This is a genomic window from Heterorhizobium halophytocola (genome assembly GCF_017873095.1).
GTDB classification, from domain to species: domain Bacteria; phylum Pseudomonadota; class Alphaproteobacteria; order Rhizobiales; family Rhizobiaceae; genus Allorhizobium; species Allorhizobium halophytocola.
In genome coordinates this window covers 448,218-562,652 of record NZ_JAGGJU010000001.1, presented here as the reverse complement: position 1 = coordinate 562,652, position 114,435 = coordinate 448,218, and the positions used below count along the sequence as shown (strand labels likewise).

Genomic DNA, 114,435 nt, shown 5'->3' with positions numbered 1-114,435 from the left:
CTGCCGCCACCCTTTCCGAAAGCACGCGCCAGTCCATTGCCGATACCGGCAGAAAGCTGATCAAGGCCCTGCGCCGCAAGCCCAAGGGGTCGCCGGTCGAAGGGCTCGTGCATGAATATGCGCTGTCCAGCCAGGAGGGGGTGGCGCTGATGTGTCTCGCCGAGGCGTTGCTGCGCATTCCCGACACCGCGACGCGCGACGCGCTGATCCGCGACAAGATTTCCGAGGGCGACTGGAAATCGCATCTGGGTGGCGGCCGCTCGCTTTTCGTCAATGCCGCGACCTGGGGGCTCGTCGTCACCGGTCGGCTGACCTCGACCGTCAACGACCGCAGCCTCTCGGCCGCGCTCACCCGCCTGATCGCCCGCTGCGGCGAACCGGTCATCCGGCGCGGCGTCGACATGGCGATGCGGATGATGGGCGAGCAGTTCGTCACCGGCGAGACCATTGCCGAGGCGCTGAAGCGCGCCAAGGAGATGGAGGCGATCGGCTTTCGCTATTCCTACGACATGCTCGGCGAGGCCGCGACCACGGCGGCCGATGCGGCACGCTACTACCGCGACTACGAGAACGCCATCCATGCGATCGGCAAGGCCGCGGCCGGCCGCGGCATCTATGAGGGGCCGGGCATCTCGATCAAGCTCTCGGCCCTGCACCCGCGCTATGTCCGCTCGCAGGTCGAGCGGGTCATGGCGGAACTCCTGCCGCGGGTGAAGTCCCTGGCGCTGCTCGCCAAGGGGTACGACATCGGCCTCAATATCGATGCCGAAGAGCAGGATCGGCTGGAGCTGTCGCTCGACTTGCTGGAGGAACTGAGCCTCGACCCGGATCTCGCCGGCTGGAACGGCCTCGGTTTCGTCGTCCAGGCTTATGGTCGGCGCTGCCCCTTCGTGCTCGACTATATCATCGATCTCGCCCGCCGCTCGCACCGCCGCATCATGGTGCGGCTGGTCAAGGGCGCCTACTGGGATGCCGAGATCAAGCGCGCCCAGGTCGATGGTCTCGAAGACTTTCCGGTCTTCACCCGCAAGGTCCATACCGACCTTTCCTACATTGCCTGTGCCCGCAAGTTGCTTAATGCGCGCGATGCGGTTTTCCCGCAATTCGCCTCGCACAATGCCCAGACGCTGTCGACGATCTACCATCTCGCCGGAGCGGATTTCTCCGTCGGCGACTACGAGTTCCAGTGCCTGCACGGCATGGGCGAGCCGCTCTATTCCGAGGTGGTCGGCAAGGGCAAGCTCGACCGACCCTGCCGCATCTATGCGCCGGTCGGCACCCATGAGACGCTGCTGGCCTATCTCGTCCGCCGCCTGCTGGAAAACGGCGCCAATTCCTCCTTCGTCAACCGCATCGGTGACCCGAAGGTGTCGATCGAAGCGCTGATCACCGACCCTGCCGACGATGTGGCGGCGATGCCGGTGCCGGGCGCGCAGCACGAGCTGATCCTCTCCCCGGCCAGCCTCTACGGCGCCGGCCGGCGAAATTCCAAGGGGCTGGACGTCTCGAATGACGACGTGCTCGGCACTTTGCAGGAGGCGCTGCAGGCGAGCGCGGCAAAGGCGTGGACAGCCGTGCCGCAGTTGGCAGACGGCGCGGCCGAAGGCGCTGCACGACCGGTGCGCAATCCCGCCGATCATGCCGACATCGTCGGCGAAGTCCAAGAGCCCGATGCCGCGACGGCGTTGAACGCGGTCACGCTTGCCGTTGACGCTGCAGCCGAATGGGCCGGGACGCGGCCGGCTGAGCGGGCCGAGGCCCTCGACCGGGCGGCGGATGCCTTCGAGGCGCGGATGCCGATGCTGCTCGGCCTGATCATGCGGGAAGCCGGAAAGTCCTTGCCGAATGCCATCGCCGAGGTGCGCGAGGCCGTCGACTTCCTGCGCTATTACGCGGAACAGGCGCGCCGTACGCTGGGTGCTGCCCATGCGCCGCTCGGGCCGATCGTCTGCATCAGCCCTTGGAACTTCCCGCTCGCTATCTTCACGGGCCAGATTGCCGCTGCCCTGGTTGCCGGTAACCCGGTGCTTGCCAAGCCTGCCGAAGAGACGCCGCTGATCGCGGCTGAGGCTGTGCGCCTGCTGCACGAGGCGGGCGTTCCGCAAAGCGCTCTGCAGTTTTTGCCCGGCGATGGCGCTGTCGGCGCGGCGCTCACCGGTGCGGAAGGGATCTGCGGCGTGATGTTCACAGGTTCCACCGAGGTGGCGCGGCTGATCCAGAAAAGCCTCGCCGGCCGTACGCTCGCCAATGGCCGCCCCATTCCGCTGATCGCCGAAACCGGCGGGCAGAACGCGATGATCGTCGACAGCTCGGCGCTCGCCGAACAGGTAGTCGCCGATGTCATCGCCTCCGCCTTCGACAGTGCCGGTCAGCGCTGCTCGGCGCTGCGTGTGCTCTGCCTGCAGGACGAGGTCGCCGATCGCACGCTCACCATGCTGAAGGGCGCCCTGCACGAACTGACCATCGGTCGGACCGATGCGCTGCGCGTCGATACCGGCCCGGTGATCACCGCCGAAGCGCGTGACAATATCGAACGTCATATCGAAGCCATGCGGACGGCCGGTCTGAAGGTCGAGCAGATCGCGCTGCCCGAAGCGGCCGCGCGCGGCACCTTTGTTGCTCCGACGATCATCGAGCTGAATTCCATGGCCGACCTGAAGCAGGAAGTCTTCGGCCCCGTGCTGCATGTGGTCCGCTATCGCCGCAAGGATCTCGACCGGTTGATCGGCGACATCAACGCGACCGGCTATGGACTGACTTTCGGCATTCACACGCGCCTCGACGAGACCATCGCTCACGTGACCAGCCGCGTGCATGCCGGCAATATCTACGTCAACCGCAACATCATCGGGGCTATCGTCGGCGTCCAACCCTTCGGCGGTCACGGTCTGTCGGGGACCGGACCCAAGGCAGGCGGTCCGCTCTATATCGGTCGCCTGGTCGAAACACCGCCGGTGCCGCCGAGCTTTGCTTCGATCACCACCGACCCTGCATTGATCGAGTTTGCCACCTGGCTGGACGGCAAGGGGGAGGCGGACAAGGCAGAGGCCGCGCGCCGTCTCGGCGAAACCTGCCCGCTCGGCCTCACCCTGACGCTGCCCGGCCCGGTCGGCGAGAGCAATGTCTATCACCTGCGCCCTCGCGGCACGATTGTCCTGTATCCCGAAAGCGCTGATGGTCTCACAGCCCAGATCGCGGCGGTGCTGGCAACAGGAAACCGGGGCGTCGTCGCGGACGGGGAGGCGGCACGCGGCCTTCTGCCTGACCTGCCTCCGGCGGTGGCCGCGCGGATCCGGTTCGGCTCCGACTGGCAGGCCCATGGCCCCCATGCCGGCGTGCTGATCGAGGGCGATGCGGAGCGTGTCAAAAAAATACAAAAAATAATTTGCGCGCTGTCCGGCCCGCTGTTGCCGGGGCAGGCGCGCAGTACAACTGAACTTGCCGGTGGAGGCGGATACGACCTTCCCCTGCTCCTCGAGGAAGTCTCGATATCCACCAATACGACGGCTGCCGGCGGGAATGCGAGCCTGATGGCCATCGGTTGAGTGCCGCGCGACGTCCATCGGCAGGCGCCTCATGCGTGTATCATTTTGGTTCACTCGCGCGTGAACGATGGACGCTAACCGCTTTTGCGATTAGCGAAATTTTCAGTTTTTAGCCGTAACTCTCAATTGTCTCGCGCGAGACGATGCGGATGTTTCGCATGCTGACGATTGAAAGAGGATGACAGCACATGATGTGCGCGGAAGTGCCGCTCCCGCATTCGGGAGCGACCGGCATGGGGGGACGCTTGCATGCTGCTGACCACATGCATATCGGTTCGGTGAAGGGCCCTGGTGTGGCGCCTAAAACACTCTTTTCCGGTTTTTCTGTTTTCCCGAGTTCCTGTCGGATTGTCGGCATTCCGCCGGCGATCGCGCGCAATCGTCGTCTTGCCGTGGAGCGCGGCGCGTTTGAGAAGACGCGCAGGACACGCTCCGGCCCTCTGTGTCGACTACGCATCATGCTTCCCGAAAACGATACCGATTCTCGGGCCGATGCTGTAGCAAGAGGATTGCGGAAACGCGTAAGGTACTACCTAATTCAGATCGATCCTCTCTGAGGATCGTCACAGTGTCGTGTCTGCCGTCTCAGTCCCCATGCCAGACGGTGGGTTTAAGCACGATGCTGTGGGAGGAGCGCGTCAGCCCCCCGTCGCGCTCCTCCACCCCATTACAGTTCTCTCCATTGCCTGAGTGCCCGTCCCGCCGTCTCCGAACCGCGGGACGCCTGGCGACGCTCCCGTCCAGCCTGGAATGAGGTCGGACGCGGTTCATCTTGTCGGTTTCTCATAAATACTCTATCGCTCAGGCCTAATTTGTGCGTCGCACAAATAAAGCTGTCGATTCCACAGGCTGCCATCAGACTATCCATGCCGTCAAGACTTGTTCGTATTAGACCAAGGCAAGGGTATTCTCTGCCGGATTACTTCACTAGAAGGGAAGCTCCAGTATCTCTGCCCGCCCTGTCGTAACCGGGCGGGCGGAGCATAGGTGGAAGGGGAGACGGTCCCTCAAGCAAGAGGGGCCGGTTTTGGAGGAAAGAGGGAGTTGCACATGGCGGACCGCACATCGTCCAATGCCTATTGGGCTGCCAACAAGCGTATCATTTTCATCTCGCTGATCATCTGGGCCATCGTGTCCTATGGTTTCGGCATCATCTTGAGGCCAATGCTATCCGGCATTTCGTTCGGGGGCACCGATCTGGGATTCTGGTTCGCACAACAGGGGTCGATCCTCGTGTTCATCGCGCTGATCTTCTTCTACGCGAGCTACATGAACCGGCTCGACCGCGAATACGGCGTGGATGAGGAGTGAGGGGGCAGACATGGATCAGTATACACTCAACCTGCTGGTAATCGGGCTCTCGTTCGCGCTCTATATCGGCATTGCGATCTGGAGCCGGGCGGGCTCGACAGCGGAATTCTACGCAGCCAACCGCGGCGTGCACCCCGTTCTTAACGGCATGGCAACCGCCGCCGACTGGATGTCGGCGGCCTCCTTCATTTCGATGGCCGGCCTGATTGCCGCCGTCGGCTACGGCAATTCGACCTATCTGATGGGCTGGACCGGCGGCTATGTGCTGTTGGCCCTGTTGCTGGCCCCCTATCTGCGCAAGTTCGGCAAGTTTACCGTGCCGCAATTCATCGGCGACCGGTTCTACAGCCAGACGGCGCGGCTTGTGGCCGTGATTTGCCTGATCGTGATTTCCGTCACCTATGTCATCGGCCAGATGACCGGGGCGGGCGTTGCCTTCTCGCGCTTCCTCGAGGTTGAATCCTCGACCGGCCTGTGGATCGCAGCGGCGGTGGTCTTCGCCTATGCGGTACTCGGCGGCATGAAGGGCATCACCTATACCCAGGTCGCCCAGTATGTCGTGCTGATCATCGCCTACACGATCCCGGCGATCTTCATCTCGATGCAGCTGACGGGCAATCCGTTGCCGCCGCTCGGGCTGTTCTCCACCCATGAGGGGTCGGGCCTGCCGCTGCTGACGAAGCTCGATCAGGTGGTCACCGAACTCGGCTTCAGCCAGTATACCGGCCAGCAGTCGATCCTCAACATGACGCTGTTCACCCTGTCGCTGATGATCGGCACGGCGGGTCTGCCGCATGTCATCATCCGCTTCTTCACCGTGCCCCGGGTATCCGACGCACGCTGGTCGGCGGGCTGGGCGCTGGTGTTCATCGCCCTTCTATACCTGACGGCTCCTGCCGTCGGTGCAATGGCGCGGCTCAACATCATCAACACCATCTTCCCCGGCGGCCCCGAGCAGCCGGCGGTCGAATATTCGCAGCGTCCCGACTGGATGAAGAACTGGGAAGTCACCGGCCTTCTAAAGTTCGAGGACAAGAACGGCGACGGCCGGATCGAGTACTACAACGACAAGAATCCGGCTTTCGCGGATCAGGCCACCCAGCGTGGATGGAGCGGCAACGAGCTCGAGATCAACAACGACATCCTGGTTCTGGCGAATCCGGAAATCGCGCAGCTCCCGGGCTGGGTCATCGCGCTCATCGCAGCCGGTGGTCTTGCGGCTGCCCTGTCCACCGCGGCCGGTCTGCTGCTGGCGATCTCCTCCTCGATCAGTCACGACCTGATCAAGGATTGGCTGGTTCCAGGCATCTCGGAAAAGAACGAGCTGCTCACCGCCCGTGTTGCCATGGCCGGTGCCATTCTGGTGGCGACCCTTCTGGGGCTCAACCCGCCGGGCTTTGCCGCCCAGACGGTGGCGCTCGCCTTCGGTCTGGCGGCTGCGACCATCTTCCCGGCGCTGATGATGGGTATCTTCTCCAAGCGGATCAATTCGTTGGGAGCGACGCTCGGCATGATCACCGGCCTGGTGGTGACCTGCCTCTATCTGTTCATGTATCTGGGCTGGTTCTTCATCAAGGGCACCAACATGCTGGAGCCGCTGCCGGAGAACTACCTGTTCGGCATCCCGCCGACGGCCTTCGGTCCGATCGGCGCGATCCTCAACTTCGCGGTCGCCTATTTCGTCTCCATGGCGACGGAAGAGCCACCGGAAGCGGTGCAGGAACTGGTGGAATCGATCCGCGTGCCGCGTGGTGCCGGCTCGGCGACCAGCCACTGAGCGCTGAAAACTCGAAGGGGCGGCCTTGTGGCGCCGCCCCTTTTCGCCTGTCCCTTGATACCGTGCCCGTGGCGGTGATCGCATGAGGGGAGCATGACCCAATCCCAGGCCGACATCGTCCGCTTTCTTGAGACGGTGCATCCCTATGACAGCCTTCCGCCGGACGCGCTGGCGCATGCCGCGACATGTTTCGAACCGAAGCAGGTCGACGCAGGCGGCGACGTCTACCGCCTTGGCGAACCGCTCGAAGGCCTGTTCCTGATCATGGAAGGCTCCGTCGAAGTGCGGGATGCCGTCGGCGGCCTGATTTCGCAGCTGTCCCCGCGAAATTCGCTCGGAGAGCGGGGGCTCCTGCGCGACGGATTGGCGGCGACCCATGCCAGGGCCCTGTCCGACTGCCGTCTGCTGGTGCTGCCGACGCCCGAATTCCAGCGGTTGATGGACGAGCAACCGGTCTATCGTCGCTTTTTCACCCGGGGGCATACCTCCGACACGCGACGGTCCGACATGGCAAGCCACAAGGTGGGCGACCTGATGTCGCGTCCGCCGGTGGTGATTGCCCCCGATGAAAGCGTCTGCGTCGCGGCTCGGCTGATGCGCGACCGCCATGTCTCGAGTCTCGGCGTGGTCGAGGATGACCGCTTCATCGGCATCCTGACGACAGGGGACCTGACCGCCCGCGTGCTGGCGGAGGCGCGTGTTGCGCGCGAAACGACCGTGCGTGCGGTGATGACGCCCGACCCCACCGCGCTTGTTCCGGAGGCGCTCGGATCCGACGTCCTGCATCTGATGCTTGAGCGCCAAATCGGTCATCTCCCGGTCGTCGAGGCGGGCAGGCTCGTCGGCATGGTGACGCAGACCGATCTCACCCGCTTCCAGGCCATGTCGTCGGCCGTGCTGGTGCGGGACGTGGCAACGGCCGGCAATGCAGAAGCGCTCGCCATGGTGACCGCGCGCATTCCGCAATTGCTGGCCCAGCTGATCGGCGCCAACCATCCGCACCAGGTGGTGACCCGGCTGATCACCGACATTGCCGATGCCGTCACCCGCCGCCTCGTGGTTTTGGGCGAGGAGACGTTCGGGCCGCCGCCCGTGCCCTATGCCTGGCTTGCCTGCGGCAGCCAGGGCCGGCAGGAACAGACCGGCGTGTCCGACCAGGACAATTGCATCGTCATCGACGATCGCATGCAGCCGGACGACATCAGCTGGTATGCCAGGCTTGCCCGTTTCGTCAGCGACGGTCTCGATGCCTGCGGCTATGTCTACTGCCCCGGCGACATGATGGCGACCAATCCGCGCTGGTGCCAGCCGCTGTCCGTCTGGCGCCGCTATTTCGAAGGCTGGATCCGCCAGCCCGATCCGATGGCGCAGATGCTGGCAAGCGTGATGTTCGATCTGCGCCCGATCGCGGGTGACGAGGCGCTGTTTCGCGGCCTGCAGGCCCGCACGCTGGAAGAGGCCGGGCAGAACTCGATCTTCGTCGCCCACATGATTTCCAATTCGCTGAAGCATGCGCCGCCGCTGGGCCTGCTGCGCGGTTTCGCCACGATCCGCAGCGGCGAGCATCGCAACCAGATCGACATGAAGCATAATGGTGTGGTGCCCGTCGTCGACCTCGGTCGGGTCTATGCGCTGCGGGGCGGTCTGGTGCCGGTCAATACACGCCAGAGGCTGCAGGCGGCGAGGGATGCCGGGGTAATCTCAGGCGCCGGCGCACAGGACCTGATCGCAGCCTATGATCTGGTGGCCGAGATGCGGATTCGCAATCAGGCGCGGCAGATCCGGGCCGGGGAGCCACCGGGCAATTTCCTTGCCCCTTACGATTTCGGCGACTTCGAACGCTCGCATCTGCGCGATGCCTTCGTCGTCATCCGCACGATGCAATCGGCGCTCGGCCATGGTCGCAGCGCCCCGATTTGACAGGATTTCAAGGACGACACCATGCTGTTTGAGTTGATTGCCGCCATCGTTTCCGGTGTTGCCCTTGCGGGCGTGGCCATGGCGTTGAGATGGCTAAGCCGGGGGCTCTTGCCAAAATGGATCGTGCCGACGGCGGCGGGGCTCGGCATGCTCGCCTATGCGGTCTGGAGCGAATACAGCTGGTACGACCGCATGACGACCGGTCGGCCCGACAGCGTGGTCATTGCCTGGAAGCATGAGGCGAAGGCGCCCTGGCGTCCCTGGAGCTATCTTTATCCGGTGGTCGACCGGTTTGTCGCCGTGGATAACAGAACGGCGCAGCGCAATCCGGATTTCCCGGATCAGGTGATTGTCAATCTGGCGCTGGCCGCACGCTGGCAACTGACGGCGCAGGTGAAGGTCGCCTTCGACTGCGCCCGGCATCGCCGGGCCGATCTGTTCGGCAGGGCGGGCGGCATCGGGGAGAATGGCGAGATTGCCGGCGCCGCCTGGCAGGACCTTGCCGCCGACGATCCGGTGCTGAGGGCCGCCTGTCGCTGACACCGGCATATCGAGATGCAAGGACTGTGAATTACAATCTGCAAACCAGGGAGACCAAGAGTGGCAGAGGGGCTTTACCGGCGATTGGGCGTGCGGGGCCGGATCTTCCTGTTCTTCGCCGCATTGGTGCTCGGCGTTATACTGTCGCATGGTGTCGGCCTGTGGTTCGGCCTGCATCACACGGGCGAGCCTGATGTCTTCTCCTCGCTGCTGCGCGCCAGCATCGTCGCGGGCTTTCTTGTCATCGGATTGATCGCCTGGGTCTGGTTTCTGTTCGACCTCAATATCGCCATTCCCATGCAGCGGCTGGCCGGCGCCATGTTTGCTAGAAGCCACGCCCATGTCGAAGACGAACTCGACGATGAACACGCCCGCTTTCTCGGCGATCTGGGTACGGCGGCTTCGGCTGCCACGTCCTCGCTATCCAAGGCGCGTGGCGCACTGACCGAGGCGGTCGCGCGCGAAACGGCGCGGCTCTCCGCCGACAAGGCGCGTCTGGAAGAATTGTTGTCCGATGTGCCGCCGGGCGTGCTGCTCTGTACCGGCGGTCACCGCGTCGCGTTCTACAATAGCGGCGCCAGTCAGTTGCTCGGAGATGACCACACGGCGCTCGGTCTCGACAAGCCGGTTTTCGACTATCTCGACGAGCACCCGCTACGCCAGGCTCATGCACGGCTGCTAGACGCGGAGGCCGACGACATTGCCATACAGCTGACCTGCGATACCATCCGCGGGCAGAGACGGCTTGCCGTGCGCATGCGGCTTGCCGGCGACAGTGCCGAGGATCCCGGCGCCTATGTCATGACCTTGCGCGATGTCACGGCTGAACTCACGACGAATGCCAGCCGGGACAGGTTGCTCGCAGAGGTGTTTGACCGGCTGCTGCCCGCGATCGACCATCTGCACCGAACAGTGTCGGGCATCGCGCGGGAAACCTCCCCAACCACCGCCGATGACATCGTTCGGCTGCAGCGCGAATTGCATGATCTCCACGATAGCTACCAGGGCTGTCGGGCGGAGCCGCCAGTTGCACCGGCGGTGCCGCAGGCCGCCAGGCGCTTACCGGCGGAGCGTCATGTCGTCTATGATTTCGAACTGCTGCGCCGGCTGTCCTACGAGCGGATCAGCGACGCCCGTCTGGATGATCTGACCTATGTCGTGTTCGACACCGAGACCACGGGACTGTTGCCGGAAAAGGGCGATGCGATCGTGCAGCTGGCAGCCGTCCGCATCGTCAACGGTCGGCGCATCGAGGCGGAAGTGTTCGACACGCTGGTGGATCCACAACGACCGATCCCCGCGGCCTCGACCGCCGTGCATGGCATAACGGACGCCATGGTCGCCGATGCGCCAGACATTGCCGAGGCGACGGCGCGTTTCCATCGTTTCTCCAAGGGCGCCGTGCTTGTTGCCCACAATGCGCCCTTCGACATGGAATTCTTGCGCCGTGCCGAGCGTCAGGCGGGTGTCCGGTTCGACAACCCGATCCTCGACACGGTCCTGTTGTCGGCCGTCGTCTTCGGCCAGAGCGAGGCCCACAGCCTGGATGCGCTGGCGGAACGGCTGGGAGTTGAGATCCCGCCCGAGGCCCGCCACACCGCGATCGGCGATACGATGGCGACGGCGGATGTCTTCCTGAAACTCAAATCGATGCTGCAGGCACGCGGTGACATGCGCTTCGGCGAAGTGCTGAGCGAAGTCCGCCGGCACGGCCGCCTGCTGCGCGACCTGAACCCCCAAGAGCCTTAAAGTCGCAAGGTCAGCTGTTGCGCAGCCTGCCTTCCACGAGGTCGAGCACCGAGCGGGCGGCATCCATGACGTTCGTGCCGGGACCGAAGACCGCCGAGACACCGCTTTCCAGCAGGAAGTCATAGTCCTGCCGCGGCACCACGCCGCCGACGACGACGATGATATCCTCTGCCCCCTTGGCTTTCAGCGCCTCGACCAGTTGCGGGGCAAGCGTCCGGTGGCCGGCGGCCAGCGACGACATGCCAACGACCGTCACCTTTTCCGCAACCGCCAGGTCGGCGGCTTCCTGCGGCGTCTGGAACAGAGGTCCTGCCACCACATCGAAGCCGATATCGCCAAAGGCGGACGCGATCACCTTGGCGCCGCGATCATGGCCGTCCTGCCCGAGCTTTGCGACCAGCACGCGGGGCGCGCTGCCATTGGCTTTGGAATAGGTCGCCAGCCGGTCCGTGAGGATGCCGAGTTCCGGGTCGCCCTCATAGGCCTTGCCATAGATGTCGTGCACGACCTCCGGCGTGGCCGCGTAGGAGCCGAAGGCTTCGCGCATTGCATCGGAAATCTCGCCGACCGTGGCGCGGGCGCGGGCCGCCTCGACGGCAGCTTCGAGGATGTTGCCCTTGCCGTCGGCGGCGATCCCGGTCAGCGCCTTCAGGGCAACCTCGACAGCCTTTGGGTCGCGCTGGCGCCTTGTCTGTTCAAGCCGCTTGATCTGTGACGCGCGCACGGCCGAATTGTCGATCTGCAGGATATCGAGCGGATCTTCCTCGTCGCGGCGAAACCTGTTGACGCCGACGATCACCTCCTCGCCGCGGTCGATGGCGGCCTGCTTGCGGGTGGCGGCTTCCTCGATCAGGCGCTTGGGCAAGCCATCGGCTACCGCCTTGGTCATGCCGCCGAGGCTTTCGACCTCCTCGATCAGGGCCCAGGCCTTCTCGGCCAGTTCGCTTGTCAGGCTCTCGACGTAATAGGAGCCGGCCAGCGGATCGACGACCTTGGTGACGCCGGTCTCGTGCTGCAGGATCAACTGGGTGTTGCGGGCAATGCGGGCGGAAAACTCCGTCGGCAGCGCGATCGCCTCATCGAAGGAGTTGGTGTGCAGCGACTGGGTGCCGCCAAGGGCTGCCGACATCGCCTCGAAGGCAGTGCGCACTACGTTGTTGTACGGATCCTGCTCGGCAAGCGACACGCCGGACGTCTGGCAATGGGTCCGGAGCATCGAGCTTGACGGCTTCTGCGGATGGAATTCCGCCATGATCTTCGACCACAGCAGGCGGGCCGCCCGGAGCTTGGCCGCCTCCATGAAGAAGTTCATGCCGATGGCGAAGAAGAAGGAGAGGCGCCCGGCAAAGGCATCGACGTCGAGCCCCTTGGCAATCGCGGCGCGCACATATTCGCGGCCGTCCGCCAGCGTGAAGGCGAGTTCCTGCACCAGCGTCGCGCCAGCCTCCTGCATGTGGTAGCCGGAGATCGAGATCGAGTTGAATTTCGGCATCTCCTTCGCCGTATATTCGATGATGTCGGCGACGATCCGCATCGAGGGTTCCGGCGGGTAGATATAGGTGTTGCGGACCATGAACTCCTTCAGGATGTCGTTCTGGATGGTCCCCGACAGCTGATCGCGCGAAATACCCTGTTCCTCGCCGGCCACGATGAAGCTTGCCAGGATCGGGATCACGGCGCCGTTCATCGTCATCGACACCGAGATGTCGCCGAGCGGGATGCCGTCGAAGAGAATCTTCATGTCCTCGACGCTGTCGATCGCCACGCCGGCCTTGCCGACATCGCCCTCGACGCGCGGATGGTCGCTGTCATAGCCGCGATGGGTGGCAAGGTCGAAGGCGACGGATACACCCTGCTGGCCGGCGGCGAGCGCCTTGCGATAGAAGGCATTGCTGTCTTCGGCGGTGGAAAACCCGGCATATTGGCGGATGGTCCAGGGGCGCCCGGCATACATGGTGGCTCGCGGGCCGCGGGTGAAAGGCGAAATGCCGGGCAGCGACCCGAGATGCCCGACGCCATCGAGATCGTCAGCGGTATAGATCGGCTTCACGTCGATACCCTCGGGCGTGTGCCAGGTGAGGTCGCCGAGGTCCTTGCCCTTCAGCTCCTTGCCGGCCAGTGCCTGCCACTCCTCGATGGTCTTGTCGGTCATGGACGCTGTCCTTTCCTGAAGGTTGCATGGATCGGCGGCGCGCCGAGACAGATGGGTTTGGCCGGTTCTCCGGTCGGATCGTCTTCTTCGGAGGGCAGGACCATCAGCGGCGCCTGCCGAAGCGGCTTTCCCGACATGTGCCGGGCGCCGCGTTCCAGCCGCGTTGCACTTCCTCCCCTGGTCCTCACCCCTCGAACTCCATGATCAGCTCGTCAACGGCAAGGCTCTGCCCGGGTTCGACGGCTACCGTCTTCACGATGCCGCGTTTTTCCGCCCTCAGGATGTTCTCCATCTTCATCGCCTCGACGGTCGCCAGCGGCTGGCCGGCCTCCACCTTGTCACCGGCCTTCACCGCAAGGCTGGTGATCACGCCCGGCATCGGGCAGAGCAGCATCTTTGACGTATCGGGCGACAGTTTTTCAGGCATCAGGGCGGCGAGCGCCGCGACCCGCGGGCTGCGGACATGGGCGGTCACATCCATGCCGCGCCAGCGCAGCCGGATCGCTGGCCCCTTCAGGTCGATCTTGATGCCCAGTGTCTCGCCGTCCACGAGGAACTGCGCGTGGCTGCGGCCCGGCGTCCAGTTCGTCACGACGGAAATCGGGTCGCCGTCATCGAGGTGAACGGTCGCGGACTGCGGGCCAGCCTCCAGGCTTGCAGTGAAACTGGCGCCTGCAAGCGTCACCACCCAGTCCTTGCCCACCCGTCGGGCGTGGTTGCCGATCGTGCCGGAGATCCGGGTCGCCCGTTCCTGCACGGTTGCGTTGATCACCGCGGCAATGGCCGCAAGCGTCCGCGCCTCCGGCTGCCCGGGCTCGACGCCCGAAAATCCGTCTTGGAATTCTTCCGCGATATAGGCGGTGGTCAGTCTGCCGGAGCGGAAGCGCTCCTGACGCATGACCGCCGAGAGAAAGGGCAGGTTGTGCCCTATGCCTTCGACCTCGAAATTGTCGAGCGCGGTACTCATCGCGTCGATCGCGATGGCGCGATCCAGGCCCCAACTGCACAGCTTCGCAATCATCGGATCGTAATACATCGAGATCTCGCCGCCCTCATAGACCCCTGTATCGTTGCGCAGCACGGTGCCGTCCGCCTGCTCGCCTTCCGCCGGAGGACGATAGCGGGTCAGCCTTCCGATCGATGGCAGGAAGTTGCGATAGGGGTCCTCGGCATAAAGTCGGCTTTCGATCGCCCAGCCGTTCAGCTTTACGTCGGCTTGAGCAAAGGACAGCTTTTCTCCGGCTGCGACCCTGATCATCTGTTCGACGAGGTCGAGACCGGTCACCAGCTCGGTCACCGGATGCTCCACCTGCAGGCGGGTATTCATCTCGAGGAAGTAGAAATTCCTGTTGCCATCGACGATGAATTCGACGGTGCCGGCGGAATGATAGCCGACCGCCTTCGACAGGGCGACGGCCTGTTCGCCCATGGCCTTGCGCGTCGCGGCGTCGAGGAAAGGCGAGGGCGCCTCCTCGATCACCTTCTGGTTGCGTCGCTGGATCGAGCATTCCCGCTCGCCGAGATAAAGGACGGTGCCATGCTTGTCGCCGAGCACCTGGATCTCGATATGGCGGGGTTCGGTGACGAATTTCTCGATGAAGATCCGGTCGTCGCCGAAGGAATTCTTCGCCTCGTTCTTCGACGACTGGAAGCCTTCGCGCGCTTCCTGCGGGTTCCAGGCAATGCGCATGCCCTTGCCGCCGCCACCGGCAGAGGCCTTGATCATCACCGGATAGCCGATCTCGTCGGAGATCTTCACCGCCTCGTCGGCATCGGCGATCAGACCCATATGGCCCGGAACGGTCGAAACGCCGGCCTCGGCCGCGAGTTTCTTCGAGGTGATCTTGTCGCCCATCGCCTCGATGGCATTGACGGGCGGGCCGATAAAGGTGATGCCGGCCTTGTCGAGCGCCTCGGCAAAGACCGGATTTTCCGAGAGGAAGCCATAGCCCGGATGCACCGCGTCGGCGCCGGTCTTTTGGATGGCGTCCAGGATCCTCTCTATGACGATATAGGACTGGTTCGACGGTGCGGGCCCGATATGCACGGCCTCGTCGGCCATCTTCACATGCAGCGCGTTGGCATCGGCGTCGGAATAGACCGCGACGGTGGCTATCCCCATCTTCTTCGCGGTCTTGATCACCCTGCAGGCGATTTCGCCCCTGTTGGCAATGAGGATTTTCTGGATCACTGACGTTCGCCTCCCGCGATCGGCATTTCGGTCATGGTCATGTCTATTTCGGCGCTGGCTTCAAAAGGCGTCCGGAAAATTCTTGCGTGCCATCGCCTCGTTGAGCTTCAGCATCGCGTTGTAGGACTTCGGATCAAAGCCGCGTTCGGCAGGCAGGATCTCCCGGCCGAACAGCCGACAGAGCCGCTCGCCGTCGAGATTGCCGCGCTCGAAGGGGGCCGAGCCGAAATATTGCCACAGTGCCTGTACGAAGCCGATATCGGCGAGGGCGACCGTCTGGTCCATCGTCCGATGGCGGGGCCAGGCGGCCAGCGGCGTGACCTTGGTCTTGGAGCGCCGCAGCGTGTACTGCCACTGGGTACCGAGAAGCCCGGCGGGAAAACCGGGATGCTTTGGCATTTCTGGTATTTTTGCCATCAAATCTGCCTCAAGCGATGCGTCGAAGGGATCATTTTCATCAGACCTCGAACACATCGTCGAAGGCTTCGGGAAAATTGGCCCGTGCAACCTTTTCATCGATCTGCAGCATGGCCTCGTAGGATAGCGGGTCGAAATGTTGATCGGCGGCGACGACTTCCCGACCGAAGAGCAGGCAAAGCCGCGCCGCATCGAGATTGCCACGCTCGAAAGGCTCGTCGCCGAAATGATGCCAGAGCGCATGCAGAAAGGCGGCGTCGATGCGATGTTCCTTGGTGTCTGGCCGGGCGCGCCGCGGAATTGCCTTCAGCGGCGTCACGCCCTTTGGATTGGCGCGGCGAATGGTGAACTGGATGCCAGTGCCCGGCAGGCCGCCGGGAAATCCGCGGTGTTTCGTCATGTCGGGCAGATTGGCCATTCCAGTTCTCCGTTTCTCTCAAGCGCCCCTCTTTAGCCCGCGGCGCCGATCTTGTCCCCGGTCTTCGTGTCGAAATCCGAAGCATCGTGCCGTTCCGGCAGCGCGGGTTCGCCGGATGCGCGGTTGACGATGACACCACGCTTGACGGCCGGACGTGCGCCGATCTCGTCGGTCCAGCGTGCCACGTTCTTGTAGCTTGCACCATCGAGGAAGGTGCCGGCATCGCCATAGGCCTCGCCCAGGATGATACGCCCATACCAGGGCCAGATCGCCATGTCGGCGATGGAGTAGTCGTCGCCGGCGATGAACCGGCTTTCGGCAAGACGCCTGTCGAGCACGTCGAGCTGGCGCTTGACCTCCATGGCATAGCGGTCGATCGCATATTTGATCTTCATCGGCGCATAGGCATAGAAATGGCCGAAACCGCCGCCGAGGAAGGGTGCGGAGCCCATCTGCCAGAACAGCCAGTTGAAGGTTTCGGCGCGGGTGCGCGGCTCGGTCGGCAGGAAGGCGTCGAATTTTTCCGCAAGATAGGTCATGATCGAAGCGCTCTCGAACAGGCGCACGGGCGCGCCGCCACCCTTCGGTGCGTGGTCCATCAGCGCCGGAATCTTGGAATTCGGATTGATGTCGACGAAGCCGGAGCCGAACTGGTCGCCGTCGCCGATCTTGATCAACCAGGCATCGTATTCCGCGCCCGTGTGACCGGCTGCGAGCAGTTCCTCGAGCAGGATGGTGACCTTCTGGCCGTTCGGTGTCGCCAGCGAATAGAGCTGCAGCGGATGCTTGCCGACGGGCAATTCCTTATCGACCTGCGGGCCGGCTGTCGGACGGTTAATATTGGCGAACTGGCCACCATTGCCCTGTTCCCAGGTCCAGACTTTCGGCGGTACATAGCCGGCGGGAAAATTGTCGGCGGGGGATTTCTCGGTCATGAAAACGGGTCCTCGAAGGTTGCGGGGGCGGCGCCCGATCAAGGGGCGCTTGAAAAGCAATATAGGAAAGGCCGGGCGGCTTTTCCGATGAAAATCGGCCTATGGCGCATGGTTCAAAATTATTCAGCTGCCTCGGCCGGAGGCTTGGCGTCGGGATATCTGGCACCCTGCAGCATGCCTTCAATGCTCAAGTCCTCATCCAGGGCGGGCCAATGGATGCCATAGGGAGACAATTCTATCGCGTTGCGCTGCTCTGTGCTCGCCGCCAGAAGAGGTGGGTACCACCAGAGCGGGGTCACGAGGGTCGTCCCGTTCCCCAAGAGCACGACAAGGCCCGTCTCGGTGCAGTAGGCGCTGACCGGCTCGAGCAAGTCGTCGTCAATGTCCAAAATGCTCATTCCACTTCTCCAGGAAGTTCCGCTGCTGCTCTGTGACGATTGCAAGCAGGTCATTCAGTTCTTTCTCCGTGCAGCGCTTGTTGCGCGCGATGGTGAGGTCCTGTAGCCAGATCTTGGTTTCCTTGCGATCGTTTCGAATGTGAACATGTGGCGGTTCAAAGCGGTGGAGACTCTAGAACTCGAACCTCCATCCCTTCCATTCGAAGACTTTCGGCATTCTACCCCCTAGAGCGGTATCGTGTCGTGCTTCTTCCAGTGGGTGCCCACCTGCTTGTTGCGCAGGGAGGCAAAGGCGCGGGCGATCCGCCGTCTGGAGGAATGCGGCATGATCACCTCGTCGATGAAGCCGCGCTCGGCCGCCTTGAACGGGTTGGCGAAATTCACCTCGTATTCCAGGGTGCGTGCGGCGATCTTGTCGGCGTCGCCAAGCTCCGAGCGATAGAGGATCTCCGCCGCGCCCTTGGCGCCCATGACCGCGATCTCCGCGGTCGGCCAGGCATAATTGATGTCGGCGCCGATATGTTTCGACGCCATCACGTCATAGGCGCCGCCATAGGCCTTGCGGGTGATCAGCGTCACCATCGGCACGGTCGCCTGGCTGTAGGCAAACAGCAGCTTGGCCCCGTGCTTGATCACGCCGCCATATTCCTGCGCCGTGCCGGGCAGGAAGCCGGGCACGTCGACCAGCGTCAGGATCGGGATCGAGAAGGCATCACAGAAGCGCACGAAGCGGGCAGCCTTGCGCGACGAGTCGATGTCGAGGCAGCCTGCCAGCACCATCGGCTGGTTGGCGACGACGCCGACCGTCTGGCCCTCGATGCGGATGAAGCCGGTGATGATGTTGCGGGCAAAGTCCTGCTGGATCTCGAAGAAGTCGCCCTCGTCGGCCAGCGCCAGGATCAATTCCTTCATGTCGTAGGGCTGGTTGGAACTGTCGGGGATCAGTGTGTCGAGACGGTCCTCCCGCCGCGCCGGGTCGTCGTGGAAGGGCCGGACCGGCGGCTTTTCGCGGTTGTTGAGCGGCAGGAAATCGAACAGCAGGCGCACCTGCTCGAGCGTCTCCACATCGTTCTCGAAGGCGCCGTCGGCAACCGAGGATTTCTTCGTATGGGTCGAGGCGCCGCCCAGTTCTTCCGCCGTGACGATCTCGTTGGTCACGGTCTTCACCACGTCCGGGCCGGTGACGAACATGTAGGACGTGTCGCGCACCATGAAGATGAAATCGGTCATGGCGGGCGAATAGACCGCCCCACCGGCGCAAGGGCCCATGATCACGGAAATCTGCGGTATCACGCCGGAAGCATCGACATTGCGCTTGAACACGTCGGCATAGCCGGCAAGCGAGGCAACGCCCTCCTGGATGCGGGCCCCACCCGAATCATTGAGCCCGATCACCGGCGCACCGTTCTTCATCGCCATGTCCATGATCTTGCAGATCTTCATCGCATGAGTTTCCGACAGCGAGCCGCCGAGCACGGTGAAGTCCTGGGAGAAAACATAGACCTGGCGGCCGTTGATCGTGCCCCATCCGGTCACCACGCCGTCGCCCGGTACCTTTTCCTCGGCCATGCCGAAATCGACGCAGCGATGCGTGACATACATGTCGTATTCTTCGAACGACCCCTCGTCGAGAAGAACGTCGATCCGCTCGCGCGCGGTCAGCTTGCCCTTGGCGTGCTGGGCATCGATGCGGCGCTGGCCGCCGCCCAGATTGGCGTTCGCCCGGCGTGTCGCCAGCTGGTCCAGTACCGAATTCATGCTTCCTCCCGACATTCCCGACGGCCTTTTCTTGGTTACGCAACCGCATTTTCGAGATGCGACCATAACCACCTCGCGCGCCGTTGCAAATGCGCCTTCAGACGGAAACGGTTTCGCCCGCGGGCGGCACCGCGGCCCGTGACAGGGGTTGACGATCCGCGCCTCGACCGCTCTCTTGATCGACAGGCAACCGGAGCAGGACCAGCAGGGACAGGGGAGACCGCATGAGCAACGAGCCGCAACTCCTTGTCGACCGCGACGGCGCCCTGGGCGTCATCAGCCTCAATCGTCCCGAGGCGCTGAACAGTCTCAACCGCGCGATGGTCGGCGCCATGCAGGGCGCTCTCGACCGGTTCGAGGCCGATCCGGCGATCGCCGCGGTGTTGGTGAAAGGCGCCGGCGAGCGTGGGCTTTGCGCAGGCGGCGACATCCGCATGGTGCACAAGAGCGGTCGTGCCGGCGACGGGCAGGGGCTTGCCTTCTGGCGCGAGGAATACCGGATGAACGTCCATATCGCGCGCTATTCCAAGCCCTATATCGCCTTCATGGACGGCATCGTCATGGGCGGCGGGGTCGGCATCTCGGCCCATGGCAGCCACCGGATCGTCACCGAGAGGCTGAAGCTTGCCATGCCGGAGACCGGCATCGGTTTCTTTCCAGATGTCGGCGCCAGCTTTCTCCTGCCGCGGTCACCCGGCGAACTCGGCACCTATCTCGGCCTCACCGGCGAGATCATCGGCGCGGCGGATGCCATTCTCGCGGGCCTTGCCGATGTCTGCGTACCGGTCGCGCAATTGCCGGCCCTGCAGGATGCGCTCGCCACACTGTCGCCTGCGGCCGATGCCGAGCTTGTTGGCGATGTCGTTGCCGCCTTCGCCACCGATCCGGGTCCGGCGCCTCTCGAGTCACACCTTCCATTGATCGATCGCTGCTTTGCCGGCGATACCGTCGAGGAGATCGTCGAGGCCCTGAATGGCGAAACCGATGTCTTTGCCGGCAGAACGGTCGAGCGGCTCTGGCAGCGCTCGCCGACAGCCCTGAAGATCACGCTGCGGATGCTGCGCCTCGGTCGGCAGAGCCAGACTTTGGAAGAGTGCATCGACCGTGAATTTGCCGGCTCGGCCGCGATCCTGACGCTTGACGATTTCTATGAAGGCGTGCGGGCCGCCGTCATCGACAAGGACCGCAACCCGACCTGGCGCCCGGGCCGGATCGAGGACGTCACAGCGGCGGAGATCATCCGCTTCTTCAAACCGCATCCCGATCCCCCGATCGGTGCCGCGGGGCGCTGACCGGGCGGCGGCGAAGCCGTCTTGCAAAGGCAACCCCGGTCCCTATCTTCCAATGAATGATCCGCCCTTCGGAACTGCTCAAGCCCACGCCGGCGGGTCTTTATTGCCAGCCCGGTGACTTCTATATCGATCCGGTGCGCGCGGTATCCCGCGCGGCCATTACGCATGGCCATTCCGACCATGCCCGCTCCGGTCATGCCCATGTGCTGGCAACGCCGGAGACGCTGGACATCATGGCGATCCGCTATGGCGAGGATTTTGCCGGCCAACGCCAGCCGATTGCCTATGGCGGCGAAGTCGACGTCAACGGCGTCAAGGTCAGTTTCCATCCGGCCGGCCATGTCTTCGGCTCGGCCCAGATCGCGGTCGAGTATCAGGGAACCCGCATCGTCGTCTCCGGTGACTACAAGCGCCGTGCCGATCCGACCTGCACCGGCTTCGAGGTAGTGCCCTGTGACGTCTTCGTGACCGAGGCCACCTTCGGCCTGCCGGTCTTCACCCATCCGCCGGATGCGGAGGAGATCGGCCGCTTGCTGCATTCCGTCGAGCAGTTTCCGGAGCGCACCCATATCGTCGGCGCCTATGCGCTCGGCAAGGCCCAGCGCGTCATCGGGCTTCTGCGCCAGGCCGGATATCACGAACCGATCTATATCCACGGCGCGCTCGAGCGGCTCTGTGCCTTCTACGAAAGCCAGGGGATCGCCCTTGGCGACCTTCGCCCGGCAACGCTGGAGAAGGGCAAGTCGAAGGATTTCGCCGGGACCATCGTCATCGGTCCGCCATCCGCCTTTGCCGATCGCTGGGCGCGGCGCTTTGCCGATCCGATCTCCTGCTTTGCCTCCGGCTGGATGCGCATCCGCCAGCGCGCCAAGCAGCGCGGCGTCGAGCTGCCGCTGATCCTGTCGGATCATTCCGACTGGCCCGAACTGACGCAGACGATCACCGAGACCGGCGCTTCCGAGGTCTGGGTCACCCATGGGCGGGAGGAGGCGCTGGTGCGCTGGTGCGAGCTGTCGGGGATCAAGGCAAAACCGCTGCATCTTGTCGGCTACGAGGACGAGAACGAATAGATGCGCGCCTTTTCCGAACTCCTCGACCGTCTCGTGCTGACGCCGTCGCGCAACGGCAAGCTGACGCTGATGCGCGACTATTTCGCGGCCACGCCGGACCCGGACCGCGGCTATGCGCTGGCGGCGCTGACCGGCGGGCTCGACATCGTCAACCTCAAGGCCGGCACCATCCGGGCGCTTGCCATGGAGCGCATCGACGAGGTGCTGTTCGGCTATTCCTACGACTATGTCGGCGACCTCGCCGAGACCGTGTCGCTGGTCTGGCCGGAAAGCGAGAATGCAGACGCTGTGCCCGAGCCGGCGCTTGCGGACGTCGTCGAGACGCTTCAGGCGACGTCGCGCGCCTCGGCACCAGAAAAATTCGTCGCCTTCATGGATGCCCTCGACACCTCCGGCCGCTATGCCCTGATCAAGCTGATGACCGGGGGCATGCGCATCGGCGTATCTGCCAGGCTTGCCAAGCAGGCGCTCGCCGATTTCGGTGGCGTCGACGTCACCGAGATCGAGGAGCTCTGGCATGGTCTGGAGGTCCCCTATCAGCCGCTCTTCGACTGGCTGGAGAAGAAGACGCCGAAGCCGGAGCGCCTCGCCAATGCGCTCTATCGCCCTGTGATGCTTGCTACACCACTGGAAGAACCGGATTATGGCCGCATCCTCCCCGACGAATATCGCGCCGAATGGAAATGGGATGGCATCCGCGTGCAGGTGTCGTCGGAGGGTGGCATCCACCGGCTCTATACCCGCACCGGCGACGACATCTCCGCTACCTTTCCCGACCTGCTTGGCACCATCGATTTCGAGGCGGTGCTCGACGGCGAACTGCTGGTCGGCGTGCCGGGCGAGCATGTCGGCACCTTTTCCGACCTGCAGCAGCGGCTGAACCGCAAGAGCGTCCCGGAGAAGCTGAAGCGCGACTATCCGGTCTTCGTCCGCATCTACGACCTGCTGATGCAGGAGGGCGAGGATCTGCGGGGAATGCCTTTCGACGCGCGGCGTGCCCGGCTGGAGCAATTCATGGGAGAGCTCGACGCGGATCGCTTCGATCTCTCGGCGCAGATCACCTACGAGGACGTTGCCGATCTCGACCGCAAGAGGCTCGATCCGCCGCATCCGGTGATCGAAGGGGTGATGCTGAAGCACAAGGACTCGCCCTACGTCACCGGCCGGCCCAAGGGCCCCTGGTTCAAGTGGAAGCGCGATCCGTTCACCGTCGACGCCGTGCTGATGTATGCTCAGCGCGGCCATGGCAAGCGGTCCAGCCTCTATTCGGACTTCACCTTCGGTGTCTGGGACGAGATCGACGGTGCCTTGCAACTCGTGCCGGTCGGCAAGGCCTATTTCGGCTTTACCGACGAGGAGCTGAAACGGATCGACAAGTTCGTGCGCGACAACACGATCGACCGCTTCGGCCCCGTCCGCTCGGTCCGCGCCAATCGCGAGAACGGGCTGGTGCTGGAAATTGCCTTCGAGGGCCTTAATCGGTCGGCCCGGCACAAATCCGGGGTGGCCATGCGCTTCCCGCGGGTCTCACGCCTGCGCTGGGACAAGCCGACGGCGGAAGCCGACACGCTGGAAAGTCTGAAAGCGCTGCTGCCGGCCACCGGGCCGGCAGACGTGATCTGAGGCTCACGCCTCGATTTCGACATCCGTCAGCGGACGGGAGCAGCAGGCGAGGATGTAGCCTTCCTCGATCTCTTCGTCGAGAATGCCGCCATTGTGCTGCATGTCGACCTCACCCTTGAGCTTAATCACCTTGCAGGTGCCGCAAAGGCCCGATTCGCACGCCGCTGCAATACGGACGCCGTTGGCGCGGCCTGCCTGGAGAAGCGTGAAGCCGGGCTCGCACTGTCCTTCCTTGCCGCTGAGGGCGAAGGTGACCTTTGTTGGTGCCTCTCCGTCCGCGTAAACAGGGACGACGAGGGGTGCCGGGGCCGCAGCCGGCAGAAAAGCCTCCTCATGGTAGTTGTCCATGTCGAAGCCGGCATTCTGCAGGGCATCGCGCACGGTTGCCATGAAGGGGGCCGGGCCGCAGCAGAACACCTTGCGGTCGAGAAAGTCCGGTGCCAGCAGCGAGATCTTTGCCCTGTCGATAAAGCCTTTCAGACCAGTCCACAGCTGCGAGCGTTCCAGCTGCTCGACGATGAAGCCGAGCGCGAAATGCGGCATGTGGCGCGCCTTGTACTCCAGCTCCCAGCGGAAGATGATGTCATTGGGCGAGCGCGCGCAATGGATGAAGGCGATGTCGCTGTCCGGTTCGCGGTCGGACAGGTCCCGGGTCATCGACATCATCGGCGTGATCCCGGAGCCTGCCGAGATGAATAGATATTTGTCGCCGGGATGGCGGACATAGGAGAAGTCGCCCACCGGACCATAGGCCTTCAGCTTCATGCCCGGCTTCAGGTGCTCCATCATCCAGCGCGTGCCGATCGAGTCCTTCTGCGCCTTGGCCGTCACCTGGATGGTGTAGGGCCGCGACGGCGTGGACGAGATCGTATAGGTGCGCATCACCGGATCCGGTCCGACCGGCAGTTCCAGCGTGAGGAACTGGCCCGGCTGGTAACGGAACCAGTGGCCGGGCTGATCGGGCTTGAAGGTGAAGGTCATCACGTCGGCCGTTTCCGGCGTCCATGCAACGCACTCCAGGAGGTGCTCCTTGTCGTTCCAAGGACGCATCTCGTCGACGTGTTTGTAGGTCTTTTCCTTTGCCATTGCCGATTATGCCACGACCGACAAAGGTGCCTTGTCGCCCTGCAGGCGATCGGTCATGAAGTTGGAATACCATTCGACGAACTGCATCACGCCACCTTCATGCTCCGGCGAATAGGGGCCGGGCTCGTAGGCCGGAGAGCGGATGCCGAAGGCATTTTCCTCGACGATCGAGCGGTCCTGGTCGTTGGTCATGTTCCAGACATGGGTCAGCTTGTCGAGGTCGTAATCGACACCCTCGACCGCGTCCTTGTGCACCAACCATGTGGTGGTGACAGCCGTCTCTTCGGCCGAGATCGGTGTGACGCTGAACGAGATCGCGTGGTCGACGAGGATATGGTTCCAGGTCGTCGGATAGTGGAACAGCAGCATGGTGCCGATCTCGCGGATCTTCACGTCATCCGACAGGAAGCGCTTCACCGCCGGCTTGCCATCCATGGTATAGCTTTCCGCACCCTGGATCAGCGGCATGCGGGCGGCGCGGAACTGGCCGGAGGGGTCCATGCTAAACGCGCTCGGCAGACCGGCTGCCTCGCAGCGCTGCCAGTGCTCGGCAATCACCGGATCGTCGCCGGCGCCCTGCACGCCGGTCGCCGTCGGCGCTTCGGGATAGGTGCGGCAGAGCTCGGGATGGTTCGGTGCGCAGTGATAGCACTCGCGGTTGTTTTCCCAGACGAGCTTCCAGTTGCCCTTCTCGATGATGGTGTTCTTGTGCGCGACCTTGGCTTCCGACAGCCGGTGCGGCTTCATGAAGGGCTCGATCGTGTCGCGAACGGGGGCGAAATCGGACGGCTGGTCGGCCAGGCAGATGAAGATGTAGCCGGCAACGGTTTCGCAGGCGACCGGCTTCAGGCCGAATTCGGCCTTGTCGAAGGTCTCGCCCATCTGTCGCGCAAAGACCAGCGAACCGTCGAGATCGTAGGTCCAGTTGTGGTAGGGACAGACGAGCTTCGCCGAGGCGCCGCGATCCTGGGTGCAGACGCGGTGGCCGCGGTGGCGGCAGGTGTTGTGGAAGGCGCGGATCTGGCCGTCACGGCCGCGCACGATGACGACCGGATAATCGCCGATCTGCGTGGTGAAGTAGTTGCCGGCCTTCGGCACTTCGCAATCATGGCCGATGAACAGCCAGTCGCGATACCAGATCATCTCCATGTCCAGCTTGAAATAGTCCTGATCGATATAGAAGGGCTGTTCGAGGGAGAAGCCCTCGCGCCGGTTCTTCAGTTGGCGCAATACCGTATTCTGCAGGTCCATCTCGTTGTCCTCGGTTCGCGTTCGGCCCCGGGTGCTGGGGCTGCCTTGCAATACTCGAAATAAGCAGTTTTGCACCGCACTCAATAAGGCGGATGCGACATCGGTCTGCCGCAAAGAGACACGTCGAAAAAATCTGCAAGGGGTGAGGGATTTCGGCGACGCCTCGCGAAAAACGTCGCGCGCATCTCGTGTGCCTGCCTCAAGCGCCGTCGCCCAGGCGGCGCGCTCATGTATAGTCGCGGCAAATCGCCCGTAATGGGTGTGTCAAAAGTGGTTGTATTTACACGATGATATCGTCTGCGTTTTCCCATGCCGGTTCTACGGTTTCCCCGGCATTTCGAGCCTTTGTCCTCTCATTTCTCGTGATCCTTGCCGGCTGCGTCACGCGGCCGGGCCCGGACGACCTGACGCCGGTAAAGCCTGTGGCCGAGGCCAAGACGGTGCAGGTTTTCGTGGCGACCACCCGCGCCACCCCACCGGCCGGCGAAAAGGGTTTTACAAGCGACCGCGCCGAAGGGCTCAATTTTGCCCGTTATACCGTGTCGCTGCCGCCCGGACACAAATCCGGCGAGATCGAATGGCCTGAAAACGGCAGGCCAGACCCGCGAAAGACCTTTGCTGTCCTGGCGCGCGAAACACTGACACCCGCCGAATTCTACGCGCAGATTCGGCAGAAGGCTTCGCATCTGTCGAAGGACCGGGCCGATGTCGGGGTCTTCGTCCACGGCTTCAACACCAATTTCCAGGAAGCGCTGTTCCGGGTCGTGCAGATGTCGGGCGATTCCAGCATAGACGGGGTACCGGTGCTGTTTTCCTGGCCGTCCAAGGCAAGCGTCGCCGGCTATGTCGCAGACAAGGAGTCGGTTACCTATTCGCGCGACTACCTGGTGGACATGCTGACGAAGCTGACGGTCAAGCGCGATGGCCGCCATGTGCTTCTCTTCGGCCACAGCATGGGGGGATGGCTGGTCACCGAGAGCCTGCGCCAGCTGAAACTGATGGGGCGCACCGATGTGCTGCATCACCTCGAGGTCCTGCTTGCCGCGCCGGATGTCGATGCGGACGTGTTCGGACAGCAGATGGCCGTTATCGGCCCGCTGTCGCCGCCTATGGTGATCTTCGTCTCCACCGATGACCGGGCGCTTCTGGCCTCCAGCCTGATTTCCGGCGACGTGCCCCGCATCGGCGCGCTCGACGTGCATGACCCTATCGTCGAAAAGGTGGCCCGCGAGGAAAAGATCGTGCTGGTGGACGTGTCGTCCCTGCAAGGCACCGGCAGGCTGAACCATGACCGCTATGTCCAGCTCGCCGCGCTCTATCCGAAATTGAGCCAGCAGAAACAGACGATCAACGATGTCGGCGGCTTCGTTCTGGAAGCGGCCGCGACCACGGTCGCCAGCCCCTTCCGGCTGGTCAAGCTGGTGGTCGATCCGCAGTAAGTGCCGGCCGTGCGCATCAACTGCGAGACGACCTGAACGCAAAAAAAAGCATCCGGCGCAAACCGGATGCTTTTTCGACTGGAGGTCGCGTCCTCGGGCAGGGGAACCGTCAGGACGCGCCTTGGATGTCCCTGATCGTTAGACGCGGCGACGGAAGGCGCCGGTCAGCAGCGAGATCAGGAACAGAACGATGAAGACGAAGAACAGGATCTTCGCGATACCGACGGAGGCGCCGGCAATGCCGCCGAAGCCAAGTGCGCCGGCGATCAGGGCAACAACGAGAAATACAAGAGCGTAATAGAGCATTGTCAGGGTCTCCTTGATGAATTTCGAAACCAGAACGTCGCCCAGCCCATATTTGTTCCCAGAGATCTGTCGTGGCCTCTTGCAGCTTCTGTCGAACATCCCATGACCACCGCATGCACCTTCTCCATCGCCGGCCGGGCTTCAGCCTCCGCCGGGCGACCAAGTGAGCCCGACCTTCCTGTCGTGGACCCGTGTCGTTTTGCTTGCGGGATCTTCGTTTTGGCTTAAAGTCCCCGATCCAAACGAAAGCGGATCGGCCAAGATGAACTATTCCTCCCGGCAGAGCGAAATCCTGGTGATCGCCAAGGTCGAGGGCAAGGTGACGGTCGAGCAGCTGGCGCAGCGCTTCGAAGTTTCGCCGCAAACAATCCGCAAGGACCTGAACGAACTCTGCGACAGCAGGGCGCTTACCCGCGTCCATGGCGGCGCGATCTTCCCGCGCGGCACCGAGAACCTCAAATACGAGGCACGGCGGCTGATGGCCGCATCGGAAAAGGCGGCGATCGGCCGGGCGGCGGCAGCGCTCATACCCGATAACGCATCCCTGTTCGTCAATATCGGCACCACGACCGAGGCCGTCGGCGAGGCGCTCTCCGACCATTCCGAACTGATGGTCATCACCAACAATATCAATGTGGCCAATCGCTTGCGGATCTTCCCGGCGATAGAGGTGGTGATTGCCGGTGGCGTCGTGCGCGGCGCAGACGGCGGCATCGTCGGCGAGGCGGCGGTCGATTTCATCCGCCAGTTCAAGGTGGATTTCGCCGTCATCGGCGTCTCGGCGATCGACGAGGACGGCGCACTGCTCGACTTCGACTACCGCGAAGTGAAGGTCGCGCAGGCGATCATCGCCAATGCGCGCCATGTGATTCTGGTCACCGACGCGTCGAAATTCACCCGCACGGCGCCGGTGCGTATCGGCCACATCTCGCAGGTGCACACCTTCATTACCGATTTCTGTCCTATCGATTCGGTGCGCGACATCTGTGCTGAAAACGATGTCAGGCTAATCGAAACGGCGCGAGCCCAAGCCGATGGCAGCGCCGACGATTGACGGTCGTTGTTTCATTTGACTTTCGTTTTCTTTTCGCTTTAGATCATTTTCAGCGTTTCTGATGGTGCGGTGCACACGGAAGCCGAAGGGGAAGGGGTGAAATGGCCGAGGCTGCGACTTTCGATCTTTTCGTCATTGGCGGCGGTATCAACGGCTGCGGCATCGCGCGCGATGCTGCCGGTCGCGGCTACGCCGTCGCGCTGGCGGAAATGAACGATTTCGCCTCCGGCACCTCGTCCGGCGCCACCAAACTCATCCATGGTGGCCTGCGCTATCTCGAGCACTACGAGTTTCGCCTTGTGCGCGAAGCCCTCAAGGAGCGCGAAGTGCTCTGGGCCATGGCGCCGCATGTCATCTGGCCCCTGCGCTTCGTGCTGCCCTACCAGAAGGGCGGGGTGCGGCCGGCCTGGATGATCCGGCTTGGCCTTTTCCTTTACGATCATCTTGGCGGCCGCAAGCTCCTGCCAGCGACGAAGGTGCTCGATCTGAAGCGCGATCCGGCCGGCAAGCCGCTGAAGCCGATCTTTGCCAAAGCGTTTGAATATTCCGACGGCTGGGTCGATGACGCCCGCTTCGTGGTGCTGAATGCCGCCGATGCGCAGGCGCGGGGTGCGACCATCCTTGCCCGCCACAAGGTCGTCTCGGCCAAGGTGGTCGACGGTCTCTGGGAGATCACCGTGCGTGACGCTGCCAGCGGCGCTACCGTGCTTCATCGTGCCCGCATGGTGGTCAATGCCGCGGGTCCCTGGGTCGACCATGTGTTGCAGGCCGCCATGGGGCGCAACGAGGCCCAGCATGTGCGGCTGGTCCAGGGCAGTCATATCGTCATCAAGAAGAAGTTTTCCGACCCGCGCGCCTATTTCTTCCAGAACCCGGACCAGCGGATCATCTTCGCCATCCCCTACGAGCAGGAATTCACCCTGATCGGCACCACGGACCGCGACTATCACGGCGATCCGAAGGACGTGAAGATCAGCGGCGAGGAGGCCGATTATCTGTGCGCCGCGGCCAGCGAATATTTCGCCGAGCCTGTCACCTGCGACGATATCGTCTGGTCATACTCCGCCGTCCGCCCGCTGTTCGACGACGGTGCGTCGAAGGCGCAGGAGGCGACCCGCGACTATGTGTTGAAGGTTGAGGACCGCGCCGGGGCGCCGCTTCTCAACGTATTCGGCGGCAAACTCACCACTTACCGTCGGCTCGGCGAGCATGCGCTGGAAAAGATCGGTGAGGCGATCGGCGAAAAGGGTGCGCCCTGGACCGCAAGGAGCAAGCTGCCCGGGGGTGATTTCGCCGTCAACGGCTATGGTTTCGAGGTCGAGGCTCTGCTGGCGCTTTATCCCTTCATCCAAAAGACCCATGGCGCCCGGCTGGTCCGCTGCTATGGTAAGAATGCCCGCGTCGTTCTCGGCGGGGCCAGCAAGATCGAGGATCTCGGTCTTCATTTCGGCGGCACGCTCTACGAGGCGGAAGTCCGCTATCTGATCGAAAACGAGTGGGCCGTCACGGCAGAAGACGTGTTGTGGCGGCGCACGAAACAGGGATTGTTCCTCACGGCAGGAGAGGCCGCGGAACTTGAGGAGAAAATGGCGGGGATGCGCCGCGCCGCTTGAAGCCAAGCGCGGGCTCTGCACGGACGAGATCCGAAGGTTGGGAGGCCTGACGGAACAATGCTCGAACTGCGCAATGTGTCGAAGATTGTCGGCACGCAGACACATATCCATCCGACAAGCCTGACGCTTCATCGCGGCACGATGAATGTGCTTCTGGGGCCGACGCTGTCCGGCAAGACCACGCTGATGCGGTTGATGGCCGGGCTTGACGAGCCGAGCGAGGGGACCGTCCATGTCGACGGCGCCGATGTCACGGGCATGCCCGTGCAGAAGCGCAATGTCGCGATGGTCTACCAGCAATTCATCAATTATCCGGCGCTGACCGTTTACGAGAACATCGCCTCGCCGATGCGGATTGCCGGTCGTGACCGCGAAACCATTGACCGCGAAGTGCGGCGCGCCGCCGAAATCCTGCGGCTGACGCCCTATCTAGACCGCACGCCGCTCAACCTGTCGGGTGGTCAGCAGCAGCGCACGGCGCTGGCCCGGGCGATCGTCAAGAATGCCGGCCTCGTGCTGCTCGACGAGCCGCTCGCCAATCTCGACTACAAGCTGCGCGAGGAACTGCGCGAGGAGCTGCCGAAGATCTTCGCCGAGTCCGGTGCGATCTTCGTTTATGCCACCACCGAGCCATCCGAAGCGCTGCTGCTCGGCGGCAATACCGCGACGCTTAGCGAGGGGCGGGTGACGCAATCGGGCGAGACGATCGAGGTCTATCGCAACCCGGTGGACATCACGAGTGCCAAGACCTTCGCCGATCCGCCGCTCAACACCATCGATCTCGTCCGTGCGGGCGACCGGCTTTTGCTGAATGACGCGCCGGTGATGGGCTTGCCCACCTATCTGTTGGGCATTCCCGAGGGCCCCGTCACCATCGCCTTCCAGCCGCATCACATTCATCTGCAGCCGACGGCGTCGACCACGCCGCTCGAAGCCCGCACGCTGATTTCGGAGATTGCCGGTTCGGAAAGCTTCGTGCATCTGGATTTCGCCGCCCGGCGCTGGGTGCTGTTGGCGCACGGCATTCACGACATCGAGCCCGAGCAGCAGATCGAGGTGCATCTCGACACCCGCCATCTGATGGCTTTCGACACCAGAACCGGACGCTCGCTTGCGGGTGCCGGCCACGAAGCGGAGTAGGCTCATGGCGCGTATCGGACTGGACCATATCCGTCATGCCTACAGCGACGCGGCCAAGGCTGCCGGCGACTATGCTTTGAAGGAAGTGCATCACGACTGGGAGGACGGCGGCGCCTATGCGCTGCTCGGACCGTCCGGCTGCGGCAAGACCACGCTGCTCAACATCATTTCCGGGCTGCTCACCCCGTCCGACGGCCGTATCCTGTTCGACGGGCGCGACGTCACCGACCTGCCGACCGAGCAGCGCAACATCGCGCAGGTGTTCCAGTTCCCGGTCGTTTACGACACCATGAGCGTTTTCGACAATCTCGCTTTCCCCTTGCGCAATCGCCACGTGCCGGAGGCAGAGGTGAAGGCGCGGGTCGACGAGATTCTTCAGATGATCGATCTCGCGCCGATGGCGAAGCGGCGGGCCGAAGGGCTGACGGCCGACCTGAAGCAGAAGATCTCGCTCGGCCGCGGTCTTGTGCGCTCCGACGTCAACGCCATCCTGTTCGACGAACCGCTGACCGTGATCGACCCCTATATGAAATGGGTGCTGCGCTCTCAGCTGAAACGCCTGCATCGCCAGTCGGGCTTTACCATGGTCTATGTCACCCATGACCAGACCGAGGCGCTGACCTTTGCCGACAAGGTGGTGGTCATGCATGACGGCCAGATCGTCCAGATCGGCACGCCGGCCGATCTGTTCGAGCGGCCGAGCCACACATTCGTCGGCTATTTCATCGGCTCCCCCGGCATGAACCTTCTGCCGGTGACGGTCGAGGGGCAGACTGCCCATGTCGGCGGTGAGCAGATCGTCCTGTCGGGCGCGCCGAAGATCGGCACGTCGAGCAAGCTGGAACTCGGCATCCGCCCGGAATTCGTCCGGCTCGGCACCGAGGGCATGCCGGTGACGATCAGCAAGGTCGAGGATATCGGTCGGCAGAAGATCGTCCGCGCCGATTTCGCCGGCCAGCCGATCGCCATCGTGCTGGCCGAGGACGAGCCGATCCCGGCGGATGCTAGGGTCACCTTCGACAGCCAGGCGATCGGCATCTTCGCCGACAGCTGGCGGGTCGAGACGGAGGCAAGCGCATGAACAAGACCTGGAACAACAAGGCCTGGTTCATGGTCCTGCCGGTGCTGCTGCTGGTAGCGTTTTCGGCCGTCATTCCGCTGATGACGGTGGTGAACTACTCGGTGCAGGATACCTTCGGCAACAACCAGTTCTTCTGGGCAGGCACCGACTGGTTCAGCCAGATGTTGTCATCGCAGCGCTTCTGGGATGCGCTGGTGCGCAACCTGATCTTTTCGGGTGTCATCCTGGCGATCGAGATCCCGCTCGGCATCTTCATCGCGCTCAACATGCCGAAGACCGGTCTCGGGGTGCCCGTCTGCCTCGTCCTGATGGCGCTGCCGCTGCTGATCCCATGGAACGTCGTCGGCACGATCTGGCAGGTTTTCGGCCGCGTCGATATCGGTCTGCTCGGCCATGCGCTGAAGGCGATCGGCATCGACTACAATTATACCCAGGAGCCGATCGCCGCCTGGGTTACCGTCATCGTCATGGACGTCTGGCACTGGACCAGCCTCGTCGTATTGCTCTGCTATGCCGGCCTGGTGTCGATCCCGGACGCCTATTATCAGGCGGCCAAGATCGACGGCGCCTCGCGCTGGTCCGTCTTCCGCTACATCCAGCTGCCGAAGATGAAGCGGGTTCTGCTGATCGCCGTGCTGCTACGCTTCATGGATAGCTTCATGATCTACACCGAACCCTTCGTCGTCACCGGCGGCGGGCCGGGCAACTCGACGACCTTCCTGTCGATCGATCTGGTCAAGATGGCCGTCGGCCAGTTCGACCTCGGGCCGGCCGCTGCCATGTCGCTGATCTATTTCCTGATCATCCTGCTTCTCTCCTGGGTCTTCTATACCGTGATGACCCAGGGCGACGAGCCGAAGGCGTAAAGGAGACGGTCATGAGTATCGATACCCGCAGCCGTCACGGTTACCTCGTTCCCGTCGTCTATATCGTCTTCCTGCTGCTGCCGATCTACTGGCTGGTCAATATGAGCTTCAAGGAGACCTCGGAAATCCTCGGCGAGTTTTCGCTCTGGCCGCAGCATCCGACCCTGCACAATTACCGGGTCATCTTCACCGACCCGGCCTGGTATAACGGCTATATCAACTCGATCACCTATGTCGTCATGAACATGGTGATTTCGGTGGCAGCCGCTCTGCCGGCGGCTTACGCCTTCTCGCGCTACCGGTTCCTCGGCGACAAGCACCTGTTTTTCTGGTTGCTCACCAACCGCATGGCGCCGCCGGCCGTCTTCGCGCTGCCGTTCTTCCAGCTCTATTCGGCCTTCGGGCTGATCGACACCCATATCGCGGTGGCGCTGGCGCACTGCCTGTTCAACGTGCCGCTGGCGGTCTGGATTCTCGAGGGCTTCATGTCGGGCGTGCCGAAGGAAATCGATGAAACCGCCTATATCGACGGTTATTCGTTCCCGCGCTTCTTCGTGAAGATCTTCATGCCGTTGATTGCATCGGGGATCGGGGTCGCGGCCTTCTTCTGCTTCATGTTCTCCTGGGTGGAACTGCTGATTGCCCGCACGCTCACCACCACGGATGCCAAGCCGATCGCCGCCACCATGACCCGCACCGTGTCGGCGTCGGGCATGGACTGGGGCGTCTTGGCCGCCGCCGGCGTGCTGACCATCATTCCCGGCGCGCTGGTGATCTATTTCGTCCGCAACTACATCGCCAAGGGCTTTGCCCTGGGCCGCGTTTGAGGAGGCAGGAGATGGACCTTTCCTGGATGGCATGGACCTGGCCGACGGCGATCTTCTTCGTCGTCATCTTCTGCCTGATCGCCTCCATGGGCGTGTGGGAATATTTTTCGCCCGGCGGCAATCCGCGGGTCGGCATCCTGCGCTTCGAGACGACGCGCGGCGACCGGCTGTTCGTGTCGCTGCTCGGCGCCGCATTCATTCATCTCGCATGGCTCGGTCTTGGAGGACCGAGCCTGTGGTGGGCTCTTGCCCTTTCGGTGGTCTACGCCGTCGGCGTCTTCCGCTTCGTTTGAGGGATTAGCCAGGCGGCCGAAAGAGGAGGGCCGCCACTTGAAAAGTCGAAACTGCGCTCGCAATCGGGAGGACTAATGATGCGACGGCAATTGATGACGACAACGGCAGTCATGCTGCTGGTGATGACAGGTACGGCATTCGCCGGAATGGAAGAGGCAAAGGGATTCCTCGACAAGGAGATCGGGGATCTGTCGACGCTGTCGCGCGCCGACCAGGAAAAGGAAATGCAGTGGTATATCGATGCGGCGAAACCCTTTGCCGGCATGGATATCAAGGTGGTGTCGGAAACGCTGACCACCCATGAATATGAATCCAAGGTGCTGGCGCCCGCCTTTACCGCGATCACCGGCATCAAGATTACCCACGACCTGATCGGCGAAGGCGATGTGGTCGAGAAGCTGCAGACCCAGATGCAGTCGGGCGAGAATATCTATGACGCTTACGTCAACGACTCGGACCTGATCGGCACCCATTGGCGCTACCAGCAGGCCCGCAACCTGACCGACTGGATGGCGAACGAGGGCAAGGACGTCACCGACCCGATGCTCGACATCGACGATTTCATCGGGACGAAGTTCACCACGGCGCCGGACGGCAAGCTTTACCAGCTGCCCGACCAGCAGTTCGCCAACCTCTACTGGTTCCGCTATGACTGGTTCAACGACGAGAAGAACAAGGCCGACTTCAAGGCGAAGTATGGTTACGATCTCGGCGTTCCGGTCAACTGGTCTGCCTATGAGGACATCGCCGAATTCTTCACCGGCCGCGAGATCGACGGCAAGAAGGTCTATGGTCACATGGACTACGGCAAGAAGGACCCGTCGCTCGGCTGGCGGTTCACCGATGCCTGGCTGTCGATGGCCGGCAATGGAGACAAGGGCCTTCCGAACGGTCTGCCGGTCGATGAATGGGGTATCAAGGTCGACGAGAATTCGCGTCCCGTCGGCTCCTGCGTCGCGCGCGGTGGAGACACCAATGGCCCGGCCGCCGTCTACTCGATCCAGAAATATCTCGACTGGCTGAAGGCCTATGCCCCGGCATCGGCTGCCGGCATGACCTTCTCGGAATCAGGTCCGGTTCCAGGCCAGGGCGAGATCGCCCAGCAGATCTTCATGTATACGGCATTCACCGCCGATATGGTCAAGGAAGGCCTGCCGGTCGTCAACGAGGACGGCACGCCGAAATGGCGCTTCGCCCCCAGCCCCCACGGCGTCTACTGGAAGGACGGCATGAAGCTCGGCTATCAGGACGTGGGTTCCTGGACGCTGATGAAGTCGACCCCGGACGACCGCGCCAAGGCAGCCTGGCTCTACGCCCAGTTCGTCACCTCCAAGACGGTGGACGTGAAAAAGAGCCATGTCGGCCTGACGCTGATCCGCGAATCGACCATCCAGCACCAGAGCTTCACGGACCGTGCGCCGAAGCTCGGCGGCCTGATCGAGTTCTACCGCTCGCCGGCCCGCGTCCAGTGGTCGCCGACCGGCACCAACGTGCCGGACTATCCGAAGCTGGCGCAGCTCTGGTGGCAGGCGGTCGGCGATGCCGCATCGGGTGCCAAGACGGCACAGGCCGCGATGGATTCGCTCTGCGCCGAGCAGGAAAAGGTGCTTGCGCGTCTGGAACGGGCGGGTGTCCAGGGCGATATCGGACCGAAGCTCGCGGAGGAGCATGATCTCGAATACTGGAACAAGGATGCGGTCGCCAAGGGCAACCTTGCACCGCAGCTGAAGATCGAGAACGAGAAGGAAAAGCCTGTTACCGTCAACTATGACGAACTGGTCAAGAGCTGGCAGAAGTGATCATCTGCCGATAGAAAAAGGAACCGGGGCGCCATGCGCCCCGGTTCTGTGTTGACTGCCAGAACGGAGACTTGAGACCATGAGCGGCTATATCCTTGCCATCGACCAGGGCACGACATCGACGCGGTCGATGCTCTTCGACGCGGCCATGACGGTGGTTTCGGTGGTGCAGCAGGAGTTCCGCCAGTTCTATCCGAATTCCGGCTGGGTCGAGCACGATGCCGACGAGATCTGGGAGAGCGTTCTGAAGACGGCGCGCCAGGCGATCGACAAGGCCGGGATTGACGCATCCGAGATTGCCGCGATCGGCATAACCAACCAGCGCGAAACCACGGTCGTCTGGGACCGTGACACGGGAAAGCCGCTGCATCCGGCGATCGTCTGGCAGGATCGCCGCACCGCCCGCGTCTGCGAGGACCTCAAGGGGCAGGGCCTGGAACAGCTTTTCACCGACAGGACAGGGCTTCTGCTCGATCCCTATTTTTCCGGCACGAAGCTTGCCTGGCTACTCGACACGGTCGATGGCCTGCGCGCCAAGGCCGAGGCCGGCCAGGCCTGTTTCGGCACGATCGACAGCTGGCTCATCTACAAGCTGACCGGCGGCAAGGCGCATGTCACCGACGCCACCAATGCCGCGCGCACGCTGATCTACAATATCGGCGACAATCGCTGGGACAACGAACTGCTCGACATCCTGAAGATCCCGGCGGCCATGCTGCCGGAGGTCAAGGATTGCGCGGCCGATTTCGGCATCGCCGACAAGACGCATCTGGGCGCCGACATCCCGATCCTCGGAGTGGCCGGCGACCAGCATGCGGCCCTCATCGGCAATGCCTGTTTCGAACCCGGCATGTTCAAGTCGACCTATGGCACCGGCTGCTTTGCCCTGTTGAACACCGGCGAGGACCGCGTCGCCTCGAAGAACCGGCTCTTGACCACGATCGGCTACCGGCTGGATGGCAAGACGACCTATGCGCTGGAGGGTTCGATCTTCATCGCCGGTGCCGCCGTGCAATGGCTGCGCGACGAGCTCGGTTTCATCTCGGCCGCAAAGGAGGCGGGCGAGCTTGCGGCGAAGGCCGATCCGAACCAGGCGGTCTATCTGGTGCCGGCCTTTACCGGTCTCGGTGCGCCGCACTGGGATGCCGATGCCCGCGGCGCCATGTTCGGCATGACCCGCAGCACCGGTCCGGCGGAGTTCGCCCGTGCGGCACTCGAAAGCGTCGTCTACCAGACCTATGACCTGCTGGAAGCAATGAAGAAGGACTGGCAGGGCAGCAAGGCGGAGACCGTGCTCAGGGTCGATGGCGGCATGGTCGCATCGAACTGGACCATGCAGCGCCTTGCCGACATCCTCGACGCGCCGGTCGACCGTCCCGCCATGCTGGAAACCACCGTCTTCGGTGCCGCCTGGCTTGCAGGCTCGAGAGCCGGGCTCTGGCCGGATCGGGACGCATTTGCCAGGACCTGGCAGCGCGAGCATCGCTTCGAGCCCGACATGCAGGCTGAGGCGCGCGCAAGCCGGCTCGACGGATGGGCGCAATGCGTGAAGGCGTGCCTCGGCGTGAAGCTGGGATAGGTGGAGGCGCGGTCGCGGACTGGGTGTGTCTACGATCAGTTTGTGATGGGTGTGATGCCGATGCGATGCTGCAGCTGCGTCTCTAACGGCATGATGGCGGCCAACGGCGCGTCTACGACGCCTTAGGCGCCAAAGACGAAGGCCTTTGGTACGATCTTGGCCGCTGACGGCACAGGCGATATGCAACTGTCGCTGTCGGCATGCGCGCAACTTCGCCACGGGCAATGCTGTGCGCTGCAAAAAATATGATATTGAGTATCAAGAAATCGATTGCGATACTGAAGCAGATCGCTCCGCGGTTGTCCGTGATTGCAAAGGGCTATGGCGCATGCGCTTCATCTTGATGGGACTTGGCTGGCTGTGCGTCCTGCTCGGCGTGATCGGCATCATCCTGCCGATGCTGCCGACGACCCCGTTCATCCTGCTTGCGGCCGCTCTGTTCTCGCGCTCCTCGCCCCGCTTCGAACGGTGGCTGATCAGCCATCCGCTGTTCGGCAAGCCGCTCAATGACTGGCGCCGCAATGGCGCGATCGGCAGACGGGCGAAGATCCTGGCCGTCACCATGATGGCGTTCAGCTACGCCGCGCTCTGGTTCGTCGGTGCCCATATTCTCTGGGTGCGGTTGCTGGTCGCCGCCATCCTGATCTCCTGCGCCGCCTTCGTCGTCACGCGGCCGGAGCCGAATTAGCCCTTCGACAGCCTGAACTGCACCACGTCCAGCCGCCCGGTCCGAAAGCCCGCGGCGCAGTAATGCAGGTAATAGCGCCACATCCGGTAGAAACGCTGGTCGAATCCCAGTGGCTCGATCGCGCTCCAGCGACCGGTGAACGTCTCGTCCCATTCGAGCAGCGTGCGCTCATAGTCGCGACCGAAGCGGAAGCCGTCTTCCACTTCCAGCCCTCCGGCGCGAGCCTGTTTCTCGAAGACGGTCACGGAAGGCAGCATGCCGCCTGGAAAGATATAGGTCTGGATGAAGTCGGCGTCGCGGCGATAGGCGTCGAATTGCGCCTCGTCGATGGTGATCACCTGGATCATCGCCTGGCCGTCGATTTCCAGGAGTTCCCGAACCCGGTTGAAGTAGATCGGCCAATGTTCCTCGCCGACTGCCTCGAACATCTCGATCGAAACGATCTTCGAATAGAGCCCCTGACAATCGCGGTAGTCCTCGAGCCGGATCTCGACCTTGTCGGAAAGGCCTGCCTTTTCCATCCGTTCGCGCGCGAAGGCGGCCTGTTCCCTCGACAGCGTCAGGCAGGTGACGCGGCAGCCGGTGGTCGCGGCCGCCCGCTCGGCAAACCCGCCCCAGCCGCAGCCGATCTCCAGCACCGTGTCGTTGGCGCCGATCCCGAGCTCGCGAATGATGCGGTCGTATTTCGCGTTCTGGGCGTCGGCCATGTCCTGACCGGGCGCCGTGTAGAGGGCAGACGAATAGGTCATCGTCTCGTCAAGCCACTCGCCGTAGAAGGCATTGCCGAGGTCGTAATGGTAGGCGATGTTGCGCTTGCTGCCCGCGCGCGAATTGCGGTGCAGCCGGTGGCGCAGCTTGGCCAGCCCCTTCAGCGGCCGGAACGGCGGCTCGATGACCTTGTCCAGCTTCTCCTCGTTCGCCAGCGCGAATTCGAGGAAGGTCGCGATATCCGGGCTATCCCAGTCGCCCTCGATATAGGATTTGGAAAATCCGAGCGAACCGCTGAAGGCCAGGCGCCAGATCGGCCTGAAGTTGTTGAGCTGCAACACGGCTTCCGGGCCGGGTGCGCCGCCCTCGATCATCTCTTCCTGGCCGTCCGGATAGACCAGCCGCAGGCGGCCGCGGCAGATCTTGCTAGACCAGCGGCGCAGGAGGAAATGCCAGAGGCCCTTGCTCGGGATCACGATCGGCATGGTCTGAGGGTCTGCATGGGTCATGACATTCTATTCCCCGGGCGTCGCGTCCCGGCTGACGAGCGAACTCGCAACCGGAACCTTTGCCTTCTTGTGACGATAGATGGCGAGCCCCTTCCACCAGAGTTTCAGGGCCTCGTAGTGAATGGCGACGACGACCTTGACGGTCATCAGCGGATATTGGAGTAGGGTCTTTGCCAACGCCGCATCGGTCAGTTCGACGCGCTTTCCGGCAAAGCTCGCATACAGCAGCGAGCCGTCCGCATCGTGCTCGTCGATGGCGATCAGCACATCGTCTTCGGGGGTCACGATGCGAAAGCGGTATTCGCAATCCATCGGCACGAAGGGCGAGACATACATCGCCTTGCTGCAACGATGGCGGATCGTCCGCGCCTTGCCTGCCGTGACCGGGATGACGTATGTGTGCCGCTCCTTGAAGGTGTTGCACACCTCGTAAAGCACGGCAGCCATCTCACCGTCCGGGCGCTCGCAGAAATAGACGGAAAGCGGATTGAAGGCATAGCCGAGGATCCGGGGATAGCAGAGAAGCCGGATGCGAATGCCGTCGGTCTGGATGCCGGCACTGGTCAGATGCCGCAGCGCCCAGGCTTTCAGGTCGCCGCGCTGCAAATCGCCATGATCGGCCTCGTGAAACGAGAACGCGGAAAAGCGGTTGACCCCGAACAGTCTGAGTTTGGCGTCGAGCTCCGGCAGTTCGTCGAGGTCCAGCAAGAACGAGGCGACCTGGTAGCGCAGCGAATGGGTGCGCGGACGCTTGCGCGCATGCACCACCTCGCCCGGGAAAAGCGCCGACTGAAAGCTCATTCGGCAGCCACCACCAGCGGTGTCGCATGGATCCGGCCGGATTCGTTGTCCACCGTCCAGGGACGCTTCAGGCCGCCCAGGGCGTCGGCAACCGCCAGGCCGGATTGCAGCCCGTCCTCGTGGAATCCGCTGCCGAAATAGGCGCCGCAGAACCAGGTACGCTTGCGCCCCTGCAACTGCCAGAGGCCGCGCTGGGCTGCGAGTGCCTTCGGGTCGAACAGCGGATGGGTGTAGTCGAAGCTCGCGATCACCTTGTCCGCGGCGATTTCGCGCAGCGGATTGAGCGTGACGAACACCGGCGGTACGTCGTCCAGGTTCTGCAGCTTGTTCATCCAGTAGGTGACGCAGAGCGGTTGGTCGGCATTCTCCCGACTGCCGATATAGTTCCAGCTCGACCAGACCCGCTTGCGTTTCGGCATCAGCGTCAGGTCGGTATGCAGCACGGCACGGTTCGGCGTATAGTCGAAAGCGCCGAGCAGATCCTGCTCCAGCTCATCGGCATCGTCGAGCATGGCAAGCGCCTGGTCGGCATGGGCGGCGATCACCACATCGTCGAAGCGCTCCGGCTCACCGTTGCCGCTGTCGATCATCACTCCGTATTCGAAGCGACGGATGGCGGTGACCGGCGTGTGGGTGCGCACCTCACCGTTGAAATCGGCCAGGAGACGCGAGACATATTCCCGGCTTCCGCCACTGACGGTGCGCCATTGCGGACGCTCCTTCAGCTGGACGAGACCGTGGTTGACGAAAAAGCGGACAAAGGCGATCAGCGGATAGGCGCGCATCTCGGAAGCCGTGGTCGACCATATTGCGGCGCCCATCGGCAGCAGATGGTCCTCGATGAAGCTTTCACCATAACCATTGGCATCGACATACTCGCCGAGCGTCACATGGTCGATATCGGTACGGGCAGCAAGCGCCGGGGCCTCCTTGTAGAAGCGCATGATGCCCGACAGCATTCGCCAGAAGCGCGGGCTGAACGTGTTGCGGCGCTGGCCGAACAGGCCGGCAAGGTTCGATCCGGAATATTCGAAGGCGCCGTCGTCGATCGAGGCGGCAAAGCTCATGTCGGAGGCTTCGGTCGGCACGTTCAGGTGGTCGAACAGGGCCACCAGGTTCGGGTAGTTGAGCGCATTATAAACGATGAAGCCGGTATCGACCGGCACCGGACCTTTGGGGCCGGGAATGTCGACCGTGTTGGAGTGGCCGCCGATGCGTCCATCCTTTTCGAACAGAACGACATTCGCCGACTTGGACAACAGCCAGGCCGCCGACAGGCCCGATATGCCGGATCCGATCACGGCGATCCGCCGGACGGGGCGGGGAGGATGGATGGACATGAGATTCATCTGGTGGCTGTTCCGTGCTGTTTGTTTTGTAGTGATTACGCACAGAGCGGCAGAATGGTTTTCCGATAAAAAATAATTTGTGCACTGATCCGTTTTATTCCCCCCACCGTAACTGAGAGCATGACAGCGACCTTTCCCATCACGGCGCCGACGTGCAACAATGTGCTGCAGCGCCCCATTCGCCTCTATGCGAGGGCGCGCCGCAATATTGGCGTACCCAAGAGATCGGACAGTGGAGTGGTGGGGGAGCAGGCCCAACAGGATATGACGAGACTGATGGCCTCGGTTGCTTCCGCGCGGGACGTGGAAGCCTTCGAAGCCCTGTTTCGCCATTACGGCCCGAGAGTGCGTGCGTTCATGCTGAGGCAAACGCGCGACATCTCGCTGGCCGAGGAATTGATGCAGGAAACCATGATGACGGTGTGGAACAAGGCGGATCTCTTTTACCCCGAAAGGGGAACGGTGGATGCCTGGGTCTTTACCGTCGCGCGCAATCTCAGAACATCGGCCTTTCGCAAGATGAAGCGCCCGGTTTTCGACCCGACAGACCCGGCCTTTGTTCCCGACGAGCCGCTGGAACCCGGCGAACAGCTGGAGAGGACCGACGACGCCGAGCGTCTGCGGCTTGCGATGAAGGACCTTCCGCCGGAGCAGCTGGAAGTGCTGAAATACGCCTTTTTCGACGATATCTCCCATCGCAAGCTGGCGGCCAAGCTCGGCCTGCCCGTCGGTACCATCAAGTCGCGCATTCGGATGGCTTTCGGAAAGCTGCGCAAGGCGCTGGAGGATGCGGAATGATTATCCAGCATCACCTGAGCGACGAGACCATTCTGGAATATGCCGGCGGATCGCTGTCCGAGGCCTGGAGCATCGCGGTTGCCTCGCATCTGGCCCTCTGCCCGGCCTGCCGCAAGCGGTTGCGGGGGATGGAAGATGCCGGTGGCGCGCTGATGGCGACGATCGAATGTGCGGATACCTCCAGCGACCAGTCCTGGGAAGAGATGAAACGCCGTTTGGCCGACGCCCCGCGTGTGACGCCCGAGCCGGCAGCCTCCGCTGACCTCGAAGTCGATACGGCGACTGATGGGGCACGCCTGCCGGAACCGCTTAGGTCCTATCTCGGCGGCGATCTCGACGGCCTGAAGTGGAAATCGCTCGGCGGCGGCGCCTACCATCTGCCGATCCCGACCGAAGACCGCTCGGCAAGCGCTCGTCTGCTGCGCATCGGTCCCGGCAAGGCGGTGCCCGAGCATACCCATAACGGCCGCGAACTCACTCTGGTGCTGAAGGGCAGCTATCACGACGGCGCCCGCCAGTATCGCACGGGTGATATCTCCGAGGCCGACGAGGATGTCGAGCATCAGCCGATCGTCGACATGGACGGCGAGTGTGTCTGCCTTGCGATCACCGATGCGCCCCTGAAATTCCGCAGCTGGGTGGTGCGCCTCGTCCAGCCCTTCCTCGGCATCTGACTCGGAGCACGCCTGTCATGACCTATGTGATCGCCTATATCGCGACGGCCATCGTCTTCTTCGGCCTGGACTTCATCTGGCTCAGCAAGTCGATCGGCTTTTACCGCAGCCATATCGGCGATCTGCTGCTGGACCAGCCGAACTTCGTGGCTGCCGGACTGTTCTACGTCTTCTATATCGCCGGCATCGTCTACCTGGCCGTCGTGCCCAACCTGCAGAACGGCAGCTGGTCGAGCGCGCTGCTTGCCGGCGCCGTGCTCGGTTTTCTCGCCTATGGCACCTACGACATGACCAATCTGTCGACACTCAAGGGATGGTCGGTGACGATCGTGATCGCGGATCTGATCTGGGGTACCTTCCTCACCGGCGTTGCGGCGACCGCCGGCTATCTGATCACGTCGCGATTTGTCGCCTGATCCGGCTCCGAAGATTGCCACGGCCTCCATTTTTCTTGCCCGAAACTCCTGATCGTACCGGCTTTGCCGATACCGACCTTCTAAGTCCTTGCCAAAGCGTTAAAACAGCTTAGCGTTTGGGTCATCCGCATGCTGCCGGGGGAAAGTTTGGCGCATGCGGTCGTGACGGATTATGAGGAGACGGACGTTGAAAATCGGATCGCCGAGAGAGATCTTCGACGGAGAGCGCCGGGTGGCCATGACGCCCGACAGCGCCCTTCAGCTGCAGAAACTCGGGTTTGAATGCCTGATCGAAACCGGTGCCGGCCAGGCATCGGGCTTTACCGACGATGCCTACCGCGCAGCCGGGGTGACGGTGGTTGATACCGCCGAAGCCCTGTTTGCCGAAGCCGATGTGGTCGCCAAGGTGCGCCCGCCGACACCGGCGGAAACCGGGCGGCTGACGCCGGAAAAGACGCTGATCTCCTTCTTCTATCCGGCCCAGAACGGCGAACTGCTGGAGCTCGCGAGGGCCAAGGGCGCCAGCGTGATCGCCATGGACATGGTGCCGCGCATTTCGCGTGCCCAGAAGATGGACGCGCTGTCGTCGATGGCCAATATCGCCGGCTACCGCGCAGTGATCGAGGCCGGCAACAATTTCGGCCGGTTCTTCACCGGCCAGGTAACCGCCGCCGGCAAGGTGCCGCCGGCCAGGGTGCTGGTGATCGGTGCCGGCGTTGCGGGCCTTGCCGCGATCGGCACCGCCACCTCGCTCGGCGCGATCACCTATGCCTTCGACGTGCGACCGGAAGTGGCCGAGCAGATCGAGAGCATGGGCGCGGAATTCGTCTATCTCGACTTCAAGGACCAGGTGCAGGACGGGGCTGCCACCGGCGGCTATGCCGCGCCCTCGTCGCCGGAATTCCGCGAGAAGCAGCTGGAGAAATTCCGCGCGCTCGCGCCCGATATCGACATCGTCATCACCACGGCGCTGATCCCCGGCCGCGACGCGCCAAAACTCTGGCTCGCCGACATGGTGGCAGCGATGAAGCCGGGCTCCGTCGTCATCGACCTTGCGGCCGAACGCGGCGGCAATTGCGACCTGACGGTGCCGGACCAGAAGATCGTTTCCGACAACGGCGTCACCGTTGTCGGCTATACCGACTTCCCGAGCCGGATGGCGACCCAGTCCTCGACGCTCTACGCGACCAATATCCGCCACATGATGACCGACCTGACGCCGGCCAAGGACGGCGTCATCGTCCACAATATGGAAGACGACGTCATCCGCGGCGCGACGGTCACGCATGCCGGGGAGATCACCTTCCCGCCGCCGCCGCCGAAGATCAAGGCGATCGCGGCGCAGAAGCCGAAGGAGAAACCGAAGGAACTGACGCCGCAGGAGAAGCGGGCGAAGGACATCGCCGCTTTCAAGCAGCAGACCCGCAGCCAGGTGGCATTGCTCGCGATTGCCACCTTGCTGCTGCTGATCGTCGGCGGCTTCGCGCCGGCAAGCTTCATGGGCCATTTGATCGTCTTCGTGCTCGCCTGTTTCATCGGCTTTTCGGTGATCTGGAACGTCTCGCATTCGCTGCACACGCCGCTGATGGCCGTGACCAATGCCATTTCCGGCATCGTCATTCTGGGGGCACTGCTGCAGATCGGTTCCGGCAACTGGCTGGTGGTGATCCTGGCCGCACTTTCGGTGCTGATCGCGACGATCAACATCGTCGGTGGCTTCCTCGTGACACGGCGCATGCTCGCCATGTTCCAGAAGTCGTGAGCGGGGAGGGGAAAACACAATGACGATCGGTATCGTATCCGCCGCCTATATTGCCGCGGCCGTTCTATTCATCCTCTCGCTCGGCGGGTTGTCCGGCCAGGAGAGTGCCAAGCGTGCCGTCTGGTACGGCATTGTCGGCATGGGGCTTGCCGTCATCGCCACGGTCTTCGGACCCGGCGTCGGCCACTGGTTCATAATTCTGCTGATGATCGCCGGCGGCGCCGTGCTCGGCACCTATGTGGCAAGCCGCGTGCAGATGACGGAAATGCCGCAGCTTGTCGCGGCGCTCCATTCCTTCGTCGGCCTCGCCGCCGTCTTCATCGGCTATAACGCCCATATCGAGGCCGTCAGGGTGGCCGGCATGGATGAGGCTGCCCGCGCCGGGCTGACCGGTTTTGCCGCCATCCTCGCCGAGAAGACGCCGGTCGAACTGGCGATCATGAAGGTCGAGGTCTTCCTCGGGGTCTTCATCGGGGCCGTCACCTTTACCGGCTCGGTCATCGCCTTCGGCAAGCTTGCGGGCAAGGTCGACGGCAAGGCGAAAAAGCTGCCGGGCGGTCACATGCTGAATGCCGGGGCAGCGCTTCTCTCGCTGGTTCTGCTGATCGCCTATTTCAACGGCGCCGGGGCCTGGACGCTGATCCTGATGACGCTCTGCGCCTTCTTCATCGGCTATCACCTGATCATGGGCATCGGCGGCGCCGACATGCCGGTGGTGGTCTCGATGCTGAACAGCTATTCCGGCTGGGCGGCGGCGGCCATCGGCTTCACGCTCGGCAATGATCTGCTGATCGTCACCGGTGCGCTGGTCGGCTCGTCTGGTGCGATCCTCTCCTACATCATGTGCAAGGCGATGAACCGCTCCTTCATCTCGGTCATCCTCGGCGGCTTCGGCACGACGACGGGCCCGGCGATGGAGATCGAGGGCGAACAGGTGGCGATCGACGCCGACGGCGTCGCCAATGCGTTGAACGACGCGGATTCGATCATCATCGTTCCCGGCTACGGCATGGCGGTTGCCCAGGCCCAGCAGGCGGTATCGGAACTGACCCGCAAGCTGCGCGCCGCCGGCAAGGAAGTCCGCTTCGCCATTCATCCGGTGGCCGGACGCCTGCCGGGCCACATGAACGTGCTGCTGGCCGAGGCCAAGGTGCCCTATGACATCGTCATGGAAATGGACGAGATCAACGACGATTTTCCCAATACCGACGTCGCGATCGTCATCGGCTCCAACGACATCGTCAATCCGGCGGCCGAGGAAGACCCGAACTCCCCGATCGCCGGCATGCCGGTGCTGGAAGTGTGGAAGGCCAAGCAGGTCTTCGTCTCCAAGCGTGGGCAGGGTACCGGCTATTCCGGCATCGAGAACCCGCTGTTCTACAAGGAGAACACCCGGATGTTCTACGGCGACGCCAAAGCCTCGATCAACGAGCTTCTGCCGCTGATCAAGTAACCGCGACAGGGTGCTGCAATGACGAAAGGCCGGGGCATCGCTTCGGCCTTTCTCGATTCCGGGAGCCTGCGTCTGGTAAGGACCTGCACGTGGCGCACACGGGCCGTCCGTGGGGCACCCCCCTCTGCCCTGCCGGGCATCTCCCCCTCAAGGGGGGAGATCAGCTGGGCGCTATCGCTCGGTCCCAACTTCACGGTCTCCTTATCGTTCACCGAGTCCGCGTTCTGGAAAACACAGATCCTCCGGTGTCGGCCCCATGCAACCTCTAAGATGAGGAGCAAAGCCGTGCCACGAGTCGAGCTCCCCCCTTGAGGAGGAGATGCCCTGCCGGGCAGAGGGGGGTAGCGCCCGGCCTAAGCGGCCGCGATCCTGCCGCACTGCTTGCTCTGCCAGTGGAGAGACGCAGTTCCCGTGCGGCGGTTATCGCCCCCTTGTGAGGGAGATGATCGGCAGCGCGGAGGGGGCACATCCGCAGTCGGATGATCCTACCGTACAGCCTCCAGCGACACGCCGGAATGCTCCAGTGCCCGGATCACGCCGCGCAGTTCCGCCAACCCGCGCATGCGGCCGATGAGCGGGTAGCCGGGATGGGTGCCGCGGCCGATGTCGGAGAGGAGCTCGTGGCCGTGGTCCGGGCGGAAGGGGATTTCGGCATCCGTCCGGCCTTCGGCGCGGCGGCGCCTTTCCTCGGCCAGCAGGGCAGCCGCCAGTGCCACCATGTCGGTATCGCCTTCCAGATGCGCCGCCTCTTCGAACGAGCCGTCGGCATCCTTGCGGACATTGCGCAGATGGGCGAAGTGGATGCGCTCGGCAAAGCGCCGGGCGATCGCCGGCACGTCGTTTGCCGGATTGGCGCCGAGCGACCCGGAGCAGAGCGTCAGGCCGTTGGCGCGGGCATCCTGCTTGCTAAGGATCCAGGCGATGTCTTCCTCCGACGACACGATGCGGGGCAGGCCCAGAATGTCGCGCGGCGGGTCGTCCGGATGGACGCAGAGCCACATGCCGAGTTCTTCCGCCGCCGGCACCACTTCGGCGAGGAAGCGGGCATAATTGGCGCGCAGTTCGGCGCGGCCGATACCGTCATAGCCTGCAAGGGCGGTGCGCAGGCCGTCGACGTCATAGCGCTCATAGGCGCCCGGAAGGCCCGCCATGATACTGGACAGCAGCACGGCCCGGTCGGCCTCGCTGGAGGCCTGGAACCAGATTTCCGCCTTGCGCCGGACGTCCCCGGAATAGTCGGCCTCCGCTTCGCCACGCTTCAGCATGAAGAGTTCGAAGGCCGCCATTTCCGCGGCCTCGAAACGCAGGGCGGTGCCGCCACGGCCGGCCGGCGCGTCGAGGCGGGTGCGGGTCCAGTCGATCAGCGGCATGAAATTGTAGCAGATCGTCCGGATGCCGCAGGCCGCCAGATTGGCCATCGACTGCCGGTAGTTGGCAAAGAGCGGCGCAAGATCGCCTTCGCCCTTCTTGATCGCCTCGTGGACGGGAAGGCTTTCGACCACGTTCCAGTGCAGGCCAAGCCCGGCATCGGCCGCGATCGTTGCCTTGCGCGCCTCGATCGTCTCCACCGGCCAGACCTCCCCATAGGGGATTTCGTGCAGCGCGGTGACGATGCCCGAGGCGCCGGTCTGGGCGATCTCGGTGAGCTCGATCTTGTCGAAGGGGCCGTACCAGCGCCAGCTTTCACGCATGCGGCAGTTCTTTCACCATCGCCCGCGCCCCCTTGTCGACCAGCCCTTTGTAGGCTTCGATCAGGCTGGTGCGGAAGGCGGCATCGTCGGCAAGCGACGGCGGGAAGATCTTCCGCACTGACAGCAGGGCCTCGACCTTGTCCCGTGGCGTTCTCGCCGCTGCGCTCAGCGCCTGCAGATCCGCCGACAGCGGATCGCGCACGTCGATCGGCTTGCCCTTTTCGTCGGTGCCGCCGACATAGCGCATCCAGGCGGCGATCGCCAGGATCAGGCCCTTGGGTATGCGGCCGGCGGCCAGATTTTCCGCCACGGTGCCAAGCAGGCGCTGCGGCAGCTTCTGCGAACCGTCCATGGCGATCTGCCAGGTGCGGTGGCGGATCGCGGGATTGGCATAGCGATCGAAGAGCTGGTCCGTATAGGTCTTGAGATCGACGCCCGGCGGTGCCTTCAGCACCGGCACGATCTCGTCGTCCCAGAGATGTTTGACGAACCCGGCAAAAAGCGGATCAGCGACGGTGTCGGCAATGGTTTCGTGGCCGGCGAGATAGCCGAGATAGGCAAGCGAGGAATGGGTGCCGTTGAGGCACCGCAGCTTCATGTGCTCGAACGGGGTGACATCTTCGACGAGTTCAACGCCCACTGTTTTCAGGTCGGGCCTGTCGCCATCGACGAAGTTATCCTCGACCACCCATTGGCGGAAGGGTTCGTGCATGACCGGCGACTGGTCGAGATAGCCGGTCTTCTCCGCCAGCCGTTCGATGTCCTCCGGCTTGGTGGCCGGCACGATCCGGTCGACCATGGTCGAGGGGAAGGTGGCCTCTGTGTCGATCCAGCGGCGCAGATCGTCCTCAAGAAGCCCCGCGAACTCCAGGACAAGGCCGCGCAGCAGCCGGCCGTTTTCCGGCAGGTTGTCGCAGCAGAGCACGGTGAAGGGGCGGATGCCCGCCTTGCGGCGGCGGTTCAGCGCATGCGTCAGGAAGCCGATCGCCGAGCGCGGCGCTGCGGCGTTCTCGAGATCATGGCGGATATCGGGGTGCTCGGCATTGAGCCTGCCGGTCGACGGCTCGTGGCAATAGCCTTTCTCGGTCACGGTCAGCGAGACGATCTTCGTCGACGGAGCGCTCATGACGGCGAGAACCGCGTCCGGATTTTCCGGCGCCACCAGCACGTCGTGGATCACGGTGATGATCGCAGGTTTCTCACCGTCAGGGCCGAGCTCGACGGCGGTATAGGCGAAGTCCTGCGGCTTCAGCGCGTCGCGCTGGTCGGGCCGCATCAGGCTGACGCCGGTAATCCCCCAGTCGCCGCCGCTTCCGGCCATCGCCTCGGCGATATAGATCGCACCATGCGCGCGGTAGAAGGCGCCAAGGCCGAGATGGACGATGCCGGTGGCGGGCGAGGGGGCGCCTTCGGGCCGTTTCAGGCGCGGCATATCAGCGGGCAAGCCAGCCTCCATCGACGTTCAGAACGGCACCGTGGATATATTTGGCGGCGTGCGAGCAGAGGAAGACGGCAGTGCCGCCGATATCTTCCGCTTCGCCCCAGCGACCGGCCGGGATGCGCTCGAGGATCGCCTTGTTACGCGCTCCGTCATTGCGCAGCGCCTCGGTATTGTTGGTCGCGATGTAGCCGGGGGCGATGGCGTTGACGTTGATGCCCCTGGCCGCCCACTCATTGGCGAGCAGCTTGGTCAGCCCGGCAACACCGCTTTTCGAGGCGGTATAGGAGGGCACGCGAATGCCGCCCTGAAAGGAGAGCAGCGAGGCGATGTTGACGATCTTGCCCTCGCCACCGCGGGCCAGCACCGATTTGGCAAAGGCCTGGCACAGGAAGAACACCGCCTTCAGGTTGACGTCGATGACGGCGTCCCAGTCTTCTTCGGTAAAGTCGATCGCGTCGGCCCGGCGAATGATGCCGGCATTGTTGACGAGGATATCGACCGGCGCATTGGCCTCGAAGATCAGCCTGCCGGCCATCGGGTCGGCGAGATCGAGCTTCAGCCGATAGGCGCGGCCACCGGCCTTCTCGATCATCGATACCGTTTCATCGGAGGAGGAGCGGCCGGCGCAGATCACCTCCGCACCGGCGGCGGCCAGCGAGACCGCGATCGCCTGACCGATGCCGGTATTGGCGCCGGTCACCATGGCGCGCTTGCCGGAGAGCGAGAAGATGTCGGTCATCGCAGGGTCTCCATCGACACCATCTCGACGTCCTTGTAGTCGACATTGTCGCCGGCCATCGCCCAGATGAAGGTGTAGGAACCGGTGCCGGCGCCCGAATGGATCGACCAGGACGGCGACAGCGCGCCTTCCTCGTTCTTCAGCACCATGTGCCGGGTCTCGTCCGGTTCGCCCATCATGTGGAAGACGCGGGCCTCTTCCGGCAGGTCGATATAGAGATAGGCTTCCGAGCGACGGTCATGCACGTGGGCCGGCATGGTGTTCCAGATCGAGCCGCTGGCAAGCTTGGTCATGCCGACGACGATCTGGCAGGACTTCATCACGTCGGGGTGGACAAACTGATAGATGGTGCGCTCGTTGGAGGTCGCCTGCGAGCCGAGATCGACGGTCGCGGCATCATCGATCTTGATCAGGCGCGACGGATAGGTCTGGTGGGCGGGTGCCGAGAGAATGTAGAAGCGGCCGCCGCCGGAGAAGGTCACCTTGCCGGCGCCCATGCCGAGATAGAGCATGTCGCCGCGACCCATCGGGTAGTCCGCATCGGCTGAGACCTGGCCGTCATCGCCGATATTGACGATCACCATTTCGCGGCGGTCCAGAACGGACGGCGTGCCGCAGGGCTTAACCTCGTCAAGCACCAGGTCCTTGCCCGCAGGCACGGCGCCGCCGACGATCATCCGGTCGTAATGGGTGTAGATCAGGGTGATCTCGCCGGAGCGGAAGATGTCGCCGACATGGAAGTGACGGCGCAGCTTTTCGGTATCGAAAGTCTTGGCAGTCTCGGGGTCGATCGCGTGACGGGTTTCGACGTTCAGCATGATCTGGCTCCTTGTTGCATTTTCAGAGAAAGTCGTCGCGGCGCGGCGTGAAGGTGTCGATCAGCGTGCCGGGCTCTATTGCCCGGCAGCCATGGATGACATTCGACGGGATGACGAAGCTGTCACCCGCCCGGACGATCATGGTGCGTTCGCCCACGGTGAATTCGAACACGCCGGATTTCACATAGGTGGACTGAACGTGGTGGTGATTGTGTGGCGCGCCTTCCTTGCCCTCCGGAAAGTCGAACTGCACCACCATCAGTTCCGGACTGTCGGCCAGAACCTGGCGGCTTGTGCCGTTGTCCAGGGAGATCGTCGGAAAGATGCGCACAAGCGTCTCGTTCATGGGATTGGTCTCCTTAGTGGAACAGTGAGGGCAGCCAGAGCGACAGTGCCGGAATATAGGTCACAAGCATCAGGGCCATGACGGCGGCTCCATAGAACGGCCAGATCGTGCGCATCGCCTGCCAGATCGGGATCCGCCCGACCGCGCAGCCGACGAACAACACCGCACCGACGGGTGGGGTGCAAAGGCCGATGCCGAGGTTGAGGATCAGGATCACGCCGAAATGCACCGGATCGACGCCGAAGGCGGTGGCGACAGGCAGGAAGATCGGCGTGGTGATGACGATCAGCGGCGACATGTCCATGAAGGTGCCGAGGATCAGCAGCACGACATTGAGCAGCAGCAGGATGACCAGCGGATTGTCCGAGACCCCCTGCAGCAGGGAGACCATCATCACCGGCACGCGCAGGAAGGCGAGCAGCCAGCCGAACGACGCCGCGCAGCCGATCACCATCAGCACCATGGCGGTGGTGCGCACCGCGGCAAAGGTCGCTTCCTTGAAGTCTTCCCAGCCCATGGTCCTGTAGACCAGAGCGGTCACCAGAAGCGCGTAGACGACGGCGATATTGGAGCTTTCGGAGGCGGTGAAGATGCCCGAGCGCACGCCGCCGAAGATGATCGCGATCAGGATCAGGCCTGGCACGGCATTGAGGAAGAGGCCACCCATGGCGCCCCAGCCGGGAAAGGCTTCCGTCGGATAGCCGCGACGCCTGGCGACGAACCAGGCCGCGACCATCAGGCTGACGGCCAGGATGAAGCCCGGAATGATGCCGGCGGTGAACAGGTCGGCGATCGAGATCTTGCCCCCCGCCGAGATCGAATAGATGATCATGTTGTGCGAGGGCGGGATCATCAGGGCGATGATCGAGCCAACCACGGTGATGTTGACCGCATAGTCGACATCGTAGCCGCGTGCCTTCATCTGCGGCACCATCAGGCCGCCGACGGCCGAGGCGTCGGCCGCAGCCGAGCCGGACACGCCGCCGAACAGCACCGAGGCCAGGATGTTGACCTGACCGAGGCCGCCGCGCAGATGCCCGACCAAGGACCCTGCCAGTGCCACCAGCCGGCGGGCGATATCGCCGCGTACCATCAGGTCGCCGGCGAAGATGAAGAACGGGATCGCCATCAGCGCGAACACCGAGACGCCGGAATTCAGCCGCTGGAAGACGACCACCGGCGGCAGGCCGAGATAGAGGATCGTGGCAAAGGACGAGACGCCCAGACAGAAGGCGACCGGCGTGCCGATCAAAAGCAGAAAAACGAAGGAGCCGAAGAGGATCCAGAGTTCCATGAGATCAATCCTCCAATTCGGTCTCGCCGAAGCGGGCGGTCGAAAGACCGGCGGCCCGGCGCAGGATGCGTTCCACGCAGAAGATGACGACGAGCACGCCACCGGCGATGATCGGAATGAAATCCCAGGCACCGGAAATGCCAAGGCTTGGAATGGCGTTGTGCATGGTCTTTTTCGCGAGCTCCCCGCCGTAATAGATCATGCCGAGACCGAAGGCGGCGACGACCGCGTCGGAGATCGAATGCAGGACCTTCTTGCCGCGCTCGGGCAACAGATAGAGCACGATGTCGAAGGACAGGTGATAGCCCTCGCGAATGCCGACGGCGGCGCCGAGAAAGATGAACCAGCCCATGATCATCACCGAGGCGGGCTCGCTCCAAATCAGGCTGCTGTTGAGAATGTAGCGCCAGAACACCTGGGCTGCGATGAATACGGTCATCAGGATCAGGCCTATACCGGCGATCCAGAGGGCAATCCGCGCCAGCAAGCTGGTCAACTGCGCGAGGCTCTTCATGGTATTCTGCAAGGGAAGTCACTCCGGGGGACAAGGAGCGGCCCGCGGCTTTTTTAGCCGCGGGCCTTGGTTCAATTGCCTGTCGTTACTTGGTTTCCTGAATACGCTTGACCATGTCCTTCAGCTTGTCGGAGGTCACGTACTTGTCGTAGACGGGCTTCATCGCGTCGATGAAGGGCTGCTTGTCGATGTCGGTGATGACCTTGACGCCAGCGGCTTCGATCTTGGCTTCCGATGCCTTCTCCTGCTTTTCCCAAAGGTCGCGCATATAGGGAACGCTATCCTTGGCGGCCTGGCGGACGATCTTCTGGTCCTCTTCGGACAGGCCGTCCCAGGTCTTCTTCGACATGACGAGCACTTCCGGCACGATCAGGTGCTGGTCGAGGGTGTAGTATTTGGCAACTTCGTAATGGCCGGACGAATCGTAGGAGGGCCAGTTGTTCTCGGCCCCGTCGATGACGCCGGTCTGGATCGAGGAATAGACCTCGCCGTAAGGCATCGGGGTAGCGTTGGCGCCGAGCGCCGAGACCATGTCGACGAACATGTCGGACTGCATGACGCGGAACTTCATGCCCTTCAGGTCGTCCATCGACTTGATCGGGTGCTGCGAGTTGTAGAAGCTGCGCGAGCCGCCGTCGTAGAATGCCAGGCCGATCAGGTCGTGGTCGGAAAACGCCGCCAGGATCTCGTCACCGATCGGACCGTCCATGACGTGATGCATGTGCTCGACCGAGCGGAAGATGTAGGGCAGCGACGGAATTTGGGTTTCCGGCACGATGTTGTTGAACGGGCCGAGCGAGACGCGGTTGAGATCGATCACGCCGAACTGGGTCTGCTCGATCGTGTCCTTTTCCTCGCCGAGCTGGGCTGAATGGAACACCTCGATGCCGAGGCGGCCCTTGGTGCGTTCGTCGAGCAGCTTGCCCATGTATTTTACGGCTTCCACCGTCGGATAGCCGTCCGGATGCGTGTCGGACGACCGCAGCATCTTCTCGGCTGCGCTTGCGCTGAAAGCGGTCATCACGATCGCTGCGGTGGCCAGCAGCGCCAGCCCCATTGTCTTCATCACTTTCATATCAACTCCTCCCGTTGAAAAGCGGCTGTCCTCACAGCCGATAGGCTTCCTTCACCAGTCGATAGGCGAGGTCGTGTGCGACCTCGTGGGCCTCGTCCTCTGCCAGCCGCCCATCGGCCACCAGAGTTGCGAGATAGGCGCAGTCGACCCGGCGGCTCACATCGTGGCGGGCCGGTATCGAACAGAATGCTCTCGTGTCGTCGTTGAAGCCGACGGTGTTGTAGAACCCTGCCGTCTCGGTCGTGGTCTCGCGGTAGCGACGCATGCCTTCGGTGCTGTCGAAGAACCACCAGGCCGGGCCGAGCTTCAGCGCCGGATAGGCGCCGGCGAGCGGCGCCAGTTCGCGCGAATAGCTGGTTTCGTCGAGCGTGAAGGCGATCACCGTCAGCTCCTTGCGCATGCCGACCGCGTCGAGCAGCGGTTTCAGCGCGCGGACGTAATCGGTGCGGGTCGGGATGTCGAAACCCTTGTCGCGGCCGTGCCGGGCCATCACCTCGGCGGAGTGGTTGCGGTACGAGCCCGGATGGATCTGCAGCACCAGCCCGTCGTCGAGGCTCATCCGGGCCATCTCGGTCAGCATGTGACCGCGGAAGGCATCCGCTTCCTGCGGCGTGCAGTCACCCTTCAGCGCCTTGGCGAAGAGGGCGGCCGCATCAGCCTTCGGGAGGTCCTCGGTGCGGGCGGTCGCATGGCCATGGTCGGAACTGGTGGCGCCATAGCCTTTGAAGAAGGCGCGACGATTGCGGTGCGCCTCCAGATAGCCGTCCCAGGTCGTGGCATCGGTGCCGGCCAGTTCGCCGAAGCGTTCGATATTGGCAGCAAAGCCCTCGAATTCCGGATCGACGACGCTGTCGGGCCGATAGGCGGTGACGACCTTGCCCTTCCAGCCCGACTGCCGGAGCATCTCGTGCCATTTCAGTTCGTCCAGCGCGCTCTCGGTGGTCGAGATCGCCTCGATATTGAAGCGTTCGTACAGCGCGCGCGGACGAAATTCCGGCTTGGCCAGGCAGTCGGCGATATGGTCGTAATACATGTCGGCCGTCCTGGCCGAAAGCCGTTCGGTCAGGCCGAAGACATGTTCGAAGGAATGATCGAGCCAGAGCCGGCTCGGCGTGGCGCGGAAGAGGTGATAGTTTTCGGCAAACAGCCGCCAGATCTTGCGGCCGTCGGTCTCCGTCGGTCCGCCGTCGATCCGCGGCACGCCGAGACTTTCGAGCGGGATGCCCTGGGAACACAGCATGCGGAAGACATAATGGTCAGGCGTGACGAACAGTTGGGCGGGGTCGGGAAAGGCTTCGTTCTCGGCGTACCAGCGCGGATCGGTGTGACCGTGCGGGCTGATGATGGGCAGGTCGCGCACCGTTGTGTAGAGCGCCCGGGCCAGATCTCGTGCCTTGTTTTCCAGAGGGAAAAGCCGATCTTCGTGCAGCATGTCGATGGCCTCCCAACCACGTCCTATGTCCTCGCATAAGAAACACTTTGCATTAATCTGGTCATCTAATATGTTAGTATGCACGTCGAGTCAATGGAGGTTTCATGAACGATCAGGCGCAGATGCGGATCGGAGATTTCAACCGGGGTCCCTCCGTGACCGACCAGGTTTTCGAGGCGCTTTACCATCAGGTCGTCGAACTCGAGCTGCCGCCGGGCATGAAGCTTTCCGAAGTCGAGATGTCGAAACTGATGGGCGTGTCGCGCCAGCCGGTGCGCGATGCCTTCTACCGGCTCTCGCAGCTCGGCTTCCTGCTGATTCGCCCACAGAGGGCAACCGTCGTCACCCACATCTCCGAGCGGGATGTGCTGCAGGCCCGCTTTATCCGCACTGCGCTGGAAATGGAGACCGTCCGGGCGGCCGTCGAGCATCTGACAGATAGCCATCTCGACCAGCTGGATGCGCTGATCGAGGCGCAGAAAACGGCGGCCGCTGCCGACGACCGGGTGCTGTTTCACGAGCTCGACGACACTTTCCACAAGCGATTATGCGAGTTCTCCGGCCACGACTTCGCCTGGGCGCTGATCCGCGACAGCAAGGCGCATATGGATCGCGTCCGTTACCTTAGCCTGTCCTTCGGCGCGCAAAGTGCTATTGACGATCACCAGCTGATCATGGAGGCATTGCGCGCTCGTGATGGCGACCGGGCCGCGGCGGTGATGCGCGAACATCTTTCGAGGATCAAGACGATCATCGGACGGATCCGCGAGAGCCACGGTGCGTATTTTTCGGAGGACTGAGTTTGAGTGGTCAAGGACGCTTCGTCTCGATCGGCGAATGCATGGTCGAGATGGCGCCGCGCGCCGATGGCGCCTATCAGCGCAATTTCGCCGGCGATACCTTCAATACCGCCTGGTACATGGCAAAGGCCCTGGGTGAAGAGGGCGCGGTCGAATATTTCACCGCCGTCGGCGCCGACGAAATTTCCACGCGGATGCTGGCCTTCATGGCGCAGAGCGGCGTCGGCACCAGCGCGATCCGCAGGCTGCCCGAGCGCACTGTCGGCCTCTACATGATCGAACTGGTCAACGGCGAGCGCAGCTTTTCCTACTGGCGCGGCCAGTCGGCGGCAAAGCTTTTGGCCGAGGATCGCGCTGCCCTTGCCGCCGCCCTTGCCGATCGCGAGATGATCCTGTTTTCCGGCATCACGCTTGCCGTCCTCTCCGCTGAACACCGCACGGTGCTGTTGAAGGAGATAGAGACCGCGCGCGATCGCGGCGCCCGCATCGTCTTCGATCCGAATATGCGCGCCAGGCTTTGGCCGAATGGAGAGACCATGCGCGACGCGATCACCGCGGCCGGCCGGGTTGCCGACATCGTGCTGCCCTCGTTCGACGAGGAAGAGCGCGAATTCGGCGATGCCGATCCGGCCGTCACGCTCCGGCGCTACCAGGGTCTCGGTGTCGACACCGTGGTGGTGAAGAACGGCGCCGGTGCCATCCATGCGGCAGTCGGCCCCGAGCACCTGACCTTCCAGCCTGCCGTCGTCACCGAGGTCGTCGACACCACGGCTGCCGGTGACAGCTTCAATGCCGGATTCCTGTCGGCGCTGTTGCGCGGTGAAAGGGTTGCCGAGGCGATCGCCGCGGGCTCGCGCCTTGCAGCCCAGGTCGTCGGCCAGCGCGGTGCACTTGTCGAGGTCTCCGTCTGAGGACTGCCGCCGCGCGCGTCATCAATGTCACGATTGCCTTACGTCGCCGGGCTGATTTCCGGCGACGCAGATGGGCGCGCGGGCCGGCAGTTCCCAATTCGAGGCGAGGCGGGACGCGATATCGCCACAAAGTTGCGATCTCTGTTGCCGCGGCTGGACAGTGACCTATCAGCGGAGTTTCCGACATGTTTTTTCTTGGCTATCACGGTACGAGCGAGGCGCATGCGTTCAGCATTCTTCAAAACGGCGTCTTGGCCGAGAAGCTGTCGCCCAACGGGCAGATCGGCAAGGGCTTCTATATTGCCAAGATGAACAAGCGCCTGCCGTCTTGGGCATCGACGATCGCGACCCATGAGGGGCGCAAGGCGAGGGCCGATGCCTGGTATTCGAAGTCCTATCTGGAGCGGGTGCTGCTGTATCTGACCGGCAATAACAATCTGCCCGTTCCGCCCGAAGCGAAGAAGACCGTCCTCAAGGTCTATGCGACCAAGCCGCTGGACGATCTCAAATGGTCGGTCATGCAGATATCGACCCTGCAGATGATCAAGCTGACCGGCGGACTGTCGGCCGAGATGGAAAATGCCAATCTCCCCGAATGGCTGCAGATGGTCGTGCCGCCGGATCAGGTTCAACATCTCGTCTGTACCCGCGATGACGGGGTCGTGGAGCATTCGACGGCATGGCTCGCCAGGGAGGCGCCTGCTCCATCCGCCCGGCCAGCCGGACGCCCGCAACGCCGGCTGTCGCTATAGTCTCAGCTCATTGCCGCATGATCCTGCGGCGGTCGCCCGTTGGGGGGCAGGGCGCGGTCCCGGCGATCGGCGTGATCCGGGCCGGACAGAGCCGGTCTGCCGTCGACGGTCGTCCTCGGGACTTGCCAAGCGGGGGGATTTGGGCCTAGCGTGCCGATCTTCATGACGTGCTACGGGAATTCTCCATGCAAGCGGTTTTCGACGGTCACAATGACGTCCTTTTGCGATTGTGGAAGGGACGACAGACCGGAGCCGACCCCGTAGCGGAGTTTCGGGACGGCACGACCACCGGCCATATCGACGGACCGCGTGCCAAGGACGGCGGGCTATCGGGCGGGATCTGTGCCATCTATATTCCGTCCTCCAAGGGCCTCGTCCTGGAGGAACCCGATGTGGACGGGCACTACCACACGCCGCTCGATGCGCCGCTGGAGCGCGCGCCCTCTCTCGACATCGCTATCGAAATGGCGGCCATCGCCCATGCGCTGGACCGCGAAGGCGCCTGGCGGCTCTGTCGTTCGACCGCCGATATCCGTGTTGCCATGCAGGCGGGGATCTTCGCCGCCGTGCTGCACATGGAAGGCTGCGAGGCGCTCGACGCGGATCTGACGGCGCTCGACGTATTCTATGCCGCCGGACTGCGATCGCTCGGCCCCGTCTGGAGCCGCAACAACATCTTCGGCCATGGCGTGCCCTTTGCCTATCCGCTGTCGCCGGACACCGGGCCGGGCTTGACCGATCACGGTTTCGCGCTGGTCAAGGCCTGTAACCGGCTGGGCATTGCCATCGATCTCGCCCATATCACCGAGCAGGGTTTCTGGGATGTGGCGAAAACCACCGACCAGCCGCTGATCGCCAGCCATTCGAATGCGCATGCCCTGACGCCGGTGGCGCGCAATCTGACGGACAAGCAGCTCGACGCGATCCGCGAAAGCGAGGGGCTCGTCGGACTGAACTATGCCGTCACCATGCTGCGCCCGGATGGTCGTGACGACGCGGACACGCCGCTGTCCGACATGGTCCGTCACATCGACTATCTCGTGGAGCGGGTCGGGATCGACGGCGTGGCGCTTGGCTCCGACTTCGACGGCGCCCTCATTCCGGGCGACATCGCCGATGCTTCCGGTAATCAGAAGCTGGTTGCTGCGCTGCAAGATGCCGGATACGGTGACGCCGAACTGGGAAAGATATGCCGGGAGAACTGGCTGAGAGTATTGGCGCGCGCCTGGCACGAATGACCGGCGAAGCCTTGGAAAAACCGAATAATAACAGGGGAATGAACATGCTTTCCAGACTGAACAACACTGCCCGACTGCTGACCTCCAGTGCCGTGCTCGCGCTGATGCTTGCAACTGCCCCGCAGGCCTTTGCCGCCACGCCTGCCGACACCCTGGTGATTGCCTGGGCGATCGACGACGTGATAACCCTCGACCCGGCCGAAGCCTTCGAGATCACCATGGGCGAGATCAACGGCAATACCTATGACAAGCTCGTCAGCCTCGACATCAGCGACACCTCGAACGTCAAGCCGGACATCGCCGAAAGCTGGACGGTGTCGGACGACGGCAAGACCTTCACCTTCAAGATCAAGCCGGACCTGAAATTCGCATCGGGCAATCCGATCACCGCCAAGGATGTCGCCTATTCCTTCGAGCGCGCCGTCAAGCTGAACAAGAATCCGGCCTTCATCCTGCAGCAGTTCGGGCTGACCGGCGACAATGTCGCCGATATGGCCAAGGCCACAGACGACATGACCTTTTCGTTCACCACCGACAAGGCCTATGCGCCGAGCTTCGTGTTGAACTGCCTGACCGCCACCGTCGGCTCGATCGTCGACAGCGTGCTGGTCAAGGAGCACGAGGAGCCGGTGACGGCGAGCGACGAATACAAGTTCGACACCGATTTCGGCAATGGCTGGATGAAGACCCATTATGCCGGTTCCGGCCCGTTCAAGATCCGCGACTGGCGCGCCAATGAGGTGCTGGTTCTGGAGCGCAACGAGAATTATGCCGGCGAAAAGCCCGGCCTGCAGCGCGTCATCTATCGCCATATCCCGGAAAGCTCGGCCGAGCGTCTGGCGCTGGAGAACGGCGATGTCGACATTGCCCGCAAGCTCGCGCCGCAGGACATCGACGCGGTCAGCAAGGAAGACGGGATCGCCACCGATTCGGCGCCGAAGGGCACCGTCTACTACATCTCGATGAACCAGAAGAACGAGACGCTGGCCAAGCCCGAAGTGCTGGAAGCGATGAAATATCTCATCGACTACGATGCGATCGGCTCGACGCTGATCAAGGACATCGGCACCATCCACCAGACCTTCCTTCCCTCGGGCATGTTCGGGGCGCTCGACGAAAACCCCTACAAGCTCGACGTCGCCAAGGCCAAGGAACTGCTGGCCAAGGCCGGCGTCCCGGACGGCTTCTCCGTCACCATGGACGTGCGCAACGTCCAGCCGGTCTCGGCGGTGGCCGAAAGCATCCAGCAGAGCTTTGCCCAGGCCGGCATCAAGCTCGAACTGATCCCCGGCGACGGCAAGCAGACGCTGACCAAGTACCGCGCCCGCAACCACGACATCTATATCGGCCAGTGGGGCACGGACTACTGGGATCCGAACTCGAATGCCGACACCTTTGCCAGCAACCCGGACAATTCCGACGACACCAAGACCAAGACGCTATCCTGGCGCAATGCCTGGGACCGTCCGGAGCTGACGAAGGAATCGGCCGACGCGTTGCTCGAAAAGGACACCACCAAGCGTGGCGACATGTACAAGGACCTGCAGAAGAAGGTGCTGGAGGAAGGTCCGTTCGCGGTGATGTGGCAGGAGACGGAGGTGGCCGCCTTCCGCAAAAGCGTCAAGGGCTACAAGCTCGGTCCGACCTTCGATACCAACCTGCTGGCACCGGTGACCAAGGAATAGGCCGACAGGAGCCGAACCCTTGGCCATTCTCGACACTTCGGCCCGGGTGCGTCGTCCGCGACGACGCACCGCCACGGCTGCGATGGCGGTGCTGCGATTTTTCGTCACCGTCGTCACCACCTATCTCGGCCTGCTGGCCGTCACCTTCTTCATCGGCCGGGTGATCCCGATCGATCCCGTGCTCGCCATTCTCGGCGACCGCGCCCCGGCCTCGGCGATCGCCAGGGTCCGGGTCGAACTCGGTCTCGACCTGCCACTTTGGCACCAGTTCCTGATCTATATGGGCAAGGTGCTCACAGGGGATTTCGGCACTTCGGTGCTGACCACCTATCCCGTCATGCAGGACATCGCCCGGGTGTTTCCGGCAACCATCGAGCTTGCGACGGTCGGCACGCTGATCGGTGCGCTGACCGGCATTCCGCTCGGGGTGCTTGCCGCCGTCAAGCGCGGCTCGATCGCCGATCAGGTGGTGCGGGTGATCGGGCTTATCGGCTATTCCGTGCCGATCTTCTGGCTCGGTCTGCTGGCGCTCGTGCTGTTCTACGCCAAGCTTCGGCTGGTCGCCTATCCCGGCCGCATCGACATCGCCTATGAATACACCTTCACGCCGATCACCGGCTTCTACATCCTCGATGCGATCATCGCCCGGCAGTGGGACGTGCTGGCCGATGTGCTGCGCCATATCGTGTTGCCGGCGGGTCTGCTCGGCTATTTCTCGCTCGCCTATATTTCCCGCATGACGCGCTCCTTCATGTTGAACGAACTGGCTCAGGAATATGTCGTGGCCGCCCGCGCCAAGGGGCTGTCGGAGACGCGGATCATCTGGTTCCACGCACTCAGGAACGCCGCCGTGCCGCTGGTGACCGTGATCGCGCTCTCCTATGCCGGCCTGCTCGAGGGCTCGGTGCTGACCGAGACGATCTTCTCCTGGCCCGGACTCGGCCTCTACATCACCAATTCGCTGCAGAATGCGGACATGAATGCGGTGCTGGGCGGGACCATCATCGTCGGCTCCGTCTTCATCGGCATCAACATCTTCACCGACCTGCTGTACCGCACGCTGGATCCGAGGACGCGCCGCCGATGACGACCGAGACCCTTTCCCTGCGTCAATGGCTGACGACCGATCGCCCGGCCTCGCGCCGTCAGGCCCAGCTCGGCCGCGCCTATGTCGTCTGGCAGCGCTTTGCCGAGAACCGGCTGGCGCTGGTCGGGCTCGGCATCCTGCTGCTGCTGCTGTTTGTCGCCCTGTTTGCCGGCGTGCTCGCACCCTATTCGCCTGTTGTCGGCGATCTGAAGAATGCCCGGCTGCTGCCGCCCGGTTCGCCTGGCTATCTGCTCGGCACCGACGGGCAGGGCCGCGACATTCTCTCGCGCCTGCTCTATGGCTCGCGCCTGACGCTGATGGTGGTGGTGCTCGCGGCCGTCATCGCCGCGCCGGTCGGCTTGCTCATCGGCACGGTTGCCGGCTATGCCGGCGGCTGGATCGATGCGGTGCTGATGCGGATCACCGACATCTTCCTCGCCTTTCCGAAGCTTGTTCTGGCGCTGGCGCTGGTGGCGGCGCTCGGCCCCGGCATCGAAAACGCGATTCTCGCCATCGCCGTCACCTCCTGGCCGCCCTATGCCCGCATCGCCCGGGCCGAGACGCTGACCTTCCGCCGCTCCGACTTCATCGCCTCGGTGCAGCTGATGGGCGCCTCGCCGACGCGGATCGTGCTGCGCCACATCATGCCGCTCTGTCTGTCGTCGCTGATCGTACGCGTCACGCTGGACATGGCCGGCATCATCCTGACGGCGGCCGGTCTCGGCTTTCTCGGTCTCGGTGCCCAGCCGCCGCTGCCGGAATGGGGCGCGATGATCGCCGACGGGCGCCGTTTCATCCTCGACCAGTGGTGGGTGGCGGCCATGCCGGGCTTTGCCATTCTCGTCGTCTCGCTCGGCTTCAACCTGCTCGGCGACGGGTTGCGCGACGCGCTCGATCCGAAGGAGGCCGGCCAATGAGCGAACCGCTGCTGACTGTCGACAATCTGCGTGTCACCTTCCCGACCCGCAACGGTCCGGTCGAGGCCGTGCGCGGCGTTTCCTTCACCCTCGGCCGCGAGCGGCTCGGGATCGTCGGCGAGAGCGGCTCCGGCAAGTCGCAGACCGGCCGGGCAATCATGGGGCTGACCCCGCCGCAGGCGGCGATCTCGGCCGACCGGCTGACCTTCGACGGCCAGGAATTGCTGCAGCTTGCCCCTGCCGACCGGCGCCAGCTGCGCGGCAAGCGTCTGGCGATGATCCTGCAGGACCCGAAATATTCGCTGAACCCGGTGATGCCGATCGGCAAGCAGATCGTCGAGACGCTGAAGACGCATGAGAAGATTTCCTCAAGAGAGGCCCGTGACCGCGCGATCGCCATGCTCGAGGCGGTGCAGATCCGCGATGCAGAGCGGGTGTTCAAGCTCTATCCGCACGAGGTCTCCGGCGGCATGGGCCAGCGGGCGATGATCGCGATGATGCTGGTCTGCGGTCCAGAACTGCTGATTGCCGACGAGCCGACTTCGGCGCTCGACGTGACGGTGCAGCTCGAAGTACTCGACATCCTCGACAAGCTGGTTGCCGATCGCGGCATGGGGCTGGTCTTCATCAGCCATGACCTGCGTCTCGTCTCGTCCTTCTGCGACCGGGTGCTCGTCATGTATGCCGGCCGGGTGGTCGAGGAGCTGAAGGCGTCGGAACTGTCGCAGGCCAGACACCCGTATACGCAAGGCTTGCTCAACTGCCTGCCCAAGATCGACGACGACCGGCACCCGCTGCCGGTGCTCGAACGACAGGAGGCCTGGGCCCGATGACATCTGCTCTTGCGATCCGCGACATGGTGGTCGCCTTTGATGATTTCGTCGCGCTCGACGGGGTGTCGATCGATGTGGAGCAGGGCTCGTCTTTCGGTCTTGTCGGCGAAAGCGGGTCGGGCAAGTCCACCCTGCTGCGCGCCGTGGCCGGGCTCAACGCTTTCGAGAGCGGCACGCTCGAGGTCGCGGGCGAGGGATATTCCGACCGGATGCGGCCGAAGGCGTTTTACCGTACCGTGCAGATGGTGTTTCAGGACCCCTATGGCTCGCTGCATCCGCGCCAGACCGTCGACCGGCTGCTGCTGGAGCCGCTCGCCATTCATGGTTTCGACGACACCGAGGCGAGGATCACCCGGGCGCTGGACGAGGTGGGGCTCGGCTCCGGCTTTCGCTTCCGCTTTTCCCACCAGTTGTCGGGCGGGCAGCGCCAGCGCGTGGCGATTGCCCGGGCGCTGATCCTGGAACCGAAGATCCTGCTGCTCGACGAACCGACCTCGGCGCTCGATGCCTCGATCCAGGCCGAGATCCTCAACCTGCTGGAACAGGCGCGCCGCGACCGTGACCTCACCTTCCTGATGGTCAGCCATGACCTCGGCGTCGTGCATCACATGTGCGATCGGCTGGCGGTGATGAAGGACGGCCGGATCGTCGAGACGCTGACGCGGGACCAGCTGGAGCGGCGCGATTTCGCAAGCGACTACACGAGGGCGCTGCTGGTGGCGAGCGAGGGGTTCAAGCGCAGCGCCTGATCCTGCGAGGCTTACCCCTCAGCGCACGCGGCATAGGATCAACCCCATCATTGCGTCTGCCCGCCCATCATGCGCATGCGAGACGCTGCGTGCCCGCGCCGGCCAGCACCGAGAAGTTGAGGGAGAGGTCGATACGGCCGTGTCTACCCGCTGCGGCAACACCGCAGCTGGCGGGAAGATGAGGGGGCGGAAAGGTGTTAAAGAGCTTCGCCGAACCGACGCCGCCGAGAGGGGTAAGCGAGCGCGTGCGCGTAGGGCTGCCCGCGGACCCTATCCGTCGCAGGGCTTGATCGTCACGCCGGCGCCCGGCTTTCCGCCAAGCGCCAGGCATTTGGCCTCGGTGCAGAGGGTCCAGGGCGAGACGGTGGCGCCGGAGGCAGCGAGGTGGAGGGACGGCTGCGGCGGCAGTTTCGGCTGCCAGACCCACCAGTCGCCTTCCAGAACCGCGCCTTCGCCCGGATCCATGCCGGCACCGGAGCCCTTGACCCGCGCCTCTGTCAGCTCGAGGCCATCGGGCGCCAGCCGCCAGCTTTCCCGCCATTCGGTCTTTTCCACCGAATGCAGCCAGGAAAGCGTGAACAGGCCGGCAGCCAGGGTGATCGTCTTGGCGCCGGTCAGGATGCAGAGCGCCGGCATCAGGTCGGATCGGCCGCGACCGACACGGCCGGGGCAAGCCTCGCTGCGCGCCGCCAGACGATGACGCCGAACAGCACGGCGAGCGCAAATCCCGCCTCGTCGGTCATCGGCAGCGCGGCAATCAGGGTGAAGGCGGCGGCCATGGCGATCAGCCGCTCGATCCAGGTGAGCCTGATCTTCATGAAGCCGATGACGGCCCCGCCCCAGAGCCCGATCGCCAGCACCGCTTTCAGCACGATATAGGCAACGGCCAGCGGCAGGCCGATTTCGGCGGCAAGCGCGCCGCCCGGCTGCAGCATCAGCGCCGGCGTATAGACCGCCATGAACGGAATGACGAAGCCCGCAGCCGCCACCTTGATCGCCTCTATCGAGATCTTCAACCCGCTTTCGCGCGCGATCGGCGCGGCCGCAAAACAGGCAAGCGCCACCGGCGGCGTCAGGTCGGCAAGGATGCCGAAATAGAAGACGAACATGTGGGAAACGATCAGCGGCACGCCGAGCGACAGCAGGGCGGGGCCTGCGATCGACGAGGTGATGATGTAGTTCGGGATCGTCGGAATGCCCATGCCGAGCACGATGCAGGTGATCATCGTCAGCACCAGCGAGAGGAAGAGGCTGGTGCCGCCGACCGAGACGATGAACTGGCCGAAGGTATTGGCCGCCCCCGTCAGCGTCATGGTGCCGACGATGACGCCGACGACGGCGCAGGCGACGGCTACCGGCAGCGCCGTCTTGGCGCCGTCAGCGAGCGAATCGCGACAGATGGCGAGCGTCTCGCGCCCGCCCCGGGTAAAGGCATCGACTGCGATCAGCACGGCCACGGTCAGCAGAACGACGGCGATGCCGAACTTGAAGAAGCTGGCGGCGAGCAGGCCGAGCACCACCCAGAACACCACCCGGGCCGCCATCTGCGACATCTGCTGCGACACGGGAGCGCCGAGGATCAGGAGCACGGTGAAGGCAAGGCCCACCGTGCCGGCAAACAGCGGCGTATAGCCGGAGAACAACAGCCAGACGAGCGCTGCCAGCGGCAGGATCAGATACCACTGGCTGGTCAGCGCTTTCCAGGCCGACGGCAGTTCGGACTTCGGCAGGCCGAGCAGATTGTATTTGCCGGCCTCCAGATGCACCATCCAGAAAGCGGCGGCGAAATAGAGGATCGCCGGCACGATCGCCGCCTTGACAACCTCGTGATATTCGACCCCCAGCGTTTCGGCCATGATGAAGGCGACAGCGCCCATCACCGGCGGCATGATCTGGCCGCCCATCGACGCGGTGGCCTCGACCCCGCCGGCAAAGGCCGGGCGGTAGCCGAAGCGTTTCATCAGCGGAATGGTGAACTGGCCGGTGGTGACGACATTGGCGACGCCGGAGCCGGATATCGTGCCCATCAGGCCGGAGGATATGATCGACACCTTGGCCGCACCGCCGCGCTTGTGGCCGACAAGGCCGAGCGAGACGTCGGTGAACAGCTTGATCATGCCGGCTTTTTCTAGAAAGGCGCCGAACAGGATGAACAGGAAGATATAGGTCGAGGAGACATAGATCGGGATGCCGTAAATGCCCTCGGTGCCATAGGTCATGTGGTCGATGACCTGGGAGAAGTCGTAGCCGCGGTGATTGAGCGGCGAGGGGAGGTCCTGGCCGAAGAAACAGTAGGCGAGAAACAGGCCCGATATGATCGGCAGCGTCGGTCCCATCGTCACCCAGGCCGCTCCGAACACCGTGACGAGCGCGATGCAGCCGAAGACGAGGTCCATCGGCAGGGGATCGCCGGCGCGCAGGATCAGCGGCGTATATTCGATCCACTGATACGCCGCGACCGCGACGCCGAGCAGTCCCATGGCCCAGGCGGCGGCCCGCAGCGGCAAGCCATGACCACGCACGAGCGTGATCAGCGGAAAGGCAAGCAAGGTGACGAATCCGACATGGATCGCCCGGACGACCTGACTCGGCAGGCCCGTCAGATGGGCGGCGGTGGCGATCTGGAATACGGAAAAGACGATGGCGATGGCAAACAGCAGCCGCCCTTCCAGCGTCTTCGGAAAGCTCTCCGCCAGCGGATCATGCAGCCCGAGATCGGCTGCTTCGGCGGTCTCTCCTGTTACCGAATCGCTGCGCCCGCCGCCTGCCTGCACCTTGTCGTCTATCATCTGGCCTCCTCATAATACCTCATGCAGCTCCGGGTGACATGTCATCCGCCAATTGCTGCCCAGCCCCGGATGTGCTGCCCGATACCTGGTATCGCGCAGCCCGTAAAAGCCAGTCTCCCGCGCGCAGTTAACGACAATCAGCCGGCAATTTCCACTGCCTGGAAAAATTAAAAAGTGACCTCTTCCAAGGAGATAGTGGGTGACGTGAAAAGCACGTGCCGGAGCGGGCGGCACGTCTTGACCTTCGGCTGCTCAGATGCGGTGCAGGCGGCCTATCGGCAGCGATGCGCCCACGGCAGCCCTGTGATGGCTGCCCGCTGCCCAGACCATCGGACGCTGACCCTCACCGGTATGCTGTGGACAGACCAGGATCGCCATGCTGCGCTGCAGCGCTGACAGGAGAGGTTGATAAATCATAGATATTTCAATGAGAAGGCTTGGCCATCGTTGTGGACCGAAATGGGCAAAGGCCCGGTCGACAGAGCGTTTGCACACACAAACAAGGCAAAGACATTGCCCAGTCGCCGCTGTCGCCGCTACCAGTTTTCAATGCACCGAACATTCCTAATTCAATTTACGCTGGAAAAAAATTATGAAGACAACATCCTTTATCACCGCTGTGACCCTGCTGATCGGAGCAACATCCGCGATGGCCGCCGACGCAATTACCGCCGCGCCTGAGGCTCCTGCGCCCCACGACTCTTCGAGCTTTTCCTGGAAAGGCGCCTATGGCGGCGTCCAGGGCGGCTTCGGCATGGCCGATGTGACGCTGCCGGGCATTTTTACTGAAACCTTCGACGGTCCGCAGGTCGGCGGCTTCGTCGGCTACAACTTCGATCTCGGCAACAATCTGATCGCCGGCATCGAAGGCGACATCAACTACATGTCGAACGAAAGAGACATTTCCGGTATCAAGGCCGGATCGGATGTCATCGGCTCCGTCCGCGGCCGCCTTGGCTACAGCATGGACCGCAGTCTGTTCTTCGTCTCCGGCGGCTGGTCGGCAGCCCGGATCAATGTTGACGCCTTCGGCGAGAAGGCCGATCAGACCTTCGACGGCTGGACTGCCGGCGCCGGTGTGGATTATGCCCTGACGGACAAGATCTTCACTCGTGTCGAGTACCGCTATACCGATTTGGGCTCGTACAACATTCTGGGCCAGGATGTCGAGATCAAGCAAAACCTGATCAATGTCGGCCTTGCGATCAAGTTCTAAGACCTCCCAGGTCGCCTAAGCGACTGGACTTGAGCAATGCAGCGGTGTCTCGAAACGCGCACTGCAAAGTCCAGTCGCTGAGGGCGTTCCTGTGATAGCCCGCCGTCAGCCCCGGCAATGGTATGATCGCGGCACCCCGGCAGATTTCAAGGACGCTCCTCCTTTAGATCACGGCAGAGAGGTCGCGCCACTGCGGCTATTCTGCTGCCTGGCACAACAACCACGATGGCTGCGGACACCCTCAATGTCAGCTTGGGCATCAAGTCCTGACATATCGCCTCGCTTCAGCGAGAGCGTTCGCAGACAAAAGCGCCGCCGTCTTTCGACCTGCGGCGCTTCAGCTTTTTCACAACTCTTGAATGGCGCGAGGCTGTCGCGACTTCAGGCCACGCACGCACTTTCGGTCAGACACCTTGGCCGGACCGGGGCCAATCAGAGCAGGCCCTTTTCCTTGTAGTAGCGCTCGGCACCCGGATGCAGCGGCACCGGCATGCCCTTCAGCGCGTTTTCGAGCTTGATCTGCGCCGCTGCCTTGTGGGCGGCTTCCATTTCCGGCAGATTTTCAAACAGCTGCTTGGTCATCTGGTAGGCCAGATCGTCCGAGACATTGGTGCTGGTGACGAGGAAGTTGACGACGGCGACCGTCGGCACGTCCTGGTCCTGACCCTTGTAGGTACCGGCCGGAATGGTGGCGGCGATATAGGGCGCGCCGAGCTTGGTCACCACATCCTCCGGCACGGAGACGACCTGGATGTCGAGGGACGTCGCCAGATCCTTGATCGAGGCCACCCCGAGGCCGGCCGACTGCAGCGTCGCGTCGAGCTGGCGGTTCTTGATCAGCTCGACCGATTCGGCAAAGGGCAGATATTCGGTCTTGCCGAGATCGTCATAGCTCATGCCGCTGGCGGCGAAGATCGCGCGGGCATTCAGTTCGGTGCCGGATTTCGGCGCGCCGACCGAGATGCTCTTGCCCTTCAGGTCGGCAAGCGAGGTGATGCCCGATTCCTTCGAAGCGACGATCTGGATGTAATTCGGATAGATGGCGGCAATGCCGCGCAGCTTGTCGAGCTTCTTGGTAAAGCCCGCATCCTTGTCGCCTTCCCAGGCGAGCTTGACGCTGTCCCCCAGGGCAAAGCCGATCTCGCCCTTGCCCTGCTGCAGCAGGTTGAGGTTTTCCACCGAAGCCTTGGTCGACTGCACCTGCGTGCGCACGCCCTCGATCTTCTCGCCGTAGATCTTCGACAGCGCCGCACCCAGCGGATAGTAGACGCCGGATGTGCCGCCGGTCAGCACATTGATGAACTCGTCGGCCTTCGCCGCCATCGGGGCGAGCGAAACGGACAGCAGTCCCAGGGCAGCAATGGCCGAGCGGCCGATCAATCGGGTCATGAATTCCTCCTCTTGTTCGCGGACGGCCTCACTCCTCGGATCGGCCGCCGCATCCCTCATTCGGTCGCCATAAAAGACCAAATGCGCCGCCAAGGAAAGCGCTGCGTGGCGCTTTTCGCCAATTGCCCGAGAGCGCCCGCACGTCACGCGGGAAGCGCCTTCGGGAACACGACTGGAAGGTGCCGCCGTCAGCCGGCAATCCGCACCTCGATGTCGTCCAGCCGCCGGAGCTTGTAGATGACCCAGGAAATCAGCCAGGCGGCCAGGAAGACGCCGATCACGGCAAAGCCGAGATTGTTGAAATTGTCGTTCAGCGCCTGCACCGCATCGAAGGCACTGCCGGAAAAGCCAAGCTTGTCGCCGATCAGGCCGAGCGCCTCGACCCCGCCGATCAACAGCGCCACCAGCACCGACACCAGCGTGATCGTCATGTTGTAATAGAGCTTGCGCATCGGCTTGACGAAGGCCCATTCATAGGCGCCGAGCATCATCACGCCGTCGGTGGTGTCGATCAGCGACATGCCGGCGGCAAACAGCACCGGCAGCACCAGGATCGCCTCCAGCGGCATGCCGTTCGCCGCCTGGCTCGCCGACATCGACAGCATCGCGACCTCGGTTGCCGTGTCGAAGCCGAGGCCGAACAAAAAGCCGAGCGGGAACATGTGCCAGGATCGCGTGACCAGCCTGAACATCGGCTTGAAGATCCGCGACAGAATTCCCCGATTGGCAAGCAGCATGTCGAGGTCCTCCTCGACATAGGTGCCGCCCGCCCGAATCCGCCGATAGCTGCGATAGATCGAGACGAAAATGACGATGTTCATCGCGGCGATGACGAACAGGAACAGCGCCGAGATGCTGGTGCTGATCACGCCGCCGACTTCGCGAAAGCTTTCGAACCGGCCGAGCATGCTGGTGGCGAGCGCCACCGCCACGGCGACAATCACCACCACCGCGGCATGACCGAGAGCGAAGAAGAAGCCGACCGATACAGGCCTCTGCTTCATCTGCATCAGTTTGCGGGTGACATTGTCGATTGCGGCGATATGGTCGGCATCCACCGCATGGCGAAGTCCAAGACCATAGATTACCAGCGCGATGCCGAGCATGGCCGGCGTGTCGCGAAAGGCCAGCAGTGCCCAGATCCAGGCACCGATATTGAGAACCGCGAGAAAGGCATAGATGATGACGAGGCGGGCCTTCAGGTCCGGGGCCCCCTCGCCGAAAAGGCGTGACAATACGTTGAACATGCTACTCTCTTGTTTGACGTCCACTGCCATCCCAGAGAAAGCGAATAGCTCGCCTCACCGGAACACCCCGTCCGATGATCTCTGTTCTGACGTCCGGTGATGGCAGGTCTCCTGGCTCGCGGGTCGTCGCGTCGTCCGCCTTCCCGGTGGCATGAACACCAGTGGCATCTGGACGAAGCTCGTCGCTTACAGTTGCGGGGGCAGCCACGGTTTTGGTCCCTGATGGGTAGTCCGCACCGTGTTCCCTTTTGATCCTTTAAGGTCAAGGAACCATCGCGGCCAATATTGCCGTTCGATGGCTGCCGGTCAATCCGCAAAGCCTGCGAAGATCGAGAACGTGCGCGCGTTTTTGGCCTTGGCAGGTCCGCCCGCCTTCCCCTAAAACCGCAGCAACCTCCCGCGATACCGGGACGAAAGGATGTGCCGATGCCTGGGCCCGATAATCTGATCACCGACATTGCAGGGGTCTTCGTCGGCCACGCGACCGATCTGTCGCTCGGCTCCGGCGTTACCGTGATCCTCTTCGACAAGCCCGTGACGGCCTCCGGCTCGGTGCTCGGCGGTGCCCCCGGCGGACGCGACACGGCGCTGCTCGATCCGGCGATGACCGTGAGCCAGGTCGATGCCTTCGTGCTATCAGGCGGCTCGGCCTTTGGGCTTGATGCAGCCGGCGGGGTGCAGGCGGGGCTTCGCGCGGTCGGTCGGGGCTTTCCCGTCGGCTCCGCGCGGGTGCCGATCGTCCCGCAGGCGATCCTGATGGACCTGCTGAACGGCGGCAACAAGGACTGGGGCCTCCAGTCGCCCTATCGCGACATGGGCTATGCCGCCTTCCAGGATGCGCTGCACGATCGCTTTCCGCTCGGCAGCGTCGGTGCCGGCACCGGCGCCACGACCGCCACCCTGAAAGGCGGCCTCGGTTCGGCAAGCGCGCTTACCACGCGCGGCACGACGATCGCCGCCCTTGTCGCCGTCAACGCCATGGGCTCGGCGACCGTCGGCGACGGCCGACACTTCTGGGCCGCCCCCTTCGAGCAGGGCGGCGAATTTGGTGGTCACGGCCTGCCGCAGACATTCGCCGCCGAGGACATCCGCCTGCGCGCCAAGGGCGTCACGCTGACGGCCACCACCATCGGTGCCGTGGTCACCGATGCGGTGCTGACCAAGGCCGAGACCCACCGTCTGTCGATCATGGCGCATGATGGGCTTGCCCGCGCCGTGCTGCCGACCCATCTGCCGGGAGATGGCGACACGATCTTCTCGGCCGCAACCGGCGCCCGCGCGCTCGCCGATCCAGCCGAATTCATGGAACTCTGCCATCTCTCGACGCTCGTCATGGCGCGCGCCATCGCCCGCGGCGTGCATGCGGCGACGGCGCTGCCCTATCCCGGCGCCCAGCCGGCCTGGCGGGACCGCTTCGGCAAAGGTGGCGGTGCTCAGGGGTGAGGGGGCAGGGTGCGAGGCGATATCCGGATATCGCCTGGCGCTTCCCTGACATGGAACTGACATCAACCGGCGCTATCTGCCGCTACAAGCAATCCAGGCAAATCGACATCGGCGCCACGGCGTCGCCAAGGGAATCACAATGACGACACAGGATGACCCGACCGGGGCCGGCACGCCGCTGGTGCTTGCCAACGCGAAACTCGTGCTTGTTGACCGGATCGTCCTCGGTTCGCTCGTCGTGCGCGACGGGCGGATCGAGGCGGTCGAGGAGAGCGGTGCCGCGGTGCCGGCGGGCGCCCTCGACCTTGGCGGCGACTACCTGATCCCGGGCCTCGTCGACCTGCACACCGATCATTTCGAAAAGCACATCTTCCCGCGCTTCCATGTGCGCTGGGATTATGTCCGGGCGGCGCTCGCCCATGACGCGCAGATCATCGGTGGCGGCGTGACCACCGTGTTCGACAGCCTGGCCGTCGGCAATGCCGAGGGCGACAGCCGCCGCTCCGAGATCCTGAAGCCGATGATCGACGCGCTGGAGCGGGCAACCGCCGGCGGCATGCTGCGCGCCCAGCACCTCGTGCATCTGCGCTGCGAGGTGATCGACCCGAAGACGCCGGCGCTGGTGCAGGAGGTCATCGATCACCCGCTGGTGAGAATTGCCTCGGTGATGGAACACCTGCCCGGCATCCGCCAGACCCGTGATCTCGAGGGCTATATCGCCCGCATGGCCGATATTCGGGACCAGGGCGTCGAGACGACCCGCGATCAGGTGATGGCGATGATCGCGGAAAAGAGCGAGATCGGCCGCAAGGTCCGGCCCGAGGTCGTGGCGCTTGCCAAGGCCCGCGGCCTGCCGCTGCTCAGCCATGACGATACCGATATCGCCCATGTCGACCTGGCCGCCGACGAGGGCGTGGCGATTTCCGAATTTCCCTGCTCGCTGGAGGCGGCCCGCGAGGCGCGCCTTCGCGGCATGGCAACGGTCGGCGGTGCGCCGAATATCCTGCGGGGCCAGTCGCAATCGGGCAATGTCGCGATGAAGGAGCTGATGGACGAGGGACTGCTCGACATTCTTGCCTCCGACTATGTGCCGCGTTCGATGCTCGACGCCGCCTTCCTGATTACCGATAGCACCGATTTTGCCGAGGACCTTCCGGCAGCGATCCGCATGGTCGCCAAGGCGCCGGCGGAGGCCGCCGGACTTGCCGATCGCGGCGAGATCACGGCCGGCCGCCGCGCCGACCTGGTCCATATCGGGCTCTTCGAAGGCCATCCCTTCCCGAAGATGATCTGGCGCGAGGGCATCCGGGTCGCCTGAGGCGGCCCGCTTGCCCTCTCAGCCAGCACCGGCAGGCGGCGGAGCTGAGGGCGCGTAGCGGTTGACGACCACACCGCTCTCGCCCTGCCGGCTCTCCAGAAGCGTCAGCGCAGAGGGGGATGCCCGCTCGGTGAAGATCCGTTTTCCGGTGCCGAGCATGACGGGATAGACCAGCAGCACGACCTCGTCGGCAAGCCCGTTTTCCAGCAGCATTGCTGGCAGCGACGACGATCCCCAGACGACGATATCGGCGCCGTCTTTCGCCTTGATGGCCCTGAGGCTTGCGGCGGGGTCCGGACCCAGCGGCTCCACCGGTCCCCAGCTCAGGCTGTCCGGCCTGTGCGTGGCGACGAACTTGACCGCCCGGTTGAAGCTGTCGGCCATAGGCCCGGGCGCTGCGTGTGGCCAGTAGCCGCTCCAGATGTCGTAGGTCCGCCGGCCAAGCAGCAGGTCGAAGCCTTCGCCATGCGCTGCTTCGATCGCTGTCCGGACCACGGGGTCGCCATAGCGCATCGCCCAGCCGCCGTGCGCGAAACCGCTGTCCCGGTCCTCGTCGGGCCCGCCCGGTGCCTGGATCACCCCGTCCAGCGAGATATGCTCGATAATCCTGATCGTCCGCATGCTGTTTCTTCCTTTCTCCCCTCCACCAGCTCGGGCCGGGTCGGCCGGCCGTGCTGCCCGAAGCGTCAGTCCGCCTTGGGCCCTCGCGCCGCGACCGACGTGGCGCGTTCCTCCGTCGGTGTGCGGGGAAATGCCGGTGGCGGCGGCAGGCTCAGTCGGGCCCGGTTGACCGTGTCCGGCCGCTCCGCCAGCCCCATGCGACTGGTCTCGACAGCGACGAGGAGCCTTACGACGTCTTCGGCAGGGGTGCCGCGCCGCAACAGCCCGGCCGCCTCGCGCAGATAGTTGTCATATTCGTCCGCGAAGGCCAGCGCTTCGCCTTCGTCCCACCGCTCCGAGGGTGCCAGCAGGCCGATCGGGTCCCAGATCGTCCAACCGATATCGCGCAGCCTCGAGAGCTTCAGCTTGGGTGGCGTGACGAGCGGCACCATCTGTTTCGTCTCCGTAGCAAGTGACCGTCAACTGCGACCACGTTTTATGGCGCAGGCGGGATTTAGAAAAGTGAAATGCTTCGATGGCAGAGTGCGATTCACGGCGGGCGGCAGCGGTATGAGCGGCAGGCGTCCGGCCGCGTGCGCGCCATGAGGCGTGTTGGAGTTAAACGATGGGGAAGGGCTTCCTTGTTTACGCAGCAGCAATTGACGTCGATCCTCTCCTCCCTTCCGGACCCAGCCTTCATTCTTACCCGCAGCGGGCGCTATGCCGCCATATTCGGCGGCAAGGATGTCCGGCATTATCACGACGGCAGCGGTCTTATCGGGCTCAACATGTTCGATGTGCTGAAGGAGGAGAAGGCGCAGTGGTTTGCCACCGAGATCGAAAAGGCTCTGCAGAGCGGTGAGCTGCATATCGTCGAATATGAACTCAGCGGTCGAGACGTGAAGGGCGCCGGCGACGGTCCCGATCATCCCATCTGGTTCGAGGGCCGCGTGCAGGCGCTGCAGTTCGAGGTGGAAGGCGAGGCGGCCGTGGTCTGGGTCGCGAGCAATATCACCGAGAAGAACGAGATCCAGCACCAGCTGCGGCAACTGAGCGAGACAGATGCGCTGACTGGCCTCTACAATCGGCGCAAGCTGATCGAAACCCTGGATCAGCGGCTGGCGCTCTTCGAGCAGGAACAGACCCAGACATCGGTGCTGGTCTTCGACCTCGACAATTTCAAGCGGCTGAACGACGAGCTCGGACATCACATGGGCGATGCCGCTCTGGTCGAAATTGCAAGACTTTGCCGGCAGCATCTGCGCCAGAGCGATGTGATCGCCCGGTTCGGCGGCGATGAATTCGTCGTGGTCATGCCCGGGACTCACCGCGAGGACGCTCTGCAAATCGCCGACCGGCTGCGCGCGGATGTTCCGATCGTCTTGCATCAGCAGCTGCGCTGTCAATCGACGATCAGCGGCGGGGTCAGCCAATTCGGTGCGCCGGACCGGCTTTCCAGCGATATCCTGAAACGTGCGGATGAGGGGCTCTATCTGTCGAAACGCGCCGGCCGCAACCGCGTGTCGGCCCTGTAGCGAATCTGGATCCCCACGGGTTTCGCAAGCCATCCACAGCTGCGCAGGCCCGCCCCCAGGACGCAAGGGTGACGACGCGGCTTTCCTGCTGCTACAGTCCGGGCTTCTTCCGGCGGCCGGCAGCAGGCCCCCAAGCATGGAGTTGCCGATGCCCGGTCCGCAGGTCGTTCCCGTTCAAGGCGATGAGGCGTTGCCGCAGACGGTCGATGTGGTCGTCATCGGCGGCGGCATCATCGGCGCGTCGGCGGCGCTGGAGCTTGCCGAGCGCGGCATCTCGGTGGCGCTCTGCGAGAAGGGTGGCATCGGGCAAGAACAGTCGAGCCGCAACTGGGGTTGGGTCAGGATCTCGCAGCGCGATCCGCGCGAGGTGCCGCTGGCAGCCGAGGCGATCCGCATCTGGAGCGGGCTCGACAAGCGGGTGCGCCGCGACACCGGCTACCGCCAATGCGGCATTGTCTTCCAGAGCCAGAGCGACCGGGACGAAGCGAGCAACGAGCGCTGGCCGGACGAACTTCGACAATACCAGCTGGCCTCGCAGATGATCGGGCAGAGGGAGTTTTCCGAACTCTATCCCGGCCTGAAGCTTGATGTGCGCAGCGCGCTGCACACCGCGGCCGACGGGCGCGCCGAGCCGCAGAAGGCGGCGCCTGCGATCGCCGAGGCGGCGCGCGAGGCGGGTGCCCATATCCTCACCCGGTGCGCGGTGCGCGGGGTGGAGACGGCCGGCGGCCGGATCTCGGGCGTGGTGACCGAGCGCGGCCCGATCGCCTGTTCCTCGGTGCTGCTTGCCGGCGGGTCCTGGTCGAGCCTGTTTTCCCGTTCCCTCGGCGTCGACCTGCCGCAGCTGAAAATCGTCAACACGGTGATCCGCACGACACCAATAGAGGGCGGGCCGGAGGAGACGCTGTTTGCCAAGGACTTCGCCTTCCGCAGGCGCCAGGACGGCGGCTATACCGTTGCCTCTCCGAGCGACAATATTGCCGATATCGTGCCGGACAGTTTTCGCTACGGGCTGAAATTCATACCGGCGCTGAAGGCGGAATGGCATGCGATGAAGCTGCGGCTCGGTCCCCGCTTTATCGAGGAGGCCGGTTGGATGAAGGGCTGGCGGCTCGACGAGGAGAGCCCCTTCGAGCGTATCCGGGTGATGGACCCGACACCGGTGCCGAAACTGACCGATCACGCGCTGGCCAAGCTAAAGGCGGCCTATCCGGTGTTTGCCCGTGCGCGGATTGCGCAGCGCTGGGCGGGGCTCATCGATGTCACGCCGGACGCCGTGCCGGTGATCTCGCCGGTCGACAAGGTGCCCGGCTTCTTCATCGCCACCGGATTTTCCGGCCATGGTTTCGGCATCGGGCCGGGGGCAGGGCGGCTTGCGGCCGATCTCGTCAGCGGTGCCACTCCTTGCGTCGATCCCACCGCCTTCCGCCTCTCGCGCTTCTTCGACGGCAGCCGGATCGAGCTGGGGACGCTGTAGGCCTCGGGCTGCCGATGCCGGCCGAAGGCTGCGGCCCTGGCGCAAGACGGCGCGCGACTGTCTCGTCGAAAGCACAGGTGACGGGTTGAGATGGCCGGCGGCGCGGGCTATCTGGAGGTCCTCGTTTCCTCGTCAACAGCAAGGCGCATCCCGGCATGATCCCAAACCACCTCGTCACCCATTCCGGTGGCTTCCATGCCGACGAACTGCTGTCCAGCGTCATTCTCACCCGTCTTTTTCCAAAGGCGGAGATCCTGCGCAGCCGGGCCAAGGAATGGATCACGCCGGGCGACGACCGGATCATCTACGATGTCGGCGGCGCCTATGACGCCGAAGCTCGGATCTTCGACCATCACCAGCGCGGCGCGCCGCTGCGCGACGACGGCCAGCCCTACAGCTCGTTCGGTCTGATCTGGAAGCATTTCGGCCGCGACTATCTGGCGGCCTTCGGCGTTCCGGCGGCGCATGTGGACGCCATCCATGCCTCGTTCGACGCGCGCTTCGTGCTGCCGATCGACCTGATGGACAATGGCGCGGTCAGCCCCTCGGTTGCCGGACCATTGTCGAACCTGACGCTGCCGGTGCTGCTGGAAACCCTGAAGCCGGTGTTCGACGACACCGATCCCGAAGCCGAGACGCGGGGCTTTCATGCCGCCCTTGCCATTGCGCGCAGCTTCGTCGAGGCGGCGATCGCCCGCAGCGACGCGAAATTGCGGGCCGAGGGGCTGGTGCAGCAGGCGATCACGGCCGCCGGTGAAGGCCGGATCCTCGAACTGCCGATGGGCATGCCCTTCCGGCCGGCGGTGGTGAAGGCCGGCGCCGACCATCTGCTGTTCGTCGTCCATCCGCGCGACAAGGACTGGTGCCTGACCGGCATTCGCCGTGCCGACGAGGGGTTCGAACTTCGCGCCGACCTGCCGGCTGCCTGGGCGGGGCTCACCAACGGCGAGCTGGAGGCCGCAAGCGGCGTGCCCGGCGCCAGCTTCTGCCACAATGGCCGCTTCATCGCCGCCGCCAAGACCCGCGAGGCTGCCTTGGCCATGGCCGAGATCGCGGTGCGCGAGGCCGAAGCCTGAGGTCTGGGATTGCGATCAGCGGTCGTGCATGCCCTTGCCGGCAAGGATACGGTCGGCATGCCTGTCGATCCGCGCAGTCCGGGTCGCCGGCTGTTTCGGCTCGGTGAAATGTAGGAGATAGCCGCGCCGGCGGCCGGGCGTCAGCGCCTCGAAGGCTTCGCGCAGGGCCGTGTCGGCGTCCAGCCGGTCGACCAGTTCGGCCGGATAGGCAAGATCGTCCTTTTCGAAGGTGACCTTCGCCCCCGCCTTCTCCAGCCCGATCGCTTCCAATACATAGCCCTTCAGGGTGTCGCGGTGCGGCGCCAGCTGCTCCAGGCTCGAAAAGCGGAAGAGCCTGACAGAGCGTGAATTGTCGCCGGGAGCAGTCAATATTCCTGCGGGATCCTTCAACAGCACGCCCTTGAAGAAGGAGAGCCCGCAGGCTTCCTTCATGGCCCAGATGGTTGCAACATTGGCGCCGTCGAAAGTGTAGCAGGGCGAGCGCCACTTGAAGTCTTCGACAAGCGGCGTCTCGGACAACAAGGACCGCAACGCCTGCAGTTCGGACTGCCATCGGCCGCTTTTCGAAAAATAGGCCTCGATCCTCGGGTCGTCTCGCGTCATTTCCATCTCCTCCTGCGCGCCACCCTGGCTCACCGGCCGCGCCCTGTCCACGGCCGTGGGTGTGCTGTATTTGGGCGGCCTTGACTCATTCATAACTCGTCGGCTATGGGTTTAATTCATAGCTGACGGGTTATCAATATCCATGCACCACGATCACGACATACTGTTCCGCACGCTGGCGGACCCGACACGGCGGGGGCTGTTCGAGCGGCTCTGCCGCGATGGCGAACTGACGGTGCGGGCGCTCACCGAGGAAGCGGGGATCTCGCAGCCGGCGGTGTCCAAGCACCTCGGCGTGCTGAAGCTCGCGGGCCTCGTCGAGGATCGCCAGGACGGGCGGCAGACGCATTACAGTGCGCGGCCCGGCGCCCTGTCGCCGCTTGCCGAATGGACGAAACGCATGGCCGGCTTCTGGGAGAACCGGTTCGACGACCTGGAAGACGTGTTGAAGAGGATGGACCAATGAGTGATGCCGAAGTCGAAACCCTGTCCGTGGTGGTCGAGCGGGAATTCGCGCATTCCCCCGACAAGATCTGGCGGGCACTGACCCAGCCGCAGCTGATCGCGGAATGGTTGATGAAGAACGAATTCGCACCCGTGGTCGGGCACGCCTTCACCCTGCGCGCGGAATGGGGCTCGGTCACCTGCCGGGTCGAGACGGTGGAACCGAACCGCAGGCTTGCCTACAGCTGGGACGCCAAGGGGCTGGACAGCACCGTCACCTGGACACTGACACCGACGGAAACGGGCACGCATCTGCGGATGGAACAGGTCGGCTTCCGACCGGAGCGGCCGCAATTCTTTGAGGGCGCCAGGGCCGGCTGGCCGCGCTTCCTCGACAATCTGGAACAGGTCCTCTCAAAGCTGGACTGATAGTCGCCGCCGCAGGGCCCGGCACCGGCGCGATGTCGCCGTCATGAAATTCCCTGACCGTCGGGCAGGGGATGCGCCGCCCTGCGCGCTTTTTACACCGGGTCGGAAGATCCGCAAACGTCACACGAGGAGTTCGTGCATGTCTTCCCCTATCCTGATCCGCCGGATCCACCGCTGGCTTTCGATCGCCTTTACCGTTGCCGTGATCGCCAATATCGCGGCCATGATGCTGGCCATACCGGCGCCATGGATCGGCTTGCTCGCCCTCGTGCCGCTGATCCCGCTGCTGGCGACGGGGCTCTATCTATTTGCCTTGCCCTATCTCCGGCGCTGGGACGGGAGCCGGCTTGCTGCCGAATAGCGGCGGTCAGGTCCGGAAGGAGGCCCGGTAGGCGCTCGGCGTCATACCGGTCTGGCTGCGGAACTGGCGGTTGAAATTGGCAAGGCTGCGATAGCCCGTTTCGGCGGCGATATGGGCGATCGGCTGGGTGGTGCCGGACAGCCTTGCGCAGGCATCGCCGACACGCAGGCGGGTGAGATAGGCGGATATCGTGGAATGGGTGTGCTTGGAGAACATCCGGTGCAGCCCGGATTGGCTGAGGGCGGCGAGGTCCGCAAGATCGCCCATCCGCACCGTTCCGGCATAGTCCCGGTGCAGCGCGTTCAGCACCCGGTCGATGCGCGAGCGGCTTTCCGTCGTCGGTGGCGGCAGCCCGGAGGCAAGCGGCTGTGCGCGGCCACGCTCGCGCTGCTCGGCAAGTTCGGCCAGGAGGTCGAGCACCGCCATCAGCCGGGCGCGGGGCGGACGCGAAAACATCGCCTCGAAGCGGCTGCGCAGGCTCTCGCCGATCTCGGGCCCGAAGGAGAGCCCGGGTGCCGCCTCGGCAAACAGCTGGCGGATCGGCGAAAGTTCAACGGCATTTCCGAGAAAGCCGTCGATCCAGTCCTGGCGGAACCAGAAGACGAGCGCGACATGCGGCCCGCCGGCGTCGATCCTTTCACGCGACGACCAAGTGTGCGGCAGGTTCGGCCCGACAAGCACGAGGTCGCCATGGCCGTATTCGCCGACATGGTCGCCGATGAAGCGTTGGCCGATCGAGTTCAGCGTCAGGGTCAGTTCGTATTCGGGATGATGATGCCACTGGAACGGGATGCCGTCGTCGAGCCTCCGGTTCAGCATCGACCAGGAAGCATCCGAGATCGGCGGCAATTTCTCCAGATATGGTCGCATTCTGTTTTCCGGGTTTGATCAACGCCAGAATAGTATCAGGACTTGCCAGAGTGGGACAACATGGATGTGGGGTGGAGGTCTAGCATTTTCCCATTGCCCGGGCGTTCCGGGCCACAACAAGGGAGAGAGCCTCATGGACACCGCACGGATCATCCGCGACAGCCATCCGACTACTGCCGCGACGACGCAGTTGAAGGACATCGAAAAGACCCTGCCGCTGCGGGTGCTTTCGCGCGAGGACTGGCAGCACTGGATTACCCGCGGCTATGTGATCGTTCGCCAGGCGGTGCCGGCCGCCAATGTCGAGCGGCTGGTCGAGACCCTCTGGGCCTTCGACGAGAAGGACCCGGACGATCCTTCGACCTGGTACGCGCCGCAGCGGCGCGATCACAAGATGAAGGAGCTGAACGGCACCGGCATGCTGGAGATCTACAATCACCAGCATCTCTGGGACAACCGGATGGAGCCGCGGATCTACGATGCCTTTGTCGATATCTGGGACCGCGAGGATCTCTGGGTGACGATCGACCGGGCCAACCTCAATCCGCCGAAAAAGGTGAAGGGCAGCGCCGACGGCTTCATCCACTGGGACGTCGATACTTCCATCCGGCCGCTGCCGATCGGCGTGCAGGGGGTGCTGAGCCTGAAGAGGCAGGACGGCGATGTCGGCGGCTTCCAGTGCGTGCCCTGGCTGTTCGAGCATTTCGAGGCATGGGAGAAGACACAAGGGGACGACCGCGATCCGATGCATCCGGACATGACCGGGCAGACCCGGGTCAATATCGACATGGAGCCGGGCGACCTGATGATCTTCAACTCGCTGCTGGCGCATGGCGTGCGACCCAACCATTCCGACGGTCGCGTGCGGATGGCACAATATATCTCCATGCATCCGGCCGAATACGCCAACGAGGCGGAACGGCAGGAGCGCATCCGGCTGTGGCGCGAGCGCGATCACCCGCAACGCGATGCCTTTCCCGGCGACCCGCGTGAATGGGAGAAGAAGAATGCCAGCCCCGCCGAACTGACGGTGCTTGGCGAAAAGCTGCTGGGGTTGAAGCCTTGGTAGGGACGCGGAAAGGGAAGGCGCCTTAGTCGACACCTTCCTTCAACTGGCGGAAACGGGCCTCGAATTCGCGACGCAGGGCGCGGCGCTCGTCGGCCTGGCGGGCGCGGCGGACCTTGTCCTCGGTGTCGAGCACCAGATCGGGTACCGGTGTCGGCCTGCCGTCGGCATCCACGGCGACCATGGTGAAATAACAGCTGTTGGTGTGGCGGCGTTCGCCAGTGCGGATATCCTCCGCTTCCACCCGGATGCCGATCTCCATGGAGGTGCGGCCGGCATGGTTGATCGACGAGCGGAACGTGACGAGTTCGCCGACATGGATCGGCTGGCGAAACGTCACCTGATCGACCGACAGCGTCACCGCATATTGCTGGGAAAACCGCGCCGCGCAGGCATAGGCCACTCGGTCGAGCAGGTTCAAAAGCGCGCCCCCGTGAACCTTGCCGGAGAAATTGGCCATGTCGGGGGTCATCAGCACGACCATTTCGAGCTGGCTGGAATCGTGGGGCATCGGGTCTCCTTGGGGCAGCAGGCGGGCACTCGGTGTTCAAAAGCACGATCGGCCAGGAGAGACAAGGGCAAGGCGGTGTTGACCGGTCATCCATGCGGCAGGCGGCGAAGGTGGCAGGGCATGCCGCCGTGTTGCAGTTCCGCGTGCCGCAGTTCGGCGGTGCGTGACGCCTCTTGCCCCCACCGCGACCCGGCTTTCGGCGTGTCCGGACAGGTTTGGTCCGATCAGAGCTGCTCTTCGATCGCCTGCTTGTCGATCACCGACCAGACATCGGCAATGCGGCCGTCCTGAAAGCGGTAGAAGACGTTTTCGGTGAAATCGACAGTGCGGCCGTGGACTGGCAGCCCGAGGAACTCGCCCTTGGGCGTGCAATGAAAGGTGAGGCGCGCGGCGACATGCGGCGGGTCGATGACAAGGAAATCGACGCCGAAGACGAGATCCGGAATGGCTTCGACATCCTGTTCCAGCATGGTGCGGTAACCGGAAAGCCCGAAGGGACGGCCGTTGTGCCGTGCACTGTCGGCGACGAAATCACCGAGCCTGTCCCAGTCGCGCGCGTTCAAGGTGTCGATATAGGCACGGTAGGCCGTTTCGAGCTGTTGCTTGTCCAAGATCGTCTCCTTTGTGGATGCGGCCGGGTAATGAGCGCTGCCGCAAGAGCAGATGGCGTCCGGGCGGATCGGGTCAAGCGCAGACGAGGGGCGTGGATCGCGTCAGGGGCGCCGTGACTGGCGCGGCGGGACGAAGTCGTCGGAGACGTAGCGGCCGTTGACCCAGCCGGAGATGCGCGGGGCGCCGAGCGTGGCGACACGGCACCAGAATTCGCCAAGCCGTTCCTGGCAGCCCAGATGCTCGACCGGGGTCGCATCGGGCAGAAGGGCGATGACGCGGAAGCGTGAACCGGGGCCGGAGCGCATGTTGAGCGTGCGGCCGGGCGGCAGGCCGAGAATATGCCACATCGCCGCGTCGTCCTCGATCGGCCCGCCGTCGAGATCCGGCGCGGGAATGACGAGCGGATCGCGGCTTGCCGCCATGGCCGTCTGCGTCATGCCGATGGCCAGCAGTGCCATCGAAATAAGGGTCGCGAACGATCGCATGACTGTCTCCTTGATCATGGTGCGAGCATAGCGGAAGATGCGGGTCGCTCCACCCTCTATTCGCGGGCAGGGTAAATGCCGAACCATTTTCGATATGAATTACTTGCTATCCAAATAATTTTAATTCAAAGAGAAACATGCACTCTAATTTGCGATTTCAATTCGGAGCCCGCCTGGTCGGACTGGCGCGTCACTGGCGCCAGCTGCTCGACAGGCACCTTGTCGAAGCCGGGCTGACGGACGCCACCTGGGCGCCGCTCACCCATCTGTCGCGGGCCGGCGGCTGGCTACACCAGAAGGATCTGGCGCTGCGTGCGGGGCTGGACGCATCCAGTCTCGTCCGGCTTCTCGACATTCTCGAGCGGCAGGCACTGGTACGTCGCCAGACGGACCCCGCCGACCGGCGGGCCAAGCAGATCCAGCTGACCGATCTCGGCCGCGCCCGCGTGGCCGAGATCGACGCCATTCTCGGCCCCATCGAGGAAAGGCTTCTGCAGGATCTCGATGAGCGCGCGCTGGACGAGCTCTCGGGGTGGTTCGCAAAGATCGAGGCCCGCATCGCCGCCGACGACCACAAGACGAAGGCCGTAGACTGATGCACGGATCGGCCCTACCGGTCACGGTCCTTGGCCGTCTTGGCTTCGACGTGCCGCGGCTTCGGTTCGCATTGCGCACGGCACTTGCCGCCTCGATTGCGCTTCTGGTTGCCTGGCTGCTGGGGCTCGACCATCCGCAATGGGCGGCGATGACGGTCTGGGCGGCCTCGCAGCCGACCCGTGGCCAATTGCTGGAGAAAGGCCTGTTCCGTGCGCTTGGGACGCTGATCGGGGTTGCGGCCGGTATTGGGCTCGTGGTGCTGGCCGATGGCGCGCCCATGCCGCTCGTCGCCGGATTGGCGCTGTGGATGGCTGTCTGCGTGGCCAGCGGCAATCTGTTGCGCGGCCTCAGTGCCTATGCAGCGATGCTTGCCGGCTACTCCGCCTCCATGGTGTCTCTGCTCGACTTCGGCCATCCGGACCACTTGCTGGTGCTCGGTGCCGACCGGGCGCTCACCATTCTGACAGGTGTTGCGGTTGCGGTGCTGATCGGCTGGCTCACCACACCTGTTTCGGCCGAGGAGCCGATCGTGGGACGCATGCGCCGGGCAACCGGCGCGGTTCTGTCGGCGCTGGCCCAGCGTCTCGACAGGGGTGGGCCGGACGCGCTGACGGAGCCAGAGCGCCGCGCACTGGCGGAGATGGCAGCGATCGACGAACTGCTCGACCCGCATGCCGCAGGCTCGCTGCGAAGGCGCCGCAGGACGCAGGCTATGCGCATGATCCTCTGGGCGCAGATCGACCTGCTCGACCTTGCCCGGCGGCAGACCCGCCCGCAGCCCGGTGTCACTGCCGCCGACCTGAAGGCGGTTGCCGAGGGTCTCGGGGGCGGGGCGTCTTCGCCCGATACGCTCGACAGACTGGAAGTGGCGCTTTCCCGCATCGGGCCGGTATCCGACTTGTACCGGCCGCTTGCCAGATTGCTGGCTGCCCTGCGGGCCTATCGCGGCATGCCGCGCGGCCCTGCCGAGGACCGCCTTTCGGTCAGCACGCCGATCCTGCACCGCGATGTGGTGGGCGCCCGGCAGAGCGCGTTGCGCGCTTTTCTCAGCCTGTTTGCGGTGGGACTGGTTTGGGTGGTGACAGGCTACCAGCCAATTGCCTTCCTGATGCTTGGCCTGTCGATCATGGTGACGATCTTCTCAACCTTCGACACGCCCGCAATCCTGATGCGCTATGTGATGCTCGGGCAGTTCTATGGTGCGCTCGGGGCGCTTACCTGCCGCTTTCTCGTCTGGCCGATCGCCGGCAGCGAAGTGCAGGTGCTGTTGCTGATCGTCCCCTTCATCCTGTTCAGCGCCGTGCTGTTCGGCCATCGCCGCACCCATCTGAACGCCTTCGACTATGCCATGGTCTCGCTTCTGCTGCTGAAGCCACATTATCCGTTGACGGACGGGCTGGCCGACTGGCTGCCCAATGTGGTGGCGATCGTGCTGGCGCCGGCCGTCGGCCTTGTCGCCTACACGGTGATTTTTCCCCTGACCCCGCGTCAGCGGTTGCAGCATCTGGTGGGCCTCGTGGCCGGCGAACTGGAACAGATGGCGCGAGCCGGACCTGCGCCGGAGCAAGCCCCTGTGTGGCGCGCGCGCCTGCATCACCGGCTGTTGCGGATGGTGCGCTATGCCGAAAGGGCAAACAGTGCCGTGCTACGAGCCGACGATGGTGGCCTGACGGCGCTCTCGCTCGGCGAGGCGATCGCGGCGTTGCAGAGCGCCCTTCGCCAGGGACGCCTGCCGCCGGCCGCATCGCGGGCGGCCCTTGCGTCGCTGGAACGGCTGAAGCGGTTGCGCCGGGAGCCGGAGCGGGTCCGGCTGGCGCTGTTGCGGGCCAGCCGCCGGATCGGCCCGGTCGATCGCGGGCTGGAAGCCCAGCTTGCCCATGCAGCCGCGATGATGGCGCATGACGAGGCGTTCTTTGCCGGGCAAAAGCGGGGCGGCCATCGTCGCGAAAAGCATCGTAACCAGGCGACATCGCGCGCATAGCGAACCGCTGGGCCGAAGAAAGGCCTTGGCAAATGGCGGTGAGCGTATAGTAGTCTGAAGGTCCTCCCAGCCCCAATCGCATTGTCCATCCCATGAAATCGACGCCGCTCGGCTATCTGTTCGCCTTTATCGCCTATACGACTTTCTCGATGCAGGATGCGATCTCCAAGCATCTCGGCGACAGCTATTCCCCCTTCGTCGTCGCCTTTTTCCGCTATTGGGCCTTTATCGCCTTTGCGCTTTATCTGGCACGCCGGGCGCCCGGCGGCATCCGCCAGACCGTGCGCACCAGGCGGCCGGTCCTGCAGGTGATGCGCGGTGTGCTGCTCGCTACCCAGATCACCGTATCGATCTCGGCTTTCCACTATGTCGGGCTTGCGCAATCGCAGGCGGTGTTTGCCGCCGGGCCTATCCTGGTGGCGCTGCTGTCGGTGCCCTTGCTCGGGGAAAAGGTCGGCTGGCGCCGCTGGACGGCCATCCTGGTCGGTCTGGTCGGCGTGTTGATCATCCTGTCGCCGCGCGCGGACGGCTTCAATGTCTATGTGGTGCTGCCGCTCGGCTGCGCGCTGGCCGGCGCGTTCTACGCCATCCTGACCCGGCTCGTCAGCCGCGATGACCCGCCGGTGACGAGCTTCTTCTACATGTGCCTTGTCGGCTTTGTCGGCTTCAACCTCGCAGCCCCCTTCACGCTCGAGCCGATCGCAATGAAGGACTGGGGGTGGATGGGAGCGCTCTGCTGCACCGGCATTATCGGCCATCTGTCGCTGATCCGCGCCTATGACAATGCCAGCGCCGTGATGCTGCAGCCGATCACCTATTGGCAGCTGGTATTCGCCACCAGCCTTGCGGTGATGATCTTCGGCGAAAGCCTGAAGATGAACATGATCGTCGGCGCGGTGATTGTCGTCGGTGCCGGCCTGTTCACCGTCTGGCGCGAACAGGTGGTGGCGCGACGGGAGCGCCGCCGTGGCGGGGTTGCCGCCACACCGTCCGTCCCGCATTGAGGCATTGCCGCGGAGACAGCGGTTAAGCCTTCTTCAATGCCACTTATGTATACGATGCTCATTATCGCACGTATCGAGTATTGAGTGGCGGGGTAGACGGTATGAAGGCGTTGTTGGGCAAATTGCGTGTTTCCCGCAAGCTTCTGCTGATCATGGGCGGATTTCTGGTGCTGTGCGGCGGCACCGGGGCTGCCGCCGTCTATATCGGCGCCGATGCGCTGCTCGGCCCCTCCTACGAAGAACTGAACGGTCTCGCCTGCACGGAAGTGCAGTCGGTCGAGATCCGCAAGAAGGACCGTCACTGGGTCCGCAAATATATCACCACCGGTTCGAGTGATGGCGAGACGCGGGTCAAGACCGCGTTGAGAGTTGCCCAGACGGTCTATGCGGCGGAAAAGCCGGATCTGGTGCAGGTCGTGGTGCTGGCGGCCGATGGCCCGACGGACCGCGCCGCGATGCGTGGCCGGGCGATCGGCGCCGATGTGCTCTATGTGCCCGATCCCGCCAAGGTGCCGGAAAAGCAGAGCGAGGTCTTCACCGCGCGCTATGTCGATGCGCCTGCAAGCGTTGGCGGGCAATTCTACGGCCAGAAGATCGACATGCCGGAAAAGGACATCAAGGCGCTGTTTGCCAAGCTCGACGACAGCACCGATTGCCTGAACCCGAAGGCCGAGAGCGCAGCCGCCGATCCGCATGCGCCGGCCGGTCACGACAAGCCGGCGGCGGAAAACGCCCATGGCGAGGATGCCGGCGGTCATGGTGCGGCAGCCGAAGAGGGCCATGCAGCACCCGAGGGGCATGCCGCGCCGGACGGGGAGGCCGTGCCGGTCGCAGCGGCGGATCACGGTGATGCGGCGAATGGCGAGGCGGCGAATGGCGATGCGAAGAAGGACGGCGGCTGGATGTCGGCCGCGCTCGGCATGGTCGGGCTCGGCGGTGACGCGCCTGCGGCCGGCGATGCCGGTCACGCCGAAACGGCAGGGGCCAACGATCATGCGAAGGCCGCCCATCCGGTCGAGGCTGCTGCTGATGGCGCAGCGCCCACCGATGCCGGCGGGCATGCCGAAGAGGTGGTGGCCAAGGCGGAGGTTTCAGCCGAGCCGGTACAGGAGGAGCCCGCCGCCGGGCCGGCTTCCGACGGGGAGGGCTGGTTCTCCAAGATCAAATCCATGGTGATGGCGGGTGCCCAGAAGGGCGCCGACGCGCCGGCAGCCGAGGTCGTTCCGGAGACGACCGCCGAACTCAACCAGGATGCCGCGGACGCCGATGCCGCCGGTGCCGACTGGCTGGCCAAGTTCAAGTCGAAGCCGGTCAAGGCGAAAGCCGAGACCCATGCCGATGTGCCGGCCGAAGACAGCGACGGTCTGCCGGCTCCGGCCAAGCCGGACGAACATGCCGACGCCGGGCACTGATCCGCGCAGATAGCTTGCGGGGCGTCGGGCGTCGCCAAATACTCGGCCGGTCGAAAAGGATCAGAAGCGGTATCGGTAATCCCACTTGCTTCCCCTCAGGGGAGTTCCGTCTCGTTCATGGCGAACCCGCGACAAGCAACCGGCGCACGTGTCGGCGGCTTGGCGAGAGCGTTTTACCGGCAATGTCCGCCATCGGCCTGCGCGTCTCGCCCGAGGAGAACGCAATGCCGATTATCCTTGCCAGCAATGGGGTCATCACTCAGATCAATGTCTTTACCGTACCCGAATACGGCCGGCAGGCGCTGATCGACCACCTGAGCGGAAGCCGTTGGCGTGGCGCGAAAGACGCCGGGCTGGCTGTCTGCCAGCCTGCACCGCAGCCTGGATGGAACGCGCGTTGTCAATTATGCCCAGACCGAAAGCCTGTCGGCGGCGTAGGCCGTGTTTCAAAGGCTGGATGCCGCCGGCATGATCGACGGCAATACGCGCTAAGGCGAAGTCCATCCCGGACTTTATGACGTGGTCCAGACCTTCGAATGAATAAGGGCTCCCTCGCAGGCGGGGGAGCCCTTTTTCGATGTCCGTGGATCGTCCGGACGTCAGTCCCGGGCGCGACGGGCCGGGAAGAGAATGACGTCGCGGATCGACGGTGCATTGGTCAAAAGCATGATCAGCCGGTCGACGCCGATGCCGAGGCCACCGGCCGGCGGCATGCCCTGGTCGATGGCGTCGAGGAACTCGTCGTCGAGCTGCTTTTCAGTCTCACCGCGGGCATGGGCCTGCTCGAGCTGTTCGACCATGCGGCGGCGCTGTTCTTCCGGATCGTTGAGCTCGGAGAAGGCGTTGCCCAGTTCCCAGGCATTGCAATAGGTCTCGAAGCGCTCGACGAGGCGCGGTTCGCCCGGCACTTCCTTGGCAAAGGGCGAGATGTCCTTGGGGAAATGCGTGACGTGGCTCGGCTGGATCAGCGTGCCCTCGACCTTTTCCTCGAAGATGAAGGCGAGGCACTCACCCCAGGTCCAGTCCTTCTCGACCTCGAAGCCGGCAGCCTTGGCGGCGGCGCGCGCTTCCTCGTCGGTCTTCATGGCGAGGAAGTCGATGCCGGTTGCTTCCTTGACGGCGTCGGGCATGGGCACCCGCTTGAACGGGCCCTTGAAGGAGATCTGGTGCTCGCCATAGGTAAATTCGGCCGAACCGTGGATCTTCATCGCCAGGCTCTCGAACAGCCGTTCGACGAGATCCATGATGTCCTCGTAGTCGGCATAGGCCCAGTAGCATTCCATCATGGTGAACTCGGGATTGTGCCGGGTCGACACGCCCTCGTTGCGGAAGTTGCGGTTGACCTCGAACACCTTGTCGGTCAGGCCCGAGACCAGCGTGCGCTTCAGGAACAGTTCCGGAGCGATGCGCAGATACATGTCCTGCTTCAGCGTGTTGTGGTGGGTCTTGAACGGGTCGGCCGAGGCGCCGCCATAGACCGAATGCAGCATGGGCGTCTCGACTTCCATGAAGCCGTCGTCTTCCATGAAGCGACGCACGCCCGAGACGATCTGCGAACGCTGCTGGAAGCGCAGCTTGGATTCCTCGTTGCTGAGAATGTCGAGGTGGCGCTTGCGATAGCGGATCTCGACATCCGCGATGCCGTTCCACTTTTCCGGCATGGGCAGAAGGGTCTTGGTCAGCATGGTGATCTGCTGTGCATTGACCGTCAGCTCGCCACGCTTGGTGCGGCGCACGAGACCGGTGACACCGATGATGTCGCCGAGATCGATCATCGGCAGCAAGTCGCGGGCCTCTTCCGGCGTGGTGTCCTTGTGGGAAAACACCTGGATCTTGCCCGATGCATCGCGCAGGTCGATGAACATGCCGGAATTGCGGGCAGAGAAGACGCGACCGGCAACCGTAACGACGTCCTGCGTCTCCGTGTCGTCGGCGAGATCCTTGTATTTCTCGGCAAGCTCCGCATTGGTGATCGTGCGGTGGAAATGGGCCGGATAGACCTCGCCTATCTTCTCGCGCAGCTGGGCGAGCTTCTGGCGGCGAACCTCGGTCGGATCGGAGGAGAGGGCGGTTTCGGTCTTGCTGTCGGTCATATCGGTCTCGCCTTTGACGGGCTGTGTTCGTTTGTGATCACCCCCTTTTGTCCTGCCGGATATCTCCCCTTCAAGGGGGAAGGTCGGATGGAGCACTTTTCTCGCCATGCCTTCGAAGTCGAATGCCCAGCGTTCAAAACGTCACTGGGGGCGGTATCGGTGCCTCTTGCTGATCTTCCCCCCTTGAGGGGGAGATACCCGGCAGGGCAGAGGGGGCATTTCAGGCGCCGCAGTCAGCCGCGGCAATCGATTTTCAGTTTGCAGCACTCACCATGCCGGCCACCACCTTTTCGGCGGTCTTCAGGCGCTGGCGCACGACCGAGCGGCCGAGGATGTCCATGCTGTCGAACAGCGGCAGCGAGCGCGAGGTGCCGGACATGGCGACGAAGAGCGGGGCGACGACGATGCGCAGCTTCTTGTCCATGGTCTCGGAGAGTTCGCGCAGGCACTGCTCGATCGTCTCGATGTTCCACTCGACCAATTTTTCCAGTGCCGGCTGCACGGCCTGCAGGATTTCCAGCGTTTCTTCCGGGCTGGTCTTCTTCAGCGCGGCAAAGGCTTCCGGCTTCGGCTCGATGTCGGACTGCAGCAGGAAGCCGGCAAGGTTGGGGATCTCGCCGAGCTTGGAAATGCGCGACTGCGACAGCTTCAGTCCCGCCTTCAGGCGCTCGTTTTCCATGGCCCAATGGAGCGTGCGGGAAATGAACTCTTCTTCCGAGAGCTTTTCGCGCAACCAGCGTCCGTTCAGCCAGTCGAGCTTCTGGATGTCGAAGATGGCGCCGGCCTTGGAGAGGTTCTCCGGATCGAACTGGGCCGCCAGTTCGTCCATGGAAAGCAGTTCCTCGCCTTCGCCGATCTGCATGAAGAACAGGCCGAGGAAGTTCATCAGCGCTTCCGGCAGGTAGCCGAGGGCGGAGTAATAGGAGATCGAGGTCGGGTTCTTGCGCTTCGACAGCTTCGACTTGTCGGCATTGCGCATCAGCGACAGATGCATGAAGGTCGGCTCGTCCCAGCCGAAATAACGATAGAGCAGGATGTGCTTCGGCACCGAGGCCAGCCATTCCTCGCCGCGCGCGACATGGGTGATCTTCATCGCATGGTCGTCGATGACGTTCGCCATGTGATAGGTCGGCATGCCGTCGCCCTTGATCAGCACCTGCATGTCGACACTGTCCCACGGGATGGACACCTCGCCATAGACGCCGTCGACGAAATCGCAGGAGCCTTCGGTCGGGATCTTCATCCGCACGACGGAAGCCTCGCCCGCTTCCATCTTGGCGGTCACTTCCTCGGCCTTCAGATGCAGGCAGAGGCCGTCATATTTCGGTGCCTTGCCGGCGGCGCGCTGCGCCTCGCGCATCTGGTCCAGGCGTTCCGGCGTGCAGAAGCAGCGGAAGGCATGGCCCTTGTCGAGCAGGTCCTGCGCGTAAGGCTGGTAAAGATCCTTGCGGTCGGACTGGCGATAGGGACCGTAGGGGCCGCCGACATCCGGGCCTTCCGACCAATCGAGCCCGCACCATTTCAGCGCGTCCAGCACCTTCTGCTCGAATTCCAGCGTCGAGCGGCTGGCATCGGTATCCTCGATGCGCAGGATGAATTCGCCACCGTGCTTCCTGGCAAAGAGATAGTTGAACAGCGCGATATAGGCGGTGCCGACATGCGGTTCGCCGGTGGGGGAGGGTGCGATGCGGACGCGGACGCCGGAAGTGCTCATTGAAACTGCCCGTTTTGACGTGGCCGTGACCGCCGGGATGTCCCGGGATCACACGATGCGACTAAATACGAAGTGCGGAGGGAAATCCGATGCTGCAGGCCCTGCAGTCACGCAGTTTTCCGATAGACGGGCCTTAGGCCATATTCACATGGGCGCGTCAAGACATACTCGGTTTTGCAAGGTATCCGAGGGTGCTTGCGCAACGCCGTCGATTTTTTTCAATTTTTTTTGGAACCAGTTGGTTGGACGCTCGTTTAGCCATCGGAACGCCGGTCCGCACCGGTGACCTCCAACCTCAAGCCCCCCCCGCCCTGAAAAGCCTGCGTCCGCCAATGCAGGCTTTTCTGGTGTTTGGGCCCCAGTGTGCCGCAGGCGAACCGCAATGGCCAAAGGTGATCTGGACAGGCCGCCAATTCGGACTAGTCTCGCCCGCATTGCCGATGATCGAGCCCAGATTCCTAGGAGATTTTCATGACTGACCCAATGACCGTACCCGTCAAGCGCGCCGACGGGCAGGAGACGACGCTTGGTGCCTTCAAGGGCAAGGTCGTGCTTGTCGTCAACGTTGCCTCCAAATGCGGCCTGACCAAGCAATACGAGGGGTTGGAAGCCCTCTTTGAGGAAAAGCAGGACGACGGCCTGGTGATTGCGGCCTTCCCGGCCAATAATTTCAAAGGCCAGGAACCCGGCACCGACGCCGAGATCCTCGAATTCTGCCAGCTGACCTATGACGTGAAATTCCCGATCTTTTCGAAGATCTCGGTCAAGGGCGAGGACAAGCATCCGCTTTATCAAGCGCTGACGGCGTCGGGTGTGCCCACCACCGGCGACGGACCGATGAAGGCGCTGCTGCGCAGCAAGGGCATGGAGGTCGCCGACGACACCGAGATCCTGTGGAACTTCGAGAAGTTCCTGATTGGTCGCGACGGTGAGATCAAGGCACGCTTCGCGCCGGATGTCACGGCCGATGATGTGCGGCTGACGTCGGCGATCGACAAGGAACTGGCGGCCGCCTGAGGCGCTATTAGTTTACCGGAGATGAGAGAGCCCGCCGGACGACTGTCGCGGCGGGCTCTTCGTGTTCAGCAAAGGGTGTGCCCTCAGTGCACCGTGTCCGGCGGGGCCTTGGTCTTGTTCTTGCGTCTGGCATTGCGGGCGAACATGTTGAGGATCTCGACCAGGGCGGAAAACGCCATGGCGGCGTAGATGTAGCCCTTGGGAACATGAAAGCCCATGCCCTCGGCGATCAGCGTCGTACCGATCATCAACAGGAAACCCAGCGCCAGCATGACGATGGTCGGGTTCTTCTCGATGAAATTGGCAAGCGGTGTCGCGGCAATCAGCATGACCATGACGGCGACGATGACGGCGACGACCATGATCGGCAGATGCGGGGTCATGCCGACGGCGGTGATGATGCTGTCGACGGAGAACACCAGGTCGAGGACGAGGATCTGGCCGATCGCGGCCGCCAGCGTCGAGGTTGCCGACGAGGCGATGAAGTCGCCGTCGTGATCTTCCGGGTCGACGCTGTGATGGATTTCCTTGGTCGCCTTCCAGACAAGGAAGAGACCGCCGGCGATCAGGATCAGGTCCTTGATCGAATAGCCGTGGCCGAACAGGTCGAACAGCGGATTGGTCAGCTTGACGATCCAGGCGATCGTGCCGAGCAGCGCAAGACGCATGACCAGCGCCAGGCCGATGCCGATGCGGCGGGCCGGAACACGCTGGTCCGGCGGCAGTTTGTTGGTCAGGATCGAGATGAAGACGAGATTGTCGATGCCGAGAACCACCTCCATGACGATCAGCGTAACTAGCGCGATCCAGGCGGCTGGGTCCTGAAGCAGGGGCAAAATATCCGACATATACATCCTTCCGGCGATTGGAGCTCACCGGTAGAGATGGATGGTCGGGCGCGGCACTGCAAGTGCCGTCGGCAGGCGTTACCCGTTTGCGTGCAAATGCCTTAGCTGCGTGGCGACCTTTCCGATCCGCTTCCTATGCTCCGGATCGTTGATCTTGACGCATGTCCATGTGCCGAAAGCGGTCACCGCTCGGGCAGACGGGTCAGGCGTGTTCCTTGCCGTAGGCCTTCATGAAGACCTTGACCGCGCATTCGACCACATAATTGGTCTCTTTCTGCGTCGGCGCCTTGGGCAATTCGTTGAACAGCTTCATCTTGAAATAGGTCGCCGTCGAGATGTCGATGAACTGCCGTGCAGCCATGTCGGGATCGTCGACGGAGAGGTTGCCTTCCTCGACATGCAGCTTGATGAAGTCGATCAGGACGGTCCGCGCATTGATCGGCGAGGAGGTCAGGAAGCCGCGACAGACGCCCGGCATGCGGTCGATCACGCCGAGCACCGTGCGCATGGCGAGAATCATGTCGGTGCCGACGATCTGATGCACGAAGGCATGCGCGAAGCGGGTCAGGCCCTCTTCAACGGTCTTGCTGTCGTGCAGAACATCGCGCAGTACCGTGGTGAAGCGACCCTTCTGCCGTTCGATCAGGGCTGCAAACAGATCTTCCTTGTTGGAGAAGTAGACATAGATCGTGCCCTTGGAGACGCCGGCCTCGCGGGTGACGTCGTTCATGCTGGCGGCGTCGAAGCCTTCGCGCAGGAAGACACGCTGTGCACCATCGAGGATCTGTTCGCGTTTTGCGGGATCTTCACCCGCGGCGAAGCGAACATTGGCAACAGCCGCACACTCCTCCGTCTTGTCTTTCAATTTTTCAGTCATTGGACTCTCGTAACAAAAATTAACCGCGTCCCACCTATAATCGAACCGGCTGGTTCGATTGCACTTGATATGGGACAAAAAACCCTCTATGTCAATCGAACCGAACGGTTCAGTTCGATATTGCTCCTTTTAGAGTATAGGCTAGTTTCATGGCAGGAACACAGAGAAATACGGCGATCCGCCCGGTTGACAATGAAGACGAGGCCCAGGCTGACGTCCAGAAGCCGGCCGAAACCGCACGGGAAGACGCAGAAGCACCGCAGGCCCCCGTCGTGCAGGCAGCAGCCCCCGAGGCCGCGCCCACAGCGCCGGCGAAGAAGAAGCGCAGCCGACTGATCCTTCCGGTCATCGTGCTGGCAGCACTGGGCGGCGCCGGCTGGTACGGCTACAACTGGTTTACCGATTACCGGTTCCAGATCTCGACCGACGATGCCTACATCCAGGGCGACATCGCCAACATCTCGCCGAAGGTGTCTGGCTACGTCGCGACGGTCGCCGTGGTCGAGAACCAGCATGTCAGCAAGGGCGATGTTCTGGCGACCCTCGACGATGGCGACTACAAGATCGCGGTCGAGCAGGCGCAGGCGTCGCTGAAGAGCGCGCATTTGACGATCGACCGCATCGACGCCCAGATCAAGGGCGGCGAAGCCTCGCTGGACCAGGCCCGGGCACAGAAGGAAGCATCGGTCGCGAGCCGCGACCTTGCCGACCTGTCGCTGACCCGCGTCACCAATCTGCAGAAACAGAAGATCGCGGCGACCTCCGAACTCGACAGCGCGAAATCGACGCTTGCCCAGGCGAAGGCCAATGTCTCGGCCGCGGATGCGACGATCGCCTCTGCCGATGCGCAGATCGCCGTGCTGAAGGCCCAGCGCGCCGAAGCGGAAGCCTCCATCCGCTCCGCCGAGCTGTCGCTGCAGAAGGCCGAACGCGATCTGAGCTTCACCGTGCTGAAGGCGCCCTATGACGGTGTCGTCGGCAATCGCTCGGTGCAGATCGGCGACCTGGTCTCCAGCGGTCAGCGCCTGATGGCGCTGGTGCCGACCGAGGACCTCTATGTCGCGGCCAATTTCAAGGAAACCCAGATCGAGGGCTTGGTACCCGGGTCGAAGGTGAAGGTCGTGGCAGACGCCTATGAGGACCATCCGATCGAAGGCACGGTGGAGTCGATCTCGCCGGCATCCGGTTCGGTGTTCTCGCTGCTGCCGCCGGAAAACGCGACCGGCAACTTCACCAAGATCATCCAGCGTGTCCCCGTACGCATCGCCCTGCCGAAGGAGGCTCTCGACAGTGGGCGCCTGCGCGCCGGCCTGAGCGTCGTCGTCGACGTCGACACGCGCACGGCTCCGAAGAACTGATCGGGGCGAAAGAGGTCAGCCATGGCTGGTACAGCAAATCCGACTGCGGGCGCCGCCGCCATGGCGCCTGCCGAGGAGCATATGGATCCGCGCAAGCTCATCGCCTTCTTCGCGATGGTGCTCGGCATGTTCATGTCGATCCTCGACATCCAGATCGTCTCCGCCTCGCTGTCGGAAATCCAGGCCGGCCTGTCGGCCGGCTCTGACGAGATCGCCTGGGTGCAGACGGCCTATCTGATCGCCGAGGTGATCATGATTCCGCTGTCGGGTACGCTGGCGCGGATCGTCTCCACCCGCTACCTCTTTGCCTTTTCCGCAGCCGGCTTCACCGCCGCCAGCGCGCTGGCGGCGACCGCGACCAATATCGACCAGATGATCGTCTACCGGGCGATCCAGGGCTTTATCGGCGGCGGCATGATCCCATCGGTGTTCGCAGCCGCCTTCACCATCTTCCCGCCCTCCAAGCGCAACATCGTCTCGCCGATCATCGGCCTGATCGCGACGCTTGCGCCCACCATCGGACCAACCGTCGGCGGCTATCTGTCCAACGCGTTTTCCTGGCACTGGCTGTTCCTGGTCAACATCGTGCCCGGCATCATCGTCACCATCGTCACCTACAATTTCATCGACTTCGACAAGCCGGAACTGAAGCTGTTCCGCCGGTTCGACTGGTGGGGGCTGGCGGCCATGGCCGTCTTTCTCGGCGCGCTGGAATATGTGCTGGAAGAGGGTAATGCGAACGACTGGTTCAACGACGACATGATCGTCATCGGCGCGATCGCATCGGCGATCGGCTGCGTCGTGTTCTTCTACCGCGCCTTTACCGTGGAATTCCCGGTGGTCGACCTGACGGCCTTCACCAACCGCAATTTCACCTTCGGCTCGATGTTCTCCTTCGTCATGGGTATCGGCCTCTATGGCCTGACCTATATCTATCCGGTCTATCTGAGCGCCATCCGCGGCTATGACGCGCTGATGATCGGCGAGACCATGTTCGTCTCGGGGCTTGCGATGTTCTTCACCGCGCCGCTTGCCGGACGACTTTCCTCGGTGCTCGATCTGCGGCTGATGATGGCGATCGGTTTCGTCAGCTTTGCCGCCGGCACCTGGCTGATGACCGGCATCACCGCCGACTGGGATTTCTGGGAACTGTTCATCCCGCAGATCCTGCGCGGCTTCGGCCTGATGATGTGCATGGTGCCGATCAACAATATCGCGCTCGGCACGCTGTCGCCTGCCAAGATCCGCGGCGCGTCCGGCCTGTTCAACCTGACCCGTAACCTCGGCGGCGCCGTCGGTCTGGCGATCATCAACACGGTGCTTACCAACCGCCAGGACGTCCATTACCAGCGCCTGCGCGAAGGCGTTCACTGGGGCAAGCCCGAGGCACAGGACATGGTCAGCAGCCTGACGAGCAAGTTCGATGCGCTCGGCATGGACGGTGCCAGCGTCGCGATCAAGCAGATGGTCGGCATCGTCACCCGCCAGGCCATGGTGATGTCCTTCTCCGACATTTTCCTGCTGCTGACCGGCCTGTTCCTGATCATGGTGCTCGGCGTCACCTTCATCGAAAAGCCGGCGCCCCAGAAGGGTCCGGGCGGCGGCGGTCACTGACCGCGCCGTCCCCCACACAAGAATCCACCGCCTGCCGGCCGCCGCGACAATGCGGCGGCCGTTTTTGCATGCGTGAAGAACCGTCCCGAGCGTCGGGGGCAGTTTTTGATTTACGTACCTCAATTTCTCCTCTAGTGCTGTCTGCCGGAGGAGACATGAAGCCCACCGTGCACGACATTGCCGCTCATGCGGGGGTCAGCCTTGCCACCGTCGACCGGGTGTTGAACCGGCGTCCGGGAGTGAGGGCGGTGACGCGCGACAAGGTGGAAGAGGCGGTAATCCGGCTCGGCTATGTCCGGGATACGGCGGCCGCCAACCTTGCCAAGGGCCATCACTACCCGCTGGTCTTCGTGCTGCCGCGCAGCGACAATCCGTTTTTCGGCGCGCTTCGCCGGGCGGTCGACGATGTCGCCGAGCGGGGCGGCGGCGAGCGCGTGACGGTAGAGATCGTCGACGTGCCGCCCTTCGATGCGCGCGCCCTGGCGACGGCGCTCGATGCCATCGATCCGGAAGCGGTTTGTGGCGTGGCGCTGGTGGCGGTCGACGCACCCTCGGTCGCCGCTGCCGTCGCCCGGTTGAAGGCCATGGGCCTCAAGGTCGTGACGCTGGTGTCGGATCTCGCCCACTCCACCAGGGACCATTATGCCGGAATCGACAACATTGCCGCCGGCCGCACTGCGGCGAGCCTGATCGGACGCTTTGCCGGCGAGCGCGGCGGGCCGGTGCAGGTGGTCATGGGGTCGCTCAGTGTGCGCGACCATCGCGACCGGCTGGAGGGGTTCGCAAGCGTGCTGGAGGCGGAATATCCGGCCCTGGACCTGCTGCCGGTGATCGAGGGCCTGGATACGGCCGAGATCGTCGAGCGGGCGCTGGGCCAGGCGCTTGCCGAAACGCCCGGTATCTGCGCGGTCTACAGCCTGGGGGCCGGCAATCGCGGGCTCATCGATGCGCTGGGCGGTCATGATGCCGAAAGACATATCTTTACCATCGCGCACGAGCTGTCGCCGGTGACGACGAAAGCCCTGGAAAGCGGCCTGATCGATGTCGTGCTGCATCAGGACCCCGGCCACGAGGTGCGCAGCGCCGTGCGGGTGCTGCGTGCCAAGGTGGACGGCCAGCCGATCATCGCGTCACAGGAGCGCATCCGGCTCGACATATTCTTAAGAGACAATCTGCCCTGAGGGCATGCAAAGCATGAGGAGTTAGCGAATGTATCTCGGTTTGGATCTCGGCACATCCGGCGTAAAGGCGATGCTGATCGACGGCGACCAGAGGGTCGTCGGCGTCGGCCATGCGAGCCTTGACGTCAGCCGCCCGCATTCCGGCTGGTCCGAGCAGGACCCGGCCCACTGGGTGCGGGCGACGCGGGAAGCGGTGGCCAGCCTGAAGGACACGTTCGGCAAGGAACTGGCGGCGGTCAAGGGGATCGGGCTTTCCGGCCACATGCATGGCGCGACGCTGGTCGATGCCGACGACAAGGTGATCCGCCCCTGCATTCTGTGGAACGATACGCGCTCGTGGAAGGAAGCGGCAGAGCTTGACGCCGACCCGCGCTTCCGGGCAATCACCGGCAATATCGTCTTTCCCGGCTTCACCGCGCCGAAACTCGTCTGGGTCGAGCGCAACGAGCCGCAAGCGTTCGCGAAAGTGGCCAAGGTGCTGCTGCCGAAGGACTATCTGCGGCTCTGGCTGTCGGGCGAGCATCTGTCGGAAATGTCGGATTCGGCCGGAACCTCCTGGCTCGACACCGGCAAGCGCCAGTGGTCGAAGGATCTGCTGGATGCGACGCACCTCAGCGAAGATCAGATGCCGGGGCTGGTGGAAGGCACCGACGTGGCCGGCAAACTGCGCGCGGAACTTGCCGCCGAATGGGGCATGGGCGAGGACGTTGTGATTGCCGGCGGAGCCGGCGACAATGCCGCGTCCGCTTGCGGCATGGGCACGGTCGCCGAAGGCCAGGCCTTCGTCTCGCTCGGCACCTCGGGCGTGCTGTTTGCCGCCAATGGCTTCTATCTGCCGAAGCCCGAGAGCGCCGTGCATGCCTTCTGCCACGCGCTGCCTGCCACCTGGCACCAGATGGGCGTGATCCTGTCGGCGACCGACGCGCTTAATTGGCATGCTGGTGTCACGGCCATGTCGGCCGGCGATCTCGCCGGAGAACTCGGCGACGATCTGAAGGCGCCTGGTTCTGTCACCTTCCTGCCCTATCTGTCCGGCGAGCGCACACCGCATAACGACGCGCAGATCCGCGGCGCCTTTATCGGGCTCGGACACGAATCGAGCCGCGTAGTGCTGACCCAGGCGGTGATGGAGGGCGTGACCTTTGCCATCCGCGACAATCTCGAAGCGCTGAAATCGGCCGGAACCGCGATCGACCGCGTCACGGCGATCGGCGGCGGTTCGCGCTCGCGCTACTGGCTGGCCTCGATCGCAACCGCGCTCGGCATTCCCGTCGATATCCCCGCCGACGGCGATTTCGGCGCCGCCTTCGGTGCGGCCCGCCTCGGCCTGATCGCGGCAACAGGCGCCGATCCGGTGGCTGTCTGCTCGACGCCCGAGACCGCCGCAACCGTGGAGCCGGTCGCGGCACTGAAGGATGCCTATGAGGCGGCCTACCAGCGCTACCGGAAGGTCTATCCGGCGATCAGGGGGATTTGAGGCGCGAAGGCGTTTCAGCACCCCCCCTCTGCCTGCCGGCATCTCCCCCTCAAGGGGGGAGATCGCAGGAGGAACGCTCTGGGCTCATTCCAACGCCGAAGAGAAGGCGGGGGCAGGCGCCTTGCAAATCTCCCCCCTTGAGGGGGAGATGTCCGGCAGAACCGAGGGGGGGTAAGACCCTGTGTCGGTCGGACAATCTCATCATTTCAACAGGAGGAAACCTTTCATGAGCACAGGCTTTTTCGGCAATATCCAAAAGGTCCAATACGAAGGTCCGGACAGCACCAATCCGCTGGCCTATCGCTTCTACAATCCCGACGAGATGGTCATGGGCAAGCGGATGGAGGATCATCTGCGCTTTGCCGTCGCCTATTGGCATTCCTTCGCCTGGGAGGGCGGCGATCCCTTTGGCGGGCGCACCTTCGACCGGCCCTGGTATGACGGCGAGATGGACAAGGCCAAGCTGAAGGCCGATGTCGCCTTCGAGATGTTCCAGCTGCTGGGTGCGCCCTATTACTGCTTCCACGACGCCGATGTGCGCCCCGAGGGCAAGACCTTCGCCGAGAATACGAAGAACCTCGAGGAGATCGTCGACTACTTTTCGGGCAAGCAGGAAGAGACCGGCGTCAAGCTGCTCTGGGGCACGGCCAACCTGTTCTCCAACCGCCGCTTCATGTCGGGTGCCTCGACCAATCCGGATCCGGACGTGTTTGCCTATTCGGCCGCGACCATCAAGACCTGCATGGACGCGACGATGAAGCTCGGCGGCGAGAACTACGTGCTGTGGGGCGGCCGCGAGGGATACGAGACCCTGCTCAACACCGATCTCTCGCGCGAATTCGACCAGATGGCGCGGATGCTGACCATGGTCGTCGACTACAAGCACAAGATCGGCTTCAAGGGCCAGATCCTGGTCGAGCCGAAGCCGCAGGAGCCGACCAAGCACCAGTACGATTACGATGTTGCGACCGTCTACGGCTTCCTCAAGCGCTACGGCCTCGAGAACGAAGTGAAGATGAACATCGAGCAGGGCCATGCGATCCTGGCCGGGCACACCTTCGAGCACGAGCTGGCGCTCGCCGCGGCGCTCGGCATTTTCGGCTCGATCGACATGAACCGTAACGACTATCAGTCCGGCTGGGATACCGACCAGTTCCCCAACAACGTGCCGGAAATGACGCTTGCCTATTACCAGGTACTGAAGGCGGGCGGCTTCACCACCGGCGGTACCAATTTCGACGCCAAGCTGCGCCGCCAGTCGATCGATCCGGAAGACCTGCTGATCGGCCATATCGGCGGCATGGACTGCTGCGCGCGTGGCCTCAAGGCCGCCGCGAAGATGGTCGAGGACGGCGCCCTGCAGAAGCCGCTCGACGAGCGCTATGCCGGTTGGAACGTGCCGGAGGCCCAGAAGATGCTGCGCGGCGAATATTCGCTGTCGGAGATCGCCGAAAAGGTCGAGCGGGACAACATCAACCCTGAGCCGAAATCGGGCCGCCAGGAATATCTGGAGAACGTGGTCAACCGCTACGTCTGACCGCTGGCGGCCGATTACCCATGAACAGCCTTCTCCCCGCCTGCCGGGGAGAAGGCCTTTATGCCGTCCTGGCATTCGCACCGTAGCTTCACAGAGGCGTGAGAGCCCGAACCAAGGGTGCCGTCATTCGTTGCCACCTCTGAGACCGAGAGGGGAACCGCGGATGAAGACGCTACTCATCACCATCGCTGCCCTTTTCCTTTCCGTGAACGGAGCGTGGGCCATGGACAGTCTATCGAGATATACCTGGAAAAATCGGGTCCTCGTACTTTTTGCCAGGAGCGACGATCCGAAGCTCGTGCAGCAGATTGCCGAGCTGGAGACGCGAAAAGCGGCGCTGGCCGATCGCGACATGGTGGTGCTTGCGGTGGGCGACGGCAGGCTGCGCTCTCTGCACGGCGACGGCGCCGGCATCGATTGGCAAGCCCTGAAGGCGGAGGCCATGGTCGGCGGTGATGCCTTCGAAGCCGTGCTCGTCGGCAAGGATGGCGGCATCAAGCTCAGGAGCTTCGAGGTGGTCGCGGATGACGCGCTGTTCGATCTCGTCGACAGCATGCCGATGCGCCGCGCCGGAAAGCGCTGATCAGCGCTCGGCCGCATGTGCCTTGATGAAGTCGATGAAGGCGCGCAGCGGCGCGGGCTGCAGGCGGCGGCCTGGATAATACAGAAACGGGCCGGGAAAACCGAGCCACCAGGGCTGCAGCACCGGTTCCAGCGCGCCGCTGTCGAAATGCGGTTGCAGCCAGTCCTCGAACAGCGCCATGATGCCGCTGCCGGCCACCGCCGCGGCAATGCCGAGCTCGGAGCCGTCGCCGGCCTGGACCACCAGCTGCCCCTGCGGCTCGACGATGACCTCCTCGCCATCGCGTTCGAACTCCCAGGCCATGACCGAGCGCCCGGCAAAGCGGCTGCGGATGCAGTTATGGGACAGCAGGTCGCGCGGATGCTCCGGCCGGCCGTGTTTGTCGAGATAGGCCGGCGCGGCACCAAAGGCGAAGCGCTGGACGCGAGGCCCGATCGGCACCGCGATCATGTCCTGCGCCAGCCTCTCGTCATAGCGGATGCCGGCATCGTAGCCGGCGGCGATCACGTCGATCAGGCTCTCGTCGGTATCGACCTCGAGCCGGATATCGGGATAGGCCGCCAGGAAGCGCGGCACGATGGCCGGCAGCACCAGCCGGCTGGCGCTGGCCGGCACGTTCAGCCTCAGCGTGCCGGCCGCGCGGCCGCGAAAACTCATCACATGCTCCAGCGCCGCGTCGATCTCGCCGAAGGCAGGGCTCACGCGTTCCATCAGGCCGCGACCGGCCTCGGTCGGCACCACGGCGCGGGTGGTGCGGTTGAGCAGGCGCACGCCGAGCCGGGCCTCCAGCCGCCGTACCGCGTCGCTGAGCGCCGAGGAACTGCTGCTGCTGGTGCGCGCCGCCTCGCGGAAACCGCCGGCCCTCGCCACTGCGAGGAAGGCGCTGACATCGCTCATCTCCGGCCTGTCGCGCATCGATCCATCTCCCTCACCACTGTCCGAAAATCCGGACAGCCCGTGCGGATTATAGCCGGTTTTCGGGAGGCCGAAACCACCCTATGTTCAGTTCAGATCAAACAATGGAGAACAGATCATGGCCAATCTCGAAAAGACCGGCACCTTCGCCCTCGGCGACCTTAACGTAAAGCGTCTCGGCTATGGCGCCATGCAGCTGGCAGGTCCGGGTGTCTTCGGCCCGCCGAAGGATCGCGCGGAAGCGGTCGCCGTCCTGCGCGAGGCGGTCGAAAGCGGCGTCAACCACATCGACACCAGCGACTTCTACGGTCCGCATATCACCAACCAGATCATTAAGGAAGCACTGCATCCCTACAAGGACGATCTGGTGATCGTCACCAAGATCGGCGCGACACGCGGTGAGGACGCCTCCTGGAATCCGGCCTTCTCGAAGGAAGCGCTGACCAAGGCGGTGCATGACAACCTGACGAATCTCGGCCTCGACGCGCTCGACGTCGTCAACCTGCGCGCCATGTTCGACATCCATGGCCCGGCCGAGGGCTCGCTCGAGGAGCCGCTCACCGTGCTGGCAGACCTGCAGCGCCAGGGCCTGGTCAAGCATATCGGGCTGTCCAACGTGACCGCCAGGCAGGTCGCCGACGGGCGCAAGATCACCGATATCGTCTGCGTGCAGAACCAATATAACCTGGCGCATCGCGGCGACGACGCGCTGATCGACCAACTGGCGGCCGAAGGCACTGCTTATGTGCCGTTCTTCCCGCTCGGCGGCTTCTCTCCGCTGCAGTCCTCGACACTCTCGGCAGTTGCGGAGCGGCTCGGCCATACGCCGATGCAGGTGGCGCTTGCCTGGCTGCTGAAGCGGTCCGGCAATATCCTGCTGATCCCCGGCACGTCGTCGCGCGGGCATCTCCGGGAAAACCTCGCCGTTGCCGATATCGACCTTTCGGCGGATGTGATCGCCGAGCTCGACGGCATAGCCAAGGCGGCGTGAGGCACTTGATGGAAGTTTACATCTGAGGTCAGGGGCCGATGCAGACCAGTCGATCTAGGTGAGGAGGTACCGCCAGCAGGTTCGGTGATCGCGAAGATTGCAGATATCCGCGCTCCCTGAACGGAACGAGGCCGGATCTCTTGACATTATCGGCGGTCTGGGCAATTCGCATGCTGATAACCAACGCCGGTTGCGGGCTGAGCCACCTCGCCAATAGCGCGCGGTGGCTCACTGTCTGCGGGCGGATCAGCATTGGGGCACGATCATGAGCATGCGCGTCGGGATTGTCGGGATCAGCGGGTTTGGTGGCGGCGAGGCCATGCGCCTGATCGCAAACCATCCGCATTTCGACCTCGTCTACGCCGCGGGGGAGGGGAGTGCCGGCAGCCGTTTGTTGGACCGCTTCCCCGGGGTGCCGCAAAAGCTCGCCGGGCTGGTGATTGAGAAGTGGGATCCGGCAAGTCTTCCGAAGCTTGACGTGTTGTTTGCATCGTTGCCCACGGGTGCCTCTGCCGAAGCGCTTGCGCGTGTTTCCAAGGATATCAAGATTGTCGATATCGGCGGCGACCACCGCTATGCCGAAGGTTGGACCTACGGCTTGGCGGACATCTGGCCAGACCAAATCAAGGGCCAGGCCCGGATCGCCAATCCCGGTTGCTTTCCAGCTGCAACCCTTACCGCTCTGGCGCCACTGCTCGTCAACAACCTCATTGAACCCGGCAATATCGTGATTGACGCGAAGACCGGCGTTTCCGGTGCCGGGCGCGGCGGCGCAGACAGCAAGTTCGGCTACGCCGAGAGCAATGAGAACCTACAGCCCTACGGTTTGCTCAAGCATGTTCACATGCCTGAGATGGCCAAGACGATCGCGCGGCTTGGTGGTGCCAGTGTGGCTGGGTTAGTCTTTACGCCGCACCTTGTGCCGATGACCCGCGGCGTACTCGTTACCATCTATTGCCGCGGCAGCGCCACGACCGACCAGTGTCTGGACGCGGCGCGGCGCTTCTATTTCGAACGCGCATTCGTTCGCGTCACGGACAATCCGCCGCAGACCAAATGGGCCACGGGCTCGAATCTGGCATTCGTCAGCTATGCCGCTGATCCGGCACGTAATCTTGTGATCGCGATGGGCGTCGTCGACAATCTCGGGAAGGGGGCGGCTGGCCAAGCGTTGCAGAATGCGAACCTGATCTGCGGCCTCCCCGAAACCGCCGGCCTGGACGGCGCGCCTGTCTGGCCCTGAGGACTTCTGCCCCTGAGGTCGCTCGCTGGAAGCTGGCCGAGCTTGATATGATCGTATGGGAAATGAAAAGATATTTCGGCAGCCGTACATCTATTTCTTGCCCGGCGCCGTCACCGAGCCGCGCACGACGAGATCCGGCATGATCAGGATCTCCTTCGACTCGGCAAGACCGTTGCCGAGCTGCGCGATCAGCAGCGCCATCGCCTGGCGACCGATTGCCGAGCGGGGCTGGCGCACGGTCGTCAGTGCCGGGTTGAGAAAGGTCGCCTGCGGCACGTCGTCGAAGCCGATGACGGAGAAATCGCGCGGCAGATCGTAGCCGCGGGCCGACAGGCCGTTGATCACGCCAATTGCGGTTGCGTCGTTGACGCACATGAAGGCGGTCGGCAGCGTGTCGCGCATGAAGAGCTGCTCCAGCGCCAGCCGGCCGCTCTCGATCGTTCCGTCGCCGTCGATCACCATCCGGCTGCTGGCCGGAATGCGGGCCGCGTCCAAGGCAAGGTCGTAGCCCTTGCGCCTTCGGGTGTGGCCGAGACGGGTTTTCGCTTCACCGATGAAGGCGATGCGCTTGTGGCCGGATGCCAGCAGATATTCGGCGGCCTTGCGGGCGCCGGCCGTGTCGTCCACCCCGACATAGGAGGTGCGCGCGCCGAAGACCGGCTCGAAGACGGCGACGGATGGCGGCAGGCGGGCGGTCATCTCCTGATGGCCGAACGGTTCGTGGCCGGTAAACAGCACGAGGCCGGCCGCCTGGTTGGAATTCAGGAATTTCAGGTATTCGAGCCCACGCTCCGGGTCGTTCTGGGTATGGCCGATCAGGACGCCGTATCCGGCGGCGCGCGCCTCGTTCTCCAGCCCGATCAGGATCGAGGAGAAATTCGGGTCGCCGATATCGGGCGCCAGCACCAGGATCATGTTGGAGCGGCCCATGCGCAGCGAACGGGCCATCGCATTGGTGGTGTAGCCGGTGATCGCGATCGCCTGGTTGACCCGCTGGCGCGTCGATTTCGCCACCTTGTCGGGCGTGTGGATCGCCCGCGATACCGTCGCGATCGACACCTCGGCGAGGCGTGCAACATCTTCGATGGTGGCGGAGGGCTGGATCGACACGGCGGTGGTGGCCCCGCTTCCCTGATTGACGGTTTCTCGCCGGATGCCGTTGCGGCAGGGCGGTCATCCGCCATGCACGATCCGTCTTCCGGGCCGGTCGGACTGTAGGGCGTGATCGGTCGGAGCGATAGCCGGACACCCCTTGGAAATCCCCAGCTTTCATCAAGATGTAAACCTTTACATACCTGGTGTAAAGGTTTACATAGTGGCGGACAGGCGGTTGAGGAGCTGCTTGAGGGAGGGATCATGACAGTGACCGGGGAACCGGCGCAAGCCCCCGTGCTTGTGGCCGAGCGGATTTCCAAGAGCTTCAGCGACGTGCAGGTGCTGTTCAGCGTCGATTTCGACGTTCGTCCGGGCGAAGTGCATGCACTGGTCGGCGAAAACGGTGCCGGCAAGTCGACCCTGGTCAAGATTCTCTCCGGTTTCGAAGCGCCGACCGCCGGCCGCATCCTGTTTAACGGCAGGCCGATCCATCTGCCGGCCAACAGTGCCGCGGAGGCGCTCGGCATCATCCTCATCCACCAGGAATTCAATCTGGCCGACCACCTGACCGTGACCGAGAGCCTGTTTCTCGGCCGCGAGATCACCCGTTTCGGCCTGCTCGACCGCAAGGCAATGCGCGCCGAGACCCGCCGGGTGCTCGACGTGCTGGGCGCCAGGATCGACGAGAATGCACTGATTTCCTCGCTGCCGGTCGCCGACAAGCAGATGGTCGAGATCGCCAAGGCGATCAGCCGCGACGCGCGGGTGATCTTCATGGACGAGCCGACGGCGGTGCTGTCGCGCGAGGAAACCGACATCCTGTTCGACCAGGTGCGCAAGCTGCGCGCCACGGGCACGAGCTTCGTCTTCGTCAGCCACAAGCTCGACGAGATCATGGAACTGTCGGACCGCGTCACCGTGCTGCGCGACGGGCAATGGATCAAGACGGCGCCGACCGAGATGCTGGATGCCGAGGCGATCGCCCAGCTGATGGTCGGGCGGGAACTGTCCAGTCTCTATCCGGCCAAGCACGAGCCCGATGTCGACGAGGCCGTGGTGCTGTCGGTCGCCGGATTGTCGACCGGCTATGTCAAGGATGTCAGCTTCGACCTGAGGAAGGGCGAGGTACTCGGCTTTTCCGGCCTGATCGGCTCCGGGCGCACCGAACTGATGGAGGCGATCGCAGGCCTTGTCGGTCGCTCTTCCGGCACCGTGATGGCGAATGGCGCCGCGATAGCCTCCGGCGACTTCACCGCCGCGACGAAGGCGGGGCTGGCGTATCTCACCAAGGACCGCAAGGGCCGCGGCTTGCTGCTCGGCGAGGGCATGACGCCGAACCTGACGCTGCAGTCGATCGACCGTCACGTGCGGCACGGCTATCTCGATCCGAAAAGCGAGGCGATGGCCATGGCGCGCGCCAAGCGTCGGTTCGATATCCGCGTGCGCGATGATCGCGTGCGGGTCGGCCGCATGTCGGGCGGCAACCAGCAGAAGCTGCTGCTCGCCAAGGTGATGGAAACCGAACCTCAGATCATCATCATCGACGAGCCGACCCGCGGCATCGATGTCGGCACCAAGCAGCAGATCTATCATTTCATTGCCGCACTCGCCCGCGAAGGCCGGTCGATCATCGTCATCTCGTCGGAGATGCCGGAGGTGATCGGGCTTGCCACCCGGGTGGCGGTGATGCGCGAGGGGCATCTGGTCGGCATGCTGGAAGGCGAGGAGATCTCCGAACAGGTGATCATGCGCTATGCGGCGGGCCTCAAGCGGCAGCAGATGGCAGGCTGACCCATTCGGGTCGGGCGGCGGACAGAACGACAAAGAGCCGGCGGACTTGAATCCGGCGGGCAGGGATGTGGGCAAGGACAGTCGGCAGATGAGCATAAATGGCAGCATGAACAGCGAGACCGAACCGCAGGAGAGGACGCGGGGACGAAACTGGCGCGACGTCGACCTGCGCATGGTCGCCCCCTTCGCCGCCCTGATCCTGCTGCTGATCGTCGGCGCGCTGGTCAATCCGAATTTCATCGGCCTCACCAATCTTGCCAATGTCGCGACCCGCTCGGCCTTCATCGCCATCATCGCGGTCGGCGCGACCTTTGTCATCTCGTCGGGCGATCTCGACCTCTCGGTCGGCTCGATGGTCGCTTTCGTCGCCAGCCTGATGATCCTGTTCATGAATTCCGGGGTGATCACCGATCCGGCGCTGATGCTGGTCGCCGCCATGCTGCTGGCGCTGGTGATCGGGGCTGCCTGCGGATTGCTGAACGGGCTGATTACCACCGTCGGCAAGATCGAGCCCTTCATCGCCACGCTCGGCACCATGGGCATCTATCGCGGCCTGACCACCTGGCTCAGCCAGGGCGGCGCGATCACGCTCCGGTCGTCCGAACTGCAGTCGCTCTACCGGCCTGCCTATTTCGGCACGGTGTTCGGCGTGCCTGTGCCGATCCTGGTGATCCTGGCGGTCACCGCCGTCGCCTCCGTCATTCTCTACCGGACCCGCTACGGCCGGCATGTGACGGCGGTCGGCTCCAACCGCGAGGTGGCCCGCTATTCCGGCGTGCGTGTCGACGTGGTGCGCACGGTCGCCTTCGTCATCCAGGGGCTCTGCGTCGCGATCGCGGTGCTGCTTTACGTGCCGCGGCTCGGCTCGACGTCTGCCACCACCGGCATGCTGTGGGAACTGCAGGCGATCACCGCAGTCGTCGTCGGCGGCACGGCGCTGAAGGGCGGGGCGGGCCGCGTCTGGGGCACGATCTGCGGTGCCTTCATTCTCGAACTGGTCGGCAACATCATGCTGCTGTCCAACTTCATCAGCGAATATCTGATCGGCGCCATCCAGGGCTCGATCATCATCATCGCGATGCTCGTCCAGCGCTCGCTGGCGCGCAAATCGTGACCGGCCGGTCTTAGGGGAGGGGTCCCCGGCCAATTGCACATGCGACCCCGCACGACTTGGGAGGAGAACTGACATGCTGAAGACCTTGATGGGGGCGGCGCTGGCCGCGACCATGCTGGCGGGCCACGCGCTCGCCGCCGATGCCAAGACGATCGGGGTTTCGATCCCGGCCGCCGACCACGGCTGGACCGCCGGCGTCGTCTACCACGCCAACCGCGTCGCCGATCTGCTGATGAAGGAGCATCCGGACCTGAAGGTGATCGTCAAGACCTCGCCGGACCCGGCGACCCAGGCGAACGCGCTGCAGGATCTCGAGGTGCAGGGGATCGACGCGCTGGTGATCCTGCCGACCGATCCGGATCCGCTGGTCAACGCGATGAAGGAGATCAAGAGCAAGGGGACATTCGTCTCGATCGTCGACCGGGCGCCGTCCACCAATGACGACAGCGTGCGCGACCTCTATGTCGCGGGCAACAATCCCGCACTCGGCGAAGTCGCCGGCAAATACATCGCCGAGAACACGCCGGACGCCAAGGTGGTGGTCATCCGCGGCCTGCCGATTCCGATCGACCAGCAGCGCCAGGACGGTTTCGACAAGGGCATCGAAGGCTCCAAGGTCGAAATCCTCGACCGGCAGTTCGGCAACTGGAACCGTGACGACGCCTTCAAGGTGATGCAGGACTATCTGACGAAATACCAGAAGATCGACGTGGTCTGGTGCCAGGACGACGACATGGCCGTCGGCGTGCTGCAGGCGATCGAGCAGGCCGGGCGCTCCGACATCCAGTATGTGGTGGCCGGTGCGGGCTCCAAGGACATGATCAAGAAGGTCATGGACGGCGACAAGATGATTCCGGTCGACGTGCTCTACCCGCCGTCGATGGTCGGTACCGCGATGGAGCTGACGGCAGCCGCCCTCTACGACCAGGTTCCGGTCAAGGGCACCTATACGCTGGATGCCACGCTGGTGACCAAGGAGAATGCCGAGAACTACTACTTCCCGGATTCGCCCTTCTGAGGACTGCAAGTCTGAAGGCACTCGGGTCGGACCCGGGTGCCTTCAACGTCTCGCAGGCATTCCGGGTTCGACCTTTGGCTCCACGCGTCGTCGTCATGGTCGGGCCTGACCCGACCAGCCATGTCGGGGCGGGGCGACCGGCCTCAGGCCCGCGATAGACCCTGCGCTGAGAGCAATCTCCGTAAACGTTCACGTTCGGGTCGATTTTGCGTTGCCGGATCGGTCGAAGGCCGATAGCCTTGCTCCAATTGCGGTACGTACCGCAAAACACTAGCTGGCCGCGAGGACGGTCAGGCCAAGGGAGGAAACATCATGAAGACGATCAAGGGGCCCGCCATTTTTCTCGGGCAGTTTGCCGGCGATGCGGCGCCGTTCGACAGCTGGGACGGGATCACCAAATGGGCGGCCGAAAAGGGCTATGAGGGCGTGCAGGTGCCGACCTGGGCAAGCCAGCTGATCGACCTGAAGAAGGCCGCCGAATCGAAGGATTACTGTGACGAATTCGCCGGCAAGGCGCGGGAGAACGGCGTCGAGGTGACGGAGCTCTCCACCCACCTGCAGGGGCAGCTGGTCGCCGTGCACCCCGCTTATGATGAGGCCTTCGACGGCTTTGCCGTGCCGGAAGTGCGCGGCAATCCGAAGGCGCGGCAGGCCTGGGCGGTCGAGCAGGTGAAGCTCGCGCTGAAGGCGTCCAACAATCTCGGCATCGGCGCGATGGCGAGCTTTTCCGGCGCGCTTGCATGGCCGTTCATGTATCCCTGGCCGCAGCGGCCGGCGGGCCTGGTCGAGACGGCCTTCGACGAGCTTGCCAAGCGCTGGCGGCCGATCCTCGACTATGCAGACGAGCAGGGCGTCGACATCTGCTACGAAATCCATCCGGGCGAGGACCTGCATGACGGGGTGACCTACGAGATGTTCCTCGAGCGGGTGGGCAACCATGCCCGCGCCAACATGCTCTACGATCCCTCGCACTACGTGCTGCAATGCCTCGATTATCTCGACAATATCGACATCTACAAGGACCGGATCCGGATGTTCCACGTCAAGGATGCGGAGTTCAATCCGACCGGTCGCCAGGGTGTCTATGGCGGCTACCAGGGCTGGGTCGACCGGGCCGGGCGCTTCCGGTCGCTCGGCGACGGCCAAGTCGATTTCGGCGCGGTCTTCTCCAAGATGGCGGCCAATGATTTCGACGGCTGGGCCGTGGTCGAATGGGAATGCGCGCTGAAGCATCCCGAGGACGGCGCGCGCGAGGGGGCCGACTTCGTCCGCCACCATATCATCCGTGTGACCGAGCGCGCCTTCGACGACTTCGCCGGCAGTGGCACCGACGAGGCGGCGAACCGGCGGATGCTGGGGCTTTGAGGTTCTGATTTAGCCTATCGATAGGTTCTGTGGATCTGGCTTACCCCCCTCTGCCCGGCAGGGCAGAGGGGGGTAGCCTCGGGAGGAATGCCATGCACCTTTGTGTCGCGTCCGCAGACGGGAAAACGGCAATGCGCCTAGACTCGTCTCAACGCCACGATATCGCCCCGCTCCAGCGCCCCGAGATTGGCTTCGATCACCTCGACCGGCCAGTCCCACCAGGCGATGGCGAGGAGGTCGGCGATCTGATCCTCGGTAAACCGCATGCGGATCAGGCGGGCCGGATTGCCGCCGACCACCGCATAGGGCGGCACGTCACGGGCAACCACCGCGCGGGCGGCGATGATGGCGCCGTGGCCGATGGTGACGCCGGGCATGACGACCGCCTCATGGCCGAGCCAGACATCGTGTCCGAGAACCGTGTCGCGGATCGGCAGGTCGTTATAGCCGAACGTCTCCAGCCGGAAGATGCGGAACGGGTAGGTGGTGGCGCCGCCCATCGGGTGATTGGCAGAGGACGTGATGAAATAGCCGCCGCGGGCAATCTGGGCGAATTTTCCGATCACCAGCTTCTCGCGGCAGCCGGGACCGAGATAGGGTGCGAGGATTTGGGCCGTGTCTTCCACGGGGCCGGAATGAGTGAAATAGCTGAAGTCGCCGATCTCCATCCGGGGGTGGTCGATCGCACGGTTCAGATGCACGGTGTCGCGGTAGACGGTGCCGTCGGGGAGAGTGATGGGATAGAGGGCGGAGGGATCTAGCAAAGGCATGACAGAAGACCTTTCATGAATTCGACGGATCGCGCGCACAAGATGGCGCGGATGAAATCACGGGGACCTCGAAAAGAGGCAGGTCTAATTGTTCACTGTCAGGGCATCCTTCCGTTCGATTGCGCGCCAGCATAGGCGCGGAAAGCGGCGGGATCCAGATGACACATCGAAATTGCTGAAGACGGAGGATTTGAGACGATGACGATAGAAGGAAAGAACGAGGGCGCGCGGCCGCGCCGGATCAGGCTCGGCATGGTCGGCGGCGGGCAGGGCGCCTTCATCGGCGGCGTGCACCGCATGGCCTCGCGGATCGACGATCATTTCGAACTCGTGGCGGGCGCCTTGTCGTCCACCGCGGAGAAGTCGAAGGCTTCCGGCGCCGAGCTGGGGCTCGATCCCGACCGCTGCTATGGCTCCTTCGAAGAGATGGCGGAAAAGGAGGCGGCCCGCGAGGACGG

Annotated in this window: 104 protein-coding genes and 1 riboswitch (2 of these 105 running past the window's edge); of the genes, 62 read left to right on the top strand and 42 right to left on the bottom strand. The window is 63.6% G+C overall.

The features are described 5' to 3' along the window. The 6 genes from putA to J2Z17_RS02630 form a co-directional block, all read left to right on the top strand. Positions 1–3,545 carry the 3' portion of a trifunctional transcriptional regulator/proline dehydrogenase/L-glutamate gamma-semialdehyde dehydrogenase gene (gene putA / locus J2Z17_RS02655; RefSeq protein WP_377299955.1) on the top strand. It extends 136 nt beyond the left edge of the window, so the window shows 3,545 of its 3,681 coding nt (coding positions 137–3,681); the start codon falls outside the window, past its left edge; it ends in the stop codon at positions 3,543–3,545. 1,050 nt (positions 3,546–4,595) lie between these two features. Next, positions 4,596–4,856: a DUF4212 domain-containing protein gene (locus J2Z17_RS02650; protein WP_209941927.1), complete on the top strand. Its 261-nt coding sequence runs from the start codon at positions 4,596–4,598 to the stop codon at positions 4,854–4,856. A 10-nt stretch (positions 4,857–4,866) separates the two neighbouring features. Then, a complete protein-coding gene (locus J2Z17_RS02645) occupies positions 4,867–6,633 on the top strand; it encodes a sodium:solute symporter family protein (RefSeq protein ID WP_209941926.1) in 1,767 nt (588 codons plus the stop codon). A gap of 93 nt (positions 6,634–6,726) precedes the next feature. Next, positions 6,727–8,553, top strand: a complete 1,827-nt coding sequence (locus tag J2Z17_RS02640; RefSeq protein ID WP_209941925.1) for a DUF294 nucleotidyltransferase-like domain-containing protein — start codon at positions 6,727–6,729, stop codon at positions 8,551–8,553. A gap of 21 nt (positions 8,554–8,574) precedes the next feature. Continuing rightward, entirely contained in the window at positions 8,575–9,093 is a 519-nt protein-coding gene (locus J2Z17_RS02635) for a hypothetical protein (RefSeq protein ID WP_209941924.1), read from the top strand. Between the two features lie 60 nt (positions 9,094–9,153). After that, positions 9,154–10,842, top strand: coding sequence for a 3'-5' exonuclease (locus J2Z17_RS02630; protein WP_209941923.1), 1,689 nt, complete (start codon positions 9,154–9,156; stop codon positions 10,840–10,842). A gap of 10 nt (positions 10,843–10,852) precedes the next feature. On the opposite strand, the gene scpA is transcribed toward J2Z17_RS02630, so the two are convergent. The 8 genes from scpA to J2Z17_RS02590 all read right to left on the bottom strand — a co-directional run bounded on the left by scpA (position 10,853) and on the right by J2Z17_RS02590 (position 19,111). Next, complete coding sequence (scpA, locus tag J2Z17_RS02625; protein ID WP_209941921.1) at positions 10,853–12,994, bottom strand: methylmalonyl-CoA mutase; 2,142 nt, start codon at positions 12,992–12,994, stop codon at positions 10,853–10,855. A gap of 184 nt (positions 12,995–13,178) precedes the next feature. After that, positions 13,179–15,185 (bottom strand): acetyl-CoA carboxylase biotin carboxylase subunit, encoded by a 2,007-nt coding sequence (locus J2Z17_RS02620; protein WP_209941919.1) that lies wholly within the window; start codon positions 15,183–15,185, stop codon positions 13,179–13,181. Between the two features lie 60 nt (positions 15,186–15,245). Continuing rightward, positions 15,246–15,602, bottom strand: coding sequence for a hypothetical protein (locus tag J2Z17_RS02615; protein WP_209941918.1), 357 nt, complete (start codon positions 15,600–15,602; stop codon positions 15,246–15,248). Positions 15,603–15,642: 40 nt separating this feature from the next. Further along, the gene (locus tag J2Z17_RS02610; protein WP_209941917.1) at positions 15,643–16,020 is read right to left on the bottom strand and encodes a hypothetical protein; all 378 of its coding nucleotides are present in this window, start codon (positions 16,018–16,020) and stop codon (positions 15,643–15,645) included. A gap of 32 nt (positions 16,021–16,052) precedes the next feature. Beyond that, on the bottom strand, positions 16,053–16,955 hold the full coding sequence (gene yghU, locus J2Z17_RS02605) for a glutathione-dependent disulfide-bond oxidoreductase (protein ID WP_209941916.1): 903 nt from the start codon (positions 16,953–16,955) through the stop codon (positions 16,053–16,055). Between the two features lie 119 nt (positions 16,956–17,074). Then, entirely contained in the window at positions 17,075–17,353 is a 279-nt protein-coding gene (locus J2Z17_RS02600) for a DUF2442 domain-containing protein (RefSeq protein ID WP_209941915.1), read from the bottom strand. Next, positions 17,334–17,465 carry a DUF4160 domain-containing protein gene (locus tag J2Z17_RS25570; RefSeq protein WP_377299954.1) on the bottom strand — a complete coding sequence of 44 codons (132 nt, stop codon included), beginning with the start codon at positions 17,463–17,465 and terminating at the stop codon, positions 17,334–17,336. Before J2Z17_RS25570 ends, J2Z17_RS02600 begins: the two co-directional genes overlap by 20 nt. A 113-nt stretch (positions 17,466–17,578) precedes the next feature. Beyond that, complete coding sequence (locus tag J2Z17_RS02590) at positions 17,579–19,111, bottom strand: acyl-CoA carboxylase subunit beta (protein WP_209941914.1); 1,533 nt, start codon at positions 19,109–19,111, stop codon at positions 17,579–17,581. Positions 19,112–19,335: 224 nt separating this feature from the next. Here J2Z17_RS02590 and J2Z17_RS02585 point away from each other — a divergent pair, with 224 nt between their 5' ends. Genes J2Z17_RS02585 through J2Z17_RS02575 form a run of 3 tightly spaced genes read left to right on the top strand, consistent with a single transcriptional unit; the run spans position 19,336 to position 23,096 of the window. Further along, the gene (locus J2Z17_RS02585) at positions 19,336–20,403 is read left to right on the top strand and encodes an enoyl-CoA hydratase/isomerase family protein (RefSeq protein ID WP_209941913.1); all 1,068 of its coding nucleotides are present in this window, start codon (positions 19,336–19,338) and stop codon (positions 20,401–20,403) included. 59 nt (positions 20,404–20,462) lie between these two features. Continuing rightward, positions 20,463–21,473 (top strand): ligase-associated DNA damage response exonuclease, encoded by a 1,011-nt coding sequence (locus J2Z17_RS02580; RefSeq protein ID WP_209942214.1) that lies wholly within the window; start codon positions 20,463–20,465, stop codon positions 21,471–21,473. Further along, entirely contained in the window at positions 21,474–23,096 is a 1,623-nt protein-coding gene (locus tag J2Z17_RS02575) for a cisplatin damage response ATP-dependent DNA ligase (protein WP_209941911.1), read from the top strand. Positions 23,097–23,099: 3 nt separating this feature from the next. Here the strand turns inward: J2Z17_RS02575 and J2Z17_RS02570 are convergent, their stop codons facing one another. Then, positions 23,100–24,182 (bottom strand): FAD-binding oxidoreductase, encoded by a 1,083-nt coding sequence (locus tag J2Z17_RS02570; protein WP_209941909.1) that lies wholly within the window; start codon positions 24,180–24,182, stop codon positions 23,100–23,102. Between the two features lie 6 nt (positions 24,183–24,188). Beyond that, entirely contained in the window at positions 24,189–25,433 is a 1,245-nt protein-coding gene (locus J2Z17_RS02565; protein WP_209941908.1) for an aromatic ring-hydroxylating oxygenase subunit alpha, read from the bottom strand. 287 nt (positions 25,434–25,720) lie between these two features. Here J2Z17_RS02565 and J2Z17_RS02560 point away from each other — a divergent pair, with 287 nt between their 5' ends. After that, positions 25,721–26,872: an alpha/beta hydrolase gene (locus J2Z17_RS02560; protein ID WP_209941907.1), complete on the top strand. Its 1,152-nt coding sequence runs from the start codon at positions 25,721–25,723 to the stop codon at positions 26,870–26,872. Positions 26,873–27,010: 138 nt separating this feature from the next. Here the strand turns inward: J2Z17_RS02560 and J2Z17_RS02555 are convergent, their stop codons facing one another. Next, positions 27,011–27,178 carry a DUF1328 domain-containing protein gene (locus tag J2Z17_RS02555; protein ID WP_209941906.1) on the bottom strand — a complete coding sequence of 56 codons (168 nt, stop codon included), beginning with the start codon at positions 27,176–27,178 and terminating at the stop codon, positions 27,011–27,013. A gap of 262 nt (positions 27,179–27,440) precedes the next feature. On the opposite strand from J2Z17_RS02555, the gene J2Z17_RS02550 reads away from it, so the two are divergent. The 10 genes from J2Z17_RS02550 to J2Z17_RS02505 all read left to right on the top strand — a co-directional run bounded on the left by J2Z17_RS02550 (position 27,441) and on the right by J2Z17_RS02505 (position 38,119). After that, on the top strand, positions 27,441–28,232 hold the full coding sequence (locus tag J2Z17_RS02550; protein WP_209941905.1) for a DeoR/GlpR family DNA-binding transcription regulator: 792 nt from the start codon (positions 27,441–27,443) through the stop codon (positions 28,230–28,232). 101 nt (positions 28,233–28,333) lie between these two features. After that, positions 28,334–29,845 carry a glycerol-3-phosphate dehydrogenase gene (glpD, locus tag J2Z17_RS02545; protein ID WP_209941904.1) on the top strand — a complete coding sequence of 504 codons (1,512 nt, stop codon included), beginning with the start codon at positions 28,334–28,336 and terminating at the stop codon, positions 29,843–29,845. A gap of 57 nt (positions 29,846–29,902) precedes the next feature. Then, positions 29,903–30,985 (top strand): ABC transporter ATP-binding protein, encoded by a 1,083-nt coding sequence (locus J2Z17_RS02540; RefSeq protein ID WP_209941903.1) that lies wholly within the window; start codon positions 29,903–29,905, stop codon positions 30,983–30,985. A 4-nt stretch (positions 30,986–30,989) separates the two neighbouring features. Next, a complete protein-coding gene (locus tag J2Z17_RS02535) occupies positions 30,990–32,066 on the top strand; it encodes an ABC transporter ATP-binding protein (RefSeq protein ID WP_209941902.1) in 1,077 nt (358 codons plus the stop codon). After that, positions 32,063–32,932, top strand: coding sequence for a carbohydrate ABC transporter permease (locus J2Z17_RS02530; RefSeq protein ID WP_209941900.1), 870 nt, complete (start codon positions 32,063–32,065; stop codon positions 32,930–32,932). Before J2Z17_RS02535 ends, J2Z17_RS02530 begins: the two co-directional genes overlap by 4 nt. 11 nt (positions 32,933–32,943) lie before the next feature. After that, a complete protein-coding gene (locus J2Z17_RS02525; RefSeq protein WP_209941898.1) occupies positions 32,944–33,759 on the top strand; it encodes a carbohydrate ABC transporter permease in 816 nt (271 codons plus the stop codon). A gap of 11 nt (positions 33,760–33,770) precedes the next feature. Further along, the gene (locus J2Z17_RS02520; RefSeq protein ID WP_209941897.1) at positions 33,771–34,052 is read left to right on the top strand and encodes a DUF2160 domain-containing protein; all 282 of its coding nucleotides are present in this window, start codon (positions 33,771–33,773) and stop codon (positions 34,050–34,052) included. A 78-nt stretch (positions 34,053–34,130) separates the two neighbouring features. Next, the gene (locus J2Z17_RS02515; protein ID WP_209942213.1) at positions 34,131–35,852 is read left to right on the top strand and encodes an ABC transporter substrate-binding protein; all 1,722 of its coding nucleotides are present in this window, start codon (positions 34,131–34,133) and stop codon (positions 35,850–35,852) included. A 79-nt stretch (positions 35,853–35,931) separates the two neighbouring features. After that, positions 35,932–37,431, top strand: a complete 1,500-nt coding sequence (glpK, locus tag J2Z17_RS02510; RefSeq protein ID WP_209941896.1) for a glycerol kinase GlpK — start codon at positions 35,932–35,934, stop codon at positions 37,429–37,431. A 328-nt stretch (positions 37,432–37,759) separates the two neighbouring features. Beyond that, positions 37,760–38,119 carry a YbaN family protein gene (locus J2Z17_RS02505; protein WP_209941895.1) on the top strand — a complete coding sequence of 120 codons (360 nt, stop codon included), beginning with the start codon at positions 37,760–37,762 and terminating at the stop codon, positions 38,117–38,119. Here J2Z17_RS02505 and J2Z17_RS02500 read toward each other — a convergent pair. From J2Z17_RS02500 to J2Z17_RS02490, 3 genes are read right to left on the bottom strand one after another with little or no spacing between them, the layout of a single operon-like run. Next, the gene (locus J2Z17_RS02500) at positions 38,116–39,336 is read right to left on the bottom strand and encodes an SAM-dependent methyltransferase (RefSeq protein ID WP_209941894.1); all 1,221 of its coding nucleotides are present in this window, start codon (positions 39,334–39,336) and stop codon (positions 38,116–38,118) included. The two genes, J2Z17_RS02505 and J2Z17_RS02500, sit on opposite strands and share 4 nt — an antisense overlap. Positions 39,337–39,342: 6 nt before the next feature. After that, the gene (locus tag J2Z17_RS02495; RefSeq protein ID WP_209941893.1) at positions 39,343–40,137 is read right to left on the bottom strand and encodes a DUF1365 domain-containing protein; all 795 of its coding nucleotides are present in this window, start codon (positions 40,135–40,137) and stop codon (positions 39,343–39,345) included. Next, positions 40,134–41,486, bottom strand: coding sequence for an NAD(P)/FAD-dependent oxidoreductase (locus J2Z17_RS02490; RefSeq protein ID WP_245223810.1), 1,353 nt, complete (start codon positions 41,484–41,486; stop codon positions 40,134–40,136). Before J2Z17_RS02490 ends, J2Z17_RS02495 begins: the two co-directional genes overlap by 4 nt. Positions 41,487–41,750: 264 nt before the next feature. Here J2Z17_RS02490 and J2Z17_RS02485 point away from each other — a divergent pair, with 264 nt between their 5' ends. From J2Z17_RS02485 to J2Z17_RS02465, 5 genes are all read left to right on the top strand, one after another. After that, on the top strand, positions 41,751–42,284 hold the full coding sequence (locus J2Z17_RS02485) for an RNA polymerase sigma factor (RefSeq protein ID WP_245223809.1): 534 nt from the start codon (positions 41,751–41,753) through the stop codon (positions 42,282–42,284). After that, positions 42,281–42,958 (top strand): ChrR family anti-sigma-E factor, encoded by a 678-nt coding sequence (locus tag J2Z17_RS02480; RefSeq protein ID WP_209941890.1) that lies wholly within the window; start codon positions 42,281–42,283, stop codon positions 42,956–42,958. The genes J2Z17_RS02485 and J2Z17_RS02480 overlap by 4 nt, the downstream gene beginning before the upstream one ends. Positions 42,959–42,975: 17 nt before the next feature. Further along, entirely contained in the window at positions 42,976–43,374 is a 399-nt protein-coding gene (locus J2Z17_RS02475; protein ID WP_209941888.1) for a DUF2177 family protein, read from the top strand. A 187-nt stretch (positions 43,375–43,561) separates the two neighbouring features. Continuing rightward, positions 43,562–45,136 (top strand): Re/Si-specific NAD(P)(+) transhydrogenase subunit alpha, encoded by a 1,575-nt coding sequence (locus J2Z17_RS02470; RefSeq protein ID WP_209941886.1) that lies wholly within the window; start codon positions 43,562–43,564, stop codon positions 45,134–45,136. Between the two features lie 19 nt (positions 45,137–45,155). Then, entirely contained in the window at positions 45,156–46,589 is a 1,434-nt protein-coding gene (locus J2Z17_RS02465; protein ID WP_209941884.1) for an NAD(P)(+) transhydrogenase (Re/Si-specific) subunit beta, read from the top strand. Positions 46,590–47,074: 485 nt separating this feature from the next. Here J2Z17_RS02465 and uxuA read toward each other — a convergent pair whose 3' ends face one another. From uxuA to uxaC, 9 genes are all read right to left on the bottom strand, one after another. Further along, positions 47,075–48,280: a mannonate dehydratase gene (gene uxuA / locus J2Z17_RS02460; protein WP_209941882.1), complete on the bottom strand. Its 1,206-nt coding sequence runs from the start codon at positions 48,278–48,280 to the stop codon at positions 47,075–47,077. Next, positions 48,273–49,724 carry a mannitol dehydrogenase family protein gene (locus tag J2Z17_RS02455; RefSeq protein WP_245223808.1) on the bottom strand — a complete coding sequence of 484 codons (1,452 nt, stop codon included), beginning with the start codon at positions 49,722–49,724 and terminating at the stop codon, positions 48,273–48,275. Before J2Z17_RS02455 ends, uxuA begins: the two co-directional genes overlap by 8 nt. Continuing rightward, a complete protein-coding gene (gene kduD, locus J2Z17_RS02450; RefSeq protein ID WP_209941878.1) occupies positions 49,714–50,460 on the bottom strand; it encodes a 2-dehydro-3-deoxy-D-gluconate 5-dehydrogenase KduD in 747 nt (248 codons plus the stop codon). The genes J2Z17_RS02455 and kduD overlap by 11 nt, the downstream gene beginning before the upstream one ends. After that, positions 50,457–51,278 carry a 5-dehydro-4-deoxy-D-glucuronate isomerase gene (gene kduI / locus J2Z17_RS02445; protein ID WP_209941875.1) on the bottom strand — a complete coding sequence of 274 codons (822 nt, stop codon included), beginning with the start codon at positions 51,276–51,278 and terminating at the stop codon, positions 50,457–50,459. Before kduI ends, kduD begins: the two co-directional genes overlap by 4 nt. A 22-nt stretch (positions 51,279–51,300) precedes the next feature. Next, positions 51,301–51,624 carry a cupin domain-containing protein gene (locus J2Z17_RS02440; protein ID WP_209941873.1) on the bottom strand — a complete coding sequence of 108 codons (324 nt, stop codon included), beginning with the start codon at positions 51,622–51,624 and terminating at the stop codon, positions 51,301–51,303. A 13-nt stretch (positions 51,625–51,637) separates the two neighbouring features. Then, positions 51,638–52,918: a TRAP transporter large permease gene (locus J2Z17_RS02435; RefSeq protein WP_209941871.1), complete on the bottom strand. Its 1,281-nt coding sequence runs from the start codon at positions 52,916–52,918 to the stop codon at positions 51,638–51,640. A 4-nt stretch (positions 52,919–52,922) separates the two neighbouring features. Then, entirely contained in the window at positions 52,923–53,444 is a 522-nt protein-coding gene (locus tag J2Z17_RS02430) for a TRAP transporter small permease (protein WP_245223807.1), read from the bottom strand. Between the two features lie 73 nt (positions 53,445–53,517). After that, a complete protein-coding gene (locus tag J2Z17_RS02425) occupies positions 53,518–54,507 on the bottom strand; it encodes a TRAP transporter substrate-binding protein (protein WP_209941870.1) in 990 nt (329 codons plus the stop codon). A 31-nt stretch (positions 54,508–54,538) separates the two neighbouring features. Next, positions 54,539–55,939 (bottom strand): glucuronate isomerase, encoded by a 1,401-nt coding sequence (gene uxaC, locus J2Z17_RS02420; RefSeq protein WP_209941869.1) that lies wholly within the window; start codon positions 55,937–55,939, stop codon positions 54,539–54,541. Positions 55,940–56,043: 104 nt separating this feature from the next. Here uxaC and J2Z17_RS02415 point away from each other — a divergent pair, with 104 nt between their 5' ends. From J2Z17_RS02415 to J2Z17_RS02375, 9 genes are all read left to right on the top strand, one after another. Beyond that, positions 56,044–56,739: a GntR family transcriptional regulator gene (locus J2Z17_RS02415; RefSeq protein WP_245223806.1), complete on the top strand. Its 696-nt coding sequence runs from the start codon at positions 56,044–56,046 to the stop codon at positions 56,737–56,739. A gap of 2 nt (positions 56,740–56,741) precedes the next feature. Beyond that, the gene (locus J2Z17_RS02410; RefSeq protein ID WP_209941868.1) at positions 56,742–57,650 is read left to right on the top strand and encodes a sugar kinase; all 909 of its coding nucleotides are present in this window, start codon (positions 56,742–56,744) and stop codon (positions 57,648–57,650) included. 185 nt (positions 57,651–57,835) lie between these two features. After that, complete coding sequence (locus J2Z17_RS02405) at positions 57,836–58,402, top strand: poly(ADP-ribose) polymerase family protein (RefSeq protein ID WP_209941867.1); 567 nt, start codon at positions 57,836–57,838, stop codon at positions 58,400–58,402. A 185-nt stretch (positions 58,403–58,587) separates the two neighbouring features. After that, positions 58,588–59,640 (top strand): dipeptidase, encoded by a 1,053-nt coding sequence (locus J2Z17_RS02400; protein WP_209941866.1) that lies wholly within the window; start codon positions 58,588–58,590, stop codon positions 59,638–59,640. Between the two features lie 44 nt (positions 59,641–59,684). Further along, positions 59,685–61,325: an ABC transporter substrate-binding protein gene (locus J2Z17_RS02395; protein ID WP_209941865.1), complete on the top strand. Its 1,641-nt coding sequence runs from the start codon at positions 59,685–59,687 to the stop codon at positions 61,323–61,325. Between the two features lie 82 nt (positions 61,326–61,407). Beyond that, complete coding sequence (locus J2Z17_RS02390) at positions 61,408–62,412, top strand: ABC transporter permease (protein WP_377299952.1); 1,005 nt, start codon at positions 61,408–61,410, stop codon at positions 62,410–62,412. Beyond that, positions 62,409–63,329: an ABC transporter permease gene (locus J2Z17_RS02385; RefSeq protein WP_209941861.1), complete on the top strand. Its 921-nt coding sequence runs from the start codon at positions 62,409–62,411 to the stop codon at positions 63,327–63,329. The genes J2Z17_RS02390 and J2Z17_RS02385 overlap by 4 nt, the downstream gene beginning before the upstream one ends. Then, a complete protein-coding gene (locus tag J2Z17_RS02380; protein WP_209941859.1) occupies positions 63,326–64,162 on the top strand; it encodes an ABC transporter ATP-binding protein in 837 nt (278 codons plus the stop codon). The genes J2Z17_RS02385 and J2Z17_RS02380 overlap by 4 nt, the downstream gene beginning before the upstream one ends. Beyond that, positions 64,159–64,911, top strand: coding sequence for an ABC transporter ATP-binding protein (locus J2Z17_RS02375; protein ID WP_209941858.1), 753 nt, complete (start codon positions 64,159–64,161; stop codon positions 64,909–64,911). Before J2Z17_RS02380 ends, J2Z17_RS02375 begins: the two co-directional genes overlap by 4 nt. 270 nt (positions 64,912–65,181) lie before the next feature. On the opposite strand, the gene J2Z17_RS02370 is transcribed toward J2Z17_RS02375, so the two are convergent. From J2Z17_RS02370 to J2Z17_RS02360, 3 genes are all read right to left on the bottom strand, one after another. Next, positions 65,182–65,547, bottom strand: coding sequence for a DUF1850 domain-containing protein (locus tag J2Z17_RS02370; RefSeq protein WP_209941857.1), 366 nt, complete (start codon positions 65,545–65,547; stop codon positions 65,182–65,184). After that, entirely contained in the window at positions 65,547–67,700 is a 2,154-nt protein-coding gene (locus J2Z17_RS02365) for a TRAP transporter permease (RefSeq protein ID WP_209941856.1), read from the bottom strand. Before J2Z17_RS02365 ends, J2Z17_RS02370 begins: the two co-directional genes overlap by 1 nt. A gap of 252 nt (positions 67,701–67,952) precedes the next feature. After that, complete coding sequence (locus J2Z17_RS02360; RefSeq protein ID WP_209941855.1) at positions 67,953–68,117, bottom strand: hypothetical protein; 165 nt, start codon at positions 68,115–68,117, stop codon at positions 67,953–67,955. Positions 68,118–68,292: 175 nt separating this feature from the next. On the opposite strand from J2Z17_RS02360, the gene J2Z17_RS02355 reads away from it, so the two are divergent. Next, positions 68,293–68,916: an outer membrane protein gene (locus tag J2Z17_RS02355; RefSeq protein ID WP_209941854.1), complete on the top strand. Its 624-nt coding sequence runs from the start codon at positions 68,293–68,295 to the stop codon at positions 68,914–68,916. Between the two features lie 432 nt (positions 68,917–69,348). Here the strand turns inward: J2Z17_RS02355 and J2Z17_RS02350 are convergent, their stop codons facing one another. Both J2Z17_RS02350 and J2Z17_RS02345 read right to left on the bottom strand, forming a co-directional pair. Then, a complete protein-coding gene (locus tag J2Z17_RS02350; protein ID WP_377299951.1) occupies positions 69,349–70,293 on the bottom strand; it encodes a TAXI family TRAP transporter solute-binding subunit in 945 nt (314 codons plus the stop codon). Between the two features lie 200 nt (positions 70,294–70,493). Then, positions 70,494–71,552, bottom strand: coding sequence for a HoxN/HupN/NixA family nickel/cobalt transporter (locus J2Z17_RS02345; RefSeq protein ID WP_209941849.1), 1,059 nt, complete (start codon positions 71,550–71,552; stop codon positions 70,494–70,496). A gap of 84 nt (positions 71,553–71,636) precedes the next feature. Further along, positions 71,637–71,842, bottom strand: a riboswitch (cobalamin riboswitch). Between the two features lie 136 nt (positions 71,843–71,978). Here J2Z17_RS02345 and J2Z17_RS02340 point away from each other — a divergent pair. Then, on the top strand, positions 71,979–72,995 hold the full coding sequence (locus J2Z17_RS02340) for a P1 family peptidase (RefSeq protein WP_209941847.1): 1,017 nt from the start codon (positions 71,979–71,981) through the stop codon (positions 72,993–72,995). Positions 72,996–73,134: 139 nt separating this feature from the next. Beyond that, on the top strand, positions 73,135–74,313 hold the full coding sequence (locus tag J2Z17_RS02335; protein WP_209941845.1) for an alpha-D-ribose 1-methylphosphonate 5-triphosphate diphosphatase: 1,179 nt from the start codon (positions 73,135–73,137) through the stop codon (positions 74,311–74,313). Between the two features lie 18 nt (positions 74,314–74,331). On the opposite strand, the gene J2Z17_RS02330 is transcribed toward J2Z17_RS02335, so the two are convergent. Both J2Z17_RS02330 and J2Z17_RS02325 read right to left on the bottom strand, forming a co-directional pair. Then, on the bottom strand, positions 74,332–74,934 hold the full coding sequence (locus J2Z17_RS02330; RefSeq protein ID WP_209941844.1) for a dihydrofolate reductase family protein: 603 nt from the start codon (positions 74,932–74,934) through the stop codon (positions 74,332–74,334). 65 nt (positions 74,935–74,999) lie between these two features. Further along, positions 75,000–75,365 carry a hypothetical protein gene (locus J2Z17_RS02325; RefSeq protein ID WP_209941843.1) on the bottom strand — a complete coding sequence of 122 codons (366 nt, stop codon included), beginning with the start codon at positions 75,363–75,365 and terminating at the stop codon, positions 75,000–75,002. 189 nt (positions 75,366–75,554) lie between these two features. Here J2Z17_RS02325 and J2Z17_RS02320 point away from each other — a divergent pair, with 189 nt between their 5' ends. From J2Z17_RS02320 to J2Z17_RS02310, 3 genes are all read left to right on the top strand, one after another. Then, positions 75,555–76,448, top strand: a complete 894-nt coding sequence (locus J2Z17_RS02320) for a sensor domain-containing diguanylate cyclase (RefSeq protein WP_245223805.1) — start codon at positions 75,555–75,557, stop codon at positions 76,446–76,448. A gap of 148 nt (positions 76,449–76,596) precedes the next feature. Continuing rightward, on the top strand, positions 76,597–77,925 hold the full coding sequence (locus J2Z17_RS02315; RefSeq protein WP_209941841.1) for an NAD(P)/FAD-dependent oxidoreductase: 1,329 nt from the start codon (positions 76,597–76,599) through the stop codon (positions 77,923–77,925). Between the two features lie 155 nt (positions 77,926–78,080). After that, positions 78,081–79,001, top strand: a complete 921-nt coding sequence (locus tag J2Z17_RS02310) for an MYG1 family protein (protein ID WP_209941834.1) — start codon at positions 78,081–78,083, stop codon at positions 78,999–79,001. 15 nt (positions 79,002–79,016) lie between these two features. On the opposite strand, the gene J2Z17_RS02305 is transcribed toward J2Z17_RS02310, so the two are convergent. Next, on the bottom strand, positions 79,017–79,604 hold the full coding sequence (locus J2Z17_RS02305) for a YdeI/OmpD-associated family protein (protein ID WP_209941833.1): 588 nt from the start codon (positions 79,602–79,604) through the stop codon (positions 79,017–79,019). A gap of 142 nt (positions 79,605–79,746) precedes the next feature. Between J2Z17_RS02305 and J2Z17_RS02300 the strand changes: the two genes are divergently transcribed. From J2Z17_RS02300 to J2Z17_RS02290, 3 genes are all read left to right on the top strand, one after another. Then, on the top strand, positions 79,747–80,070 hold the full coding sequence (locus tag J2Z17_RS02300; RefSeq protein WP_209941832.1) for an ArsR/SmtB family transcription factor: 324 nt from the start codon (positions 79,747–79,749) through the stop codon (positions 80,068–80,070). Next, on the top strand, positions 80,067–80,477 hold the full coding sequence (locus tag J2Z17_RS02295) for an SRPBCC family protein (RefSeq protein ID WP_209941831.1): 411 nt from the start codon (positions 80,067–80,069) through the stop codon (positions 80,475–80,477). The genes J2Z17_RS02300 and J2Z17_RS02295 overlap by 4 nt, the downstream gene beginning before the upstream one ends. Before the next feature lie 139 nt (positions 80,478–80,616). Continuing rightward, complete coding sequence (locus J2Z17_RS02290) at positions 80,617–80,838, top strand: hypothetical protein (protein WP_209941829.1); 222 nt, start codon at positions 80,617–80,619, stop codon at positions 80,836–80,838. 6 nt (positions 80,839–80,844) lie between these two features. On the opposite strand, the gene J2Z17_RS02285 is transcribed toward J2Z17_RS02290, so the two are convergent. Next, positions 80,845–81,708, bottom strand: a complete 864-nt coding sequence (locus tag J2Z17_RS02285) for a helix-turn-helix domain-containing protein (protein ID WP_209941827.1) — start codon at positions 81,706–81,708, stop codon at positions 80,845–80,847. 133 nt (positions 81,709–81,841) lie between these two features. Here J2Z17_RS02285 and J2Z17_RS02280 point away from each other — a divergent pair, with 133 nt between their 5' ends. Beyond that, entirely contained in the window at positions 81,842–82,777 is a 936-nt protein-coding gene (locus J2Z17_RS02280) for a phytanoyl-CoA dioxygenase family protein (RefSeq protein ID WP_209941826.1), read from the top strand. 22 nt (positions 82,778–82,799) lie between these two features. Here J2Z17_RS02280 and J2Z17_RS02275 read toward each other — a convergent pair whose 3' ends face one another. The 3 genes from J2Z17_RS02275 to J2Z17_RS02265 form a co-directional block, all read right to left on the bottom strand. Then, the gene (locus tag J2Z17_RS02275; RefSeq protein WP_245223804.1) at positions 82,800–83,285 is read right to left on the bottom strand and encodes an acyl-CoA thioesterase; all 486 of its coding nucleotides are present in this window, start codon (positions 83,283–83,285) and stop codon (positions 82,800–82,802) included. A gap of 224 nt (positions 83,286–83,509) precedes the next feature. After that, positions 83,510–83,896 (bottom strand): ester cyclase, encoded by a 387-nt coding sequence (locus J2Z17_RS02270; protein ID WP_209941824.1) that lies wholly within the window; start codon positions 83,894–83,896, stop codon positions 83,510–83,512. 102 nt (positions 83,897–83,998) lie between these two features. Next, complete coding sequence (locus tag J2Z17_RS02265) at positions 83,999–84,382, bottom strand: SH3 domain-containing protein (protein ID WP_209941822.1); 384 nt, start codon at positions 84,380–84,382, stop codon at positions 83,999–84,001. 149 nt (positions 84,383–84,531) lie between these two features. Between J2Z17_RS02265 and J2Z17_RS02260 the strand changes: the two genes are divergently transcribed. The 4 genes from J2Z17_RS02260 (at position 84,532) to J2Z17_RS02245 (ending at position 89,376) form a co-directional block, all read left to right on the top strand. Further along, the gene (locus J2Z17_RS02260; RefSeq protein ID WP_209941820.1) at positions 84,532–84,978 is read left to right on the top strand and encodes a MarR family winged helix-turn-helix transcriptional regulator; all 447 of its coding nucleotides are present in this window, start codon (positions 84,532–84,534) and stop codon (positions 84,976–84,978) included. Continuing rightward, the gene (locus J2Z17_RS02255) at positions 84,978–86,960 is read left to right on the top strand and encodes an FUSC family protein (RefSeq protein ID WP_209941818.1); all 1,983 of its coding nucleotides are present in this window, start codon (positions 84,978–84,980) and stop codon (positions 86,958–86,960) included. The genes J2Z17_RS02260 and J2Z17_RS02255 overlap by 1 nt, the downstream gene beginning before the upstream one ends. A 92-nt stretch (positions 86,961–87,052) precedes the next feature. After that, positions 87,053–87,964, top strand: coding sequence for a DMT family transporter (locus J2Z17_RS02250; protein WP_209941816.1), 912 nt, complete (start codon positions 87,053–87,055; stop codon positions 87,962–87,964). 101 nt (positions 87,965–88,065) lie between these two features. After that, positions 88,066–89,376: a prolipoprotein diacylglyceryl transferase gene (locus tag J2Z17_RS02245; protein ID WP_209941814.1), complete on the top strand. Its 1,311-nt coding sequence runs from the start codon at positions 88,066–88,068 to the stop codon at positions 89,374–89,376. Between the two features lie 599 nt (positions 89,377–89,975). On the opposite strand, the gene lysS is transcribed toward J2Z17_RS02245, so the two are convergent. Both lysS and gltX read right to left on the bottom strand, forming a co-directional pair. Further along, the gene (lysS, locus tag J2Z17_RS02240) at positions 89,976–91,469 is read right to left on the bottom strand and encodes a lysine--tRNA ligase (RefSeq protein WP_209941812.1); all 1,494 of its coding nucleotides are present in this window, start codon (positions 91,467–91,469) and stop codon (positions 89,976–89,978) included. 253 nt (positions 91,470–91,722) lie between these two features. After that, the gene (gene gltX / locus J2Z17_RS02235) at positions 91,723–93,183 is read right to left on the bottom strand and encodes a glutamate--tRNA ligase (protein ID WP_209941810.1); all 1,461 of its coding nucleotides are present in this window, start codon (positions 93,181–93,183) and stop codon (positions 91,723–91,725) included. 471 nt (positions 93,184–93,654) lie between these two features. Between gltX and J2Z17_RS02230 the strand changes: the two genes are divergently transcribed. After that, entirely contained in the window at positions 93,655–94,200 is a 546-nt protein-coding gene (locus J2Z17_RS02230; protein WP_209941808.1) for a glutathione peroxidase, read from the top strand. Positions 94,201–94,283: 83 nt separating this feature from the next. Here the strand turns inward: J2Z17_RS02230 and J2Z17_RS02225 are convergent, their stop codons facing one another. Together J2Z17_RS02225 and J2Z17_RS02220 are read right to left on the bottom strand one after the other, a co-directional pair. Beyond that, positions 94,284–95,048 carry a TerC family protein gene (locus J2Z17_RS02225; RefSeq protein WP_209941806.1) on the bottom strand — a complete coding sequence of 255 codons (765 nt, stop codon included), beginning with the start codon at positions 95,046–95,048 and terminating at the stop codon, positions 94,284–94,286. A 202-nt stretch (positions 95,049–95,250) separates the two neighbouring features. Next, positions 95,251–95,925 (bottom strand): TetR/AcrR family transcriptional regulator, encoded by a 675-nt coding sequence (locus tag J2Z17_RS02220; RefSeq protein ID WP_209941804.1) that lies wholly within the window; start codon positions 95,923–95,925, stop codon positions 95,251–95,253. Between the two features lie 149 nt (positions 95,926–96,074). Here J2Z17_RS02220 and J2Z17_RS02215 point away from each other — a divergent pair, with 149 nt between their 5' ends. The 6 genes from J2Z17_RS02215 (at position 96,075) to J2Z17_RS02190 (ending at position 103,675) form a co-directional block, all read left to right on the top strand. After that, complete coding sequence (locus J2Z17_RS02215) at positions 96,075–97,283, top strand: HlyD family secretion protein (protein WP_209941802.1); 1,209 nt, start codon at positions 96,075–96,077, stop codon at positions 97,281–97,283. Between the two features lie 21 nt (positions 97,284–97,304). Further along, a complete protein-coding gene (locus J2Z17_RS02210; RefSeq protein WP_209941800.1) occupies positions 97,305–98,897 on the top strand; it encodes a DHA2 family efflux MFS transporter permease subunit in 1,593 nt (530 codons plus the stop codon). A 155-nt stretch (positions 98,898–99,052) separates the two neighbouring features. Then, a complete protein-coding gene (locus J2Z17_RS02205; RefSeq protein WP_209941798.1) occupies positions 99,053–100,078 on the top strand; it encodes a LacI family DNA-binding transcriptional regulator in 1,026 nt (341 codons plus the stop codon). A gap of 28 nt (positions 100,079–100,106) precedes the next feature. Then, positions 100,107–101,555 (top strand): xylulokinase, encoded by a 1,449-nt coding sequence (xylB, locus tag J2Z17_RS02200; RefSeq protein ID WP_209941796.1) that lies wholly within the window; start codon positions 100,107–100,109, stop codon positions 101,553–101,555. A gap of 226 nt (positions 101,556–101,781) precedes the next feature. Next, positions 101,782–103,092: a xylose isomerase gene (gene xylA / locus J2Z17_RS02195; protein WP_209941794.1), complete on the top strand. Its 1,311-nt coding sequence runs from the start codon at positions 101,782–101,784 to the stop codon at positions 103,090–103,092. A 223-nt stretch (positions 103,093–103,315) separates the two neighbouring features. Beyond that, positions 103,316–103,675 carry a DUF4174 domain-containing protein gene (locus J2Z17_RS02190; protein WP_209941792.1) on the top strand — a complete coding sequence of 120 codons (360 nt, stop codon included), beginning with the start codon at positions 103,316–103,318 and terminating at the stop codon, positions 103,673–103,675. Here the strand turns inward: J2Z17_RS02190 and J2Z17_RS02185 are convergent, their stop codons facing one another. After that, complete coding sequence (locus J2Z17_RS02185) at positions 103,676–104,590, bottom strand: LysR family transcriptional regulator (RefSeq protein ID WP_245223803.1); 915 nt, start codon at positions 104,588–104,590, stop codon at positions 103,676–103,678. It abuts the gene before it with no gap. A gap of 118 nt (positions 104,591–104,708) precedes the next feature. Between J2Z17_RS02185 and J2Z17_RS02180 the strand changes: the two genes are divergently transcribed. Then, positions 104,709–105,581, top strand: coding sequence for an aldo/keto reductase family oxidoreductase (locus J2Z17_RS02180; protein ID WP_209941790.1), 873 nt, complete (start codon positions 104,709–104,711; stop codon positions 105,579–105,581). Positions 105,582–105,846: 265 nt separating this feature from the next. Next, the gene (gene argC / locus J2Z17_RS02175; protein WP_209941788.1) at positions 105,847–106,824 is read left to right on the top strand and encodes an N-acetyl-gamma-glutamyl-phosphate reductase; all 978 of its coding nucleotides are present in this window, start codon (positions 105,847–105,849) and stop codon (positions 106,822–106,824) included. 90 nt (positions 106,825–106,914) lie between these two features. Here argC and J2Z17_RS02170 read toward each other — a convergent pair whose 3' ends face one another. Further along, positions 106,915–107,934 (bottom strand): LacI family DNA-binding transcriptional regulator, encoded by a 1,020-nt coding sequence (locus tag J2Z17_RS02170; protein ID WP_209941785.1) that lies wholly within the window; start codon positions 107,932–107,934, stop codon positions 106,915–106,917. 246 nt (positions 107,935–108,180) lie between these two features. On the opposite strand from J2Z17_RS02170, the gene J2Z17_RS02165 reads away from it, so the two are divergent. From J2Z17_RS02165 to J2Z17_RS02150, 4 genes are all read left to right on the top strand, one after another. Beyond that, a complete protein-coding gene (locus J2Z17_RS02165; RefSeq protein WP_209941783.1) occupies positions 108,181–109,710 on the top strand; it encodes a sugar ABC transporter ATP-binding protein in 1,530 nt (509 codons plus the stop codon). Between the two features lie 106 nt (positions 109,711–109,816). Then, on the top strand, positions 109,817–110,824 hold the full coding sequence (locus tag J2Z17_RS02160) for an ABC transporter permease (protein WP_209942203.1): 1,008 nt from the start codon (positions 109,817–109,819) through the stop codon (positions 110,822–110,824). An 88-nt stretch (positions 110,825–110,912) separates the two neighbouring features. Further along, complete coding sequence (locus J2Z17_RS02155) at positions 110,913–111,842, top strand: substrate-binding domain-containing protein (RefSeq protein WP_377299950.1); 930 nt, start codon at positions 110,913–110,915, stop codon at positions 111,840–111,842. A gap of 312 nt (positions 111,843–112,154) precedes the next feature. Then, positions 112,155–113,207, top strand: a complete 1,053-nt coding sequence (locus J2Z17_RS02150; protein WP_209941781.1) for a sugar phosphate isomerase/epimerase family protein — start codon at positions 112,155–112,157, stop codon at positions 113,205–113,207. Between the two features lie 137 nt (positions 113,208–113,344). Here the strand turns inward: J2Z17_RS02150 and J2Z17_RS02145 are convergent, their stop codons facing one another. After that, entirely contained in the window at positions 113,345–113,977 is a 633-nt protein-coding gene (locus J2Z17_RS02145; RefSeq protein ID WP_209941780.1) for a CatB-related O-acetyltransferase, read from the bottom strand. Positions 113,978–114,175: 198 nt separating this feature from the next. Here J2Z17_RS02145 and J2Z17_RS02140 point away from each other — a divergent pair, with 198 nt between their 5' ends. Further along, positions 114,176–114,435: the beginning of a Gfo/Idh/MocA family protein gene (locus tag J2Z17_RS02140; protein ID WP_209941779.1), read on the top strand. It continues 913 nt past the right edge of the window; only the first 260 of its 1,173 coding nucleotides appear in the window; it begins with the start codon at positions 114,176–114,178; its stop codon lies beyond the right edge, outside the window.

Bases quoted from the DNA above. Each gene is read 5' to 3' on its own strand.
- J2Z17_RS02650 (WP_209941927.1), top strand. From the start codon at position 4,596: ATGGCGGACCGCACATCGTCCAATGCCTATTGGGCTGCCAACAAGCGT.
- J2Z17_RS02645 (WP_209941926.1), top strand. From the start codon at position 4,867: ATGGATCAGTATACACTCAACCTGCTGGTAATCGGGCTCTCGTTCGCG.
- J2Z17_RS02640 (WP_209941925.1), top strand. From the start codon at position 6,727: ATGACCCAATCCCAGGCCGACATCGTCCGCTTTCTTGAGACGGTGCAT.
- J2Z17_RS02635 (WP_209941924.1), top strand. From the start codon at position 8,575: ATGCTGTTTGAGTTGATTGCCGCCATCGTTTCCGGTGTTGCCCTTGCG.
- scpA (WP_209941921.1), bottom strand. From the start codon at position 12,994: ATGACCGACAAGACCATCGAGGAGTGGCAGGCACTGGCCGGCAAGGAG.
- J2Z17_RS02615 (WP_209941918.1), bottom strand. From the start codon at position 15,602: ATGGCAAAAATACCAGAAATGCCAAAGCATCCCGGTTTTCCCGCCGGG.
- J2Z17_RS02610 (WP_209941917.1), bottom strand. From the start codon at position 16,020: ATGGCCAATCTGCCCGACATGACGAAACACCGCGGATTTCCCGGCGGC.
- yghU (WP_209941916.1), bottom strand. From the start codon at position 16,955: ATGACCGAGAAATCCCCCGCCGACAATTTTCCCGCCGGCTATGTACCG.
- J2Z17_RS02600 (WP_209941915.1), bottom strand. From the start codon at position 17,353: ATGAGCATTTTGGACATTGACGACGACTTGCTCGAGCCGGTCAGCGCC.
- J2Z17_RS02590 (WP_209941914.1), bottom strand. From the start codon at position 19,111: ATGAATTCGGTACTGGACCAGCTGGCGACACGCCGGGCGAACGCCAAT.
- J2Z17_RS02585 (WP_209941913.1), top strand. From the start codon at position 19,336: ATGAGCAACGAGCCGCAACTCCTTGTCGACCGCGACGGCGCCCTGGGC.
- J2Z17_RS02575 (WP_209941911.1), top strand. From the start codon at position 21,474: ATGCGCGCCTTTTCCGAACTCCTCGACCGTCTCGTGCTGACGCCGTCG.
- J2Z17_RS02570 (WP_209941909.1), bottom strand. From the start codon at position 24,182: ATGGCAAAGGAAAAGACCTACAAACACGTCGACGAGATGCGTCCTTGG.
- J2Z17_RS02565 (WP_209941908.1), bottom strand. From the start codon at position 25,433: ATGGACCTGCAGAATACGGTATTGCGCCAACTGAAGAACCGGCGCGAG.
- J2Z17_RS02560 (WP_209941907.1), top strand. From the start codon at position 25,721: ATGATATCGTCTGCGTTTTCCCATGCCGGTTCTACGGTTTCCCCGGCA.
- J2Z17_RS02555 (WP_209941906.1), bottom strand. From the start codon at position 27,178: ATGCTCTATTACGCTCTTGTATTTCTCGTTGTTGCCCTGATCGCCGGC.
- J2Z17_RS02550 (WP_209941905.1), top strand. From the start codon at position 27,441: ATGAACTATTCCTCCCGGCAGAGCGAAATCCTGGTGATCGCCAAGGTC.
- glpD (WP_209941904.1), top strand. From the start codon at position 28,334: ATGGCCGAGGCTGCGACTTTCGATCTTTTCGTCATTGGCGGCGGTATC.
- J2Z17_RS02540 (WP_209941903.1), top strand. From the start codon at position 29,903: ATGCTCGAACTGCGCAATGTGTCGAAGATTGTCGGCACGCAGACACAT.
- J2Z17_RS02535 (WP_209941902.1), top strand. From the start codon at position 30,990: ATGGCGCGTATCGGACTGGACCATATCCGTCATGCCTACAGCGACGCG.
- J2Z17_RS02530 (WP_209941900.1), top strand. From the start codon at position 32,063: ATGAACAAGACCTGGAACAACAAGGCCTGGTTCATGGTCCTGCCGGTG.
- J2Z17_RS02525 (WP_209941898.1), top strand. From the start codon at position 32,944: ATGAGTATCGATACCCGCAGCCGTCACGGTTACCTCGTTCCCGTCGTC.
- J2Z17_RS02520 (WP_209941897.1), top strand. From the start codon at position 33,771: ATGGACCTTTCCTGGATGGCATGGACCTGGCCGACGGCGATCTTCTTC.
- J2Z17_RS02515 (WP_209942213.1), top strand. From the start codon at position 34,131: ATGCGACGGCAATTGATGACGACAACGGCAGTCATGCTGCTGGTGATG.
- glpK (WP_209941896.1), top strand. From the start codon at position 35,932: ATGAGCGGCTATATCCTTGCCATCGACCAGGGCACGACATCGACGCGG.
- J2Z17_RS02505 (WP_209941895.1), top strand. From the start codon at position 37,760: ATGCGCTTCATCTTGATGGGACTTGGCTGGCTGTGCGTCCTGCTCGGC.
- J2Z17_RS02500 (WP_209941894.1), bottom strand. From the start codon at position 39,336: ATGACCCATGCAGACCCTCAGACCATGCCGATCGTGATCCCGAGCAAG.
- J2Z17_RS02495 (WP_209941893.1), bottom strand. From the start codon at position 40,137: ATGAGCTTTCAGTCGGCGCTTTTCCCGGGCGAGGTGGTGCATGCGCGC.
- J2Z17_RS02490 (WP_245223810.1), bottom strand. From the start codon at position 41,486: ATGAATCTCATGTCCATCCATCCTCCCCGCCCCGTCCGGCGGATCGCC.
- J2Z17_RS02485 (WP_245223809.1), top strand. From the start codon at position 41,751: ATGACGAGACTGATGGCCTCGGTTGCTTCCGCGCGGGACGTGGAAGCC.
- J2Z17_RS02480 (WP_209941890.1), top strand. From the start codon at position 42,281: ATGATTATCCAGCATCACCTGAGCGACGAGACCATTCTGGAATATGCC.
- J2Z17_RS02475 (WP_209941888.1), top strand. From the start codon at position 42,976: ATGACCTATGTGATCGCCTATATCGCGACGGCCATCGTCTTCTTCGGC.
- J2Z17_RS02465 (WP_209941884.1), top strand. From the start codon at position 45,156: ATGACGATCGGTATCGTATCCGCCGCCTATATTGCCGCGGCCGTTCTA.
- uxuA (WP_209941882.1), bottom strand. From the start codon at position 48,280: ATGCGTGAAAGCTGGCGCTGGTACGGCCCCTTCGACAAGATCGAGCTC.
- kduD (WP_209941878.1), bottom strand. From the start codon at position 50,460: ATGACCGACATCTTCTCGCTCTCCGGCAAGCGCGCCATGGTGACCGGC.
- kduI (WP_209941875.1), bottom strand. From the start codon at position 51,278: ATGCTGAACGTCGAAACCCGTCACGCGATCGACCCCGAGACTGCCAAG.
- J2Z17_RS02440 (WP_209941873.1), bottom strand. From the start codon at position 51,624: ATGAACGAGACGCTTGTGCGCATCTTTCCGACGATCTCCCTGGACAAC.
- J2Z17_RS02435 (WP_209941871.1), bottom strand. From the start codon at position 52,918: ATGGAACTCTGGATCCTCTTCGGCTCCTTCGTTTTTCTGCTTTTGATC.
- J2Z17_RS02425 (WP_209941870.1), bottom strand. From the start codon at position 54,507: ATGAAAGTGATGAAGACAATGGGGCTGGCGCTGCTGGCCACCGCAGCG.
- uxaC (WP_209941869.1), bottom strand. From the start codon at position 55,939: ATGCTGCACGAAGATCGGCTTTTCCCTCTGGAAAACAAGGCACGAGAT.
- J2Z17_RS02415 (WP_245223806.1), top strand. From the start codon at position 56,044: ATGAACGATCAGGCGCAGATGCGGATCGGAGATTTCAACCGGGGTCCC.
- J2Z17_RS02405 (WP_209941867.1), top strand. From the start codon at position 57,836: ATGTTTTTTCTTGGCTATCACGGTACGAGCGAGGCGCATGCGTTCAGC.
- J2Z17_RS02400 (WP_209941866.1), top strand. From the start codon at position 58,588: ATGCAAGCGGTTTTCGACGGTCACAATGACGTCCTTTTGCGATTGTGG.
- J2Z17_RS02395 (WP_209941865.1), top strand. From the start codon at position 59,685: ATGCTTTCCAGACTGAACAACACTGCCCGACTGCTGACCTCCAGTGCC.
- J2Z17_RS02390 (WP_377299952.1), top strand. From the start codon at position 61,408: ATGGCGGTGCTGCGATTTTTCGTCACCGTCGTCACCACCTATCTCGGC.
- J2Z17_RS02385 (WP_209941861.1), top strand. From the start codon at position 62,409: ATGACGACCGAGACCCTTTCCCTGCGTCAATGGCTGACGACCGATCGC.
- J2Z17_RS02380 (WP_209941859.1), top strand. From the start codon at position 63,326: ATGAGCGAACCGCTGCTGACTGTCGACAATCTGCGTGTCACCTTCCCG.
- J2Z17_RS02375 (WP_209941858.1), top strand. From the start codon at position 64,159: ATGACATCTGCTCTTGCGATCCGCGACATGGTGGTCGCCTTTGATGAT.
- J2Z17_RS02370 (WP_209941857.1), bottom strand. From the start codon at position 65,547: ATGCCGGCGCTCTGCATCCTGACCGGCGCCAAGACGATCACCCTGGCT.
- J2Z17_RS02365 (WP_209941856.1), bottom strand. From the start codon at position 67,700: ATGATAGACGACAAGGTGCAGGCAGGCGGCGGGCGCAGCGATTCGGTA.
- J2Z17_RS02360 (WP_209941855.1), bottom strand. From the start codon at position 68,117: ATGATTTATCAACCTCTCCTGTCAGCGCTGCAGCGCAGCATGGCGATC.
- J2Z17_RS02355 (WP_209941854.1), top strand. From the start codon at position 68,293: ATGAAGACAACATCCTTTATCACCGCTGTGACCCTGCTGATCGGAGCA.
- J2Z17_RS02345 (WP_209941849.1), bottom strand. From the start codon at position 71,552: ATGTTCAACGTATTGTCACGCCTTTTCGGCGAGGGGGCCCCGGACCTG.
- J2Z17_RS02340 (WP_209941847.1), top strand. From the start codon at position 71,979: ATGCCTGGGCCCGATAATCTGATCACCGACATTGCAGGGGTCTTCGTC.
- J2Z17_RS02335 (WP_209941845.1), top strand. From the start codon at position 73,135: ATGACGACACAGGATGACCCGACCGGGGCCGGCACGCCGCTGGTGCTT.
- J2Z17_RS02330 (WP_209941844.1), bottom strand. From the start codon at position 74,934: ATGCGGACGATCAGGATTATCGAGCATATCTCGCTGGACGGGGTGATC.
- J2Z17_RS02325 (WP_209941843.1), bottom strand. From the start codon at position 75,365: ATGGTGCCGCTCGTCACGCCACCCAAGCTGAAGCTCTCGAGGCTGCGC.
- J2Z17_RS02315 (WP_209941841.1), top strand. From the start codon at position 76,597: ATGCCCGGTCCGCAGGTCGTTCCCGTTCAAGGCGATGAGGCGTTGCCG.
- J2Z17_RS02310 (WP_209941834.1), top strand. From the start codon at position 78,081: ATGATCCCAAACCACCTCGTCACCCATTCCGGTGGCTTCCATGCCGAC.
- J2Z17_RS02305 (WP_209941833.1), bottom strand. From the start codon at position 79,604: ATGACGCGAGACGACCCGAGGATCGAGGCCTATTTTTCGAAAAGCGGC.
- J2Z17_RS02300 (WP_209941832.1), top strand. From the start codon at position 79,747: ATGCACCACGATCACGACATACTGTTCCGCACGCTGGCGGACCCGACA.
- J2Z17_RS02295 (WP_209941831.1), top strand. From the start codon at position 80,067: ATGAGTGATGCCGAAGTCGAAACCCTGTCCGTGGTGGTCGAGCGGGAA.
- J2Z17_RS02290 (WP_209941829.1), top strand. From the start codon at position 80,617: ATGTCTTCCCCTATCCTGATCCGCCGGATCCACCGCTGGCTTTCGATC.
- J2Z17_RS02285 (WP_209941827.1), bottom strand. From the start codon at position 81,708: ATGCGACCATATCTGGAGAAATTGCCGCCGATCTCGGATGCTTCCTGG.
- J2Z17_RS02280 (WP_209941826.1), top strand. From the start codon at position 81,842: ATGGACACCGCACGGATCATCCGCGACAGCCATCCGACTACTGCCGCG.
- J2Z17_RS02275 (WP_245223804.1), bottom strand. From the start codon at position 83,285: ATGCCCCACGATTCCAGCCAGCTCGAAATGGTCGTGCTGATGACCCCC.
- J2Z17_RS02265 (WP_209941822.1), bottom strand. From the start codon at position 84,382: ATGCGATCGTTCGCGACCCTTATTTCGATGGCACTGCTGGCCATCGGC.
- J2Z17_RS02255 (WP_209941818.1), top strand. From the start codon at position 84,978: ATGCACGGATCGGCCCTACCGGTCACGGTCCTTGGCCGTCTTGGCTTC.
- J2Z17_RS02250 (WP_209941816.1), top strand. From the start codon at position 87,053: ATGAAATCGACGCCGCTCGGCTATCTGTTCGCCTTTATCGCCTATACG.
- J2Z17_RS02245 (WP_209941814.1), top strand. From the start codon at position 88,066: ATGAAGGCGTTGTTGGGCAAATTGCGTGTTTCCCGCAAGCTTCTGCTG.
- lysS (WP_209941812.1), bottom strand. From the start codon at position 91,469: ATGACCGACAGCAAGACCGAAACCGCCCTCTCCTCCGATCCGACCGAG.
- gltX (WP_209941810.1), bottom strand. From the start codon at position 93,183: ATGAGCACTTCCGGCGTCCGCGTCCGCATCGCACCCTCCCCCACCGGC.
- J2Z17_RS02230 (WP_209941808.1), top strand. From the start codon at position 93,655: ATGACTGACCCAATGACCGTACCCGTCAAGCGCGCCGACGGGCAGGAG.
- J2Z17_RS02225 (WP_209941806.1), bottom strand. From the start codon at position 95,048: ATGTCGGATATTTTGCCCCTGCTTCAGGACCCAGCCGCCTGGATCGCG.
- J2Z17_RS02220 (WP_209941804.1), bottom strand. From the start codon at position 95,925: ATGACTGAAAAATTGAAAGACAAGACGGAGGAGTGTGCGGCTGTTGCC.
- J2Z17_RS02215 (WP_209941802.1), top strand. From the start codon at position 96,075: ATGGCAGGAACACAGAGAAATACGGCGATCCGCCCGGTTGACAATGAA.
- J2Z17_RS02210 (WP_209941800.1), top strand. From the start codon at position 97,305: ATGGCTGGTACAGCAAATCCGACTGCGGGCGCCGCCGCCATGGCGCCT.
- J2Z17_RS02205 (WP_209941798.1), top strand. From the start codon at position 99,053: ATGAAGCCCACCGTGCACGACATTGCCGCTCATGCGGGGGTCAGCCTT.
- xylB (WP_209941796.1), top strand. From the start codon at position 100,107: ATGTATCTCGGTTTGGATCTCGGCACATCCGGCGTAAAGGCGATGCTG.
- xylA (WP_209941794.1), top strand. From the start codon at position 101,782: ATGAGCACAGGCTTTTTCGGCAATATCCAAAAGGTCCAATACGAAGGT.
- J2Z17_RS02190 (WP_209941792.1), top strand. From the start codon at position 103,316: ATGGACAGTCTATCGAGATATACCTGGAAAAATCGGGTCCTCGTACTT.
- J2Z17_RS02185 (WP_245223803.1), bottom strand. From the start codon at position 104,590: ATGCGCGACAGGCCGGAGATGAGCGATGTCAGCGCCTTCCTCGCAGTG.
- J2Z17_RS02180 (WP_209941790.1), top strand. From the start codon at position 104,709: ATGGCCAATCTCGAAAAGACCGGCACCTTCGCCCTCGGCGACCTTAAC.
- argC (WP_209941788.1), top strand. From the start codon at position 105,847: ATGAGCATGCGCGTCGGGATTGTCGGGATCAGCGGGTTTGGTGGCGGC.
- J2Z17_RS02165 (WP_209941783.1), top strand. From the start codon at position 108,181: ATGACAGTGACCGGGGAACCGGCGCAAGCCCCCGTGCTTGTGGCCGAG.
- J2Z17_RS02160 (WP_209942203.1), top strand. From the start codon at position 109,817: ATGAACAGCGAGACCGAACCGCAGGAGAGGACGCGGGGACGAAACTGG.
- J2Z17_RS02155 (WP_377299950.1), top strand. From the start codon at position 110,913: ATGGGGGCGGCGCTGGCCGCGACCATGCTGGCGGGCCACGCGCTCGCC.
- J2Z17_RS02150 (WP_209941781.1), top strand. From the start codon at position 112,155: ATGAAGACGATCAAGGGGCCCGCCATTTTTCTCGGGCAGTTTGCCGGC.
- J2Z17_RS02145 (WP_209941780.1), bottom strand. From the start codon at position 113,977: ATGCCTTTGCTAGATCCCTCCGCCCTCTATCCCATCACTCTCCCCGAC.